This is a genomic window from Ruegeria sp. YKSF57, from assembly GCF_059612585.1.
In genome coordinates, this window is record NZ_JBXWQW010000004.1 from 57,346 (window position 1) to 139,513 (window position 82,168).

General features: G+C 55.8%; 73 protein-coding genes, 3 tRNA genes and 2 pseudogenes (1 of these 78 cut by a window edge). 52 read left to right on the forward strand and 26 right to left on the reverse strand.

The genetic code is table 11. From position 1 onward, the window contains the following. The 3 genes from AC2FLX_RS02480 to AC2FLX_RS02490 all read right to left on the reverse strand — a co-directional run. Window positions 1-1,157, reverse strand: partial view of a multiheme c-type cytochrome gene (locus AC2FLX_RS02480; protein WP_496810520.1) — the 5' portion only. It extends 769 nt beyond the left edge of the window; the window shows 1,157 of its 1,926 coding nt (coding positions 1-1,157); its start codon is at window positions 1,155-1,157; its stop codon lies beyond the left edge, outside the window. Between the two features lie 68 nt (window positions 1,158-1,225). Next, window positions 1,226-2,905, reverse strand: coding sequence for an alkaline phosphatase family protein (locus AC2FLX_RS02485; protein ID WP_496810496.1), 1,680 nt, complete (start codon window positions 2,903-2,905; stop codon window positions 1,226-1,228). A 137-nt stretch (window positions 2,906-3,042) separates the two neighbouring features. After that, window positions 3,043-4,635 carry an arylsulfatase gene (locus AC2FLX_RS02490; RefSeq protein ID WP_496745086.1) on the reverse strand — a complete coding sequence of 531 codons (1,593 nt, stop codon included), beginning with the start codon at window positions 4,633-4,635 and terminating at the stop codon, window positions 3,043-3,045. 806 nt (window positions 4,636-5,441) lie between these two features. Here AC2FLX_RS02490 and AC2FLX_RS02495 point away from each other — a divergent pair. The 6 genes from AC2FLX_RS02495 to AC2FLX_RS02520 all read left to right on the forward strand — a co-directional run bounded on the left by AC2FLX_RS02495 (window position 5,442) and on the right by AC2FLX_RS02520 (window position 11,457). Further along, window positions 5,442-6,803: a hypothetical protein gene (locus AC2FLX_RS02495; RefSeq protein ID WP_496810495.1), complete on the forward strand. Its 1,362-nt coding sequence runs from the start codon at window positions 5,442-5,444 to the stop codon at window positions 6,801-6,803. 108 nt (window positions 6,804-6,911) lie between these two features. After that, window positions 6,912-8,204 carry an ABC transporter substrate-binding protein gene (locus AC2FLX_RS02500; protein WP_480750956.1) on the forward strand — a complete coding sequence of 431 codons (1,293 nt, stop codon included), beginning with the start codon at window positions 6,912-6,914 and terminating at the stop codon, window positions 8,202-8,204. A 39-nt stretch (window positions 8,205-8,243) separates the two neighbouring features. Beyond that, window positions 8,244-9,125 (forward strand): branched-chain amino acid ABC transporter permease, encoded by an 882-nt coding sequence (locus AC2FLX_RS02505; protein ID WP_480750957.1) that lies wholly within the window; start codon window positions 8,244-8,246, stop codon window positions 9,123-9,125. Next, window positions 9,122-10,063 (forward strand): branched-chain amino acid ABC transporter permease, encoded by a 942-nt coding sequence (locus AC2FLX_RS02510; RefSeq protein ID WP_480750959.1) that lies wholly within the window; start codon window positions 9,122-9,124, stop codon window positions 10,061-10,063. Before AC2FLX_RS02505 ends, AC2FLX_RS02510 begins: the two co-directional genes overlap by 4 nt. After that, a complete protein-coding gene (locus AC2FLX_RS02515; RefSeq protein WP_480750961.1) occupies window positions 10,051-10,761 on the forward strand; it encodes an ABC transporter ATP-binding protein in 711 nt (236 codons plus the stop codon). Before AC2FLX_RS02510 ends, AC2FLX_RS02515 begins: the two co-directional genes overlap by 13 nt. Then, window positions 10,762-11,457, forward strand: coding sequence for an ABC transporter ATP-binding protein (locus AC2FLX_RS02520; RefSeq protein ID WP_480750962.1), 696 nt, complete (start codon window positions 10,762-10,764; stop codon window positions 11,455-11,457). Window positions 11,458-11,528: 71 nt separating this feature from the next. On the opposite strand, the gene AC2FLX_RS02525 is transcribed toward AC2FLX_RS02520, so the two are convergent. The 3 genes from AC2FLX_RS02525 to AC2FLX_RS02535 form a co-directional block, all read right to left on the reverse strand. Next, window positions 11,529-11,603, reverse strand: a tRNA-Asn gene (locus AC2FLX_RS02525). Window positions 11,604-11,693: 90 nt separating this feature from the next. Then, on the reverse strand, window positions 11,694-12,446 hold the full coding sequence (locus AC2FLX_RS02530) for a porin family protein (protein ID WP_480750964.1): 753 nt from the start codon (window positions 12,444-12,446) through the stop codon (window positions 11,694-11,696). A 413-nt stretch (window positions 12,447-12,859) separates the two neighbouring features. Further along, entirely contained in the window at window positions 12,860-14,911 is a 2,052-nt protein-coding gene (locus AC2FLX_RS02535) for an ASKHA domain-containing protein (protein WP_496811269.1), read from the reverse strand. 249 nt (window positions 14,912-15,160) lie between these two features. Between AC2FLX_RS02535 and guaB the strand changes: the two genes are divergently transcribed. The 3 genes from guaB (at window position 15,161) to AC2FLX_RS02550 (ending at window position 20,278) form a co-directional block, all read left to right on the forward strand. Next, complete coding sequence (gene guaB / locus AC2FLX_RS02540; RefSeq protein ID WP_480750966.1) at window positions 15,161-16,609, forward strand: IMP dehydrogenase; 1,449 nt, start codon at window positions 15,161-15,163, stop codon at window positions 16,607-16,609. Window positions 16,610-16,714: 105 nt separating this feature from the next. Further along, entirely contained in the window at window positions 16,715-17,887 is a 1,173-nt protein-coding gene (locus AC2FLX_RS02545; protein ID WP_496811268.1) for an RsmB/NOP family class I SAM-dependent RNA methyltransferase, read from the forward strand. A gap of 111 nt (window positions 17,888-17,998) precedes the next feature. Beyond that, window positions 17,999-20,278 carry an ATP-binding protein gene (locus AC2FLX_RS02550; protein ID WP_496811272.1) on the forward strand — a complete coding sequence of 760 codons (2,280 nt, stop codon included), beginning with the start codon at window positions 17,999-18,001 and terminating at the stop codon, window positions 20,276-20,278. 21 nt (window positions 20,279-20,299) lie between these two features. Here AC2FLX_RS02550 and AC2FLX_RS02555 read toward each other — a convergent pair whose 3' ends face one another. Continuing rightward, the gene (locus AC2FLX_RS02555; RefSeq protein ID WP_480750968.1) at window positions 20,300-20,734 is read right to left on the reverse strand and encodes a gamma-glutamyl kinase; all 435 of its coding nucleotides are present in this window, start codon (window positions 20,732-20,734) and stop codon (window positions 20,300-20,302) included. A 352-nt stretch (window positions 20,735-21,086) separates the two neighbouring features. Here AC2FLX_RS02555 and recA point away from each other — a divergent pair, with 352 nt between their 5' ends. The 4 genes from recA to AC2FLX_RS02575 all read left to right on the forward strand — a co-directional run bounded on the left by recA (window position 21,087) and on the right by AC2FLX_RS02575 (window position 26,169). Next, window positions 21,087-22,154 (forward strand): recombinase RecA, encoded by a 1,068-nt coding sequence (recA, locus tag AC2FLX_RS02560; protein WP_480750969.1) that lies wholly within the window; start codon window positions 21,087-21,089, stop codon window positions 22,152-22,154. 179 nt (window positions 22,155-22,333) lie between these two features. Then, a complete protein-coding gene (alaS, locus tag AC2FLX_RS02565) occupies window positions 22,334-25,006 on the forward strand; it encodes an alanine--tRNA ligase (protein ID WP_496811266.1) in 2,673 nt (890 codons plus the stop codon). Between the two features lies 1 nt (window position 25,007). Continuing rightward, entirely contained in the window at window positions 25,008-25,295 is a 288-nt protein-coding gene (locus AC2FLX_RS02570) for a DUF1330 domain-containing protein (RefSeq protein WP_480750971.1), read from the forward strand. A gap of 319 nt (window positions 25,296-25,614) precedes the next feature. Continuing rightward, entirely contained in the window at window positions 25,615-26,169 is a 555-nt protein-coding gene (locus AC2FLX_RS02575; RefSeq protein ID WP_480750972.1) for a transglutaminase-like cysteine peptidase, read from the forward strand. A 66-nt stretch (window positions 26,170-26,235) separates the two neighbouring features. Here the strand turns inward: AC2FLX_RS02575 and AC2FLX_RS02580 are convergent, their stop codons facing one another. The 7 genes and pseudogenes from AC2FLX_RS02580 to AC2FLX_RS02610 form a co-directional block, all read right to left on the reverse strand. Then, entirely contained in the window at window positions 26,236-26,973 is a 738-nt protein-coding gene (locus AC2FLX_RS02580; RefSeq protein WP_496875372.1) for a hypothetical protein, read from the reverse strand. 594 nt (window positions 26,974-27,567) lie between these two features. Further along, window positions 27,568-29,385 carry a translational GTPase TypA gene (gene typA, locus AC2FLX_RS02585; RefSeq protein WP_496811264.1) on the reverse strand — a complete coding sequence of 606 codons (1,818 nt, stop codon included), beginning with the start codon at window positions 29,383-29,385 and terminating at the stop codon, window positions 27,568-27,570. Between the two features lie 76 nt (window positions 29,386-29,461). After that, window positions 29,462-29,797 (reverse strand): DMT family transporter, encoded by a 336-nt coding sequence (locus AC2FLX_RS02590; protein ID WP_496811263.1) that lies wholly within the window; start codon window positions 29,795-29,797, stop codon window positions 29,462-29,464. Between the two features lie 392 nt (window positions 29,798-30,189). Continuing rightward, window positions 30,190-30,810: an HD domain-containing protein gene (locus tag AC2FLX_RS02595; protein WP_496811271.1), complete on the reverse strand. Its 621-nt coding sequence runs from the start codon at window positions 30,808-30,810 to the stop codon at window positions 30,190-30,192. 75 nt (window positions 30,811-30,885) lie between these two features. Next, window positions 30,886-31,353 (reverse strand): annotated as a pseudogene (locus tag AC2FLX_RS02600) (HD domain-containing protein); the annotation flags it as partial. Next, complete coding sequence (locus AC2FLX_RS02605) at window positions 31,350-31,595, reverse strand: hypothetical protein (protein ID WP_480750980.1); 246 nt, start codon at window positions 31,593-31,595, stop codon at window positions 31,350-31,352. The gene AC2FLX_RS02605 and the pseudogene AC2FLX_RS02600, both read right to left, overlap by 4 nt. Continuing rightward, complete coding sequence (locus AC2FLX_RS02610; RefSeq protein WP_480750982.1) at window positions 31,595-32,248, reverse strand: alpha/beta hydrolase; 654 nt, start codon at window positions 32,246-32,248, stop codon at window positions 31,595-31,597. The genes AC2FLX_RS02605 and AC2FLX_RS02610 overlap by 1 nt, the downstream gene beginning before the upstream one ends. A 177-nt stretch (window positions 32,249-32,425) precedes the next feature. Between AC2FLX_RS02610 and iscR the strand changes: the two genes are divergently transcribed. The 17 genes and pseudogenes from iscR (at window position 32,426) to AC2FLX_RS02695 (ending at window position 47,231) form a co-directional block, all read left to right on the forward strand. Then, a complete protein-coding gene (iscR, locus tag AC2FLX_RS02615) occupies window positions 32,426-32,884 on the forward strand; it encodes a Fe-S cluster assembly transcriptional regulator IscR (protein ID WP_480750984.1) in 459 nt (152 codons plus the stop codon). A gap of 91 nt (window positions 32,885-32,975) precedes the next feature. Beyond that, window positions 32,976-34,055, forward strand: coding sequence for a cysteine desulfurase family protein (locus tag AC2FLX_RS02620; RefSeq protein ID WP_496811262.1), 1,080 nt, complete (start codon window positions 32,976-32,978; stop codon window positions 34,053-34,055). Between the two features lie 18 nt (window positions 34,056-34,073). Then, on the forward strand, window positions 34,074-35,594 hold the full coding sequence (sufB, locus tag AC2FLX_RS02625) for a Fe-S cluster assembly protein SufB (RefSeq protein ID WP_480750986.1): 1,521 nt from the start codon (window positions 34,074-34,076) through the stop codon (window positions 35,592-35,594). Window positions 35,595-35,645: 51 nt separating this feature from the next. Then, the gene (locus AC2FLX_RS02630) at window positions 35,646-36,251 is read left to right on the forward strand and encodes a hypothetical protein (protein WP_496811405.1); all 606 of its coding nucleotides are present in this window, start codon (window positions 35,646-35,648) and stop codon (window positions 36,249-36,251) included. A gap of 59 nt (window positions 36,252-36,310) precedes the next feature. Continuing rightward, complete coding sequence (gene sufC / locus AC2FLX_RS02635) at window positions 36,311-37,066, forward strand: Fe-S cluster assembly ATPase SufC (RefSeq protein ID WP_480750990.1); 756 nt, start codon at window positions 36,311-36,313, stop codon at window positions 37,064-37,066. Further along, a complete protein-coding gene (locus AC2FLX_RS02640; RefSeq protein ID WP_496811406.1) occupies window positions 37,066-38,346 on the forward strand; it encodes a SufB/SufD family protein in 1,281 nt (426 codons plus the stop codon). The genes sufC and AC2FLX_RS02640 overlap by 1 nt, the downstream gene beginning before the upstream one ends. Beyond that, the gene (locus AC2FLX_RS02645; RefSeq protein WP_480750993.1) at window positions 38,346-38,831 is read left to right on the forward strand and encodes a YIP1 family protein; all 486 of its coding nucleotides are present in this window, start codon (window positions 38,346-38,348) and stop codon (window positions 38,829-38,831) included. Before AC2FLX_RS02640 ends, AC2FLX_RS02645 begins: the two co-directional genes overlap by 1 nt. Next, complete coding sequence (locus AC2FLX_RS02650; RefSeq protein WP_480750994.1) at window positions 38,828-39,421, forward strand: YIP1 family protein; 594 nt, start codon at window positions 38,828-38,830, stop codon at window positions 39,419-39,421. The genes AC2FLX_RS02645 and AC2FLX_RS02650 overlap by 4 nt, the downstream gene beginning before the upstream one ends. Continuing rightward, window positions 39,414-40,634: a cysteine desulfurase gene (locus AC2FLX_RS02655; protein ID WP_496811407.1), complete on the forward strand. Its 1,221-nt coding sequence runs from the start codon at window positions 39,414-39,416 to the stop codon at window positions 40,632-40,634. Before AC2FLX_RS02650 ends, AC2FLX_RS02655 begins: the two co-directional genes overlap by 8 nt. A 65-nt stretch (window positions 40,635-40,699) precedes the next feature. Then, a tRNA-Arg gene (locus AC2FLX_RS02660) sits at window positions 40,700-40,776 on the forward strand. Between the two features lie 311 nt (window positions 40,777-41,087). After that, window positions 41,088-41,845, forward strand: a protein-coding gene (locus AC2FLX_RS02665; protein WP_496811408.1) for an IS5 family transposase whose coding sequence is annotated in 2 segments (ribosomal slippage) — window positions 41,088-41,403 and window positions 41,403-41,845 — 759 coding nt in all. Because the reading frame shifts where the segments join, the coding sequence is not laid out codon by codon here. Further along, the gene (locus AC2FLX_RS02670) at window positions 41,842-42,054 is read left to right on the forward strand and encodes a hypothetical protein (protein WP_496811409.1); all 213 of its coding nucleotides are present in this window, start codon (window positions 41,842-41,844) and stop codon (window positions 42,052-42,054) included. The genes AC2FLX_RS02665 and AC2FLX_RS02670 overlap by 4 nt, the downstream gene beginning before the upstream one ends. Window positions 42,055-42,120: 66 nt before the next feature. Further along, window positions 42,121-42,228, forward strand: a pseudogene (locus AC2FLX_RS02675) (IS6 family transposase); the annotation flags it as partial. Between the two features lie 305 nt (window positions 42,229-42,533). Then, window positions 42,534-43,493 (forward strand): ABC transporter substrate-binding protein, encoded by a 960-nt coding sequence (locus AC2FLX_RS02680; RefSeq protein WP_480751327.1) that lies wholly within the window; start codon window positions 42,534-42,536, stop codon window positions 43,491-43,493. Between the two features lie 80 nt (window positions 43,494-43,573). Then, window positions 43,574-44,611 carry a quaternary amine ABC transporter ATP-binding protein gene (locus tag AC2FLX_RS02685; protein ID WP_480751328.1) on the forward strand — a complete coding sequence of 346 codons (1,038 nt, stop codon included), beginning with the start codon at window positions 43,574-43,576 and terminating at the stop codon, window positions 44,609-44,611. Further along, window positions 44,604-46,193 (forward strand): ABC transporter permease, encoded by a 1,590-nt coding sequence (locus tag AC2FLX_RS02690; RefSeq protein ID WP_480751330.1) that lies wholly within the window; start codon window positions 44,604-44,606, stop codon window positions 46,191-46,193. Before AC2FLX_RS02685 ends, AC2FLX_RS02690 begins: the two co-directional genes overlap by 8 nt. Window positions 46,194-46,250: 57 nt before the next feature. Then, window positions 46,251-47,231, forward strand: a complete 981-nt coding sequence (locus AC2FLX_RS02695) for an arginase family protein (protein ID WP_480751331.1) — start codon at window positions 46,251-46,253, stop codon at window positions 47,229-47,231. Here the strand turns inward: AC2FLX_RS02695 and speB are convergent. Next, window positions 47,218-48,198 carry an agmatinase gene (speB, locus tag AC2FLX_RS02700; RefSeq protein ID WP_480751333.1) on the reverse strand — a complete coding sequence of 327 codons (981 nt, stop codon included), beginning with the start codon at window positions 48,196-48,198 and terminating at the stop codon, window positions 47,218-47,220. The two genes, AC2FLX_RS02695 and speB, sit on opposite strands and share 14 nt — an antisense overlap. 84 nt (window positions 48,199-48,282) lie before the next feature. Next, complete coding sequence (locus AC2FLX_RS02705) at window positions 48,283-49,803, reverse strand: trimethylamine methyltransferase family protein (protein ID WP_496810380.1); 1,521 nt, start codon at window positions 49,801-49,803, stop codon at window positions 48,283-48,285. Between the two features lie 187 nt (window positions 49,804-49,990). Here AC2FLX_RS02705 and AC2FLX_RS02710 point away from each other — a divergent pair, with 187 nt between their 5' ends. Next, window positions 49,991-52,426 carry a GcvT family protein gene (locus tag AC2FLX_RS02710; RefSeq protein WP_496810381.1) on the forward strand — a complete coding sequence of 812 codons (2,436 nt, stop codon included), beginning with the start codon at window positions 49,991-49,993 and terminating at the stop codon, window positions 52,424-52,426. A 135-nt stretch (window positions 52,427-52,561) separates the two neighbouring features. After that, window positions 52,562-53,560 (forward strand): LysR family transcriptional regulator, encoded by a 999-nt coding sequence (locus AC2FLX_RS02715; protein WP_480751337.1) that lies wholly within the window; start codon window positions 52,562-52,564, stop codon window positions 53,558-53,560. A gap of 1,384 nt (window positions 53,561-54,944) precedes the next feature. Here AC2FLX_RS02715 and AC2FLX_RS02720 read toward each other — a convergent pair. From AC2FLX_RS02720 to AC2FLX_RS02730, 3 genes are read right to left on the reverse strand one after another with little or no spacing between them, the layout of a single operon-like run. Further along, window positions 54,945-55,982, reverse strand: coding sequence for a lipocalin-like domain-containing protein (locus AC2FLX_RS02720; RefSeq protein ID WP_496810382.1), 1,038 nt, complete (start codon window positions 55,980-55,982; stop codon window positions 54,945-54,947). Next, a complete protein-coding gene (locus AC2FLX_RS02725; protein ID WP_496810383.1) occupies window positions 55,972-58,386 on the reverse strand; it encodes an FtsX-like permease family protein in 2,415 nt (804 codons plus the stop codon). The genes AC2FLX_RS02720 and AC2FLX_RS02725 overlap by 11 nt, the downstream gene beginning before the upstream one ends. Then, window positions 58,383-59,030 (reverse strand): ABC transporter ATP-binding protein, encoded by a 648-nt coding sequence (locus tag AC2FLX_RS02730; protein ID WP_496810384.1) that lies wholly within the window; start codon window positions 59,028-59,030, stop codon window positions 58,383-58,385. The genes AC2FLX_RS02725 and AC2FLX_RS02730 overlap by 4 nt, the downstream gene beginning before the upstream one ends. Before the next feature lie 184 nt (window positions 59,031-59,214). Here AC2FLX_RS02730 and AC2FLX_RS02735 point away from each other — a divergent pair, with 184 nt between their 5' ends. Further along, window positions 59,215-59,649 (forward strand): ion channel, encoded by a 435-nt coding sequence (locus AC2FLX_RS02735; protein ID WP_480751343.1) that lies wholly within the window; start codon window positions 59,215-59,217, stop codon window positions 59,647-59,649. Here AC2FLX_RS02735 and cls read toward each other — a convergent pair. The 3 genes from cls to AC2FLX_RS02750 form a co-directional block, all read right to left on the reverse strand. Next, the gene (gene cls / locus AC2FLX_RS02740) at window positions 59,646-61,058 is read right to left on the reverse strand and encodes a cardiolipin synthase (protein WP_496810385.1); all 1,413 of its coding nucleotides are present in this window, start codon (window positions 61,056-61,058) and stop codon (window positions 59,646-59,648) included. The two genes, AC2FLX_RS02735 and cls, sit on opposite strands and share 4 nt — an antisense overlap. A gap of 124 nt (window positions 61,059-61,182) precedes the next feature. Continuing rightward, window positions 61,183-62,319 (reverse strand): acetoin utilization protein AcuC, encoded by a 1,137-nt coding sequence (locus AC2FLX_RS02745; RefSeq protein WP_496810386.1) that lies wholly within the window; start codon window positions 62,317-62,319, stop codon window positions 61,183-61,185. Further along, complete coding sequence (locus AC2FLX_RS02750; protein WP_496807129.1) at window positions 62,282-63,361, reverse strand: AI-2E family transporter; 1,080 nt, start codon at window positions 63,359-63,361, stop codon at window positions 62,282-62,284. The genes AC2FLX_RS02745 and AC2FLX_RS02750 overlap by 38 nt, the downstream gene beginning before the upstream one ends. 146 nt (window positions 63,362-63,507) lie before the next feature. Here AC2FLX_RS02750 and AC2FLX_RS02755 point away from each other — a divergent pair, with 146 nt between their 5' ends. Further along, window positions 63,508-64,365, forward strand: coding sequence for a YihY/virulence factor BrkB family protein (locus AC2FLX_RS02755; RefSeq protein ID WP_496810387.1), 858 nt, complete (start codon window positions 63,508-63,510; stop codon window positions 64,363-64,365). A 324-nt stretch (window positions 64,366-64,689) separates the two neighbouring features. Here the strand turns inward: AC2FLX_RS02755 and AC2FLX_RS02760 are convergent, their stop codons facing one another. From AC2FLX_RS02760 to AC2FLX_RS02770, 3 genes are read right to left on the reverse strand one after another with little or no spacing between them, the layout of a single operon-like run. Beyond that, window positions 64,690-65,406, reverse strand: a complete 717-nt coding sequence (locus tag AC2FLX_RS02760; protein ID WP_480751351.1) for an RlmE family RNA methyltransferase — start codon at window positions 65,404-65,406, stop codon at window positions 64,690-64,692. 51 nt (window positions 65,407-65,457) lie between these two features. Beyond that, a complete protein-coding gene (locus AC2FLX_RS02765) occupies window positions 65,458-65,793 on the reverse strand; it encodes a hypothetical protein (RefSeq protein WP_480751352.1) in 336 nt (111 codons plus the stop codon). A gap of 9 nt (window positions 65,794-65,802) precedes the next feature. Further along, window positions 65,803-66,915: a Ppx/GppA phosphatase family protein gene (locus tag AC2FLX_RS02770; protein WP_480751353.1), complete on the reverse strand. Its 1,113-nt coding sequence runs from the start codon at window positions 66,913-66,915 to the stop codon at window positions 65,803-65,805. A 242-nt stretch (window positions 66,916-67,157) separates the two neighbouring features. On the opposite strand from AC2FLX_RS02770, the gene AC2FLX_RS02775 reads away from it, so the two are divergent. The 9 genes from AC2FLX_RS02775 to AC2FLX_RS02815 all read left to right on the forward strand — a co-directional run bounded on the left by AC2FLX_RS02775 (window position 67,158) and on the right by AC2FLX_RS02815 (window position 74,790). Beyond that, a complete protein-coding gene (locus tag AC2FLX_RS02775) occupies window positions 67,158-67,454 on the forward strand; it encodes a virulence factor (RefSeq protein WP_480751354.1) in 297 nt (98 codons plus the stop codon). 27 nt (window positions 67,455-67,481) lie between these two features. After that, window positions 67,482-68,408: a methylenetetrahydrofolate reductase gene (locus tag AC2FLX_RS02780; protein ID WP_496747804.1), complete on the forward strand. Its 927-nt coding sequence runs from the start codon at window positions 67,482-67,484 to the stop codon at window positions 68,406-68,408. A 9-nt stretch (window positions 68,409-68,417) separates the two neighbouring features. Then, the gene (locus AC2FLX_RS02785; RefSeq protein ID WP_480751356.1) at window positions 68,418-69,482 is read left to right on the forward strand and encodes a dihydropteroate synthase; all 1,065 of its coding nucleotides are present in this window, start codon (window positions 68,418-68,420) and stop codon (window positions 69,480-69,482) included. Between the two features lie 143 nt (window positions 69,483-69,625). Further along, a complete protein-coding gene (locus AC2FLX_RS02790) occupies window positions 69,626-70,057 on the forward strand; it encodes a c-type cytochrome (RefSeq protein WP_496810388.1) in 432 nt (143 codons plus the stop codon). A gap of 51 nt (window positions 70,058-70,108) precedes the next feature. Next, window positions 70,109-70,663 (forward strand): cupredoxin domain-containing protein, encoded by a 555-nt coding sequence (locus AC2FLX_RS02795; protein ID WP_480751360.1) that lies wholly within the window; start codon window positions 70,109-70,111, stop codon window positions 70,661-70,663. Between the two features lie 51 nt (window positions 70,664-70,714). Further along, window positions 70,715-71,185 (forward strand): c-type cytochrome, encoded by a 471-nt coding sequence (locus AC2FLX_RS02800; RefSeq protein ID WP_496810389.1) that lies wholly within the window; start codon window positions 70,715-70,717, stop codon window positions 71,183-71,185. A 102-nt stretch (window positions 71,186-71,287) separates the two neighbouring features. Further along, window positions 71,288-73,798 (forward strand): heavy metal translocating P-type ATPase, encoded by a 2,511-nt coding sequence (locus AC2FLX_RS02805; protein ID WP_496810390.1) that lies wholly within the window; start codon window positions 71,288-71,290, stop codon window positions 73,796-73,798. 12 nt (window positions 73,799-73,810) lie between these two features. Then, window positions 73,811-74,215: a Cu(I)-responsive transcriptional regulator gene (cueR, locus tag AC2FLX_RS02810; protein ID WP_480751364.1), complete on the forward strand. Its 405-nt coding sequence runs from the start codon at window positions 73,811-73,813 to the stop codon at window positions 74,213-74,215. A gap of 104 nt (window positions 74,216-74,319) precedes the next feature. Further along, complete coding sequence (locus AC2FLX_RS02815) at window positions 74,320-74,790, forward strand: DUF411 domain-containing protein (protein WP_496810391.1); 471 nt, start codon at window positions 74,320-74,322, stop codon at window positions 74,788-74,790. A 113-nt stretch (window positions 74,791-74,903) separates the two neighbouring features. Here AC2FLX_RS02815 and AC2FLX_RS02820 read toward each other — a convergent pair. Next, window positions 74,904-74,993 (reverse strand) — tRNA-Ser (locus AC2FLX_RS02820). Window positions 74,994-75,116: 123 nt separating this feature from the next. Between AC2FLX_RS02820 and AC2FLX_RS02825 the strand changes: the two genes are divergently transcribed. The 9 genes from AC2FLX_RS02825 to AC2FLX_RS02865 form a co-directional block, all read left to right on the forward strand. Continuing rightward, window positions 75,117-75,959 carry a DUF2059 domain-containing protein gene (locus AC2FLX_RS02825; protein ID WP_496810392.1) on the forward strand — a complete coding sequence of 281 codons (843 nt, stop codon included), beginning with the start codon at window positions 75,117-75,119 and terminating at the stop codon, window positions 75,957-75,959. Beyond that, complete coding sequence (locus AC2FLX_RS02830) at window positions 75,959-76,768, forward strand: DUF2059 domain-containing protein (protein ID WP_496810393.1); 810 nt, start codon at window positions 75,959-75,961, stop codon at window positions 76,766-76,768. The genes AC2FLX_RS02825 and AC2FLX_RS02830 overlap by 1 nt, the downstream gene beginning before the upstream one ends. 211 nt (window positions 76,769-76,979) lie before the next feature. Then, window positions 76,980-77,579, forward strand: coding sequence for a 50S ribosomal protein L21 (locus AC2FLX_RS02835; protein ID WP_496747822.1), 600 nt, complete (start codon window positions 76,980-76,982; stop codon window positions 77,577-77,579). 11 nt (window positions 77,580-77,590) lie between these two features. Continuing rightward, window positions 77,591-77,860: a 50S ribosomal protein L27 gene (gene rpmA, locus AC2FLX_RS02840; protein WP_480751372.1), complete on the forward strand. Its 270-nt coding sequence runs from the start codon at window positions 77,591-77,593 to the stop codon at window positions 77,858-77,860. A gap of 97 nt (window positions 77,861-77,957) precedes the next feature. After that, window positions 77,958-78,566, forward strand: a complete 609-nt coding sequence (locus AC2FLX_RS02845; protein ID WP_496810394.1) for a LysE family translocator — start codon at window positions 77,958-77,960, stop codon at window positions 78,564-78,566. Then, a complete protein-coding gene (locus tag AC2FLX_RS02850; RefSeq protein ID WP_496810395.1) occupies window positions 78,563-79,099 on the forward strand; it encodes a GNAT family N-acetyltransferase in 537 nt (178 codons plus the stop codon). The genes AC2FLX_RS02845 and AC2FLX_RS02850 overlap by 4 nt, the downstream gene beginning before the upstream one ends. Before the next feature lie 37 nt (window positions 79,100-79,136). Next, complete coding sequence (gene obgE / locus AC2FLX_RS02855) at window positions 79,137-80,171, forward strand: GTPase ObgE (RefSeq protein WP_480751377.1); 1,035 nt, start codon at window positions 79,137-79,139, stop codon at window positions 80,169-80,171. After that, window positions 80,159-81,265 (forward strand): glutamate 5-kinase, encoded by a 1,107-nt coding sequence (gene proB / locus AC2FLX_RS02860; protein ID WP_480751379.1) that lies wholly within the window; start codon window positions 80,159-80,161, stop codon window positions 81,263-81,265. The genes obgE and proB overlap by 13 nt, the downstream gene beginning before the upstream one ends. Window positions 81,266-81,303: 38 nt before the next feature. After that, window positions 81,304-82,168: glutamate-5-semialdehyde dehydrogenase (locus tag AC2FLX_RS02865; protein WP_496875373.1), on the forward strand; the 865-nt coding region annotated here is incomplete at its 3' end.

The window sequence follows — 82,168 nt, forward strand, 5'->3', positions numbered from 1 at the left end:
GTGCAGGCATCGGGTGCACCTGTTCTTTTCGAAAGGTCGGGGCGCGGAATGCGAAATGAATGATCGGCGCGCCAATCGTTGCCCATATAGACACGTTTGACCATATGGCAGTTTTTGCACTGTGCGCCCGATGATCCTTTGGGGTGGTGAGTGTGATCAGAGGAGTCGAAATCCAGTAAAGGAAGGCTTGGATAATCCGGATTTCCTGCCAGACTGTGACACGTTGTACAGATACCGTTCTCTTCGGCAATTAATTTGGCCTCATGCGGCAAATGGCAATCACCACATGCCACGCCCTTGGCATACATCTTGGATTGAAGAAAAGAGCCATAGACATAGACCTCGCCCTGAATCTGACCGTCTGCGTGGTAGAGACCTTCACGCAACAATGACAGGCCATAGGCATCGTCATAAGGCGTTCCCGGAACCGGATTACCGTCAAAATGGGCCTCGCGACGAGAATGGCATCCGGCGCATTGCTGTATCATTTGACGACGATCAGACAGATCTACCGGGAATCCGTAAGCCAGAGGAGGGGGCTCTCGCATCGTCTCTGGCTTGCTGGCCCAATCCACGTGGCTTGATCCCGGCCCATGGCAAGCCTCACACCCGACGCCGATTTCGATTTGTGAAGACGCAAAGCTGCGGCTCGGTAAATCATAATTCGCGTTATATCCGGTTGCATGGCAGGCAGCGCAGCGGCTGTTCCATGTTTTGTAAGGCCCTGTCCAGTGCAGCCCATCGTCGGGTCCAAAATTCTGCTCCGGATAAAGATGAAACCAACCGCCCTTTTCCGTGTCCCAAACCACGTCAAAGCTTTGCAGCCGTCCCTTTTCGGTTTCGATTAGATATTGCTGCAGCGGTTCAACCCCGACAACCGAATGGATCGCGTAGTCAGTCGTTCTCCCGTCTAACTCTCGGACCGACACATTATAGCGACCGTCTGGCGTCACGCGAAACCGTGCTGTCATCCCGTCCAGTGTGAATTCGGTTTCATTGAAATCCGCCAGTACGTTTTCTGGTGTGGCGGTCGTCCAGGCTCTGGCGTGATGAGATCCCTTCCATGCTGCGGCAGACTCTGTATGGCAATCGGTGCATTCGTCTGATCCCACATAGTCAGGTTCCGAAGCTGCAGGTTGCGTAAGCAGGTATACCATCGCCAAGAATTGCCCCAACCATAAGATCGAGCCGCGAGTTGTTTGCACATCTGGCAGGGCCGGGAACTTCACCGCAAAAACTCGAACAATGGTTCCCCCACCGAACCGGATGGCATTTTTGTGCCAAGATAAGTCGCGATGGTGGCAGCTACGTCGACGGTTGAGACGCGATGCAAGAAACGCCCTGGCGAGATGTACGGACCGGCAAGGATGATGGGAACGTGAGTGTCGTAAGTCCAAGGCGAGCCATGTGCCGAAGCAACGGTAAGACCGTCAAAATCGGCGATAAACCAATGCGGTTCAAACACAACATAGATGTCCCCCGATCGTTCCGGGTGGAAATTGGCAAGCACGGCATTGGTGATTTTCCCCGGGGCAACCGCGCCGGTTCGAAGGTCGTCGCTGGCAATTGCATGGGCGATGCCGTCCAGACGGTCGAGTTCTTCGGCTACCGCACGCGCTACTTCGGCGCGATCCAGTCCGCGCGCCTCGATTTCCTGATGGTCAAGGTACAGATATGGGTTCGAGAAGTTGCGGATCAACGGGCGGCTTTCCCCGAAATCCGCAGAGAGGCGAACGAAACCCGGTTCCGTGTCGACGCGTTCGAAATCGAATGTTCCCGCTTCAATACCCAGCGTTTCAAGATATCCTGGATGTTCTGGTGCACCGTGATCGGCAGACAAAATGACGAGCGTCTTATCCAGCTCGACGTGTTCATCGACGAAAGCCAGCAGGTCGGACAGCGTGCCGTCCAAGCGGCGCAGATTGTCCTCTGCTTCCAAGCTCGACGGGCCAAATATGTGTCCCACATAGTCAGTCGATGAAAAGCTGACCGCCAGGTAATCGGGCACATCATCCTGCCCCAATCCCTCGCCAATCAGCAAGGCCTTTGCAAAATCTGCGGTAATCTCGTCCCCAGCCGGGCTGAGTGTCAGGCGTGTAGTGAAATACTTGTCATCTGCTGAGCCCCAGTCATGCGGGAACGTGCGGCCAAAACCAGGAAAATCAGTTTCCCACAACTGGTCGTCACTGTAACCAAAGGCATAACTTTCAGGGTCACCCTGCAATGTCCAGCTTTGTCCGGCATAGCTTTGAACGAGATCTTGATCTTCCCACTCATGGACCCAATCCGGGTAGTTGTCGCGATAGAACGTGCTGGTTACGAAACGTCCTTCGCTTTTCGAGAACCAGAAAGCCTGGCCCGCGTGACCTGCCATGGAAATCGCCCCGCGATCCTTGACCGACACGCCAAAAACCTTTGCCTCAGGCCCGAAGTGAAGGGCGATTTCATCGGAAATGGTCGATGTCAGAATGGCACGAGGAGATCGGCCATCCGTGGTCGCCGCCCTTTGTGTCGGATCGATCTCGGCACTCTCATCCACTCCTCGCGCGCCGATCAGCGGGTAGTCGGGATCCTGTACATTGTAGAATTGCGTTCCCGACACTCGGTCAAACCAAAGATTCGCCACCATGCCGTGAATCGACGGGGTGGTGCCGGTCGCGAGTGTTGTGTGTCCGACAATCGTCTCGGTGTTTGCATGGTCGTGATGGGCGTTGGCAAACACTGCGCCGTTTTCAAGAAGGTAGGCAAAACCGCCCGATCCGAAACCCGAACCAAATCGGTCGATCAGATCGCCGCGCAACTGGTCCACCGTGATCTGCAGGACCAGTCGCGGCTTCTCCTGTGCGGCAAGCGATGTTGCTGCGGCGCATGCGGCAAATAGAGGCAACATCTTCTGCAATCGCATATCCATGATCCTCGCGGCTAATGTTTGATCCAATCCGGCTTGTTGATGCCCCACAAAATTGGTTGGAGACCGGATCTGTCGCTGGCTTTTACTGAAAACGAAGAGCCGCCCGGCATGGGCCGGGCGGTCTAACCATCCTATCGTGATCCGGGATCCTGCAGCGTTTCCATAACCTTGTCGAGGCTGAAAGATGCTGCTTCCTGGCGGGGTGGATATTCCTGGAATGTTGCTAGGAATTGTCCGACGTATTGCTGTGCGGGCACCAGCAGGTATGCACGATCCAGAACCCAATCATAATAGGTGTTCGATGTGCGATAGGCTCTCTCGTACGGATCGCGACGCAGGTTCGTGATCAGTGGTACGCGCAGGGGGGTTAATGGCTCCATCCATGCCCGGAAAGTCGCCCACGCGGTTTGTTCTAGGAACGTGATCTTCCAGTCGGAAAACCGTAGCGCCGCCAGATCACCATCATCGGTGAAATAGAACACCTCCTTGCGCGGACTTTGGTCTGTTTCGCCCGTCAGTAGCGGCAGGATGTTGTAGCCGTCCAAATGCACACGGTACTCGCGCCCCGCCATCGCGTCGACGGTAACTCCCTCTAGCAAATCGTCCTTGACCGTTTCATTCCCGGCTACTGCAAGGAAAGTCGGGAGCCAATCCATGTGGTGAACGATTTCGTTCGTGATCGAGCCCGGCTCGATCTTCCCTGGCCAGCGCACCATTGCGGGAACGCGCCAACCGCCTTCCCATTGGGTGTTCTTTTCGCCCCAGAAAGGTGTCATCGCCGCGTCGGGCCAAGTGTTCATGTGCGGGCCATTGTCTGTGGAGTAGAATACGATGGTGTTGTCCGCGATTCCAAGCTCGTCTAACTTTTCGAGGAACAGGCCGATATGCATGTCATGCTCGACCATCCCGTCGGCGTACTCATCCTGACCAGAGATTCCGCGGTTTTCGTCTTTGACATGCGTGCGGAAGTGCATTCGGGTGCCGTTCCACCAAACGAACCATGGCGTGCCTTCGGCTGTCTTCTCTTCGATGAACGCCAAAGCTGCAGCAGAGGTTTCATCGTCGACAGTTTCCATGCGCTTCTTGGTCAGTGCACCGGTATCTTCGATGGTTTGTGAGATCTCACTCTCACCATAGTTAGCCGATGATCGGATTACGCCGCGCGGGCCATAGCGATCCAGAAAAGTCTCTCCGTTCGGCAGAACCAGATCACGCGGATAGTCTTCGTTCTCAGGTTCCTCCTCGGCGTTCAGGTGATACAGATTGCCAAAGAACTGATCGAAGCCGTGGTTGGTTGGCAGGTGCTCGTCCCGGTCGCCCAAGTGGTTCTTTCCGAATTGGCCGGTTGCGTAACCCTCGGCCTTCAGCAAAGCGGCAATCGTCGGATCCTCTGTCTGCATGCCTTCTTCTGCTCCCGGCAAGCCGACCTTGGACAGGCCGGTTCGAAACACCGATTGCCCCATGATAAAAGATGCTCGACCAGCGGTACAGGATTGTTCTGCATAATAGTCGGTGAACATGATCCCTTCGTCTGCAATCCGGTCGATGTTGGGTGTTTGATACCCCATTAGTCCAAACGTATAGGCTGAAATGTTGGACTGGCCGATATCGTCCCCCCAGATCACAAGAATATTCGGTTTTCCTTCCTGTGCCGACACGGACGTTGCAAGGGCAACGCTCGCAACCGCCAACTGCGCTACAAAAACTGCCTGTCGAAATCGCATTCAATTCTCCTCACTTTTGCGTGCTTTCTTCTGTGGTAACTATTTCGTTATCAAGTCTTAGCCACTTTTGCGTAAAACGAATCGGAAGGGAAGTGAGTATTCCTAGATTGGCATGAGAAAGCTTTTCGCGACCTCGGTGTCAGATTCAGGGCCCAAGAATCATAGTTGGCTGTTGGCTAATTAGGTTGAACAGCCCCCCAAGCAGCAATGATACTTTGCCGTTCGAGGGCATCATAAAGCGCGGATTTGGAAGTGTGTGGGTCAGAAGGAGCCGGACGCGTATCGCAGTGCCGGGAGGGCAATCATCGACCCGAAAACGAGTAGCGCCGATTGACGGCCTCCGTTTCGGTTCGATTGTTACTACGTAGAAAAACGGAGGACGGCAGAAACCGATCTTGTCGACAGCACAACGGCGGCTCTTGAGCGTGGGTCGGTAGGTATGTGGCGACCGCATTCGCGGTTCGATGTAAAACGCTGTTTCGGCTACCTCAATTTCTTGCCAAAAAACCGCGATACCGCGAATGACTTAGGGAATGAACCTTTTGAGCAGAGGGAAGAACTATCAACTTGGGAAGCACGAAATCGTTGGCAACAGAGTCCAATTGCCTGATGTCGCGAGCCACCCTTGGAGACTACAGTAAGGTTTGGCTTTCTTCATCGCGAGCGAAAGGGCGATTTCAAAGGAAATCAGCTCGGTTTTCCTTGATCGGCTTTTTGCTTGAGACAGTGGAACATGGCAAAAAGGGGCACTTATTGCCATTAGAATTGATTGTACCGTGTCATCGAACACGCGCGAAGGGGCTTCAATGATACGCTTGATTGCAGTGTTCCTCGTGGTACTTCCCGGCATGGCCTATGCTCATGCCTCCGAGCGCATGGTTATCCTGACGCTGCCGACCGGGTGGTACATGGTCGGTGCCGCAATTGCCGTAGTGCTGACGGCACTCCTGAGCGCATTCGCTGCCCGGCCACCGAAATTTCCTGCTTTCGAATTGTTTTTCCGTCCGGCTTTTCTCGCTCGCACCGCACTAAATTGGATTGGTACAGCAGTTTTCGCTGTCCTCATCGGGACAGGTGTCTGGGGAACACACGACCCGGCAGAAAACTTGTTACCTTTGATGCTGTGGACCATGCTCTGGGTCGGGCTTACGCTTTTGGCTGTCCTGTTCGGCGATCTGTGGCGTAAAATCGAACCATGGAGTGGCCCGGTACGATTGCTGCGCCACCTTTTGGGCAGGAAGAAGAGAATTGGTCTTTCCAGGCTTGGATACTGGCCTGCCGTGCTGGGTTATCTGGGATTTGCCTGGTTCGAGATCGTGTCACTGGCCCCCGCGGACCCACCGCATCTCGCCCGGGTCGCGGTCATATACTATGTTGCCATTCTCGTTCTCGCCGTCGCAGAAGGAGAGGAATGGTTGAGGCGAGGTGAGTTTCTGTCGGTCTATTTTGGGTTTATTTCCAAAATCGCGCCCTTATGGGGCGAAGTGCGTAGCGGTGGTATCATGGTCATGGCTGGACCACCCGGTGCTCAGGTTCTGCGGATCGAACCGCTGGCACCTTCAGCTATTGCCTTCGTCACTCTTGTGCTCGCCTCGGTAAGCTTCGATGGACTGTCCGAAACCTTTTGGTGGCTCGCCCGCCTCGACATCAATCCCTTGGAGTTTCCTGGTCGTTCAGCTGTTTTGAAGGTGAATTCTGTCTCTCTTATCATTTTCTGGGGGATAAGCACGGCCCTCATACTCGGCGCGGTCCGTTTGGGTCTTCCACGGGGAAAGTTTCGGGAGGCAATCGGACCAATGATGCTGGCGTTTCTACCAATTGCAGCAGGGTATCATGTCGCGCACTATCTCGTTGCTTTCCTGACAGATGGGCAATATCTGATTGCCGCGATCAATGATCCGCTTGGAAAAGGCTGGCATCTGCTTGGACTTTCAGATCATTGGGTTTCTTTCGGCTTTCTGTCGACCCGTACGGGCGTACTGGCGATTTGGACTGCCCAGTTCTCGGTTATCCTCGCGGCTCATCTACTTGCAGTGATCCTTGGCTTTCGGCTGGGTGAACGGGCAGGCGTCGGGCCGAGTCTTTGGGCTCATTTGCCGGTCACGATATTGATGGTGGGCTATACGGTCTTCGGGTTGTGGTTGCTTTCCGCGCCAACGGCGGGATGAGAAAGGGTTTGCATTTCGCACTGACTCCGTGTTCCGTGACCAAGGGGAAACAAAAGACGCAGTCAGGAATTCAATGAAATTGCGTCGTTACAACAGCGGAGGTGTTTGATGACAAACAAGCCAATCCTCTCAAATCTCAATCGTCGATCTTTCGTCAAAGGGCTTGCGGGCACGGGCGCGCTTCTGTCCGGTGGTCTTGCAGCGCGCTATGCGCAAGCACAATCGTCTGAGCCAATTCGCTTTGGGTTCCAACTTCATCGCACCGGGATCGGGGCATCCTACGGACGTTGGTATGAGCGCACGGCATCTGCTGCACTTCAGGTTCTCAATGACTCAGGTGGCATTAACGGGCGACCTGTTGAGATCATATTCGAAGACGACGGCACTGACCCCAAGCGCGGTGCCGAGGTGGTCGAAAAGCTGACGACCCAATCGAACTGTGACCTGGTGATGGGTACACTCTTTTCCCATGTGGTCATCGGATCCGCCCCGCGAGCGGGTGAATTGAAGGTGCCGTATCTTGTCTGTTCCGAAGGGCATCACGTTGCGAGCGGGATGCTGAATCGCTGGACCATGCAACCGGGCATAACGGACGTGAAAAGCCAGGTGCAGGGCATGGCGCCGTTCGTGACCTCGAACCTCGGCAAGAAGGTCACGATGATTTTCCCCGATTTTGCATTCGGTCACGATCACCGCGACTATTTCACCGCAGCGGTGGCAGAGCAGGGCGGCGAGGTGATCAAGCATATTGCGATCCCGCCGACCGAAACCTCGTTCACTCGCTATTTCCCACAGATTCCTTCGGATACGGATGTCATCTATCACGTCATGGTAGGTCCCGCCGTTCTGACCTTTGTCAAAGAACTGGGCGAGTTTTATGGCTCGGGAGATCGGCCGCAGCTGTTCGGTTTCATCGACTCGCTTGAGGCGGTTGATATCAACTCGCCCGGCCTCGAATTTCTCGACGGTTCGCATTTCTGGGAAGGCCACCCACGCTATAAGCAGGCGGATGCATCGGATCATGAGACCTTCTATCGCGAAGCGGTTGGGGTGGACGATAACGGTGCTTCGGTTTCGGATTCGGCTGATGTCGCGACCTACGCGCACATGTTTTCGACATGGGAGACCCTGTTTGTTGCCAGACAGGCGATGGAGGCATCTGGATACCAAGGACCGGCGGACCGGCAGAAGGTCGTCGAGGCTATCGAAGAGATGACCGATTTCACCGAAAGCCGAGAACATCCGCAAGGACCAAAGACGTTCAATGGCAAAACCCACCAGGCCTTCGGGCTTCAATCCATCACCAAGGTTGAGGGTGGCAAATTGATACGTGTGCACCAGACCTCAATGGAAGACGGGTTCTATCCTGACGAGGTCGACTATACGACACTAAGTTTCTGACTTAGGGCGGGCGGGGCGCCAGCCCCTCCCGGATAATGAGTGGATTTCGGACCGTTCCTGCTTCTTGCCCTGATGGAGGGCCTCGTGACCGCCGCAGTCCTTGCGCTAACGGCGGTTGGGTTGTCGCTTGTGTTCGGCATCATGCGGGTTGTTAACGTCGCGCATGGTGAATTTTTTATGCTGGGCGCAGTGCTTGCTTGGTTCACTACTCAATGGATACCGGGACCACCAGCGATTGCTTTTGCGGCAGCGTTGGTCTTCTGCCCTTTGATCGTCGGTGCAATCGCGGCCCTTTCCGATGTGTTGGTTTTGAAAAGGTTGAATTATGAGCCCGAGGCCACGATCGTCGCAACGATCGGACTTTTGTACATTCTTCAGCAGGCGGCCTTGAGTTTTTTCGGTCCGGATGCGCGCCCGGTTCCGGCACCAATCAACTTCCGCATCCAACTGCCCTGGTTCGGCTACTCCGGCTATAAGTTGTTGGTTGTCGCAGCAGCGATCATGCTGTTGCTTGCGGTCTGGCTGATCCTCAAACATACGCGCATCGGATTGGTGATGCGGGCAACACAGGAAGACCGGGACACTGCGCGTGCTTTCGGGATAAATGTTGACAGGGTCTATGCCGGAGTATTCGCGATGGGGGCTGGGCTTGCCGCCATAGCCGCAGTTCTGATCGTTCCGATCCAGCAGGCGCACTACCTGATGGGGGGTGATCCACTTCTTTTGTCGTTCATCGTCGTAATCATCGGTGGTCTGGGAAGTTTGCGGGGCACACTGGTTGCGGCTATTGTCATTGGGTTGTCAGATGGCGTTCTTTCCACATTTTTCGCCCCGACGTTGGCCAAAATAGTCGCAACGCTGGCCGTCGCGTTGATTCTTGTTTTCCGGCCTCAGGGCCTTTATGGAAAGCGCGCCGTATGAAAATCGATCGTGCGCTCTGGCTCCACTTCGGCCTTATCTTTGTATTGCTTGCGTTCCATTTCTATGCGCCAGCGTATCATCACACAAATATCGCTCGGATCATGGTGCTGGCGATTTATGCGATGGGTTATAATATTGCGTTCGGCTACACCGGCCTTCTAAGCCTCGGCCATTCACTTTTCTTTGGCGCAGGACTTTATGCTGCGGGGCTTCTTGCCTATTACGCGAACGGAGGTGCAACAGTAGGCCTTGTCGCAGGACTTGCCGCAGGCGGCAGCGTGGCCTTTGCCTTAGGCCTTTTTGCGCTCCGCACAGCAGGCGTTGCCTTCATGATCGTGACCCTGATGTTTGCACAGGCGGGATACCTGACGGTGCTGTATCTCGGCAGCTATACACGTGGGGACGAGGGCATTGTTGTTCCAAAATCCACTCGGATGCTCGGGGCTCTCGACCTTTCCGACGATGGCACCCGCTATTTGGTTGCTTTCGCGTTGTTTTCTGTGGCGCTTTTGATCAATCTCTGGCTTGCCCGCTCGCCACGCGGGCGGATTATGGTGGCGATACGCGAGAACGAGGAGCGCAGCCGCATGCTCGGTTACAACCCATTCGCGGTCAAGCTTTTTGCACTGACGGTTTCCGGTGTCTATGCAGGGGTCAGTGGCGCAGCATATGCATTGATGTTCGGTTATGTGGGTGCCAGCCTAGTTTCTGTACAGTATTCGATTTTGCCGCTTCTTTATGTCCTTCTTGGTGGTGCGGGTACGGTCATTGGTCCTTTCCTCGGCGCACTGCTGATGTTTTATCTGGTCGACTATGCCAGTTCTTTGACCGACGCTCACCAATTCGTGACCGGGGCCGTGTTGGTCCTCCTCATCCTATTTGCGCCAAGAGGCATACTTGGCACACTGCGTGAACGGGGGATGAGATGGTTGCCGTAACTCTTCTTGAAGCCCGAGAGCTTACCCGGCACTTCGGCGGATTGAAGGCAGTGGACAAGGTGGATTTCGATGTTTCTGAAGGTGAAATTCACGCGATCATCGGCCCGAACGGCGCTGGCAAGACAACGTTTGTCAGTTTGCTGTCGGGCCGAATTCCGGTGCAGTCCGGATCGATCCATCTATCTGGCCATGACATAACACGATTACCTGCGCATGCCCGCGTGCGGGCCGGCATCGCCTATACCTTTCAGATCACACAGATCTACGGCGCGCTGAGTGCCTTTGACAACGTAGCGCTTGCAGTCCAGAGTCGCCATTCTCAACACATAACCGACGATGCAATGTCCGCACTTGAACGGGTGGGTTTGGCGGATCGAGCCGATCAGATTTCTGGGACGCTGAGTTATGGCCATCAACGCTTACTGGAGATCGCAATGGGACTAGGCTTGGAGCCAAAGATTCTGATTCTCGACGAACCGACACAGGGATTGGCGCAAGGAGAGATCGAAATCTTCAAATCAATTGTTCGAAGCATAGTCCCTGAGGCCACCGTTCTTCTTATCGAGCATAACATGGACGTGGTCATGGACCTGGCCGATCGCATCACGGTGCTAAACTTTGGCCAGATCTTGGCGACCGGGTCACCACTGTCGATCCGGGCGAACAGTGCGGTTCAGGCTGCCTATCTAGGGGGGTGAATGCTAAAACTCGATGGTATCGACGCAGGTTACGGCGCGGTTCAGGTTCTGCATGGCTTGTCGCTTGCGGTTGCCTCTGGTGAGGTGCTTTGCTTGATGGGGAGGAATGGCGCCGGGAAGTCTACTTCACTCAAGACTATCATCGGTCAGGTACGTTCGAGTGCTGGCAAAGTGGAACTTGACGGCACCCGCTTGGAGGCGCTTCCTGCCCATGAAGTGCCACGCCATGGCGTAGGTTACGTCCCGCAAGGGCGTCGACTGTTCGGAAACCTGACCGTCTCTGAGAATATTGAAATCGGATTGATGACCCGAGATCGGAGCGCACAGGTACGAGAAAAGGTACTGGACCTCTTTCCGAGGCTCCGAGAACGCATGGGGCAGGTGTCGCGTACGCTGTCGGGTGGTGAACAGCAGATGCTTGCCATCGCTCGGGCACTTTGCCTTGAACCAAAAGTGCTGCTGCTCGATGAACCGACCGAAGGGTTGCAGCCTTCGATGATTGCGCTGATCCGTGACACGATTATTGGTCTGAAAGCGACAGGTGTCGCGACGATTCTCGTGGAACAACGGGTCGATGCTGCGCTGTCGATTTCCGATCGAATTGCATTCGTCGTTGGGGGCAGGATCGTAGAAACTGCTTTTGCCCGAGATCTGGTTCCCCATGCTCACCAGTTCAGGAAACATGTCGGGATATAATGCATGGTTCGAAACAAGTGAATTGGATACTTCTTAGAAAAAAAAAGCGTTCTCGATAGCTTATTGATTATTGGCTCCGGCGGTAGGGATCGAACCTACGACCAATTGATTAACAGTCAACTGCTCTACCGCTGAGCTACGCCGGAACGGTGCGCGCCGTATAGCAACACCGGTTTTCGGCGTCCAGAGGGTTCGACGCATTTTTTATGGTTTTCGGCCGTGACGAAATTCAGGTTTCAGAACAGAATGGTTGCACCGAAAATCGGCCCGGATTGGTCAAAGGTATAGTCTGCGCCGTTGATCTCGTGATCTACTTCGATATGGCGGTAACCGCCTCTGAGCAGCCATCGATCGTTGAGGGCATAGTCTGCTGTCAGTAAAACCTGCCAGGTTTCGCTGCCGCTGCGGAATCCGCCATAATCAAGAAACGCGGTGCCCGACCATCTGTCGGAAAACTGAACCCGGGCGCGCATGGCGATCAAAGGATCGAACCAGTCTTCGTCGACGGTATTTGTTCGGTCCGGAAGTGCGCCCTGAGTCAGAGTGAAGACGGTATCAGTGCTGTACCATCTAAATCCCGCACCGGCATCGAGTGAGACGTTGCTATCCTCGTAGACCCGATAGGCGGCATAGGCGTTGAAGAACTGGGTTTTGACGGAAGTGTTGAGTTCTCCGAACGCCCCTCCGGGAGTTGCCGTACCGAAGGAGATGTCGGTCAGCATGTAGTCAGCAAGAAGACTCCAACGCCCGTTGGATGCGCCGAATGCGCCCATGAATGCAAAATCCAAGTTATCCAGCGCGTCGCTGAACGACAGGGTGGCGTCCACTGTTCCGAAAGCCGTTTCGGTGGAGGTGTTGGTTTCGGGTGTGAACAGATAGATCGAGGCCGAATAGCTCCAATCCCGGTCCTGGGCATATGACGGGCCGGAGACGATAATCGCAAGCGAAGCTGCCAGAAGGATCAAGTTTACAATGCCGAAGCGGATCATTTTCAGTCCTTTAGAATGGGGCCGGTTTGTGTCGGTTCATGGCGAGTGAAATCACACCAAAGTCACAAGGCAGTTTCAGCTGACGTTAGCACAAAAATCACATTCAAATACGTTTATTTTGTAGTGACCCACGGCCCAACACAAATCTCGGCTTTTGTTCGATAGGCAACGCGGGTGATGGGGATCAACGTAGCTGTATTCCGATCTGGAAAGGTTTTGGGACCCATGGGGTCCGTCAAATGGCCTCGAAGGTTAAAGACGCCAGCAAATTGAAAACCCCGGACAAAAGACTGCAAATTTGGTGCATCGCTGCCTTGGCCGCGCAAGTCCCGCCATTGCCTCAACCAGCTTATCCTTATGTCTGCAAAGAGAAGTTGACCAACGGAATGGCAAGGACTTGACCAAGGCCGGGGCTAGCCCCGGCGCCGACGGCGCCGCCCGCTCGATGCATCGGCATCACTGTTCGAATGGGTGTTGAACGACGGTGCGGGCAAAGTCACAACTTGGCTGAGTTCCGGGAACCGATCGGTCTTGTGCGGGATTGCGTTTGCAGCGACGAAATGTTCCTGAAATTTCGGCTCGATCGCTGTTTCAACCTTGGTGATCTCCCGCACGACCCGTTCAATCTCGGCCCTTGAAGAGATATTGCACAACGCAATGCGAGCACCCGTGCCTGCGGCGTTGCCTGCACTTGTTACTTTTTCCAGCGGCGCGTCGGGGATCATTCCCAGAACCATGGCGTGTTTGGTCGAGATATGCGCGCCAAAAGCACCCGCCAGGACGACACGGTCAACCTTGTCGACATTCATTTCATCCATCAGCAGGCGCGCGCCCGCATAGAGGGCCGACTTGGCAAGCTGGATAGCCCGAATATCGCCCTGCGTCACGGTTATGCGCGGACCACCCTCGGGGCTGGCGTCGTGGATCAGATAGGCATGCGTCCGGCCTTCGGGAACGCAGCGGGTGGCACCGGTCTGTTCGGCCGACCCGATCAGGCCGCTTTCGTCCAGCAGGCCGGCCATGCGCATTTCGGCCACTGCCTCGATGATGCCCGAACCGCAAATGCCGGTGATGCCGGTCGTGGCGATTTCGGCATCAAATCCTTCCTCGTCCGACCATTTGTCAGAGCCGATAACGCGGAAGCGCGGCTCTTTCGTTTCGGCGTTGATCTCGATCCGTTCGATGGCGCCGGGAGCAGCGCGTTGACCGGAGCTGATCTGCGCGCCCTCAAAGGCAGGGCCGGTGGGTGAAGAGCAGGCCAGCACCCGGGACTTGTTGCCAAGCAAAATTTCCGCGTTGGTTCCCACATCGACGATCAGAACCAGGTCGTCGGACTTGCCGGGTTCTTCGGAGAGGGCCACCGCCGCGCAATCCGCCCCAACATGACCAGCGATACAGGGCAGCACATAGACCTGCGCACGTGGATTCATGGCGGTCAGATCCATCTCGCGGGCTGGCAGGGAGAGGCTTTCGGATGTCGCCAGCGCGAAGGGAGCCTGGCCAAGCTCGACCGGGTCGATGCCTAGCAGCAGATGGTGCATCACCGGGTTGCAGACGAAAACCGTTTCCAGGATCAATTCGGACGAAATGCCGGCGTCTTCGGCGATGGCTTTGGTAATATCATTGATCGCGTCACGTACGGCAGTTGTCATTTCCCTGTCGCCGCCGGGGTTCATCATCGAATAGCTGACCCGGCTCATCAGGTCTTCGCCAAAACGGATCTGCGGGTTCATGAGCCCGGATGACGCTTTGACCTCGCCATTGCGAAGATCGGTCAAATGGGCGGCAATCGTCGTTGAACCAAGGTCAATTGCAAGCCCATAGATACGTTCTTCGGAGTATCCGGGCCAGATTTCCAGAATTTGGTGAGCGGTGTCACGGTGTCCCTTGTGCAGCGCGACAGTGGCCTTCCAGCCTCCTTTGCGCAGGGCCGGTTGCAGCTTGGACAAGAGCGAAAGATCGGCGGTAACCTTGTCTACGCCCCACTGCGCCTTGAGTGCGCGTTCCAGTCGTTCCAGATCGCCGGTGGGCTCGTGCATATCTGGCTCATCAACCTCTACGAAATAGAGATGGGTCGCCGGGTCCATGACGATGGCGCGTGCGGTGGCTGCCTTGCGTACCACCTGGCGATGTACCTGGCTTTCTGGAGGAACATCGATCACGACGTTTCCCTGAACGGTGGCCTGGCACCCCAATCGGCGTCCGGACTTAAGACCGCGTTTGTCATCATAGCGCTGTTCGACCGCGTTCCAATCGCTGAGCGCGCCTTCTTTGACCGTCACGCCATGCTTGGGAAATTCGCCATAAGACGGTGTGATCTGACATTTGGAGCAGATACCGCGCCCGCCACAGACAGAGTCGAGATCCACACCAAGCTGTCGGGCAGCCGTCAGGATCGGGGTTCCGACCGGGAAGTGGCCGCGTTTGCCAGATGGGGTGAAGACAACAAGTGGATCGCTGGTCATGACTGGCCTGCCTCTGGAATTCATACGTTTGACGCGCAACATATGGGTTTGCACGAAAAGAGAAAGGCGCCGAACGGCAGGTTTCGGGCGTGTTGCGTCGTTTTCGCACCTTACCGTCAAAAATGATGCGCGTAGGACTCGCCTTTTTCTGTACCCCAATTTCCGCGGATCTGTGAGCTGGGGCTTTCCCTTGCCCGGAAACCATGCAATAGGGTCACCGCCAAACGGGGTTTTGCATGGGGTTAGCAAATGCAGATTCGTGAGGCTCTCACCTTTGACGACGTTCTTCTGGTTCCGGCGGCTTCTTCCGTGCTGCCATCCACCGCCAATACGGCAACGCGCGTGACACGCGAGATCAGCATGAACATTCCGCTGCTCAGTTCCGCCATGGACACGGTGACCGAATCGCGAATGGCGATTGCCATGGCCCAGGCGGGCGGCATTGGCGTGATTCACAAGAATCTGGGCGTCGAGGAACAGGCGCGCGAAGTAAGACGGGTCAAGCGGTTCGAATCGGGCATAGTATACAACCCTGTCACGCTTCGGCCGGATCAGACATTGGCAGATGCCAAGGCCTTGGTGCAGCGTTACAATTTCACGGGTTTTCCGGTGGTTGACGAAAAAGGCCGCGTAGTTGGCATTGTCACCAACCGGGACATGCGTTTTGCCACGTCCGATGACACGCCAATTCGGGTGATGATGACCTCGGACAACCTGGCGATGCTGCGCGAGCCGGCGGATCTGGAAGAAGCCAAGAGTCTGATGAAGGCGCGGCGGATCGAGAAATTGCTGGTCGTGGACGGCAATGGCAAACTCACGGGTCTTTTGACCCTGAAAGACACGGAACAAGCGGTTCTGAACCCTACCGCCTGCAAGGACCGTCTGGGGCGGCTTCGGGTTGCTGCAGCCTCGTCTGTAGGAGACACGGGATTCGAGCGATCCGAAGCGCTGGTCGACTCGGGCGTCGACATTATCGTGGTGGACACCGCGCATGGCCATTCGGCGGGCGTGATCGATGCGGTCAAACGCGCCAAGACCTTGTCGAACGAAGTTCAGATCATTGCCGGGAACGTTGCGACGGCGGATGCGGTGAAAGCGCTGATTGATGCGGGCGCCGATGCTGTCAAGGTTGGCATCGGGCCGGGATCCATCTGCACCACGCGTATGGTGGCCGGTGTGGGCGTTCCGCAGCTGACGGCCATCATGGATTGTGCCGAAGCAGCCGGAGACGTGCCTGTCATCGCTGATGGTGGTATCAAGTTTTCCGGGGATTTTGCCAAGGCCATTGCGGCCGGTGCATCCTGTGCCATGGTCGGATCGATGATCGCGGGCACTGACGAAAGCCCCGGCGAGGTGATCCTGTATCAGGGCCGATCGTTCAAATCCTATCGCGGTATGGGAAGCTTGGGCGCCATGGCGCGCGGTTCGGCCGACCGGTATTTCCAAAAGGACGCAGCTAGCGACAAACTGGTACCTGAAGGGATCGAGGGTCAAGTGCCCTACAAAGGATCGGCGAGCGCGGTCATTCACCAACTTGTAGGCGGGTTGCGGGCCGCCATGGGGTACACGGGCTGCGCCAATGTCGAGGAAATGCGCAGCAATTGCCAGTTCGTCAAGATCACCGGTGCGGGCCTCAAGGAAAGCCATGTTCACGACGTTCAGATCACCCGCGAGAGCCCGAACTATCGTATAGGTTAATCGTTTGGCGGGACTTGGCCTTGCGGCAGCCCTGCCATGTTCGGCTTTTGCAGGTGGACCAGTCGAGGCAATGCGTTTCAACGCGAAACCAAACCGGACTTTGTTATGATACCTGCCGCCCGTATTCAGGCCTCTATCGAAATTCTTGACGAGATTCTGGCTGGAACACCGGCCGAGAAGTCTCTGACAGGATGGGCGCGGCGCAGTCGGTTTGCGGGATCGAAGGACCGGGCAGCGATCCGCGACCATGTTTTTGACGCACTGCGCTGCAAAAGATCCTTTGCAGCGTTAGGAGGGGCTGAAACAGGGCGTGGACTTATGATCGGCCTGATCCGGGCCGCCAGTGAAGACCCGACAGACCTTTTTACTGGCGCGCGGCATGCTCCTCTGCCTGTCGGTGAAAATGAAACCGGGTGTACACCTGCCCCGGGTGGCGAGGAAAACGACCTGCCCGACTGGTTGTGGTCGCGGTTTCAGGACAGTCTGGGTGACGAAGCACAGGCCGCTGCACAGGCGCTGCGCCATCGCGCGCCGGTTCATCTGCGAGTGAATCGCCTAAAGTCCGATTTGCCACAAGCGGTCGAAGTACTGGCCAGGGACGGGATCGAAGCTCGTTCGCATTCCGCGTGCGACACCGCGCTGGAAATTGTCTCGGGTGCACGGCTAGTCGCAAAAAGCCGCGCTTTTCTGGATGGCCTGGTCGAGCTTCAGGATGCCGCCAGCCAAGCGGTTGTGGCGTCTCTTCCTCTGCGCCCAGGACTGAAGGTGCTGGATTATTGCGCCGGGGGGGGCGGCAAGTCGCTTGCCTTAGCTGCGTCTCGCGGCGTTTCGGTGTTCGCCCATGATATCTCACCAGTCCGAATGAGCGATATCCCCGCGCGCGCGCAACGCGCTGGCGTTGATATCACCTTGCTGGATGGCGTGAGTGTCGCCGCCAATTCACCTTATGATATCGTTCTGGTTGATGCTCCGTGCTCGGGCAGCGGATCGTGGCGTCGTGCACCCGCCGGGAAATGGGCCTTGACACCAGAACGACTGACCGAACTGTGTTCTATTCAACAAAGCATCCTGTCGAAGGCTTCGGTGCTTGTTTCAAATGGTGGACTGCTGGCCTATGCAACCTGCTCCATGTTGCGTGAAGAAAATCAAGAGGCGGTGGGCGCCTTGGTCAGGCAAAACCCACAGTGGTCCAGAGTGTTCGAAAAACTATGGTTGGTTTCCGAGGGCACTGATGGGTTCTACACTGCGCACTTGACGCAGAATAGCGCCTCCAGATAACAACTACAGGCGGAGTAACGCATTAAGTTGGGATTAACCCCGGTTGCGCGTAATACCCGGACCAATGACATCAAACGGAGTGTCTCAGTGTCTGCAACCGCCAATCCGGCAATGCCGGTCCGTCACCGGAGTGTCACGAAACCATGGCGTCGTATGGCGTTGTTCGCCTGTATCGTCGTTGTGCTTGTTTCGGCTTTGGCTGGCGACATGACTGATGGCGTAACTCGAGGTTTGTATGCTGTGGGCCTGTCGCTGTCTGCGGTTTTGGTTCTGTCTACCATTCGAGAGTGGATCCTTGATCGTCGCGCAAAGCTGGTTGACGAACTCGTTTCCTCCTATCTGCACAGCGATACGTCTCCTGGCATTATCACAGATTCCCGAGGATGCGTGCGTTTCGCGAATGCCGCTGCAAAGGCAAGTTTCAATGTTGACGATCATGGTAGTCTCGATGTTTTGCTGCGAAGTTTTTTTCCGTCTCCGGCGGCCGTTCTGTTGCGGCTGCAATCTGTTGCGCAAAGGAAGGGAGTGGCACAAGATGAGCTCGTAACCGGTCGCGGAATTATCAAAATATCGGCCCAGCTTCTTGGAAAAGACACGTATTTGTGGAGGTTGACCAGTGTTCCGGGGGGCGACAGTTTTAGCGGCGATGATTTTGAGGGTCTGCCGATGGTAACGGTAGGGAGATCAAACAGGATCCAGTTTGCAAATGAAGCCGCACACAATCTATTTGGATTCGCACCCGGCAATCTGAAGCAAGTTATTGCCGAGCAAGACATCCGACCCGGGTCCATTGTCAAAGTTCAAAGCAAAACTGGAATGGTACCGGTGGCCATCGCTGAAATTCGCAAAACAATTGGCAGCAGAAAAATCGCACTCTGCCTGTTAGGACCTGAAGTGTTCATGGCTCCGGCGCCATCATTCAATGATCTGCCCGTTCCGCTGATGCGTCTTTCAGCCCAGGGAGAAGTGCTTGAGACGAACCCACTTGCCGATGAATTGCTTGGTTGCACGCCCCAAGACGGGACCACTGTTGAGCAGATCATGCATGGGCTTGGTCGCCCGATCAGGGACTGGCTGCGCGAAACAATCGAGGGATCGGTCAAACCTCGGTCAGAATTCTTGCGCCTGAGTCGACCGGACAGGGAAACGTTTGTGCAAGTCACGCTTAGCAAGGTGGTTCGCTTCGGTGAAACAAGCTTGATTGCGGTTCTCAACGATGCAACTGAACTCAAGACACTTGAGGCGCAGTTTGTTCAAAGCCAGAAAATGCAGGCGGTCGGGCAATTGGCCGGCGGGGTCGCGCATGACTTCAATAACTTGCTGACTGCGATTTCGGGGCATTGCGACCTTCTGCTTCTGCGCCACGATCAGGGCGATCCCGACTATGGCGACCTTATTCAGATCAACCAGAACGCCAATAGGGCCGCTGCTCTGATCGGCCAATTGCTGGCGTTTTCGCGAAAGCAGACCTTGCGGCCCGAGACGCTGGACATGCGCGATACACTGTCCGATTTGATCCATTTGCTGAATCGGCTTGTCGGCGAAAAGATCACGCTGACCCTCAGTCATGACCCGGTTCTGAAGCCCGTTCGTGCGGACAAACGCCAGTTGGAACAGGTCTTGATGAATCTGGTGGTGAATGCGCGCGATGCCATGCCGAAAGGTGGGGAGATTCGGATTGAAACCGAAGTTGTCGCGTTCGATCAACCACTGAAACGCGACAGGGCAGAGATGCCGATTGGTGAATACGTATCCGTCAAGGTTATAGATGAAGGCGTCGGGATAGCCGCGGACAAGCTGCCAAAAGTATTCGAGCCGTTTTATACCACAAAGCGAACTGGCGAAGGTACTGGCCTGGGCCTTTCAACGGTATATGGGATCGTCAAGCAAACTGGCGGTTTCATATTTGTTGACAGCGTTGAGGGCAGGGGATCCGAGTTTACTTTGTATCTGCCGGTTTGGCATGAGGTTGAAGTTATTGAACCTAGAGTGTCGGATTCCAACACCGTTCCCATTCCAAAACATGGGGAAGGCGTGGTTTTGCTGGTGGAGGACGAAGCGTCGGTCCGCGCTTTTGCGTCACGCGCACTGAGAATGAGAGGTTATACCGTACTTGAAGCGGAAACGGGTGAAGAGGCGCTTGCCGTGTTGGCAGAGGGCGAAGTCCTCGTGGACATCATCGTCACGGATGTTGTGATGCCCGGGATGGACGGTCCGACCTGGGTAAAAAAAGCATTGAAAAACCGGCCGGATGTCAGGGTCATCTTTGTTTCGGGATATGCTGAAGGTGCATTTGGCGAAACAGAGCCGGAGTTTGCACATTCCGTGTTCCTGCCAAAACCGTTCTCGCTAAATCAGTTGACTGAAACGGTTTTTCAGCAGCTGAACTAGGTTTTGTGGCGACAAGGTTTGTCAAAGTGCCGATTGGTAAAGGTCGAAATCATCTGCGTACCTGTGGCGTAGTTGCCGTTCAGTCTCTTCGGTAAGAACCAATGGCATTGGAGGGGACGCGTTCTCGCGCGGCAACTCCAACCTGATCTTAAGCCGGTTCTCCAGAAACTCGATAATCTGGCTCTGGTGATCGTATTTGAACACATGAGAAACATTGACGCCACCCGCCCGGGGAGTGAGGAATTTGGCCTGGCTGCCAACTTGGGCGAAGGCCGGCTGATCATTGCTTCTCAGGTAGCCGCGGACGAAACTGTCGAAATCGATTCCACTGGTCGAGGTGGGTTTGCCGTCTAGAAATGGGCGGCGGCGGTATCGGTACCAGCTTCCCAGCCAGTCGACCGGCTCGCGAACGACCGCCATGACTTCAAGGTCGACGTCGAAAAGCTTCGCAAACATGCTGTTAAAAAAACGATCATACCTGCGAAGGGGGGCGTGCTTCAACTCGGGAGGTCCCGAAACGACGATATCCGCGTGATCCTTCAAAGCCGCGTGGTATGCTGTGGTCCCCGTTTTCGGAACCGACAAAAGGACAAGGCGTTCTTTATAGAAAACAATCATTTATCTTGCGTTCTTCTTTTGGATTTCACGGTCAGAGTGCCGTAAAGGGTTCTTTAATACAATTGGATAAAGCTTCAATTAAGAGATTTGAGTTGAAATGTTCTCTTTTTGGTCCCATAAGGAACAAGAGGCGAACAAAGCAGCGATTGCCGCCCGCTCAAGGGTGTGACAAAAGGAAAGCGACAGGACAATGGCGGATCTTCTGACGATGAGCAGCAAGCAAAACGCGGACAAGCAAAAAGCGCTGGACAGCGCCCTGGCCCAGATCGAGCGTCAATTCGGTAAAGGATCGATTATGAAACTGGGCGGCGACAATGCGTTGCCGGAAATCGAGGCCAGCTCAACCGGCTCTCTGGGTCTGGATATTGCGCTTGGTATTGGTGGCCTGCCGATGGGCCGTATCGTGGAAATCTACGGCCCGGAAAGCTCGGGCAAGACAACTCTCACGCTGCACTGCATTGCCGAACAACAAAAGCGGGGAGGGGTGTGCGCCTTCGTGGATGCTGAACACGCGCTTGATCCGCAATATGCCCGCAAATTGGGCGTTGATCTGGATGAGTTACTGATTTCGCAACCCGACACAGGTGAACAAGCGCTGGAAATAACCGATACATTGGTGCGCTCGGGCGCGGTCAACATGGTTGTTGTCGACTCGGTTGCGGCCCTGACGCCGAAATCTGAACTGGAAGGCGACATGGGTGACAGCAGCGTGGGCGTTCAGGCCCGGTTGATGAGCCAAGCCATGCGCAAGTTGACAGCGTCAATCAGTCGATCGAATTGCATGGTGATCTTCATCAACCAAATCCGGATGAAGATCGGCGTTATGTTTGGCAGCCCGGAGACCACGACAGGTGGTAACGCCCTGAAATTCTACAGCTCGGTGCGCCTGGACATTCGCCGTATTGGTGCCATCAAGGACCGGGATGAAGTTGTCGGCAACCAGACCCGGGTGAAAGTCGTCAAGAACAAGGTTGCGCCGCCCTTCAAGCAGGTTGAATTCGACATCATGTATGGCGAAGGCATTTCGAAGATGGGCGAATTGCTGGATCTGGGCGTCAAGGCCGGGGTGGTTGAGAAATCCGGGTCGTGGTTCAGCTATGGCGACGAACGGATCGGCCAGGGGCGGGAGAATGCCAAAACCTATCTGCGTGAGAATACCCGCGTTGCTCTGGAGATCGAGGACAAGATTCGTGCGGCCCACGGCCTGGAGTTCGACATGGCGTCCGATGGGGACGAGGACGATATTCTCGAAGCGTGACGATAGCCTGCGAAACAGCAAGAGTATCACTTTCGCGTCGGTCTGGATAAAGTGAAACATGGCAAGGCGATCCGATCGGGTCGCCTTGTTTCGTTTGCCGCATCCTTGCGCTGTGGACTATCGTTCGGGACGTCGCTAAACCATCACAGAACCAAACAAATGCGCGTCGAGAGAGCCACATGCCCACGCTGAACGAGATCCGCTCAACCTTTCTGAACTACTTCGCCAAACAGGGACACGAAGTCGTGGCATCAAGCCCGTTGGTTCCGCGAAACGATCCGACCCTGATGTTTGTCAATTCGGGCATGGTACAGTTCAAGAACCTGTTCACCGGCGTCGAATCCCGAGACTACAAGCGCGCCACGACAGCACAAAAATGTGTACGGGCCGGGGGCAAGCACAATGACCTCGACAACGTAGGGTATACTGCACGGCACCACACGTTTTTCGAGATGCTGGGCAACTTTTCCTTTGGTGACTATTTCAAGGCCGAGGCAATTCCTTTTGCCTGGGACCTGATCACCAAGGATTTCGGTATCGATAAAAACCGGTTGTTGACTACGGTCTATCACACCGATGATGAAGCTTTTGAAATCTGGAAAAAAGTCGGTGTTTCCGAGGATCGGATCATTCGCATCGCGACCTCTGACAACTTCTGGCAGATGGGGCCGACCGGCCCCTGCGGTCCGTGCACCGAGATATTTTATGACCACGGCGATCATATCTGGGGTGGCCCGCCGGGCAGCGCCGACGAAGACGGGGACCGCTTCATCGAGATCTGGAACATCGTGTTCATGCAAAATGAGCAGTTCGAGGACGGCTCGATGCGCGAACTCGACATGCAGTCCATCGATACTGGAATGGGGCTGGAACGGATTGGGGCACTGCTGCAAGGCAGCCACGACAATTATGACACCGACCTGTTCAAAACTCTCATCGAAGCCTCCGCACATGCCACCAATGTCGACCCCTATGGGGATCAGAACGTGCACCATCGGGTTATCGCGGATCACTTGCGTTCCACCTCTTTCCTGATTGCCGATGGCGTGATGCCCTCAAACGACGGTCGGGGGTATGTGCTGCGCCGTATCATGCGCCGGGCCATGCGCCATGCGCATCTATTAGGGGCGAAGGATCCGGTCATGCACCGCCTGGTACCGACGCTGGTCCAATTGATGGGTGCGCAATACGGTGAACTTGGTCGCGCGCAGGCCTTGATCGAAGAGACTCTGCTTTTGGAAGAGACGCGGTTCAAGCAGACGCTTGATCGCGGCTTGAAACTGCTGGACGATGAGTTGGCTAGTTTAGCGGCGGATCAGCCGTTGCCCGGACAGGCGGCATTCAAACTGTATGATACTTATGGCTTTCCGCTCGACCTGACGCAGGATGCGTTGCGTGAAAAAGGCCGTGCGGTGGATACCGAAGGCTTTGACGCAGCCATGGCAGAGCAGAAGGCCAAGGCGCGCGCGGCCTGGGCCGGTTCGGGTGAATCTGCGGATAATGCAGTGTGGTTCGACGTTCTGGATTCTGTCGGAGCCACGGATTTCCTTGGGTATGAGACTGAAATTGCTGAAGGCCAAATCATGGCCTTGGTCGTGGATGGTGCGCTGGTCGGAAAGATCAACGCAGGCGAGTCCGGTTGGATCATTGTCAACCAAACGCCCTTTTATGGCGAGGCCGGGGGGCAGATTGGGGACACCGGTATCATTCGCAAGATCGATGACCGAATTCAGGCTGCGACAGTCAAGGACACAAGGAAATTCGCTGATGCGAAGGTCTATGCACATCTTGTGACGGTCGACGGGGGCATGATGGCAAAAGGCGATGCTGTGGAACTGGAAGTCGACCATGCTCGCCGCACGGCAATACGCGCCAACCACTCGGCCACGCACCTGCTGCATGAGGCGCTTCGGGAAACACTTGGCGATCATGTGGCACAACGAGGCTCTTTGAATGCGGATGACCGTCTGCGGTTCGATTTCAGCCATTCCAAGGCGTTGACCGATGCAGAGTTGACCAAGGTCGCTGCCGAGGTGAACAGCTTTATCCGGCAAAACACCAAGGTCGAAACCCGTATTATGACACCTGACGATGCCCGCGGGATCGGAGCCCAGGCATTGTTCGGCGAAAAGTATGGTGACGAGGTTCGCGTGGTGTCGATGGGACGAGCGGAAACCGGCAAAGGCCAGGACGGGCAGACTTATTCCATCGAGCTTTGTGGCGGCACGCATGTCAAACAAACTGGCGATATTGGCACATTCGTGCTGCTTGGTGATAGTGCATCATCGGCGGGCGTGCGGCGGATCGAGGCTCTGACCGGAGCGGTCGCTTTTGAGCATCTGACCCGGGAGGCCACCACGCTTGCCGAAGTGTCGGGAATGTTGAAAGCGCGGTCGGCGGAAGTTGCCGATCGGGTCAAGTCCCTGATGGATGAACGCAAGGCGCTACAGAACGAGGTTGCCCAATTGCGCCGGGAACTGGCTATGGCCGGTGGCGCAGGTCAGGGCGGTGGTCAGGAGGCGCGCATTGTCAACGGCATCCGTTTCGTTTCACAAGTTCTGTCTGGTGTGTCAGGCAAGGACCTGCCGTCACTGATAGACGAGCATAAACAGCGGATTGAGACCGGTGCCGTGTTGCTGATCGCAGATGCCGGTGACAAGGCGGCGGTGGCTGCCGGGGTGACCAATGATCTAATCGGTAAAGTGTCAGCGGTGGATCTGGTGCGCGCGGCGGTTGCTGAACTGGGCGGCAAGGGTGGCGGCGGTCGTCCGGACATGGCGCAGGGTGGCGGCAAGGACACCACAAACGCGGATGCGGCCATAAAGGCAGCTGAACAGGTAATTGGAGGATAGGATGGGAGCTCTCTGGATTGCGCATGTCACGGTGACAGACACCGAAGCCTACGGCAAATACGCGGAACTTGCGGGTCCTGCGATCGCCAAGCATGGTGGCAAGTTCATTGCCCGCGGCAGCCGATATGTACAACTGGAAGGAAAGGAAAGACCACGGAATGTTGTGGCGACCTTTCCGTCGCTTGAGGCTGCTGTGGAGTGTTACAACTCGACAGAGTACCAACAGGCGTTGAGCCACGCGCGGGATGCATCCGAGCGTGAGTTGCTGGTTGTCGAGACGACCGAGTAACAAAGGAAGCAATCAATTTTCCTGAGAAAAGCCCGGCCGTACGCCGGGTTTTTTTGTTTTCGGACTAGGACCGGCGGGTTTCTGCCTGTCCAGAAATCACCCCATATCAGCCACATTCCGTTTCGGATTTCCGCCTTTTTTCGGGTTCAGCACTAGGGGCAGTCGTATCGACACTGTCCAAGGGCGCCACATGCATTGCTAAAACCCTTGGATAGAGCTGTTGCGACTACACCGTTCTGACTTAATCCGAGGTGTCGCCATGCTGCCATGTGGTCGAAAACCCATCGTCTTTTCGTTCCGCCGCCTTCAGCAGACCGCAATGGGAGCTCTTCTTACGGTTGTTGGTATCACCACTGGGACTGGTGCCATCGCCTTGGAGAATACCTATCTCAACGTATCCGTTTCGTTTCCCGCTCCGTCGGGAGCAAAAGACTTGTGTGAAACCTACTCGTGGGCCTGCGCGACCGTCGCAAATGCAACTGTGCCGAACGGGCAAGAGTTGAGACTGGTAAGTGACGTAAACAGCCGCGTTAATCGAACGACGCGCACGATTGAAGACCAGACACAGTATCGCAAGGCTGAAGAATGGGCTCTTCCGACGTCCAGGGGAGGCGATTGTGAGGACTTTGCCCTTTTGAAAAAGCATGAACTAATCCGATTGGGTCTTGATCCAAGGAAGCTTCTTCTTGCAACGGTGCTGGACACGCGCCGAAATTCACACGCTGTGCTGGTTTATCGGTCAGTGAGCGGGGATTTGGTATTGGATAACCTGACGAACCGGATCAAACCCTGGCGCCAAACTGGATATGTGTTCCTGCGAATGCAGGACCCAAGGCAACCACAGAAATGGGTGGCAATAAACAACAGTGGATAAAAAAGCGCGCCTTGGCGCGCTTTTTCGAGTTCGGTTTGTAATTGGAATATGTGAGGCCGGTGGCGATCAGCGTTTCGAGCCACCATTTCCATTGCCGCCGGCATTTCCGTTTCCGTTACCGCCAGCGTTCCCATTTCCGTTGCCGTTACCGTTGCCGTTGCCACTGCCGTCGCCAGATTCGTCGTCATTGGCTCCGTGACCTTGACCGGGGCTAGACCCTTCGCTGCCATTGCCGCCGCCGTTGTTTCCTTTGCCTCCGCCAGTGTCACCACCGGTATCGCCACCAGTATCACCACCGGTATCGCCACCAGTATCACCGCCGGTATCGCCACCAGTATCACCACCGGTATCGCCACCAGTATCACCGCCGGTATCGCCACCAGTGTCACCGCCGGTATCGCCACCAGTATCACCGCCGGTATCGCCACCAGTGTCACCACCGGTATCGCCACCAGTGTCACCACCGGTATCGCCACCAGTGTCACCACCGGTATCGCCACCAGTGTCACCACCGGTATCGCCACCAGTGTCACCGCCGGTATCGCCACCAGTGTCACCACCAGGGTTACCGCCGGTGTCACCACCGGGATCGCCGCCGGTGTCACCACCGGGATTGCCGCCGGTGTCACCACCGGGATTGCCGCCAGTGTCACCACCGGGGTTGCCGCCGGTGTCACCACCGGGATTGCCGCCGGTGTCACCACCAGGGTTGCCTCCAGTGTCACCACCGGGGTTTCCGCCCGTGTTTCCGCCAGGTGTGCCGCTGGTATCGCCACCAGATGGGGTACCTCCGCCTCCGAACATTGATGATCCGTCGCCGTCACCACCTTCAAGGGAATTTCCTACCGACGCTGTTGGGAAGTCGACTAGCACAGCAGCGAAACTTGGGCAGGCGTTAGTGGTACGGGCAAGTATGTCTTCAAAATCAGACCGCTTTTGAAGGTAACGGAGCATCCGCGCCTCGACGACACCACACGAACACAGCGTTTCGGTGGATACCGAGTTCTTCGCGGTATTCAGTGTGCATCGTTCGCCGGCTGCGAAGCTGGTCGAAGCAATCGCTGAAATTGACGATGTCGCCAAGATCAGTGGAATAAGACGTGCCCGCGTTTTCATTTTGTACTCCAATCACTCTGTCCAAAATCAAGTCCCTTCCATCGGGCACATGATCGCCTCAAAGAGGCCAAAACATAATCTAGCTTTCGCCATAAAGTTGCCCCAAAGGCAAGGTTGAAAATTCTTAACGATCGTGTGAGGCTTTCAATTTTTCCAACAAAAATGGGCCCTGCGAGACGCGTAGATCTCGAGGGCCTTTGGTGTGAGTTGTCTTCTAATTGAATGAAATCAGAAGATTTTGAGTGGATTGTTGATTGAAGTCAGCTTGATTTTTTTCAGCATTCAGGCTGATTTGGCCATCCTTTTTCGTTCATGCGGATCAAGGAAGCGTTTTCTCAGGCGAATGGCATTGGGCGTGACCTCGACCAGCTCGTCGTCGTCGACATAGGCAATGGCTTCTTCGAGCGAAAACTGAATATGGGGCGTCAGTCGTACGGCGTCATCCGAGCCAGACGCCCGGACGTTGGTCAGCTTCTTGCCCTTGAGCGGGTTGACCTCAAGATCGTTGTCGCGGGAATGCTCCCCGATGATCATGCCTTGATAGACATCCGCCTGGGGGCCAAGAAACATGCGTCCGCGTTCTTCGAGGTTCCAAAGTGCATAGGCCACCGCCTGACCATTTTCCATTGAGATCAGAACGCCTGCGCGCCGACCCGGAATCGGACCCTTGTGAGGCGTCCAGCCGTGGAAGACCCTATTTAGAACGCCCGTGCCGCGTGTGTCGGTAAGAAACTCGCCGTGGTATCCGATCAATCCGCGTGATGGGACATGCGCGATGATGCGCGTTTTGCCAACGCCCGCCGGGCGCATCTCGACCAGTTCGCCTTTGCGGGCGCCTGTCACCTTCTCGATCACGGCACCCGAGTATTCGTCATCGACATCAATGGTGACTTCTTCGATCGGTTCCAGTCTCTGGCCATCTTCATGACGAAACAGGACCTGCGGGCGGGAAATGCTGAGTTCGAATCCTTCTCGACGCATGTTTTCGATCAGTACGCCCATCTGCAATTCGCCACGACCGGCTACTTCGAAGGCTTCACCGCCGGGGGTGTCGGAAACTTGAATTGCGACGTTGGATTCAGCCTCTTTCATCAGGCGGTCGCGGATCACACGGGACTGAACCTTCTTGCCGTCCCGTCCCGCCAGCGGAGAGTCGTTAATGCCAAACGTTACCGAGATTGTCGGCGGATCGATGGGCTGGGCCGGAAGTGCCTCGGTCACTTGTGGCGAGACCAGAGAGTCGGCGACGGTCGCCTTGCTCATGCCCGCAATTGTGACAATGTCACCAGCTTCGGCTACATTGATCGGTTGTTGGCTGAGGCCGCGAAAGGCGAGGATCTTGGAGGCACGGAAGTTCTCAATGAGCGCACCATTGCGGCTCAGCGCCTTCAGGGTTTCACCGGCCTTGAGTGTACCGCTTTCGACACGACCCGTCAGAATGCGCCCGATGAAGGGATCGTTGCCCAAAGTGGTTGCCAGCATGCGGAACGGCTCGCCCTTGTGCGCCGCCTGTTTCGGAGAGGGAACGTGGTCAATGATCAGATCGAACAGCGCCGACAAATCCTTGCGCGGCCCGTCCAGTTCCACATCTGCCCAGCCAGATCGGCCAGAGGCATACATGGCCGGAAAATCAAGCTGGTCGTCGTCAGCGCCCAGATTCGCAAACAGATCGAAACATTCGTCAAGCGCGCGGTCAGGTTCGGCATCGGGTTTGTCGACTTTGTTCAGAACGACGATCGGACGCAGGCCGAGCGCAAGCGCCTTGGACGTCACGAACTTGGTCTGCGGCATTGGGCCTTCGGCGGCGTCGACCAACAGTACAACGCCATCGACCATGCTCAGGATACGCTCCACTTCGCCGCCGAAATCGGCGTGGCCAGGGGTGTCAACGATATTGATCCGGGTGCCCTTCCATTCGACCGAGGTCGCCTTGGCGAGGATAGTGATACCGCGCTCGCGCTCCAGATCGTTGCTGTCCATGGCGCGTTCGGCCACGGCCTGATTCTCCCGGAATGCGCCGGATTGTTTGAGCAGCTCGTCGACAAGAGTCGTCTTGCCATGGTCAACGTGAGCAATGATCGCGATATTGCGAAGGTCCATGAGAGGTCAGCCTTTGAACGGAAAGTTGCCGCGCGCATAGCGCGGCAGGACACAAGATACCAGCCCAAACGCGCCGTCAGTGGCTTGTGGACTGCGAAAAAAGATGAATCACCAATATTCCGATGATGATCAGGCTTAGTCCAGCAATGGCGGGCCAATCGAGTTTTTGTCCAAATGCAACGAAGCCGATCAGAGCAATGAAAACGATTCCCAAGCCAGACCAGATAGCATAAACGATTCCCACTGGCATCACCTTGAGAGTCAGCGCCAGAAAATAGAAGGCGATCCCATAGCCGATAACGACCAGAACAGAAGGCCACAGGCGCGTGAACTGCTGACTGGCTTGCAGGGCCGTCGTTCCGATTGTTTCGGCCATCACGGCCAGAAGGAGGATCAGGTAGGCTTTGGGCATCTAAACGAAACCGTTCTCGTCACGTTGGTCAGTCGTTGAACACAATGAAGGTTTCCACCGCAAGAGAAATCGAAGGTGGTGCCACGCACCCTAGGTTAACGCGGGGTCAGGGAAACCGGACTAGCGGCGAATGCCGGCAAGGTGTATCTGACGGGTTATTGGTGAGTTCAAATGTTGATGAGTTTTCAATGACTGCTTTTGCAAAAAAGATCATTTTGATTTCGGCCGTAATAGTGGCGCTTGGGTGGCTTGCAGACGGGGGGTCCGTCGACATAGATGCAGCCAGAAATGTTGAGCGAGTGGCTAGTGTGCCGGTATAGACAGCGCTACCGAGGTCAGGAAAAGGGGCTTAGAGGCCCCTTTTCCACTTGTGAAAGAACCCAGAACGGATTTCAGTTCACGGGTTCGATCACATCGAAGAACAGTTTCAGCTGAGGTTGCAGCCATTGCCACAATTCCGGCGCACCGCGCTTTACCGGATATCCGACCCGGGATTCTAGTTGATCAAAACTGACCTGATATTCGATCCACGTGCCGCCGCCGTTTTGAAGGTTTGCAATAGGGGTTTGAATTCGGTCAACCGCTTTGCCGAACAACGCGTCCGGTGTTTCGGCGTTTTCGAATTCAAGCCAGAGATCGGTAAATTCCTCTTTTTGCGCAGAAGGCAGGAGGCCAAACAGACGTGCGGCCGCGGCCATTTCTTTTTCGGCTTGGGCCGCATGATCAACCTGACCGTGAATAGGGTGGTCTCCAGCATCGATTTCGACAATGTCGTGCAGCAATAGCATGCGCAGAACCCGATCAATCCTAACTTCGGGGTGGGCATATTCTGCCAGCACCCATGCGTAGAGCATGATGTGCCACGAGTGTTCCGCAGAATTTTCGCAACGGGAGTTGTCCAAGAGCCTGGACGCCCTGTTGACCGATTTCAATTGATCAGCGTCCACGAGAAAGGGCAGACGGCTGGAAAAAGAAGAGGAGTGATCGGGCTGTGAACCGTTCAGCAAATCCATTGCGTGCCGGTAGGCTTCGGGAAACTCGTGACGCAGATAGGCCGCTCGCCCGCCGTTCAGATTCTCCCGTACGATCCCCATGTGGTCGGGCCGCGGGACCGGAGCGCAAAGAACCTGAAACAGCGGCTGGCACCTGTCCAAGCGTTTGGCGAAGCGGGCGTCAAGCGTTTCGTCTGCCTCGAATTCGTTCCAGAGCGACAAGAACACCGCTTTTTGATCCAAAGGAAGCAAACCAAACAAAGATTCGGCTGCCGCGCGTTCCTTGATTGCCACAGACTCCCAATCTGTTTCCAAATGAATGGGATGATCGCCAACTTCAACTTCCACAAGATCATGCAAAAGCAACATCCTGATGACCCTGTCTATGGACACCCCAGGTTCTGCAATTGGGGAAAAGACCAAGGCCCACAAGGCAAGGTGCCAACTATGCTCGGCAGAGTTTTCAGGACGAGACAGATCAAGGAGAGCATTCGCGCGTTCGACCGTTTTCAACCTGTCCGCCGCTTTTAGAAAGTCGATCTGCGCGGACAGGCGTTCGGTCATTGCTTTTCCTTGGCTTGCGCCTTGTCTCTGAACTTCGACAGTTTGCCGATCAGAAATTGCCGTGCCTTACGTTCAGCCATGCGTACGCGAATTTCGGTTAGAAACGCCTCTTCGAGAGTTTGGGAAGCCGCCCCCAATACCGCGCTGACCTCCATGAACAGGCGGTCCTCATTGGTTTCATCCATCACTTTCATCGTATCCTCGGCCAGTTTTGCGGCCAGCGTTTCAACGCTCGAAGACATCAGCGGGTATTTTCCGTCAGGCGGCGTTTTACGTAGTCGGACACGTCGGTGATCAACGTGTCCATATGCTGATCCTGGAAAAAGTGATCGGCACCCTCGACTTCGGTATGGGTGATGGTGATCCCTTTTTGCTCATGCAGTTTGTTCACCAGGGAAGTCGTATCTGCGGGAGGCGCCACGCGGTCCGACGTGCCGTTGATGATCAATCCGGAAGACGGGCAGGGGGCCAGGAACGAGAAATCATACATGTTCGCGGGCGGTGAGACGCTGATGAAGCCGGTAATTTCCGGGCGGCGCATCAGGAGTTGCATGCCGATCCACGCGCCGAAAGAGAATCCGGCGACCCAGCAATGTTTCGAATTGTTGTTCATGGACTGAAGATAGTCCAGCGCCGACGCCGCGTCGCTCAATTCTCCGATACCTTGATCATATTCGCCCTGGCTGCGGCCAACGCCCCGGAAATTGAAGCGCAGAACGGTGAACCCCATGTTGTAAAAGGCATAGTGCAGGTTGTAGACAACCTTGTTGTTCATGGTTCCGCCAAATTGCGGATGTGGATGCAGCACGATGGCAATCGGTGCGTCTTTTTCCTTTTGCGGGTGGTAACGGCCTTCCAGGCGGCCTTCGGGTCCGGGAAAAATCACCTCTGGCATGTGTGCTTTTGTCCTGTCTGTTTTCATGCGGCGCCGGGATATTCTTGACGGTATTCGTCGGGCACCTTAGAGCGGTTCTAATTGTCGGGCGTTGCATTGCGACGCTGTCAGTGGGAGATACGCACTGGCCGCGAGAAGGTCAATGATTTCGCGCATGTCAGGCTGAGAGGAAAGCAAATGAAACTGTCGACCAAGGGTCGTTACGCGATGGTGGCGCTCGCGGATATTGCACTTCAGCCGGCAGATGCACTTGTTACGCTGGGTGAGATTTCCGACCGCCAGGACATTTCCCTGCCTTACCTCGAACAGTTGTTCGTCAAACTTCGCCGCGCCGATCTTGTCGCCTCCGTTCGCGGTCCGGGTGGGGGATACAGGTTGGCGCGTCCTGCATCGAAAATCCGGATCGTCGAAGTCCTGGCTGCCGTCGACGAAACCGTCGACGCAATGCACAAAGGGGCAGGCGCATCCGGTGCGTCTTCTGGTAGTCGGGCACAATCGCTGACGAACCGCCTGTGGGAGAGCCTGAGCGCGCATGTCTATGTCTTTCTGCACCAGACGCGGTTGTCCGACGTCATCGAAAACGAACTTGCCCCTTGTCCCGCGGTTCCGAGCCTGTTTTCGGTTGTCGATGACTAACTGGCAGTGGCGTGACTTTGGTCAATTCCCGCCGCATTGACTTTGGCTATCCGCGCCCGACATCCTATCTGCCGCTAGAAAAGATGCATCCATGAAACGTGTTTATCTCGACCACAACGCCACAACGCCGCTTCGCCCAGAAGCGCGCGAGGCAATGGTTTCGGCGATGGACGTGTGTGGCAACCCTTCTTCTGTCCATGCGGAAGGTCGCGCTGCGAAAGCAATGGTTGAAAGGGCGCGGGTGCAGGTTGCCGAGGCGGTTGGGTGTCGGCCGAAAGAGGTGGTTTTCACTTCCGGGGCGACCGAAGCAGCGCAAGTTTTGGCCCAACGTCCGCCGGAGTGTGACGTTTTTGTAGACAGCACCGCTCATGATGCTCTCTGGTCGCACTTTGACCTGTCCAACGTTCAGGAGCGGCCTTTCGGCCCCGGACATACATTGGCCATGGGGTTGGCGAATTCCGAGACGGGAATCATTACCGATCCGCTTCCAAAGGTCGAAGGGCAATGGCCTTATGGAGCGCGTCGCGCCGATTGGCTGTTGCTGGATATCACGCAAGCGGTTGGGCGAATTCCGTTTTCCTTTGCTTGGAGTGGCGCCGATATGGCTATCCTGTCGGCGCACAAGATTGGCGGGCCTAAGGGAGTAGGGGCGTTGATCCTGCGGCAAGGCCTGGATATCGAACCGATCTTGACGGGCGGAGGTCAGGAGATGGGGCGACGTTCGGGGACAGAAAATGTCATTGGAATTGCCGGTTTCGGTGCCGCAATAGAAACCGCTGTCAGGGAACTTGCCGATGGAACATGGGGGCAAGTCGAAAAACTTAGAAACATTCTAGAAACTTGCCTTGTGGAATCGGCAAAAGAGACTATTTTTGTCGGGAAAGATGAGCGGCGCTTGCCCAACACATCCTGTATAGTTACCCCCGGCTGGAAAGGGGAAACGCAAGTGATGGCATTGGACTTGGCCGGCTTTGCCATTTCGGCGGGCTCGGCGTGTTCCAGTGGCAAGGTCAAGACCAGTCGGGTTTTGGCGGCGTTGGGATACAGCAAGGTCGAATCGGCAAGTGCCATTCGGGTGTCCCTAGGCCCGCAAACGACGGAAGATGAAATAATGCGCTTTGCCGAAACATGGCTGAAGCTGCACAAGAAATATCGCACCCGCGCGGTGTGAACAGACAAGGAGAGGGCCATGGCGGCTTTGGACCAGACGCAGGTCAAAGATGGTGTCGACCAGGAAACCGTAGATGCGGTGCGCGAGGTCGGAACCTACAAGTACGGTTGGGAAACCGAGATCGAGATGGAATACGCACCCAAGGGTGTAAATCCAGATATCGTGCGTCTGATTTCAAGCAAGAATGACGAGCCGGATTGGATGACCGACTGGCGCCTGGCTGCGTTTGAACGCTGGTCCAAACTGGAAGAACCAACCTGGGCCATGGTCAAATATCCTGAAATTGATTTTCAGGACCAGTATTACTATGCCCGCCCTAAGTCGATGGAAGTAAAGCCCAAATCGCTGGATGACGTTGATCCCAAGCTGCTGGCCACATACGAAAAACTTGGAATTCCTTTGAAAGAACAAATGATTCTTGCGGGTATTGAAGGGGCCGAAAATGCGCCGGCCGAAGGCCGCAAGGTTGCGGTGGATGCCGTTTTCGACTCGGTTTCCGTGGGTACCACTTTTCAGGATGAACTAAAAAAGCATGGAGTGATCTTTTGCTCGATTTCCGAGGCGATCCGTGAACATCCTGAATTGGTGAAGAAATACCTTGGCTCGGTTGTGCCGGTATCAGACAATTTCTATGCGACGCTGAATTCAGCCGTGTTCTCTGACGGCTCGTTCGTCTATGTGCCGCCAGGCGTCCGGTGCCCTATGGAACTGAGCACCTATTTCCGTATCAACGCAGAAAACACCGGCCAGTTCGAGCGCACGCTGATCATCGCGGACAAGGGCTCTTACGTGTCCTATCTGGAAGGCTGCACTGCTCCTCAGCGTGACACCGCACAACTGCATGCTGCTGTTGTAGAGATCATTGTGGAAGAGGACGCCGAAGTAAAATACTCGACCGTTCAAAACTGGTATCCTGGCGACGAGAATGGCAAGGGCGGAATCTACAACTTCGTGACAAAGCGCGCGGATTGTCGGGGCGATCGCTCCAAGGTGATGTGGACGCAGGTGGAAACCGGCAGTGCCGTGACGTGGAAATACCCATCTTGTATCCTTCGCGGCGATGACAGCCAGGGTGAATTCTATTCGATCGCGATCACCAACAACTATCAGCAGGCCGATACCGGAACCAAGATGGTGCATCTCGGCAAGAATACCAAATCGCGCATTGTCTCCAAGGGTATTAGCGCGGGTCATGCCCAGAACACCTATCGCGGGCTTGTTTCGATGCATCCCAAAGCAAAGAACAGCCGGAACTACACGCAGTGCGACAGTTTGCTGATTGGGGGCAAGTGCGGCGCGCACACGGTTCCCTATATCGAAGTTCGTAACAATTCCTCACGCTGCGAGCACGAGGCGACCACATCCAAGGTGGACGACGACCAGTTGTTCTATTGCCGCCAGCGCGGCATGGACGAGGAAGCAGCCGTTGCACTGGTTGTGAACGGTTTCTGCAAGGACGTCCTGCAGGCATTGCCGATGGAGTTTGCCATGGAAGCGCAGCAGCTTGTCGCGATTTCTTTGGAAGGGTCGGTGGGTTAAACGAAGTCTTCGATCCCGACGGCGCCGCTCGCAAGATCAAGGAATGGATGCGTGACACTTCAGCCGCTTCAATCAGAACGCCCGCAGCTCATCCTGCCTCGGGACGAGGCGGATGCGTTGCGGTTGGCCTATGGCGAAGCGGATGTCATCCTTGAATACGGTACCGGCGGGTCCACGGTTTTGGCATCGGAGCTTCCCGGCACCCATATCACGTCGGTTGAAAGTGACCGGGCATGGGCGCGGACCGTGCAGGACTGGATTGATCAAAACCCACCCGCATTGGGAAGCACCGTGCAAATCATCTGGTCGGATATCGGGCCGACGGGCGATTGGGGGCATCCCGTGACGGATGAGGCTTGGAGACGGTTTCCCGGTTATGCGCTGGATGTTTGGACCCGTCCAGGCTTTCGTCACCCCGACGTCGTGTTCGTCGACGGCCGGTTTCGCATTGGCTGCGCCTTGGCAACGGCGTTCAACATCGAGCGGCCCGTTACCCTGATCTTTGATGATTACGCGAACCGAAAATGGCACCGACAGGTCGAGGAGTTCCTTGGCGAGCCGGAGGTCATCGGCAGGCTTGGAGTATTTGAAGTCAATCCGACGCCGATCCCGGCAAACCGGTTGAAGAAAATCTTTCATTTCATGACCAAAGCTTGAAGACAGAACGAAAATCACACGCCCCTTGAGTGCGGGCACGAGACGAAAACGAGGAAAACATGCTTGAAATCAAAAACCTGCACGTGAAACTTGAAGAAGAGGATAAGCAAATCCTCAAAGGCGTCGACCTGACTGTCGAAGCCGGCAAGGTTCACGCGATTATGGGGCCGAATGGGTCGGGTAAGTCTACCCTCAGCTATGTTTTGTCGGGGCGCGATGGATATGAAATAACCGAAGGGTCGGCAACGTTGGGTAGCGAGGACCTTTTGGAACTTGATCCCGAAGAACGCGCTGCGTTGGGCCTGTTCCTGGCCTTTCAGTACCCGGTCGAAATTCCCGGCGTTGGTAATATGACGTTCCTGCGTACGGCTGTTAACGCGCAACGCAAGGCGCGGGGCGAAGAGGAACTATCCGCCGCCGAATTCCTCAAGGTGGTACGCGCCAAGGCCAAGACGCTCAAGATCGACGCCGATATGCTTAAGCGTCCGGTTAATGTGGGCTTCTCGGGCGGTGAGAAGAAGCGCAACGAAATCCTTCAAATGGCCATGCTTGAGCCACGCATGTGCATTCTGGACGAAACCGACTCCGGTCTGGACGTGGACGCGATGAAATTGGTAGCCGAAGGTGTGAATGCGCTGCGGGATGAGGGGCGAGGGTTCCTTGTCATCACTCACTATCAGCGCCTTTTAGATCACATTAAACCCGATGTTGTGCACATCATGGCCGATGGTCGCATTGTCAAGACCGGCGGTCCGGAGCTGGCACTTGAAGTCGAAAATAACGGATATGCCGACATCCTGGCCGAGGTGAACTGATGGCGTTGCCCGAAGTTAAACATTCCGTCACCGAGGCTCGCTTGGCCTCTATGAGCCTTCCCGAGGCGGGGTGCACACAGGAAGCGCGGGTAGATGCGTTGTCCCGTGTGCACGAAATGGGTCTTCCAAGCCGACGGGACGAGTATTGGAAATACACACGTCCTGATACATTGATTCAAACCGACGCCCCGAAAGCTGCAGTTTTCGTCTCGGACGAAGCAATGATGTTCGACGGGTTCGAACGTCTAAAGATTGTTTTTGTCGATGGCGTATTCGACCCAGAGGCCTCGGATAATCTGGAACTTGAAGGGGTCCGGATCGAGCGGCTGAAAGACATCTGTTGCAAGGACATCCATTGGGCCAAGGAGCTATATGGCGTACTTGAAGCGCGCGGGCAGTCACCCGTTCAGCGTCCTCTGGCAGCGCTCAATACCGCTTTTGCGGCCGACGGAGTTGCCATTCACGTCATTGGCAAGCCATCCAAGCCCATCAGCTTGATTTACACCCATAATTCAGAGGCTTCCGATGTGATTCTGCATCATGTGATCCGGGTGGAATCTGGAGCGGAAGCAACCATTCTGGAAAACGGGCCAGCGGCTTCGCGATTCAACAAATGTATGGAGATCGACATCGCTGACGGTGGCACGCTGCATCACGTTCGGGCTCAGGGGCGCGATCATGAACGCCGGGCGGTGACACATATTTTCACCCGCCTAGGCGAAGGTTCTATCTACAAGTCGTTTACACTGACCGTAAATGGTGTGCTGACCCGCAATGAACAGGTTATTGAGCTGACCGGTGACGATGCTGTCGCGCATATTTCCGGCGCATGCGTGGGCGACGGTGATTTCCACCATGACGACACTGTTTTCATCACCCATGACGCCGTAAATTGCGAGAGCCGCCAGGTGTTCAAGAAAGTCCTGCGCAACGGTGCGACCGGGGTGTTTCAAGGCAAGATTCTGGTTAAAGAAGGTGCGCAGAAAACAGATGGCTATCAGATCAGCCAGTCTTTGTTATTGGATGGGGATAGCCAGTTTCTTGCTAAGCCCGAGCTGGAAATTTACGCCGATGACGTGGCCTGTTCGCATGGTTCGACATCAGGTGCGATCGACGAAACGGCATTGTTCTATCTGCGGTCTCGCGGCGTTCCACACAAGGAAGCGACCAACATGTTGACGCTGGCCTTTCTAGCCGAGGCAGTCGACGAGATCGAAGACAAGGCATTGGCAGGGGATATCGTCGCACGTCTCGAAGCGTGGTTGGCTCGACGCAGCTAATGCCGGTCACATCTGACATAGTCGCCACCTACCGTGGTCCTGGACGCGTCATGCGTCGCCTCTTGGCTATGGGGCAGCGCGAGGATCGCGCCTTGGCATTTGTGATGGTCTTTTGCGTGGTTGCATTTATCGCGCAAATGCCCGGGCTTGCCCGGAAAGCTCACATGGAAGGGCTGGACCTGAACGCAACTATGGGAGGGGCATTGCTGGGCTCAGTCATTCTGTTGCCGTTGCTGTTCTATGGATTGGCCTGGGTGTCACACCTGATTGCGCGACTGTTCGGGGGCGGTGGCACTGGTTATGGCGCGCGGCTTGCTCTGTTCTGGGCGCTTTTGGCGTCGACGCCACTCGTACTTCTCAACGGTCTTGTTGCAGGCTTTATCGGACAGGGTGCTGCTTTGAACTTTGTTGGAATTGTTTGGCTGGTAGTATTCATGATGTTTTGGTTGTCTGGTTTGGTGCAAGCCGAGAGGACAACAGAATGAGCATGGGATTCTGGAGCGATCTGGCAAAGAAAACAGTCGTGGACCCGGCAGAGGCTGCCCGAAGATTGTTGGCGCTTGACTTGGGACGCGAGGTGCTGTGGCTCGCTCTGGCACTGGCAATCGTGCTCAACGCGGCCCTTCAGGCGACATCGAATCTAATCCTATCATCCATGGGGGTCGAGGTTCCCGCGCTTGTCGGCTCGGTGATCCCTTATGCCGCCGTAGTTGGCGGCGGTTTGATCGTGACCATTGTGGCATTTCACCAGATCGGTATCCGGATGGGGGGTACCGGGACGTTTAGTGACGTGATGGTTTTGCTTGTTTGGTTGCAGTTTCTCAAGGTCTTGGTTCAGGCCGCAGGAATGATTTTTCTGCTGACCGTCCCGATCCTGTCGGCCTTGCTGTCTGCCGTGGCTTTTCTGGTCGGCATTTACATCACCGTCCATTTTATCGATCAGGCGCATCGGCTGAATTCCCTGGCGGTTGCAACCGGCGTTCTGGTGCTTTCCATCCTGGCGATTGCCGTTTTGGCTATACTTCTTCTATCCCTCGTCGGAGGGCCAATTACGGGTACCCCTGCTTATGTATGACGTTCAAAAGATCCGCGCTGACTTCCCGATCCTATCACGGAAAGTGAACGGCAAGCCGCTGACCTATCTGGACAATGGCGCATCCGCGCAGAAACCTCAGGCTGTGATCGACGCGGTGACGCGCGCTTATGCCGAAGAGTATTCCAACGTCCATCGTGGGCTACACTTTCTATCCAATCTCGCCACCGAGAAATACGAAGCCGTTCGCGGCACGATCTCGCGTTTTCTCAACACGGGAAACGAAGACGAGATCGTAATGAATTCGGGGACAACCGAAGGGATCAACCTGGTCGCGTATGGCTGGGCGATGCCGCGTATGGAACCCGGTGACGAAATTGTCTTAAGTGTCATGGAGCACCATGCGAATATTGTGCCCTGGCATTTCCTGCGAGAACGCCAGGGGGTCGTCCTGAAATGGGTTGATGTAGATGCCGATGGTGGATTGGACCCGCAAGCTGTTATCGATGCGATCGGCCCAAAAACGAAGCTGGTTGCGATTACCCAGTGTTCGAACGTGTTGGGTACAGTTGTCGATGTAAAAGCCATCACAAAAGGCGCACACGCCAAGGGTGTTCCGGTTCTCGTTGATGGCAGTCAAGGCGCCGTGCACATGCCAGTTGATGTTCAGGACATCGGTTGTGATTTTTATGCAATCACTGGTCACAAGCTGTACGGGCCGTCCGGATCGGGGGCAATTTTCATCAAGTCCGATCGCATGGCCGAAATGCGCCCGTTTATCGGCGGTGGCGACATGATCAGGGAAGTCTCTAAAGATCAGGTGATCTATAACGATCCGCCGATGAAGTTCGAGGCTGGAACACCCGGAATCGTGCAGACGATCGGTTTAGGGGTCGCGCTGGATTACATGATGGACTTGGGGATGGAGAACATCGCAGCGCATGAAGCGGACCTGCGGGACTATGCCCTTCAACGTCTTACAGGCTTGAATTGGTTGCAGGTTCAGGGCACACGGCCAGACAAGGCTGCCATATTCAGTTTCACGCTTGACGGGGCCGGGCACGCTCATGATGTTTCGACAATCCTTGACAAGAAAGGGGTCGCCGTACGAGCAGGGCACCATTGTGCCGGACCACTGATGGATCACCTTGGGGTCACGGCGACATGTCGCGCTAGTTTCGGCCTGTATAATACTCGCGATGAGGTCGATACGTTAATTGAGGCCTTGGAACTCGCGCATGATTTGTTCGCTTGAGTTCCAAACCACTCGCGGATTTTGGTATTGCACACGGGCTGGAACAAGGTTAGCTAACACCGCAGGCACCTGTAGCTCAGCTGGATAGAGCGCTGCCCTCCGAAGGCAGAGGCCAGAGGTTCGAATCCTCTCAGGTGCGCCACTTTTTCACTTAATGTATAGATTTTATTAAATAAAATAAAGCTTCACATTGAAGCCACCAAAGGGATTCAAGCCAATCCCGTAACGTTTCCCGCAACACAATTCACAAAATCTGGTGCGCACTCCGGTACTCTCCACTTTACCTCGTCGGCTCATTCTGATTGCTTGCAAAGCAATTCACGGAAAGGGATTTTAATGCGCATTGAAATCAACTCAGAAGAGCGCGCTTGGGAAGTATTGGCAAACCTAGGGTCTGGACCCATTGATTTCAGAGGGGTGTCGTGATTCACGGTTCGAAAACGAGCGGTGAACATGTCTGATCTTTTCTGGCTGACCGACGCCCAGATGGCGCGTCTCCAGCCCTTCTTTCCCAAGTCCCACGGCAAAACTCGCGTCGATGATAGGCGTGTGTTGAGCGGGATTATCTTCATCAATCGCAATGGCTTACGCTGGCGCGATGCGCCCAAGGAATACGGTCCGCACAAGACGCTTTATAACCGTTGGAAGCGCTGGAGCGATAAGGGCATCTTCGCAAAGATGATGATGGGACTGGCAGCCGATCACGGCGAGGAGAAGACCGTGATGATTGATGCGACCTATCTCAAAGCACACCGTACGGCGTCCAGTTCGGGCGTCAAAAAGGGGGGCGTAGCCGTCTGATCGGTCGCACCAAGGGCGGGATGAACACGAAGCTGCACGCCATCTGCGACAGCCTGGGGCGACCGCTGAATCTGTTCGTCACCGCCGGACAAGTCAGTGACTACATTGGCGCCCGAGCGTTGCTGAGCAGCCTGCCGAAGGTCGATTGGCTACTTGCCGACAGAGGCTATGATGCCGATTGGTTCAGAGAAGCGTTGAAAGACAAAGGGATACGTCCTTGTATCCCGGATCGAAAGCAACGCAAGAAAACTGTCAAATACGACAAGCGGCGCTACAAGCGACGCAACCGGATCGAGATTATGTTCGGCAGGTTGAAGGATTGGCGGCGCGTCGCAACCCGTTACTACAGATGCCCAAAGGTCTTCCTTTCAGCCATCGCCCTAGCGGCAACCGTCATCTATTGGCTATGAGTCCTGACCCTTGGGCGATCTTCGGATCGCCCCTTTTTCTGTCCAGTGATTGCGACTATCTTGTAGGCTTGGAAAAGGACAAATCTCAACTTGAGCGCTTCAAGGAACTCGCCCGTGAAGTCGAGGCGGATGGAGATGAAGAAACGTTCAAGCGTGCATTGAAAAAGATGCGCGAGGAGCCGAAAGAGAAAAAGCCCGCCAAAGACTGAGCGGACACATGCCTTGGCGTGATAGGGTGGGTATGCTCAGGTTATTTGCAAAGTATACAATCGCCCTCGGTTTACAACCTGTTCAATTTGGAGCGCAGCCTCAACTCCAGACCAAATTTCAAGCTCAACCGCGCCGCCGCACTTGCCAATTGGCGCAGTCTCTGCGCCGAATAAGGGGCAGTGGTCCTGCCCTTGTAGAGATTAGTTAGCATTAGTTCGCCAGCACCGCTTGCTTCGCTTGTTCCGATGACATGTCTAGTATTTCGTAAATTCGAATCTTTGTTTTCGTAAAATCGCATTGAAACCATTTTAATAACACTAAGCTTGATGGGGTTGGGTTGCACATGTTTCACTTTTAGAACCTGGCTGAATAGGCTGATGCCACGCGACGAGAAACTGGAGCTGGGACAAAAATCATCGATGAGGGCGCGCAAACTGCCAAATGCCCAACGTCTTGAAAACCAACATGGAGAAATCAAATGGACAAAAGAACAGGTTTGCTTGCAAGTGTGGCCGCGGTTATGTCGCTTGTTTCAACGCCGGTCATAGCAGCTGACATTGTCATTGGGGTTCCAAACTGGCCCTCGGTGAACGCAACAGCGCACATCCTCAAGGTGGCGATTGAGCAAAACCTGGGTCTTGAAGTTGAACTTCAAAATGGGACCAATCCGATTGTTTTCGAAGCGATGGATTCCGGTGCGATGCATGTGCACCCCGAGGTGTGGATGCCGAACCAGCAAAATCTTCATGACACTTACGTCAAGGGAAATGGTACGGTTGTGATGAACCCGAACGGTGTTGAAGCGTTCCAGGGGATGTGCGTTGACAAAGGAACCGCCGAAAAACACGCGATTTCATCGATCGATGATCTGACGAATCCAGACGTAGCAGCGATATTCGATTCCAACGGTGACGGTCAGGGCGAGATCTGGATTGGCGCTCCCGGTTGGGCTTCGACCAATGTCGAAAAGATCCGGGCAAAGTCGTATGGGTATGACCAGACCATGGAGTTGGTGGAAATCGACGAAACAGTGGCCTATGCCAATCTGGATAATGCCATCAAGGCCGGCGACCCGTGGGTCGGGTTTTGTTATACGCCTCACTACGTCTTTGCGCTGCATGACATGACGGTTTTGGAAGAGCCTGCCTATGATGCTGCGAAATGGAAGGTTGTTCAGCCGACCGACAGCCCGGACTGGTTGGAGGAATCCGAGGCGGCCGTGGCCTGGGATTCTGCGTATCTGCACCTGCACTACGCAAAGTCACTGGAAGAAGAATACCCGGAGGTGGCGAGCCTATTGGCGAACATGGCGTTGGACACGGAAACAGTTTCCGCAATGACCTACGCGCTGGTCATCGACAAGAAAGAACCCCTTGCATACGCCGAAGAATGGGTAAGCGAACACGAAGACCAGGTTCTTGGGTGGATGGCGCAATAGAACGCGCTGGCGCTCAATGAGTCCACACAGGCCGCCAGGGCACAGCCTTGGCGGCTTGCTTTGCATGATAAGGGGCGGAAATGAACGAAACGGTCGTCAAGTTGACAGACGTCTGGAAGATCTTTGGCGCCCGCGCCGAAGAAGCGATGTCTGCAGTCATGAAGGAAGGGATCGGCAAACCCGAAGTCCTTGATCGGTTCAACTGCGTCGTTGGCGTACAAGGAGCGACGTTCGAGGTCTCACGAGGCGAGATATTCTGCATCATGGGATTGTCCGGGTCAGGCAAGTCTACATTGGTGCGGCATGTCAACCGCCTGATCGAGCCTACTGCAGGCAAGATCGAGATCCTGGGCCGCGATGTTTCGCAGATAGGGGAGTCGGAACTGCGCCGTATTCGGGCGCAGCAGATCGGAATGGTCTTCCAACACATGGCACTGATGCCGCATCGGTCAGTTCGGGACAATGTTGCCTATCCGCTCGAAATCAGAAAGGTTTCAAAGTCCAAACGCTGGGCCGTTTCGGATCACGCACTGGGATTGGTGGATCTGACTGGTTACGAAGATCGGCTTCCCAAGGAGTTGTCAGGGGGAATGCAGCAGCGCGTCGGCATTGCCCGTGCGCTCGCATCGGATCCCGAAATACTATTGATGGACGAACCGTTCTCAGCCCTGGATCCGTTGATCCGATTGCAGTTGCAGGATCAGTTCAAGGCACTTGTGGCGCAACTCAAGAAAACAACCCTGTTTATCACCCATGACCTTGATGAAGCCATCAGGATCGGCCACCGCATTGCGATCATGAAGGATGGGGTCATCGTCCAGATCGGTACGCCAGAGGATATCGTGATGAACCCGGCAGACGACTATGTTCGCGAATTTGTGCAGGGAATATCCAAGCTCAAACTCGTCAAAGCCCATTCAATTATGGAACCTTTGGACAGCTACAATGGATCGATTGATGGGGCACCGCGTGCCGACGAAAGTGCGGACCTGGACCAACTGATTGACTTAGCCGTGAATACGGAAATGCCTGTCGTCATTACCGACGCCGGAGCAGATGTCGGCTTGGTTACAAAACCTCGTCTGCTGCGCGGAATTCAGGGGGGCAAAAATGAGTGATCTGGCGTCTGATATCAAAGTCACCGCAGCATCCGACATCGAAGTCGACCGTGAAGCGCTGGACAGTTCGATCCACGAATTTGCAGAGACCAATGGTGACTACTATGTCGGTGCATTTCACAAGATCCACGATGCGGTCAACCTGTTGCCCAATACGTTCAATCTTTGGGCGGCGGTCTTGGGTCCGTTCTGGGCGGCAAGCCGTGCTATCTGGGGAATGTTCTGGACCTTTCTCATACTCGAGATCATCGCCTGGGTGCAGATTGGTCGGGGTGCTTGGGGCAATCCAGGAGCAGATCTGCTCGGCCGTGCCTCGCGTCAACAGGCTCGTGCCGACGAGTTGCTAGGCCGGGCAGCAGAAGCAACCGAGCAAGCCGACATAGATCGGTTTACCAAGTTGGCGGCAAATATCCAGAAGGCGGCGGACGCCAGTTTCGAGAAAGCGCAAGCAGCCCAATCCGAAGCACTGGGCATCTTGATCTTCGGGCTATTGATGCTCGCGGTCTTCAAACTGACGCAAGGGCTGTACGCGGACAGGGTTTATGAGAAACAATATTCGCGGTGGCGCATTGATCCTGAAGGCACCGAAAGCGGGCGCTCAACCCGGAACACCATACTTGGCGTCGTACTGATTGCGGCGATTGCTCCGCTGATCGTCTACAAATTCACGGTGAACGCATCTTTCGCCATGCTTGACGAGTTTCCGGAAAAAGAGGTTTCGGCCATCTTTCTCGGTCAGGACGGCGGGACCCTGTTTTCAACCCTTGCCACATGGATGGAGGCGCGCATCGACGGCGCTGCTGCAGCTGGAGGAGACGTCTTTGACGGCATCGTAGGTGGAGTTCGCACTGTTCTGGATGCGCTGACGGTCGCCTTGATCGGTTCACCATGGCCGGTGGTCATGCTGGTGATCTGCGTGACGGCATGGCGCGCTGCGGGACCGAGAGTGGCCATATTCACAGCTTCTTCCCTGGCCTATATCGCACTTTTGGGCTACTGGGATGTTGCGATGGAAACCGTGGCCCTTGTAGGCGCGGCGGTGATACTCTGTGTCGTTTTCGGTATCCCGCTGGGGATCTGGTTTGGCAAGTCCAAACGGGCCTATTCGGCGGCCGAACCCGTTTTGGACCTGATGCAAACCCTTCCGGCCTTCGTCTATCTGATCCCGATCATCGCATTTTTTGGTACGGGCAATCCTCCAGGAATTTTGGCGACGATCATTTTTGGCATGCCGCCTGTGATCCGCCTGACGGCATTGGGTATGCGTGGGGTTCCAGACAGTATCAAGGAAGCAGCTGTGGCTTTCGGGGCGTCGAAATGGCAACTCTTGAAGGACGTCGAAATCCCGCTGGCCCTGCCTTCGATCATGACAGGCGTGAACCAGACGATTCTCATGTGCCTATCCATGGTCGTCATCATCTCGCTGATCGGGGGGGGAGGACTTGGAAAAGAGATCCTCGAAGCACTGCAATACGCGGCCAAGGGGCCTGGTCTTTTGGGCGGCTTCGCAATTCTGTTCTGTGCTATGGTTATCGACCGGATTGTTCAGGGCGCCTTCAGACGGGAAGATGAGAAAATCTGATAGAGCAGCAGGGCCTCGGGAACATCTCGGGGTCTTTTTCAGTCAGTGAGGCCTGCGATGACCGACCGTTATGAGAAATCGATGATGGACAATCTCTACTGGTGGGGCGTGCCAACGCTTTTTAGGTGTGCTCACACTGAGCCCGAAGGGCAAGATATCGCGCTGGTTGGGGTTCCACATTCGACCGGAAACGGGACAACCGAGCGGGATCAGCATTTGGGCCCAAGGGCAGTGCGCCATGTTTCAGCAGTTCAACGCAGAGTGCATTCGGTTTTTCAGATCGACCCTTGGGCAAGTGCCCAAATTGCTGATGTGGGCGATGTCCCATTTCCCCGTGCCAATGACAATGAAGACTGCATCGAACGCATCACGGCTTTTTACCAGGATATCGACGCTGCGGGGGCTCGACCCGTTTCTGTTGGTGGAGATCATTCGATCACTGGCGGCATCGTTCAGGCGTTGGGATGCGGCAAGTTGGCCGGGGGCGAGCCTGTTAGCTTTCTGCACCTTGATGCGCATACAGATGTGTTCACAAAGGTCGACCATTTTCTTGGGGCGCACAAATCTGCCGCGCATTGGGGTGCCTATCTGGCCGATCAGGGGCAGGTGGACCCAAAACGTTCTATGCAGATCGGATTGCGGGGCCACCCACGAAGTCTGGACTGGTTACAGCCGTCATATGACTACGGGTACAACATCGTGACGATGCAAGAGTTTCGACAACGCGGACTGACCGACGTCGTGGCGCAAACCAAAGAAGTCTTAGGCGATCGCCCTGTCTATATCACTTTCGACCTGGATTGCCTCGACCCGACGGTGGCGCCCGCTGTCTCGAATCTGGAGCCCGGAGAAAAAGGCTTTGACATCGATGAAGCCGTAGGAATTCTGCGTGCCGCGCGCGGTTTGAACATCATTGGCGGTGATGTCGTGTGCATGATGCCAACCAAGGACAGCCCAAACAACATCACGGCCCTGACTGCTGCGGCTGTGATGTTCGAGATGATTTCCATGATCGCGGAAAATGTCAGTTCGACTTAGCGCGTCGGGCATCTATCGCCTGTGCCATCACGCAGAGCAATTCGAACATCAATGAAATACCAAGCCACGCAGTGCCACCTTCGGGATCGAAAGGTGGCGAGACTTCAACCAGATCGGCACCCACAATGTTCAGCCCTGACAGTTTGCGAATAACCTGCTGGGCCTGAAAACTGTTAGGCCCGCCGATCTCGGGGGTTCCGGTGCCAGGTGCATAAGTCGGATCCACGAAGTCGATATCGTAAGTGCAATAACAGGGCTCTGTTCCGATGATGCCATTTACCTCGGTCATGACGTCATCAATGCCACGGTCGAATAGCTCTTCGATGCGGATGATGCGAATTCCCTGTGCCTCACCCCATTCGACATCTTCCGTATTATAGGCTGTGCCTCGAATGCCAACCTGAACAAAGCGCTTTGGATCGACCAGCCCCTCTTCAACCGCGCGCCTGAACGGCGTCCCATGCGTGAACTTATGGCCACCGAAGTAGCTGTCGAACAAGTCGGTGTGGCTGTCGAATTGGATTAGCCCCAGCGGACCAGAATTTGCCAAAGCCCGCAAAACCGGAAGCGTTGTCAGATGGTCTCCACCTGCCGTCAGTGGCGCGATGCCATTCCGAACAAATGTGGAATAGAATGACGTAACGCGCTCCAATGTATCTTCGATATCCACGGGGTTTGGGGAAACGTCCCCAAGGTCGGCGCAGTTCACCAAGGAAAACGGGCTGATACCTGTGACAGGGTTCATGGCCCGGATCATGGTCGAATAGTCGCGCAATTGCCGAGGTCCGTGGCGGGCGCCGGGGCGATTGGTGGTTCCTCCGTCCCAGGGTATGCCGACGACGCCCAGTTCAACTTCTTCAAAGCGTTCATGATCCGGTGCCAGATTTGGCAGACGCATGAATGTCGGAACACCCGCAAAACGCGCTAGCTCCATTGCTGAAACCGGTTGAAAGAATGTGTCTGTCATGTTGACTGTTGATCCTCGCGATTTTCCGTTTCATCCGGTCCGTATCATCGATCTTCGCTAAAACAATTGTTATGCGGAAAAGGCTCAGGTCAGAATTCGAAAACATTTCCGGATCTGAGCGTCCTGCTCGGGTGTAAGATACTCTGGATGATGTGCTCTTAGAATCTCGACTGCCCGTTCGCGGGCCTTGGTCCACGCATCCTTTGCACCGTTCATTTCCCATGTCCGTGGTTCATTCCGATCCGCCAGCGAAGGATAAAAATAGTCTCTCTCCATTGCGTCATAGGTTTGCGAACTTCCCAGAAAATGACCGTCACTCAGCACGGATTGGCAAATCGCTTCAAAGCCGAGGTTCTCTTCGGTCACCTCTATTCCGCGAAGGGCGCGATAGGTGTGGGAATGCATCTCGTTATCCAACACGAATGCTTCGAAACTGACCCCCAGCAATGATGCCGTCATCCCCGAGCTCTCATAGATCAGGTTACCCCCAGCCAACGCGGCGGCAAGAGAAGTCATGCCCTTTTCCATCCCGTACTGAGCGTCAATCGCCTTGGCGTCCGTCATTGAGGCTGCAACCCCCGAAAGTAAACCCAGCCAATTGTTGATTTGCGCCGAGGCCGCGTTCAGAACCGCGGTCTCACCACCTCCGCCAGCAAAAGCTCCGGTTCGTAGATCGACGATAAATGGCCAGTTCGAGAATACCATCGGGAAACCGGGTGAAATCACATTCACCATCACCAGGCTCGCCAATGTTTCGGCGAGGGATTGAGCAAGAAATCCGGCCAATGTCGCAGGTGCCGTGGCCCCGGCCTGCGCAGCGGTGATGCAGGACATGGGAATATTGTGTTGGATACATTCGTAAACCACGTCAACTGCATCCTCGCCATACCGCAACGGGGAAATGACGGGGCTGATGTGCGCTTTCAGGAATGGACGTTTGGCAAATTCTCCCGGCCCACCGGCGACGATGTCCAGAAGGTCAACAATGGGTGATACGTGTTCTGCCAATGTAAACGACGTAGCGACTGGTTTGGTGGTATTCTTGACCAGCGCATAGACTGTGTTGACGTCCAGGTCGAACGCGTCCGGCACATCGGTTGCTACGCAACATCTGGTGAACCAACTGACATTCTCCATCGTATCCTGCAGACGGGCAAAGTCATGCAAATCAGCCAGCGTCGAGGGGCGATATCGTCGCGTCTCCAGATCAAGCGTCTGTACCGCCGCGCCGCCGGTGCCAAAAAATACACGGTTTCCGCCAACTTCTATTGATCGGCTTTCGTCCCGGCCATGCAATACGAATGTCTTGGCCGCAGTTGAGACTGCGTGTTCAACCATCGCACGTGGAAAAAGCAATCTTCTTCGCTGGCCTTCTATTGCCCCCGCAGCCGTCAGATCGTTGCGCAACCTCTCTGGTACTTCCCCCATGCCGAGGGTTTCGAGTAACCGCAGTGCGGCGTTATAGATCAGCGCCACTTCGGCTTCTGCGAGAGGGGTGAATGAACCGCCGGTCTGACCGGGAGGGCAAGGGGCAATCACCGGTTTCGCTGCTCGTTGCGCCATCCGAGCCCTTCGCCCGATTCTTTTGCTAACTTCAGACGACATAACCGCTGCGCTCCCGCGTCAATGCTGGCTGTACACTACAGGCTTCCAGTGTCGAGCGGCAAAATGTCAACCAAGCCTTGTGAAATCTAAAACCTAAGTTTCGATTTTTCGAAACTGCCAAATGCCTTGTTGCTGACAAGGCGGCTTTCTTTCCATGAATGTGGTTGCGGAGAGAGGAGCAAACCGGATGAAATCGCGCACAAAGGTTGTGGTTATTGGCGGAGGAATTGCCGGATGTTCGACCCTTTATCACTTGACCCAGGAAGGGTGGAGCGATGTGGTTCTGGTCGAGCGGAATGAACTGACATCCGGCACAACATGGCATTCGGCCGCTCAAGTCACCAATTTCGGTATGAACCAGACGATGATAGGACTGAAGTCGCATTCCATCCGCCTCTATAAGGAACTGGCAGAAGACGCCGACTATCCTATCAATTATCATCACGGTGATGGCGGTATCCGCTTGGCCAACACCGAGGCGCAGATGCAAGGGTATCGCCACTTTACATCGGTGGCCCGTGGAATGGGCGTCGATTTCGAGGTGATCGATGCCAGCGAATGCGCCCGCAGACATCCGTTGATCTCCACCGAAAACCTGATCGGAGGCCTGTGGGATCCGTTGGATGGTGATATCGACCCCGCGCAATTGTGTCAGGCGCTGGCGCGGAGGGCACGAAAAGCGGGCGCCGAGATTTACCGTAATACTCCCGTTGTCGGATTGCTTCAGCACAACGACGAGACTTGGACCGTCCAAACCGAACACGGAAACATTGACTGTGACATTGTCGTCAATGCTTGCGGCTATCGTGTGAACGAAGTGGGTGCGATGATGGGCATTCACCATCCGGTCTCGTCGATGGAGCATCAGTACTTCCTGACCGAAGAAATCCCCGCCATCCGGGACGCCGGTCATAGAATGCCACTGCTACGATGCCCGATCAGCGACTATTATTGCCGTCAGGAAAAGAATGGTTTGCTGGTCGGGTTTTATGAACAGGACTGCAAGACCTGGGGGATGGACGGGATCGATCCGCACTTTGCCAACGCCCTGTGCCCCGACGATTTGGACCGGGTGACAGATGTCTTGGAGGGCGCTTTTGCCCGGATGCCAGCCCTGATGGAAGTTGGAATACACACTGTCGTCAATGGCCCGATTACATACACATTTGATGGGGCGCCGATGGTGGGATCCATCCCGGGAAAGCGAAACGCGTTTTGCATCATTGGCCTTCGCGCCGGGCTGGGCGAAGGAGGTGGGCACGGTTGGCTGTTGGCGCAGCAGATCGTGCATGGTGAAGCGTGTTACGACACATGGTGCATCGATCCGCGAAGATTCACAGGTCACGCCAATGTGGAACTTACCGCGTTGAAAGCCGTAGAAGATTACCGAAACGAATTCAGGTTTCACTTCCCGCATGAACACCGGCCAGCGGGCCGCCCGGCCAAAACCACGCCATTGACCCCCGTTTTGGCCGCGGCCGGTGCCGAATTCACGGTGGTGAACGGATGGGAGCGTGTCGATTACATCAAACCTCATGCCGAATTCAAACCAACGCTGAGTTTCGATTTTGACGAAGCTTTTGATGTTGTCGCATCCGAAGTAAAAAACATTCAGACAAATGTCGGGTTGACCGAGGTCAATGGTTTCAACCGCATCGAAATCATCGGATCAGGCCGCCATGCATTTCTGGACCGGATGTTCTGCGGTGCCGTGGCCAAACGCGATGGTCGGGTCGGGTTGGGATACTTGTTGAACCATCAGGGCAGGATCAAGGCCGAAGCGACTGTCGCCAACCTACCGGCCAGCGACCGAGGGCCTGAACGCGTTTGGTACGGCTCGGCGGCAGCAAGCGAATTTCACGACATGGACTGGCTCAAGCAGCATCTGGAACCTGATGAGGACGTGCAGATTCGAAGCCTTACAAACGACCAAACCATTCTGGTTCTTGCTGGCCCAAACGCCCGAAAAGTTCTGTCGTCCTGTTCGCGCGGCGATTGGTCTGCTCGGGCCTTCCCATGGCTCAGCGTGCGAGAGTGTTTCGTCGGTATCGCACCCGCTACTGTCATGAGCGTCAGTTTTTCAGGTGAGTTGGCATATGAGATCCACGTTCCCAACGCTTCGCTCCATGCGGCATTTCTTGCACTCCAAGATGCAGGTAAGGTTTATGGCCTGCACCTGTTTGGCGCCCGGGCCATCGAATCCATGAGAATTGAGAAAGGCTTCTTTCATTGGAAATCGGACCTTGTCACTGAATATGACCCCTTTGAAACAGGTTTGGAGCGTTTCGTGAATTTGGACAAAGCCTGTTTTGTCGGTCGGGATGCGCTGCTGAACAACCTTCAACAAGGACCGCAAAAACGATTGGTGACCCTGCAAGTTCACGCCGAACAAGCACCGGCCCACCCGGGGGCGTCAGTGATGATTGGTGATGATGTCGTGGGCACGGTTACGTCCGGGGATTGGGGTCATCGAACCGGATTGAACTTGGCATATGCATTTGTCGATGTCGCTTGTCAGGCCCGAGGCAACAGTCTTGAGATTGATATGTGCGGTGTTCGGACCGAAGCAACAGTGATTGCACCCAGCCCTTATGATCCTCTAATGACCAGACTGCGTAGCTGATTTCATGTGGTTCCCGCGCTCGGTATTAAGCACCTGAGTGTCCGGGCATTGGAGTTTTGACGCAGTGCCAATGAGAAGAAATACATATTTGGTATTGCCGCGGCGTAGGTTCTCTGTTTCGATTTTATAGAAAGAGTGGAAATTTCAGGAACACCGCATTTGCCAAAGTCTCTAAGTCTCCGCTGGCTGGAAGTATTCCAGTTGATCGCCAAATCCGGCTCCATTCAAAAAGTGGCGTCCGAAACGAACTTGTCCATCAGTACTGTATCCAATCACTTGCGAAGCCTAGAAAGCGCCCTAGGGGTCGAATTGGTCGACCACAGCCGTCGGCCAATGAGCTTAACCCCCGCAGGAGAGGTTTTTTCACGCTATGTTCGTGAAGGCCTTACTGTACTGAAGCGAGGGGAAGGGGAAATCCGCTCGGGGACCTGGCGCAATGCCACGTCGCTGCGGCTCGCGTTGATTGACGATTTCGACTACCAAGTCGCGCCAGAGTTGTTCAGATTCTTAGCGCAAGCGTTGCCGCGGTGCAGCTTTCGACATTTCACCCGGCCGAGCCACGAGATCATCGCCAAACTGCAGGAGCACAAACTGGACGCCGGAGTGGCAACACTTCCGGTGGGCAAGACCGACGGATTGCTGGAGTATCCATTGTTGCGTGATCCGTTCATCGTAATTCTGCCCAAGAACTTTGTGGGAACTGTGGAGGATGTGTTCACTCCGGATGCCGAATTGCCGTTTTTGCGGTATTCAAGGGACTACACGATTGGCAAGCAGATTGAGGTTCAACTCAACCGCAGCAAGTTCAACCTGCCAAACAGGTTCGAACTCGAATGCAATCAATCGATTGTCGGTCTGGTTGCGGAAGGTAGCGGTTGGGCGATTACCACGGTTGCCAGCTTTCGACGCGCACAGCGCTTTCATGAGAGTGTCAGGACCATGCCATTTCCTGGACGCAACTTTTCACGAACGATCTCCTTGTTCACAACTGACGTCTATCCCAAATCTACGTCCTTGTTGATCCACAAAGTACTTAGTGGTTTGATACAACAGTATTTTTGCGATCCCATTTGTAGAAAGATTCCTTGGCTTGACGGTGATTTTCGGGTGTTGACGGACATGCAGTCCAATTAATCATTTCTGAGCGAGTTGGGCGGTTTCTCTTCGTTTTATGCACCAAACGCAAACTTTGCGACAACCAACGCCGATCCGGAAATAATCTGTTTGGTGTCGAACCACAGCAATGGAACCTGTCGATAATCTCGTTCACAGATGGGCGCAAATCAGGTCTCGGCACTCATTTCGCCAAGGGCGCGGTGTCAAGGCGGGCAATGGTCAGTTATCCTGTTGGGGTCGCATTGCACTGACGGCATCCGAGCCGCGTGAGATGAAAGTCGGCAGAGAATGCCAGACCGGAACTCGAGAATGTGGTAAACTACAAGGGGCCACATGCATACCAGACGCAAAAAATGGGGGGTGCCATGTCAAATATTCAGACCTCAGTGAGGTGTCCCCAGATCTGTAAAGGTTTGCGACACATGCTTGGGTTGGGGGGCCTGTCGTGAGTGGTGTCATGACAACGCTACCTTTTCAACCCAAGGTGAGGCAATCAAGGATGTCGCGACTCTCGAAGCATATTCCGAATGGGCCAAGGGATTGCTAGGTCCCATGCCAGACGCACAGTATGATTTGAAGGCACTTTCTGAAGATACCGATACCGGCAGAGTGACTGCGGTGGCAGTCTTCAAGGGAACCCAGACGGGTGATGCCGGAAACGGCGCGTCAAAAAAACGTGGCAAGCGGCTATGTCTACGTCTTTGGTTTCGATGGAGAGAAAATCAGCCATATGACCAAAGTATGGAATGAAGGTTTTGTACTCCGTCAGCCTGAGTGGGTCTGAGATCCGTCGATTGAGCTGTGTGCGCCTTGGTCGCGGCAGAAATCAAAACTCGGTCGAATTCCTTGAAATCGGGAAACGAACCGGCATGTCGGTAAGGGCCCCCGGCGTACAGATTACGTTCTTACTGCCTTGGGAATAGACTGGGCGACGCGCCGAACTCGTACCCCCTCATGGAAATCGTAATTAGACTATCAAGACGCGTCGCCTTGTCTGGGTACGAGTCAGGCGTGGCGAAAGTTTGTCTGGTTCATGAAGAATTCAAATTCTCTGATTTCAAAGGAACGCGACGACAATCGGTTTTTTGGCCCGATTTCGCCTGTTGAGCGCCGCATTGGCATCGTGGTTCGAACTATGCCAGACTGTTGCGCATTGCATCAATACGCGATGAAATATCGTGGGGCGGCGTGTCAAACTCACCATGAGTTAAAAAAATACGCTGAAACAAATATCGACGCGCCACCCACGTCGGAATCCTGTCATTGCGGCAAAATTATGTCTATATCTCCATTGTTGACAATTTGTTTCCGTATTGGAACCTTCGTGAGTAAGAACTTTAGTCAGTTCGACCGATAGTCCATACTCAGCGTGCCTGATATGACTGTCTTGTTGACACTCTCATCACTTGTAACCCGTCATTTCCAGGTATCCTCGGCCCGTGTGGCTGCCGGTAACATAGACCGGGCCTTCCCAATAGGGAAAAGACGTTCCCATCCAAGATGATGGGTTGAGAGCGGTAACCTGAACGTCAAGGCCCTGCTTTTCCAGTTGCAAATTCCAGCCGGTCGGGATGGTCCGTCCTGCAACTTGGCTGTTTTGCAGTGGTCTGGAAGACAGAGAACCATCTGGCAAGAATGTTGAACTCCCGTTTGGAGAGATCCAGGTTGCAGCGGTAAAGTCGCCATTTTTGCTGCGCAGCCGAAATGCCATGAGCTTGTCTCCGCTGTCAAAGCTCAATGAGAACCAGTCCCATCCCGATTGATCATCTGCAAGGGGCTGTGAAGACCATTCCCGATCCAGCCAAGCCTGTCCCGTGACCGCAATTTCGCCATCTGGCAGTTTCAAAATGCCGGACGCAGCGTAAGCGGGTTGCGAATAGTAATAGCTGACCTGACCGGATGCCGACTTTGTCGATACCCCGTTCTCACCGTGAAGAATGAGCGGACCTTTTGCTTCGAGGGTCAAATCATAAGCAAATCGGGCGCCACGTGCGAACAATGACAGGGTGTCGAGATTTGGGCCAGCCATTTGCCAGTCGTCGATCCACGCCGAAAAGGGATCGGCAATGACCCCTGCCTGACCTATGCCGCCACGCGAACGTCTCTCGGCGAACATATGGGCATCGGGTGTGGTGACCGCTGCGTGGCCCAACCACAGTTGGGGGCTTTGCCATCCGTCCGCTTCCCGTGGTTTCAAGGCAGTGCGGAAAAGCGTCCACTGAATGCCATAGTCGCGCCCGTCTTCTCCCGAGAGCGTGGCGGTGACGTACCACCATTCGATGCGAAACGAAGGATGCGCGCCGTGATCGGCGGGAAACGAAAGCTTATACCCACGTCGGGGAGTCTCAAAACCTTCTGCGGTCGCGCCTAGACCTGCAAAACCCTGTGCCAAGACAGGCCAAGGTAGGAGCAGACACAAGACAAGCACTTTAACGTTCATTTGCAAAGACTTTCAACAGATCGGATGGTGGCAGGCGATAAAGTCTGAGCGCGGGGATAACAGCAGCCAATGCAGCGGCCAACAGGGCCATCATCGAAAGCAAGAGCCAATCTGAGGGAAAAAGATACATTGGCAATCTCCAACCAAATGCCTCGACATTGATCACTGTAAGCAGGATCCATGCCAAAAGCAGACCCAAAGGAAGTGCCAGTATGGCCGTCAAGGCAGCAAGAACGACGCTTCGGATCAGTTCCAATCCGGCCAGGTTCTGGCGAGACAGGCCCAATGCCCAAACTGGCGCAACTTGCGGCAGGCGTTGCCCCCAAAGTGTCAACAAGCTTGTCAGGATTGCGAACCCCGCGACGCCGAGGGTAAGGATATTGAGTGCAGCCGTTACGACAAACGTCTTCTCAAAGATTGCGCGGGATTGCTCCTTTAAGGCGGCCTGATGGATAACCGAAGTGTCAGGCAGATCGAACTGTGTGCGAATACTCCGTGCCAACTCGGTAGCGAGTTCAGGAGCGATACGGACGCCAAAACGCCGGTTCGGGGCGTTGGGAAAGCGTTCTTCAAACCGTTCCATAGAGATGATCGCCTGACCGGTCGGGTTGCCATAATCCGAATATACCCCTGCGACTGTTGGAGCCCAGTCAGGGGCGAGTATCAGTGTATCTCCGGGCCAAAGGTTGCCGCGCCGCGCAAGTTGTTCGTTTACCAGTACACCTGTTCCTGTGGCCACCTTGTCCCAAACATCGCGATCAGCAGAAATAAGAGGCCATTTCTGCCGGTATGTCGGGTGATCGATGATGCCATAAAGAAACAGCGGCCCTGTCTCGTGCCGCAACTCGAACCGGCGGATGGGCAGAACCGCATCGGCCCGTGTTGCAAGCCACTCGCCAAGTTCCTGGCCTTGGTTGTCATCCAGAGCAGTTACATACAATTCTGAGGTCAACCGTTGATCCAGCCAGCCGTCGAACGTCAAGCGAAAGCTCGACACCATCGTTCCGACGCCGATATTGGCAGCCAGTGCCAGCAACAGAGCCATCAGCGCCAGCGCCAACCCCGGCAGTTGCGCCTGCAAATCTGCCCAAACCCATTGAGTGATCGGCGTCTTGGCAGTGCGCGCGCATAAAACCAGGACGCGCGACAACGCAAACGGAAGCATCAGCGCAACGCCCAACAGCAAACCAGCCAACAGCACGAATCCTGCCCAAAGGCCATCAAACAGGACAACAGGGGCCACTCCGGCGGCAACCAACGCAGCACCGATAACAGCGCTTCGCGTTTGCGCGTTGCCCGCCCCACGCCAAGCTTGCTCGCCGGAGGCGCTTAGTAGCGGCAATCGTGCCAACTTCCATAATCCCTGAGCGCTTGCAACCAATGTCCCACCAACAGCCATGCTGATCCCCGAGACAACCCATTCGGGACGCAGTGACATCTGCCCTTCAACCGGCGCGTCGTACAATCCACGCAATGTCGCCGCGACATCCGGCAGAAGTGCACCCGCAAGCCAGTATCCAAGGACCAGGCCCAATCCGCCGCCAGCTAGTGACAGTAATAAAAGCTCGCTTGCGACGAGCCCGGTGATCAACTCCAACGGAACACCCAGCGCGCGCAGAGTGCGGATCATGCCACGCCTTTGCGACAGGGCAAGGCCAATGGTGCCGTGAACGATGAACAAACCCACTGCAAAGGATAAAAGACCAAATGCGGTCAGATTCAGGTGAAAACTTTCGGTCAGTTGCGCGGTATCGGTACCTGGGCCGCTGCTGATCCGTTCCAGGTCAGGTGCCAGTTCACTCAACGGCTGCAATCCCATTGGCTGATCGGGCAGGATGACCAATCGCGAGATCTCGTTCACCTTGTTTAGAATCTTTTCGGCGACACCGATATCGGTCAGGATTAGGTCGGGCGGAACTGCCTCGCTGGGGTATACCGGTGGCAGGTGAGGCTGGCGGTTAAGCATTTCAACAATATCAGGGCGCACGAACAACAAGCCAGGTTCTGTCAGCGCTTCAGCCGGGGTTCCAATGGCAGCGTTTTGTTCCGCCTCTTCAATTGCCGCCAGAGCGGGGTAAGAGACAAGGTCGGCGCCCATCACTCTGAAATAGCGATCTTCGACACGCAGATTGCCGTCGAGAACAGCCGCAAGCTGCCAGCCCGCCCGCCGTAATTCGACATAGCGCGAAAGGGGGATAGAGCCGTTCGGCGCACGAAGTTCTTCGAATTGACCCAATGCGAGTTGCCGGTTCGCCGTGGCATAGCTTGCCCGCGCTTCGGCGTTGATGGCCTGAACCGCCGACCAAAGCGCTGTTGCCAGCGCGACACCGAATAGAAGTGTCAGCAATTGCAACTTGTGTCGCCGCCAATGCGACCAAAGCGCCGGGATCGTGGCCCTTATCATTGAAGTTGGCCACCGGCGAGATGCGCGCGCCGGTCCAGTCGTCCGGCAATGCTTGGCGAGTGGGTGGCCAAAAGCAGTGCTGTACCCGTATCGCGAACAAGCTGCAGCATCAGGTCCAGAACGTTCTCGCTGGCGGTTTCGTCCAGATTTCCCGTAGGCTCGTCCGCAAGCAGTAGTTTGGGTCGCGCCGCAAGGGCACGCCCGATCGCCACCCGCTGCTGTTGACCACCCGACAACTGCTCGGGATAACGCTGCGGCAGGTTGGTAAGGCCAAGCCGCTCTGTCAGCTCAGCCAGCCACGTTTTATCCAACCGGTCAGAAAGCCGGGCTTGGAATGACAAATTCTGTTCGACGGTCAGCGACGGAATGAGGTTGAATTGCTGAAACACCAAGGCCACGGTATTGCGGCGCATCTGCGCGCGTCCACGGTCTGACAACGACGAAAGGGGGATCCCCGCCAAGGTAATTTCGCCACTATCGAGTTTGTCCAGCGTGGCCACCAGGTTCAGTATAGTGCTCTTCCCGCTTCCGCTTTCACCGGTCAAGGCAAGGGTCTGACCTGCATCCATTTGAAACGAAACATCTTGCAGAACAGGGCGCCCGCCGGGGTAGGACTTTCTTACCTTGTCTACATTTAGCAGCATCATCGCTCCGTTTTCGTGTTGGTTGAGAATGTGTTCCTCGGCAACCGCATGTCCAGCGTTGATCCCGCCTTTGAACAATTCGCCGCAACATGACCATTGATGCAAGTGTCGGCCAGGGGTTGTTCCTCTATCAACGCCGGGTCATTCTTGAACTGAGTTTGACCAGGTAGCGAGGAGACCAAGCATGACATTGTCGCAACAAATTTTGTGGGGCAGTGTCTATCTGATGATTTGCTTCCTCATCGAGATCGGCCTTTTGACCTGGTGCACGGTTCTGATCCGAAGCGTGCACGAAAAATGTTGCAATCGCGGATTGGTCGTGCGAACCGCCGCGCCGATCGTGGTTGCATTGGCCACCATCGTCGCGATTCACACAATTCAGGTCTGGATCTGGGCCATTGTCTGGGTTTGGAGCGATATCCTCCCAGACTGGAACACCGCTCTCTACTTTTCATTGGTCACCTTCACCACCCTGGGCTATGGCGACATTGTGCTGGGCGAAGAGCTGAGGATTTTCGGGTCCTTTGCAGCGGTGACAGGATTGCTGGCTTTTGGGTTGTCTACCGCGTTCCTCGTGGCCCTCATGACCCGGTTGTTCGAGGACCGGTTCCTGTCTTAGAGGATTGGTGCGAAAAGGCGGGCAATCGGTGCCCCGTACCGGATATAAATCGGTTGATCCTCCAGCCTTTTTGTCAATTCATAACTGGAATTGAAATCGTCTTTCAGCATCTCGGCGATAGAGTGTGCGGCACGGTGATCAAAAAACAGGGCCATTGCTTCGAAATTCAACCTGAATGACCGGTTGTCGAGATTTGTCGTACCGACCGCGGCCAAAGTATCATCGACCACGAATACCTTTTGATGCATAAAACCGTCGTCATACCGAAAGATGCGTACGCCACACTCGCGGATCTCATCGAAATAGGCGAATGCGGCAAGCCAGGGAATCCTGTGGTCGGCCACTTCGGGAACCAGAATGCGCACATCGACACCTCGCATGGCCGCATGTTTGAGCGCGGTCATGATGTCGATATCGGGAACGAAGTACGGCGAGGCAATCCACAGCCGTTCACGTGCTTCAGTGATTGCTGCGAAGAACATCATCGCACCGGTCTCGGTGCGGTCGCCGGGGCCGGTCGCCACGATCAGCGCATTCATGTCCTCGGGTGCGGCAGGGGTCGCCCATGTTAACAGATCGATCAGGTCTTCGTTTCGCGCCCAGTGCCAATCCTCGGCAAAAACCAACTGCAATTGCAGGGCTATGGGGCCGCGGACACGCAGATGAGTATCCCGCCAAGGGCCGAAATCGGTCTCTTGCCCCAGATATTCCACACCCACATTGTGGCCGCCAATGAACCCTGTGTGGCCATCAATCACGACGGTTTTGCGATGGTTGCGATAATTGAGCTGAAACCGGAAATTCGGTCCGCGTTGGTCGCGCGGATCAGCAACGTCGATCCCTGCCTTTCGAAGCTTGTCGAAATATCTGCGGGGCAGGCCATAACTTCCGACAGCATCCGTCAGGAAACGGACATGCACCCCCCGCCGGTGCGCAGCGATCAGTTTTTCCTGCAACTCCAGCCCAAGCTCGTCGTCTCTCACGATATAGAACTGAATCAGAACGTATTTTTCTGCGGCGTCGATCGCCTTGAAGATTGCCTGAAAGGTATCTTCCCCGTCAATCAACAGATCGGCGCCATTGCCGCGGGACACCGGCATATGGGCCAGGTCCTCGAAGGGTCGAGGGTTGATGGACATTTCCTTGGGGTCGGGGCTGCTCGCCTCGGCAAAGGCCTTGAGGCCGGCGACAACCCGTTCACTTTCGCGGCGAGCAATGCGGTAGCCCCGAAACCGGTGATGTCCCAGAAACATGTAAAGTGGCAAGCCGGCGAACGGGAAGGACAGAAGGAAAACCACCCAACCCACCGCGCCTTGTGGCGTTCGTGCGGTTTGTGCTGCGCGCACAGCGCAATATACGGCCAAGGCGTAAGCCGCAAAAACGGTGGCAGAGACGATGGCGGTCCACATTGTAATCCGGTCGTTTCAGTAACTTAACAAGGTCAGTGTATTCCTGATCAAGGTCTGAGGCCACAGCAATGATTTTTGAGCCTGAGAGGTTTGTCCGCATGTTTGCCCAGTTTGCAAGTGAAACTCAAAGCCTGCTTCGCAACTCTGCTACCGTTGCCCGAATTGTTTCGCGTATGGGGCCGAAACGCGGCTTATCGCGCAAAGTCGTGCACCAGCTTTCCGGGGGACTGCGCCCCGCCGCCCGTCGCCATGTCAACGCCTGCAGGACCGAAACAGCAGGTTGGGGGAGGCGGTCGGGCACTTCATACCCCGAAAGCGTCGCCCAGACACCTGTCCACAACCTTGCGACCGACCATGGGTTGTAACCGCCGCCGCCAAGAACAAGTAGGCGATCGGTTAAATCGTTCAGTGCAGTTACGGATCGCCAGTGCGAATTATTGGACAGGGTAAGCCGCGACAGCGGGTCCTCGAATACGGCATCCGCCCCGCACTGCAATACAATTGCATTCGGTTTGAAAGCCGAAATTGCCGGTAGGATCAGGTTGTCTAGGACCAAAGAAAACTCGTCATCGTTAAAACCTTTTGGTACAGGCAAGTTAAATGCTGTGCCGCCGGTATCATCGTTGAGACCGCCGGTGAATGGCCAGCGCCTTTCTTCGTGAACCGAAATAAGCCGGACTTTTTCGGAACCGGCAAAAGCGTCTTGAACTCCGTCACAGTGATGTGCATCGATGTCAACGTAAGCGATGCGTTCCAATCCTGTAGCCAATAACCTCAGGATCGCAAGAACCGGATCGTTGAGATAGCAAAAGCCTCCAGCCCGGTCGGGAAATCCATGATGGGTGCCGCCTGCCGGATTGAAGACGGCGCCTCTCTCAGCGATCAGTTCCGCCCCCAGCATCGACCCACCGGCAGCCGTGGCGGGGCGCCGGTACATCTCGGGAAAGACCGGGTTCGACATTGTGCCCAATGCATGGCGTTTACGTACGTTGTCGCTGACATATTGCTGGCGTTCCGCATCTTGCAGCGCGGCAATATATTCCGGCGTGTGAAACAGGGTAAGCGCGGCGGGTTTTGCCCTCGGGCTCGTCAAGTATTGCGCTTGGGGCAACCACCCCAAGACCCGGCACAAGTCTATGGCCGTCGACACTCTCGGGATGGCCAGCGGGTGGTTTCGTCCATAGGTCGAGTGGCGATAAATTTCCGCCCCTATGAACAGAGAGTCATTCACCGTCGGGGCCGTTATCAACCAATTGACCATCCAGCGACATTAGGATCGCAACAGGCCGCAGCGAAGGTACATGACTAAAGACGATCAGGATGCAGACCGTTAGCGGAACACTCAGAAATGCCCCGATCAGCCCCCAAACCGTTGTCCAGAATGTCAGTGCCAGAATGACCAGAAATGTTGACATGTTCAGTGATCGACCCAGCATTGCCGGGTCCAGGAAATTGCCGATCAGGAACTGCAGTGTTCCGCACCCGAACACGATGATCAGAAACGGTGTGACGGATTCGAACTGCACCAGCGAGGCCAGCGCCGGAAAGATCACCGCGATGATCGAGCCAATTGACGGAATGAAGTTCAGTGCAAAGGTTAAAACGGCCCATGTCTCCGCGTACTCCAACTTGAGAACCTTGAATACCGCATAGCTGATCAGGGCGGTCACGGCGCTGATGAAGGTCTTGACACCCAGGTATTTCTGTAAACTCAAGGAAATCGCATCCATGACCGAAGCCATGTCATCACCAAGCTTTGGGCTTCCAGCCGCAAGTCGGATCTTTTTGCGAAAGGCTAACCGCTCGGCCATCAGGAAGGCGACATAAAGGCTGATCAGAAAGAACTGGTTCAACAGCGAGGTCGCGCTGCCCAGCGCCGTACGGGCCACCAGCGCCATGTCGATGTTGATCAAGTTGTCCCGCACGAAATTTGTCACATCGTTGCCGACGAAACCGGTGATCCGACCGACAGCCACATCAAACTGGTTTTCGTACGTGCCCAGAGTGCGCGCGAACTGTGTGGCCTGGCTGCCAAGGACGTAGACGATTAGGAACAATCCTGCCAGGACGACGGTGATGCCTGAAAGATTTGCCAGCCATACCGGAATGTGAACCCAGGAAACAACTCTGTCGCTGACTGCGATGATCAGGACGTTTACCAACAAAGCCAGCGCCAACGGGATCAGAAACGCCGATCCCGCGTAAAGTGCGAAGACGATCAGCGTCAGGACGATCAGCGTGTCCCTAACCGCAGGCAGGCTGAACCGTATGGACGAAAGGGTGTTGTCGTGTTTGTCCGTCATGTAACTGAAACCCTTGTCGGCCCACTGTTTTGCCCATTCTAAGGGATGTTGCCCATTCTGATACCAGAGTGCAACGTTCCGGATGCCTTGGCAGGGCTGGCAATTCCGGGGTTCAGGCCGCGTGAAAGCCGGGCTAGGGTTTGGTTATGACGGTTTCCTCGAATCTCGCCATCCCACGGCCTGTGCGCGCCCTATGGCTCGCCGGCAAGAGATTTGTCGCAAAGAATGGCTTTGTCATGAGCAGTCATGTTGCGATGTCGCTAATGATGGCGCTGTTTCCGTTTGTGCTGTTCACCGTTGCCCTCGCCGGGAGCCTTTCACAGAATTATATGACCGACGAGTTGATCGAGTTGATGTTCGGGGTCTGGCCCAAGGAGGTGGCTGATCCGATCGAAGCGGAGCTACGCGCCGTGTTGCGCGGCGCAAGCTCGGGTGTCATGACCATTGGCGGCGTTTTGACCGTCTATTTTGCGTCAAACGGCGTAAATGCCGTGCGTATCGCGCTGACGCAAGCCTATCACGATGTGGATACGCGCGCGTTTTGGAAATCACGTCTGTTATGCGTGGCACTGGTTATCGGGGGAGGAGCGGCTGTTCTGAGTGCTGCAGCCTTTGAGGTCGTTTTGCCCGCCTACACCAAGCTGGTGACCGAGCGATTGCCGGGCGAAGCGGTGGAATGGCTGTCCGTCGACCGGCTTGGCTGGATTTTCACCGTTGCGATGCCGGTCGGCATGGTACTCGCCTTTCATGCTTTGTTGCCACCTCACCGCCACAGCTTGATGCAAATCCTGCCCGGAGTGGGGCTGACAATTTTGCTCTGGGCGGCAGGCGGTTGGGGGTTTTCCTTTTATGTCGCGCAGTTCGCCACCTACAGCGCGACTTATGCGGGACTGGCCGGGGCTATGGCAGCATTGATTTTCCTGTACCTTTGCGCTGCCATTCTAATCCTTGGCGCCGAATTCAATGGTGCCCTGATGGATCTGAGCGCTGCACCACGGCGTTAAGTGTGTTATCAGTTCCAAGCCCGAGATCAATGCGCCACATAGCCGTCACAAAAAGGACCTCAAAAAGCCAAATTAGTTTATCAAAAAGAATATGGGTCCGAGTGGACCTGGTTTGTTATTAGGTGATCCATGTTCGAGAAAGAACCTTTGGGCCGGCACGCCCAACTCTTTTCCCTACTCAGATACAATGACTTGTCGGAAAAACCTGAGGCACCATCGGCCGAAGATATGGTCAATGCGGTCAATCAATACCGGCCCAATAAGCCAGATTTAACGAAAAATTCACAAGATAACGACAAAAACCCGTTTCACGCAGTCTGATCGCTAACCGCGAAACCCTGTTGCCACGACAAACTTCTCGGAACTGTCCGAGCGGGAAGAAGGTGGTTTGACATTCGCGACCTTCTCGAACTTCTGCTTGAGCAATTTCTGCAGATCACCCTCGGCTCCACCAGCCAACACCTTGGCGACAAATGTGCCGCCTTCCTCGAGAACGTCGAACGCGAAATGAGCGGCAGTTTCACACAGTGCGATGATCCGCAAATGGTCGGTTTGCTTATGTCCGGACGAGGCGGCAGCCATGTCGGACATGACCACATCCGCTTTGCCGCCCAACCACTCCTTCACCTGTTCATCCGCATCATCGGCCATGAAATCCAATTGATGAATCTCGGCACCCGCGATCGGTTCAACTTCCTGTAGGTCAATACCCAGAACTGTCCCGATCTTTTTGCCGGATTTTTCGCCCAGTGCGTTTACGCGTTTGACGGCGACCTGACACCATCCGCCTGGCGCACAACCAAGGTCGACAACGCGCGCACCCGGTACAAGAAATCGGAACTTGTCGTCCAGTTCCAGGATTTTGAAGGCCGCGCGACCTCGGTATCCTTCGGCCTGCGCCCGTTTGACGTAGGGATCGTTCAACTGGCGCTGCAACCAGCGGGTTGAACTGAGCTTGCGCCCGCGTGCCGTCTTGACCTTGACCTTCAGATCGCGTTGGCCCCGGCCAGAGGTGTTCTTTCCGCTCGGCGTCTTTGCCATTTGACCGATCTCCTGAAACTGTCCGGTCAATATCGGCAAGACGCCCCTGTATCAAGTAAGGGGTGTGACTTTATCTACCAGCGCCAGATCTGACCAAGGTGTCGAAACGCCAAATCCGAGCCAACCGAGACAATTTAGTGCTTGAGAAAGAACTGCGCGGTTATTCTCATTTGGAGAGGTGAAAGATCGCAGCAACTCCAGGGCATCTGCAGCTTGATCTTTCGGTACGCAAATCGGAACACCTCCAAATGACAGCGCATAGTGCGGTAGTAATACCGTGGTATGAAAGCCGGGGCAAAAAACATCAAACCCGGCGGCTTCCAATACGCAAATCGTAGTCGCAACGGTCGCCATACGATAGGCGCTGGCTACACGCACGAGTTTCATAGTTGTTTCTTAGAACGGCCCATCTTCCAGCACGCCATCCGCGCTCATCTGTGCATAAAGCAGCCCTTCCCGCAGTCCACGATCTGCGACCGACAGCCGGTCAGTGGGCCAACAGCGCAACAACGCCTGCAAAATGGCCGAACCCGACATGATCAGCGCCTGCCGGTCCTCGCCAATGCGGGGATCGCGGCGGCGACCTTCCGGACCGAGATCAAGGTAGCCGCGAATGACCTTGTCGATTTGATCCGATGTCATACGAAGGCCATCCACCTTAGTTCGGTCATATCGCTTGAGGCCAAGATGCGAAGCCGCAACCGTCGTCACGGTTCCGCTGGTTCCGACGATCTGAAACCCCGCCCGCGCTTGTACGTCTTTGTAAGGGGCAAAATCGGCGAGGTTTTCTTCAAAAAACCAGCTCATCAGCGCAAAACGGGCGGCGTCGTCCTCAACATCGTGAAACTGGTCGCGCAGGGTGGCGACACCCAGCGGCACGCTGATCCAATCCACTACCTTGGCGGCGGGAAAGGGGCTTTCGGGTGGATGAAATCCAGCATGCAGTCTCATGATCGCCGCAGGCCGGTCGCGGCGTGGAACCGAAGAGATATCGATCCAGACCAACTCGGTTGATCCGCCTCCGATATCGACCACCAAAAGTTGCTCAGTCTTGGTCGACACCAGCGGCGCGCAGGAGATCACGGCGAGCCGGGCTTCCTCCTCGGGTTGGATGATTTCAAGTGTCAATCCGGTCTCGCGCTTGACTTGACGGATGAATTCCCGCGAGTTCTTGGCACGACGGCAGGCTTCGGTCGCCACCAACCGCATCCGGTTGACCTTGTTGCGTTTGAGCTTTTGCTGGCAGATGCGAAGGGCCTGAACCGTGCGGGACATCGATGAACGCGACAACCTACCTGTCCGTTCCAGCCCGGCGCCCAGTTGAACAGACTTTGAGAAACTGTCCACCACATGAAAACCGCTGCCCTTGGGTTGGGCAATCAGCATGCGGCAACTATTTGTACCCAGATCCAGCGCGGCATACAGCGCATCAGGATCGGGCCTGCTAGGCGCGGGGCTTTCGACCGCTTTCGGGAACGCGCCCGCACCTTTGGGACGCTTGGGCGCCATGACTACACGCCCTCCGATTTCGAGTTACCTCGACCATATGGCGGGCCTTGGCGCGGCGCAAGCGGCTCATGAAGGTCATGAGAATTTTGATATGCGGCAGCGGTAGAATCCCTACAGGCTCCTACCGTATCCTTGGGTATGCGAAAAGGTCGCTGCAAATGCTGCAGGTGTCGAAATCCGACCGACTTTGGCGCAGATTGGAGTTTAGAACCGCCTCACCAGGTCAGGAGGAATCATTCGGTATGCCCGAAGTTACCATCGTTTATTGGCGCGACATCCCCGCCCAAGTCATCGTGGGGAAGGGGCGGCGCGGAGCTAAAAAGCAACTGGCCGAGCGCTTCGAGCAGGCGATCGACCGTGCCGCGATGAAGGTCGGAGCACAGGATACCGATGCCTATCTTGCGGAATGGCGCAAAGCCGCCCCGTTCGAGGTCGAAGGCGATCCGGTTGACGTTGCCGAGGCCGAGGCCAGGCGTCTGGAAGCTGAATACGATCAGGACCGGATCAAGACCCTGATTGCAAATGACGGTTGGGCATAAGCCCGAAACTCTTTATGGGAGGCCAAGATGGCTTTGCTGAACTTCAAGAAACGTGATGTGGCCGAGAAAGCCCCGGTAAACCCGACCGTCGAAGCCTTTTTGCAGGGCTATTCGATTGAGGTGATGCCGAGGACCGCTGAAAAGGTCGAGGATTTCCGCGCGCTGTTGCCCCAGGGCACTCGCGTCTATATCGCCCATATCGAGGGTACTCCGATTGCCGAAATGGTCAAGACCGCCAAAAGGATCGCGGCCGAAGGCTATCCGGTTATGCCCCACTTCCCGGCCCGCATCATCAAGGATGCGGCGACGCTGGAAAACTGGATTTCAATGTATCAGGGCGAGGCCGGCGTTGATCAGGCATTGTTGCTGGCTGGCGGTGTCGAAAAGCCCCATGGTGAATTCGACAGCTCGATGCAGTTGATGGAAACCGGCCTGTTTGACAAAGCTGGTTTCAAGCGCCTGCACGTTGCCGGACACCCCGAAGGAAACAAGGACATCGACCCCGACGGTTCACGCAAGAACGTCGACGCGGCGCTGCAGTGGAAACAGCAGTTCAGCGAGCGCACCGACGCCGAAATGGCGTTGGCGACCCAGTTCGCCTTTGACCCCAAGCCGATCATCGCCTGGGCAAACGCACTGAAAGAGGCAGGTGTCAACCTGCCGATCCACATCGGCATTGCAGGTCCCGCTAAGCTGCAAACGCTGATCAAGTTCGCCATCGCCTGCGGTGTTGGCCCGTCACTAAAGGTGCTTCAGAAGCGCGCCATGGACGTGTCCAAGCTGCTGCTGCCTTACGAGCCCAACGACGTGATCACCGCACTGGCCGAGCACAAGGCAGCCAATCCGGATTTCAACATCACCAACGTGCACTTCTTCCCGCTTGGCGGCATCAAGACCAACGCCAACTGGGCCATTGAAAACGGCGGCGCTTCGGCAAAGCCCGCAAACTCCTAAGGATCGGACATGACCCGTACAGTCGTAGAATCAAAAACAAAAACAGCCATCCTGGGTTTCGACGAACCGTTCTGCGTGATCGGTGAGCGGATCAACCCCACCGGCCGCAAGAAACTGGCTGCCGAACTGGAAGCGGGCGATTTTTCGACCGTTGAAAAAGACGCGCTGGCGCAAGTTGCCGCCGGGGCCACGGTGCTCGATATCAATGCGGGTGTGGTATACAACTCGAACCCCAACCCGAACGAGACGGAACCGCCGCTGATGACCCGGATCGTCGAGCTGGTTCAGGGCCTGGTCGACGTTCCGCTCTGCATCGACTCGTCGGTGCCCGGCGCGCTAGAGGCCGGGCTTGCGGCCGCCGAAGGCCGTCCGTTGCTGAACTCGGTCACGGGCGAGGAAGAGCGTCTGGAACTGGTTCTGCCACTGGTCAAGAAATACAACGTGCCGGTTGTTGCGATCTCCAACGACGACACCGGTATCTCGGAAAACCCGGACGTGCGTTTCGACGTGGCCAAGAAGATCGTTCAGCGTGCCGCGGATTTCGGCATTCCTGCACACGACATCGTCGTGGACCCGCTGGTCATGCCAATCGGCGCGATGGCAACCGCAGGCCAACAGGTATTTGCACTGGTCCGCCGCCTGCGCGAAGAATTGGGCGTAAACACCACTTGTGGCGCCTCAAACATCTCGTTCGGTCTTCCCAACCGTCACGGCATCAACAATGCCTTCCTGCCGATGGCAATGGGTGCCGGCATGACCTCAGCGATCATGAACCCGGTCGCATTGCCAATTACGCAAAAGGCAATTGCCGCCAAGAAAGAAGAAGTTGCCGCCGCCGGCATCATCCTTCCCGAAGGCATGGATGACGAAACCTTTGTCACGATGTTTGGCCTGGGTTCGACACTGCCGCGCGCGGGCAAGGAGATGGAGGCCATCCGCGCCGCAAATCTGCTGACCAACAACGACCCGCACGGTTCCGAATGGATCCGGTTCAACAAGGCGCCTGATGCTGCAGGTTCCGAAGGTGAAGGCCGTGGCCGTCGTGGTGGCGGTGGCCGCCGCCGCCGGGCATAATCCAAGTCAAGTTTGAAAAAGAAGGTCGGGCCATTTGCCCGGCCTTTTCGTTTGCTGTCACGAACTTTTGAAAAGCCTAGGTTGACGTTCCAGTACTGGATGTTGGCAAAAGCGAGGTGAATCAGCAAAAGCGGATACTTGGAATGAACAAAAACATGCTGGGCTTGACTGGCTTGCTCGTAGTCGGGGCAGGGGCCTTGTATTTTTCAATGTCTGGCGGAAAGCCTGCGGCGATTGGCGAGTCCTCAGGTGGAACCGTTGCGCTTGCGCAAGTGTCGGTACCCGCCGAACTCACCGAAATGGCCTTGGTGGGAAAAGTCGCCTTCGAAGCCAAATGCGCTATGTGCCATGGCGTGAATGCTGCAGGCGTTGATGGATCGGGACCGCCACTGGTTCACAAGATCTATGAACCCGGCCACCATTCCGACCAGGCTTTCTTGGTGGCTGTCGCGAACGGCGTCCGCTCGCATCATTGGCGGTTTGGAAACATGCCTCCGGTCGATGGCCTGACGCGCGGTGACGTCAAAGGGATCGTTTCCTATGTTAGGGAACTGCAACGGGAAAACGGTATCTGATCACGGCGGAAATACTGACGAGCCGGAAGATGAATTTGAAAGGGAGAAACAATGAAACGGGTTTTGCTGTTACCTGCTCTGGCGGCTCTAATTGGCTGGCAAGCCGGTGAAACAAATGCGGGCGGTTCGCATTCGGGCGGACATGGGCACGGTGGCCACCACGATGCAGTCAACATTGGGACGCCAGGAGATGCGGCTGACGTCGACCGTACAGTCAATATCGCGATGAGTGAAATGAGGTTCGAACCCAATAACCTTTCGATCAAATCCGGCGAAACCGTTCGGTTTGTTGTCACCAACACCGGCGAATTTGTGCATGAATTCAACATTGGGACGGCCGCGATGCACCAGGCCCATATGTCGGAAATGCTGGAAATGATGGAAACAGGCGCCTTGGAGGCAGACAGGATCAATCACGACGTGATGCGTACAACCGGCATGGCCCATGACGACGGGAACAGCCTTTTATTGGAACCGGGTGAGACAGCAGAACTGATCTGGACTTTTTCCGGTGATGCCGATCTGGAACTGTCCTGCAACGTACCGGGCCACCGGGAAGGCGGCATGCGCGGTACCCTCAAAATGGGACACCACGACCATTCGTAACGGCCGGTGCCGCGGAAATCAGGATTGGGTCGCGAATTGCAAAAGTCTGTCGTGCAAACAATCCTACCCGTGTCCCTGCTGGGCATTCTCGCGCTGGTGGGGATATTCCTGGTTTTTCTGCTGGATGCGAAACGAGCGCCGACAGGCGACATCGCGAAGGGCGCACCGCTTTACGCCGAGTTCTGTGCCTCGTGTCACGGGGCGAATTTGAAAGGCGAGGCAGACTGGCAGACACCCAACGATGATGGGAGCCTGCGTGCGCCCCCCCACGACCACACAGGTCATACGTGGCACCACGGCGATGGGATGCTGTTCGACTATGTCAAAAAGGGTGGACAGGCGATCTTGAAAGAAATGGGCATCGAAGGGGTGAAAAGTGCAATGCCGGGTTTTGGCGATACGCTGACGGATACCGACATAGCGAACGTTCTGATGTTCATCAAATCTAACTGGCCGGACAAGGAACGCGACTACCAAAAACTCCGTACACAAGAAGAGGAACTTTCGACCTCTGACAAGTGAGGTTCTTTCCTCTACGCCGTAATGACAGGGTTTTTGTCCGCGGCGCTATTGACCTTCCAGTAACTGGAACTCTTATCTGTTTCACCAGCAAAGCCACTGGTGATGAATATGACTCGAAACATTCGCCTCCGAATAAACGGAATGAATTGCGCGTCGTGCGTCAGGCGCGTCGAAAATGCCCTGACTGAGCTTCCCGGCGTTCATTCCGCCTCGATCAATCTCGCAAACGCTTCGGCGCAGGTCGAATATGACGATGCCGTGTTTGTCGGTGATCTGGTGGCCGGCTTGAACAGCGCTGGTTATCCGGCAATAACGGACGAAACCACGTTAGAAATCAGCGGCATGTCCTGCGCTTCCTGCGTCGGGCGTGTAGAAAGCGCCTTGAAGGCCGGCGACGGTATATTGGATGCGTCGGTCAATCTTGCCAACGAAACCGCAACCATTCGCTACGCGGTCGGGGCGACGACTCCGGCGGCAATCGCAAAAATCTCCTCGTCCGCCGGATACCCGGCGTCAGTACGCACGGGCCAAACTGCTGCAGCCGATCAGCAAAAACAGGATGAAATCCGGATATTGGCGCGGCGCACCTTGCTGGCAGCCGTCCTCGCCTTGCCTGTTTTCCTGATCGAGATGGGAAGCCACATTATTCCCGGTCTACATCACCTGATTGCAAATACGATCGGACATCAGAACAGCTACTACCTGCAGTTCTTGTTGACATCCATGGTGTTGTTTGGCCCCGGCTTTCAGTTTTATGCCAAAGGCTTCCCGGCGCTTGTTAGACGCGCTCCCGACATGAATTCTCTGGTCGCGCTGGGAACATCGGCGGCTTATGGTTTTTCTGTCGTGGCGACCTTTGCTCCGGGTATACTTCCCAGAGGAACCGCAAACGTCTATTTCGAATCCGCTGCAGTAATCGTGGTTCTGATCCTCTTTGGCCGGTTTCTCGAAGCGCGCGCAAAAGGTCGGACCGGTGACGCAATACGCAAGCTGGTTGGCCTACAGCCCAAAACCGCACTGGTCGAAGAGAACGGTGAAGCAGTCGAGCGCGCTATCGAGGATATTGGCGTCGGGGACGTGATCCGTGTTCGTCCTGGTGAAAAAATCGCTGTGGATGGGCATGTGTTGACGGGTTCGTCCTATGTTGACGAAAGCATGATTTCCGGTGAGCCGGCGCCGGTCGAAAAGAAGAAGGGAACGATGGTTGTCGCCGGCACCGTGAACGGCAATGGCACCTTGACATTTCGGGCCGAGAAAGTCGGCTCGGACACTATGCTTGCTCAAATCATCAATCTGGTGCAACAGGCGCAAGGGGCAAAACTGCCCATTCAGAGCGCGGTGGACAGGATAACCGCCTGGTTCGTTCCCGCAGTTTTGGCCGCTGCGGCCCTGACAGTCACGGTCTGGCTGTTATTCGGACCCGATCCGGCGCTAAGCCTGGCCCTTGTGACCGGTGTCGCGGTGCTGATCATCGCCTGTCCCTGTGCGATGGGGCTGGCCACGCCGACCTCGATCATGGTCGGGACCGGACGAGCTGCAGAAATGGGCGTCCTGTTCCGCCGGGGCGACGCGCTACAACTTCTCAAGGATGTCGGCATTGTGGCCTTTGACAAGACCGGAACATTGACCCAGGGCCGCCCGGAACTGACCGACCTGATAACGGCACAAGGGTTCTCAGAACACGAGATTCTGGGCCTTGTCGCCTCGGTCGAGGCCAAGTCGGAGCATCCCATCGCCGAAGCCATTGTGCGCGCGGCCAAAACACAAAAAGCCCCCATGACGGCCATGGACAGCTTCACGGCGATCCCGGGCTATGGCGTTCGCGCCTGTGTCAAAGGGCACGATGTTCTTGTCGGTGCCGATCGCCTCATGTCACGCGAAAACGTGGATCTCGGGACTCTGGCCGACTTGCGTTCGGATCTTGCCAGCAAGGGAAAATCCCCTTTCTACGCTGCAGTCGATGGCCGTATTGCTGCCGTTCTGGCAGTGGCCGACCCGATCAAATCGACAACACCAGATGTTCTTCGCTCCCTTCACGCAATGGGGTTGAAGACCGCCATGATCACCGGTGACAACGCGGGTACCGCTCAGGCCATAGCCGATGTTCTGGGCATCGATCACGTGGTGGCCGAGGTTTTGCCAGAAGGAAAGGTGGCTGCACTGGAAGGTTTGAGAACCAGTGGCGACAAACTGGCGTTCATTGGTGACGGGATCAACGATGCCCCCGCGCTGGCCGCGGCCGACGTGGGCATCGCGGTTGGAACTGGCACCGATGTGGCAATCGAAGCTGCTGACGTTGTGCTGATTTCCGGCGATTTGATCGGTTCGGTCAACGCCTTCGACATAAGCCGGAAAACCATGCGTAACATCCATCAGAACCTGTTCTGGGCCTTTGGGTATAACGTCGTGCTGATCCCCGTGGCCGCAGGTATTCTCTACCCCTTTGGTGGACCGCTCTTGTCGCCGATGTTGGCCGCTGGCGCGATGGCTCTGTCCAGTGTCTTTGTTCTGTCCAACGCATTGCGGCTCAGATGGGTTCGACCTGCGACGGGCAGGGGTGCCGCAACCGAAAAGAACGGCAAGACGGCGTTACACGCCGCACCAGCGGAATAACGAGGAGAGACCATGAATATCGGTGATGTTGCGACCCGCTCCGGGCTTCCGGCAAAAACGATCCGCTACTACGAAGACATCGGGCTGATTTCTCCTAAGCGCGGACAAAACGGATACCGCCGTTTTTGCGAGACGGACCTTCACAAACTCGCGTTCATCGGCCGTGCCCGGTCTTTGGGCTTCACCATCGAGAACTGTCGCCACCTGCTGGCGCTTTACGAGGACAAGGACCGCGCCAGCGCAGATGTAAAACGAATTGCCAAGCGCAACCTGAAAGAGATTGCCGAAAAGATCGCGGGCCTGAAAGCGATGGAGGCTACTCTCTCGCATCTGATCGCCGAATGCGCCGGCGATGACCGCCCTGATTGCCCAATTCTCGAAGACCTAGGGCGAAGCCCATCTAAATTGTTCGAGTGAGCGCTTGAGCGAAGTCATGGAAAGAAGCCGAGAAGCCGGAGTATTGGGCAACAGGTACCCGGCAAGAGAACCCCGAAAGGCCGATTATCCGGAAAGGACCCGACATGACAACAATGAACCGCCGTGCTTTTGTTGCCGGAATTTGTGTTTTTCCAATTGCCCATGCAGGTCAGGCGCTGGCTCTGGCCCCAACGACCGTGCACGTTCTGAAGGACCCCAATTGCGGCTGTTGCGGCGCGTGGATCGGGATCATGAAACGGGAAGGTTTCTCGGTAAGCGTCGAAGACGCGTCATGGGACGACCTTTATGCATACAAGATCGCGAACGGCATCCCTGATCAGATGACGTCCTGCCACACTGCGACTGTTGATGGGTATGTGATCGAAGGGCACGTACCGCCCGAAGATATCCGGCGACTCCTTGCTGACCGCCCCGACGCCATCGGTCTTTCGGTTCCGGGAATGCCCTACGGCTCGCCAGGAATGGGGCCTGAAGGTGAGCGTGAAGCCTATGATGTGTATCTGGTCCACCGTGACGGGCGCACGCAAATCTTCACCAGCTACCCCGCAGCCTGAGGCTTTCACAAATACCAGAACATGCGGAGTGGCCGTCCTCGCGGCCGCTTTCGGGATACCCGGAAACGCAGTGCGCCTCTAGTCCAGCCAACAATTCAACGAATATCGCAAAATGGCGGAGAGACAGGGATTCGAACCCTGGGTGGGCTTGCACCCACAACGGTTTTCGAGACCGCCCCGTTCGACCACTCCGGCACCTCTCCGCGGGGGTCTGTGAGGGGGGGATTTAGTAGTGATCGCGCAGGGGTGCAAGCGGAAATTTCTGCTTTTTGGTCAGAGACGGTTTTTCCATTGCTCATGGTTGGATTTCACATAGGCTAGGAGGCATGAAATCAGTGCTTCGCCTTTGTGCCCCGTTGATGGTGTTTGTCGCCGTGTTGGCGATGACAACCCCAGTTTCCGTTCGTGCCGCTGATCGGGACAGGATCGAAGCATTCCTGACGACTACTGGATTCGACGTGGCGCTTAACAGCATCGCCCTTGCGTCATCATCGGCTCCCGAAATGCTTGGCGTCGACGCGGGTTCATTTGGGACCCAGTGGGAAGAACTCACCGAAGAAGTGTTCGACACCGGGATTATGCACGAGACCGCGGTGGAAATCCTGGAACAGACGCTTTCCAACGATGCACTCAACCACGCGGTCGAGTTTTATGCCTCGGATCTTGGGCAAAGGCTGGTCGAAGCAGAAAATGCATCGCACATGATAGAAGATGACGAGGTCAAAGAACTGGAAGGGCAAGCGATTGTTGCCGATCTGGTCAAGCAGGGCGCGCGGCGAGTGGAAAGCCTCAAGCGGATGAACCGCGCGATCGATACCAGCGACACCGCCTTGCGCGCACTGCAGGAAATCCAGCTCAGGTTCCTGTTGGCTGCCAGTGCCGCAGGCGTTATTGACCTGGCGCTCGATGCCGATGAGCTTCTGGCCATGCTGAAACGGAACGAAGGGGCCATGCGCAGCGCGCTGCAACTCTCCGCCTTGGCCGGAGCGGCTTATACCTACAAGGATTTCTCCGACACCGAAGTCGACATCTATGTCGAGGCGCTTGAACAACCGCTTATGCAGGAGGTGTATGAACTCCTGAATGCCGTGCAATACGAAATCATGGCAGGCCGGTTTGAGGTGTTGGCCGCGCGGATGGCGGATCTTCAACCTGCACAGGATATCTGATGCGTTTAATTGCAGCTCTGTTCTTTCTCCTGTCCTTCGTTTCTGCCGCTTGTGCCGCGGACGAAAACCTGGACAGGCTTGCCGAAGCCCTCAGGCTGAACGAGGTGGTCGAGATCCTTCGTGAAGAAGGGCTGGCATATGGTCAAAGCCTCGACGAAGAGATGCTCGGCGGCGAGGGTGGCTTGCCGTTTCAGCAACAGGTGAACAAGACCTATTCCATCGAGAAGATGGCCAACGATCTGAAAAACGCGCTGGGTCGCAACATGACGGCCGAGCATCTCGTGCAGGCGACCGTGTTCTTCGACAGTGATCTCGGCCAAAAAATCATCGCACTGGAGAATTCGGCCCGCCGCGCCTATCTTGATCCCGCCATCGAGGACTATGCGCGCTCAATCTATGAAGACCTGGACGACAATGATCCTCGGCTCCGGTTGATCCGTGAATATATCAGGGTAAATGATCTGATAGAGCAAAACGTGCGCGGTTCGTTCAGTTCGGATCTGCATTTTTTTCGCGGTTTTGCCGAAGGGCAGGATGCACCGGTAGATGACGGCGCCATATTGTCGGAATTGTTGGAACAGCAAGACGATGCGATAGAAGAGACAACCGTGTGGCTCTACGGATTCCTGTTGATGGCCTACCAGCCGCTCACCGACGCGCAAATTCGCGAAAACATCGCCTTTTCACAGACCAATGCTGGTCGCGCTCTGAACGAGGCTTTCTTTTCCGGGTTCGCGGACATGTATGATCGTATTTCCTTTGATCTGGGAATGGCCGTGGCACGCGCCATGATGGCAACAGAACTCTAGTTCTGAAATTCGGTTGACAATCATCTCAAATGCTCCGATAAGCGCGCATCCCGGCCGGATCGCCCGCGCCGGGTATCGTTATTATTTGGCCCGGGACAACTCCCCAAGGGTCTCAATCCGCCCGGCAAGGGCGCGCTGTTCGAGGTGGCAAGAGCCATGAACACCCAGGCAGCTGGGGACCACAGAACGCGGCAACGAAAAGGAAAGACGCATGTTTGCGGTCCTCAAGACTGGCGGCAAGCAGTACAAGGTTCAGGCGGGCGATGTGCTCCGCGTTGAGAAACTGGCTGCTGACGCAGGTGAAAAAGTTCAATTCAACGACGTTTTGATGCTGGGTGGTGACGCGCCGGTCGTCGGTGCGCCTTTTGTCGAAGGTGCAGCCGTTCAGGCCGAGGTGATCGAACAGGTCAAAGGTGACAAGGTCATCAATTTCGTCAAACGCCGTCGTAAGCACAGTTCCAAGCGAACCAAGGGCCATCGTCAAAAGCTGACTCTTGTCAAGATCATCGACATCCTCGCATCGGGCGCGGACAAATCGGGCGTCAAGGCCGCGACCGGTTCTGTGCCTGCAGGCGCCGCGGCGCCCGCAGCCAAGCCCGCCGGGAAAGCTGCGGCACCGGCCGCTACCGCTGCCGACGACCTGACTCAGCTGACTGGCGTAGGCCCCGCCGCCGCCAAGAAGCTGGCCGATGCTGGCATCGACAGCTTTGCTGCTCTGGCCGCCTTGTCGGACGAGCAGATTGCTGCTATCGAGACGGTCAAAGTGAAACCCGAATGGGTTGAGCAGGCCAAAGAGCTGGCTAAAGGCTAAGGAGAGAGAGAATGGCACATAAAAAAGCTGGCGGTTCCTCCCGTAACGGTCGCGACTCTGCAGGTCGTCGCCTTGGCGTGAAACTTTATGGCGGTCAGGCCGCCGTCGCAGGCAACATCATCGTGCGCCAGCGCGGCACCAAGTTCTGGCCGGGCGAAGGCGTCGGTATCGGCAAGGATCACACCATCTTTGCAACCGTCGACGGCGCCGTGAAGTTCCACAAGGGGCTCAAGAACCGCACCTTTATTTCGGTCCTGCCAGTGGCGGAGGCCGCAGAGTAAGCCGAGACCCAAGAAGGTTAAGAGAAAATTCATGGGGGACCGGCAGAACATGCCGGTCCCCTTTCTCGTTTTCACCAACTGTTGAAGAACAAACCCGATGCCTGTCGCAACGACCAGTTTCCTGATTTTTGCCGCCTCCCAGGTCGGCACACCGGGTCCGGCCAACATGGCCCTGCTCGGGACAGGTGCGCGCTATGGGTTTCGGGCGGCCTTGCCCTTTGTTGCGGGGGTGGTGGTGGGCAAACAGCTGATCATCTGGCCGGTCGGTTTCGGGCTAATGGAATTGGCAGGGCAGGCGCCGGGCGTTTTCACCGTGCTGAAATACGCCTCTGCAGCCTATATTTTCTGGCTTGCCTGGAAAATCGCCAATCTTAGGCTTGCTCCGGGTCAGGCACAGGATACCGCGCCCGGTTTCTGGGCCGGGTTGGTGGTTCATCCACTTAATCCCAAGGCCTGGGCGATGATCGTGGCCGGGTTTACCGGCTTTGTCGCTGTAGGAACGTCATCGTTCGAGGCCACGCTTACGATCGCTCTCTGCCTGTTGAGCTGCCAATTGCCGCTGCATCCGATCTGGACGCTTGCCGGGGATCGGATCGCCCATACGGTTGCAGGAACCGGGTCCGAGAAATATCTGATGAGGATGTTGGCGGGACTGACCGTCGCATCTGTCTTGTTTGTGTTGTTCGGAGGAGGAGCGCACATATGAAACTTGAAACAATAATAAATCAGCCGGTCATTGAAACCGAGCGGTTCGATCTGCGCCCGTTACGCCGGTCGGATATGGGGTTGATCGAGCACTATACCAGTGACGAGCGTGTGGCGCGCATGACAACCTCCATCCCGCACCCGGTACCGCCGGGTTCGGTCGAGGCGTTCGTCACCCGCGCCATGGCCGATGACCGCGCCGAAGACGTCTGGACGATGGACGCAACCAAGGATGGAGGGCCGGAACTGATCGGCCTGATCTCTCTTGAAAAGATGGATCGCAATCAGTCCGAGGTTGGATATTGGGTCGCGCCGATCTACTGGAACACAGGCGTCGCCTCTATGGCCGTCGAAGCGCTGGTTAATGAGAATCCGCTGGGCAACCGCACGATGTTTGCCAGCGTGTTTCAAGACAACCCCGCCTCGGCGCGTGTCTTGACACATTGCGGTTTCCAGTATCTAGGCGATGCCGAAACCTTTTCGCTGGCACGCAATGCGAATGTGCCCACTTGGACGTATAGCCGAAAACTCTGACATGTGCCCGATTGGGCCTTTGCACTAGGAAGACACTATGAAATTTCTCGATCTCGCAAAGGTCTATATCCGGTCCGGGGCCGGAGGCGGCGGTTGCGTCAGCTTCCGGCGCGAAAAGTTCATCGAGTTCGGCGGCCCGGATGGCGGTGACGGCGGCAAAGGAGGCTCTGTCTGGGTAGAAGCGGTCGAAGGGCTGAACACACTGATCGACTTTCGTTATCAACAGCATTTTTTTGCCAAGAACGGACAACCGGGGCGCGGCCGTCAACAAACCGGCAAGGATGGCGATGATATCGTTCTGCGCGTTCCGGTCGGCACCGAGATTCTGGATGAGGATCAGGAAACCGTTCTGGCTGACCTGACCGAAGTTGGTGAGCGCGTGCTTCTGGCACGCGGCGGGAATGGTGGGTTCGGTAACCTGCATTTCAAATCGGCCACCAATCAGGCGCCGCGTCGGGCAAACCCCGGACAAGACGGTATTGATCGCACGATCTGGCTGCGGCTCAAACTGATTGCCGACGTCGGGCTGCTGGGAATGCCGAATGCCGGCAAGTCGACGTTTTTGGCGGCAACATCGAACGCGCGCCCAAAGATCGCCGACTATCCCTTTACCACGCTGCACCCCAATCTCGGCGTTGTCGGTGTCGACAATGTGGAATTTGTCGTGGCCGACATCCCCGGCCTGATCGAAGGTGCGCATGAAGGGCGCGGTATTGGGGATCGGTTCCTGGGTCATGTCGAACGCTGCGCCGTTCTGTTGCATTTGGTTGATGGCACTTCGGAATCGGTGGCCGATGACTATCGCACGATTATTCATGAGCTCGAGGCTTATGGCGGTCATCTCGCTGAAAAGCCACGCATTACCGTGCTGAACAAGATCGATGCGCTGGACGAAGAAGAACTTGATCTGGCGAAAAGCGCGCTGGAAGAAGCCGTTGGCGGCCCTGTTATGACCATGTCAGGTGTCGCCCGCCAAGGCGTGACCGAGGTGCTGCGCGCGCTGCGCACGCAGATCGACGCCGACCGCTTGCGCCACAAACCCGCCGAGGAGGCGCAGCCTTGGCAACCCTGACGTCGGCCAAACGGATTGTCGTCAAGATCGGGTCGGCCTTGCTGGTCGACCGTTACACCGGGTTGCTGCGCGGCGATTGGCTGGTTTCCCTGGCCAGCGACGTGGCATGGCTCAAGGGGCAGGGCACGGACGTCATCCTTGTCTCGTCGGGGTCCATCGCACTTGGGCGCGGTGTTCTGAAACTTCCTGCAACAACCTTGCCTTTGGAACAGTCTCAAGCCGCTGCAGCCGTCGGGCAAATCCGTCTCGCCCGCGCTTATGAAGAGGCGCTGGATCCGCATGGCATCACCACGGCTCAGGTGTTGGTTACACTCGAAGACAGCGAAGATCGCCGTCGCTATCTGAATTCCCGCGCAACACTGGAAACACTTCTCAGCCTCGGGGCCGTTCCCATCGTGAACGAAAACGACACCGTGGCGACTGACGAAATCCGCTATGGCGATAACGACCGGCTGGCGGCGCAGATCGCCGTAACCGTCGGGGCCGATCAGTTGATCCTGTTGTCGGATGTGGACGGGTTCTATTCCGCCAATCCGAACCACGATCCATCTGCCCTGCGTTTCGACGTGATCGAAAAAATCACGCCCGAGATCGAGGCGATGGCAGGAGACGCAGGATCAGGTCTGTCCAAGGGCGGCATGAAGACCAAGTTGATGGCCGCAAAAATGGCCATTGCGGCGGGGTGCGATATGGCGATTACAGAAGGATCGCCCCTCAACCCTCTGACAACGTTGGAAAATGGAGCGAACTGCACTTGGTTCAAAGCGACACTTGATCCGCATGCGGCGCGAAAACGCTGGATTGCGGCGATGAAGCCGCGAGGCGAGATCATCGTGGATAGTGGCGCCGCCAGGGCACTGGCAAACGGCAAGAGCCTGTTGCCTGCCGGGATCGTCGAGGTTTGCGGCGATTTCGGCCGCGGTGATCCAGTTGCCATTCTGGATGCCGATGCCCGTTGGTTGGGTCAGGGACTCAGCCGCTATACGGCGCAAGAAGCGGACGCGATCAAGCGGCGTAAAACCTCGGAAATCGAAGGTATTCTTGGATATCCGGGTCGGGCGGCGCTTGTTCACCGGGACGATATGGCTCTCTGAAGCGCAGTTTTGTAAGATGTAGAAGAAAGGCCTTGGCTATGAAAGATCTGGACAACATACCCGCTGTGATGGCCGAGATCGGTGTCCGCGCCAAAGATGCCTCGAAAGAGCTTGCCTTTGCGACTGCCGAACGCAAACATGCCGCGCTGATTGCAGCGGCAGATGCTGTTTGGGCCAATCGCGACAAGATCATCAAGGCCAATCTGAAAGACCTGGAATTTGGGCGCGACAAGGGCCTGAACCCTGCGATGATGGACCGGCTGATGCTGGATGAGGCGCGCATTCAGGGGATGGTGGACGGGCTGCGCACGGTGGCCGATCAGGCCGATCCTGTTGGGGAAGTTCTGGCGGAATGGGAAATGCCGACCGGCCTGAACATCCAGCGCGTGCGCACGCCCTTGGGGGTGATCGGCGTGATTTATGAAAGCCGCCCGAACGTTACCGCGGATGCCGGCGCGCTGTGCCTGAAATCCGGCAACGCGGTGATATTGCGCGGAGGGTCCGAAAGCTTCCACTCGTCGGGGGCGATTCACGCCTGTCTGGTTGAAGGACTGAAGGCCGCGAACCTGCCCGAAGATGCCATCCAGCTGGTGCCGACCCGCGACCGGGCGGCGGTTCAGGAATTGCTGACCATGACCGACCATATCGATGTCATCGTGCCGCGCGGTGGCAAGGGGCTGGTTGGGCTTGTGCAGCGCGAAGCGCGCGTGCCCGTTTTTGCCCATCTCGAAGGGATCGTTCACATCTATATCGACAAGGCCGCCGATCCGGCAAAGACCATCGATGTGGTTCTGAACGCCAAGACCCGCCGAACCGGTATCTGTGGCGCGGCGGAATGCCTGCTCGTGCATCAGGATGTCGTGGACTCGATTGGCAAGGATGTCGTCGCAGCACTTCTTGCCG

What these genes read in the sequence shown, in the direction of transcription:
- AC2FLX_RS02485 (WP_496810496.1), bottom strand. Translation starts at nt 2,905, where the DNA reads ATGCGATTGCAGAAGATGTTGCCTCTATTTGCCGCATGCGCCGCAGCA.
- AC2FLX_RS02490 (WP_496745086.1), bottom strand. Translation starts at nt 4,635, where the DNA reads ATGCGATTTCGACAGGCAGTTTTTGTAGCGCAGTTGGCGGTTGCGAGC.
- AC2FLX_RS02495 (WP_496810495.1), top strand. Translation starts at nt 5,442, where the DNA reads ATGATACGCTTGATTGCAGTGTTCCTCGTGGTACTTCCCGGCATGGCC.
- AC2FLX_RS02500 (WP_480750956.1), top strand. Translation starts at nt 6,912, where the DNA reads ATGACAAACAAGCCAATCCTCTCAAATCTCAATCGTCGATCTTTCGTC.
- AC2FLX_RS02510 (WP_480750959.1), top strand. Translation starts at nt 9,122, where the DNA reads ATGAAAATCGATCGTGCGCTCTGGCTCCACTTCGGCCTTATCTTTGTA.
- AC2FLX_RS02515 (WP_480750961.1), top strand. Translation starts at nt 10,051, where the DNA reads ATGGTTGCCGTAACTCTTCTTGAAGCCCGAGAGCTTACCCGGCACTTC.
- AC2FLX_RS02520 (WP_480750962.1), top strand. Translation starts at nt 10,762, where the DNA reads ATGCTAAAACTCGATGGTATCGACGCAGGTTACGGCGCGGTTCAGGTT.
- AC2FLX_RS02530 (WP_480750964.1), bottom strand. Translation starts at nt 12,446, where the DNA reads ATGATCCGCTTCGGCATTGTAAACTTGATCCTTCTGGCAGCTTCGCTT.
- AC2FLX_RS02535 (WP_496811269.1), bottom strand. Translation starts at nt 14,911, where the DNA reads ATGACCAGCGATCCACTTGTTGTCTTCACCCCATCTGGCAAACGCGGC.
- guaB (WP_480750966.1), top strand. Translation starts at nt 15,161, where the DNA reads ATGCAGATTCGTGAGGCTCTCACCTTTGACGACGTTCTTCTGGTTCCG.
- AC2FLX_RS02545 (WP_496811268.1), top strand. Translation starts at nt 16,715, where the DNA reads ATGATACCTGCCGCCCGTATTCAGGCCTCTATCGAAATTCTTGACGAG.
- AC2FLX_RS02550 (WP_496811272.1), top strand. Translation starts at nt 17,999, where the DNA reads ATGCCGGTCCGTCACCGGAGTGTCACGAAACCATGGCGTCGTATGGCG.
- AC2FLX_RS02555 (WP_480750968.1), bottom strand. Translation starts at nt 20,734, where the DNA reads ATGTTTGCGAAGCTTTTCGACGTCGACCTTGAAGTCATGGCGGTCGTT.
- recA (WP_480750969.1), top strand. Translation starts at nt 21,087, where the DNA reads ATGGCGGATCTTCTGACGATGAGCAGCAAGCAAAACGCGGACAAGCAA.
- alaS (WP_496811266.1), top strand. Translation starts at nt 22,334, where the DNA reads ATGCCCACGCTGAACGAGATCCGCTCAACCTTTCTGAACTACTTCGCC.
- AC2FLX_RS02570 (WP_480750971.1), top strand. Translation starts at nt 25,008, where the DNA reads ATGGGAGCTCTCTGGATTGCGCATGTCACGGTGACAGACACCGAAGCC.
- AC2FLX_RS02575 (WP_480750972.1), top strand. Translation starts at nt 25,615, where the DNA reads ATGGGAGCTCTTCTTACGGTTGTTGGTATCACCACTGGGACTGGTGCC.
- AC2FLX_RS02580 (WP_496875372.1), bottom strand. Translation starts at nt 26,973, where the DNA reads ATGTTCGGAGGCGGAGGTACCCCATCTGGTGGCGATACCAGCGGCACA.
- typA (WP_496811264.1), bottom strand. Translation starts at nt 29,385, where the DNA reads ATGGACCTTCGCAATATCGCGATCATTGCTCACGTTGACCATGGCAAG.
- AC2FLX_RS02590 (WP_496811263.1), bottom strand. Translation starts at nt 29,797, where the DNA reads ATGCCCAAAGCCTACCTGATCCTCCTTCTGGCCGTGATGGCCGAAACA.
- AC2FLX_RS02595 (WP_496811271.1), bottom strand. Translation starts at nt 30,810, where the DNA reads ATGGATTTGCTGAACGGTTCACAGCCCGATCACTCCTCTTCTTTTTCC.
- AC2FLX_RS02605 (WP_480750980.1), bottom strand. Translation starts at nt 31,595, where the DNA reads ATGTCTTCGAGCGTTGAAACGCTGGCCGCAAAACTGGCCGAGGATACG.
- AC2FLX_RS02610 (WP_480750982.1), bottom strand. Translation starts at nt 32,248, where the DNA reads ATGCCAGAGGTGATTTTTCCCGGACCCGAAGGCCGCCTGGAAGGCCGT.
- iscR (WP_480750984.1), top strand. Translation starts at nt 32,426, where the DNA reads ATGAAACTGTCGACCAAGGGTCGTTACGCGATGGTGGCGCTCGCGGAT.
- AC2FLX_RS02620 (WP_496811262.1), top strand. Translation starts at nt 32,976, where the DNA reads ATGAAACGTGTTTATCTCGACCACAACGCCACAACGCCGCTTCGCCCA.
- sufB (WP_480750986.1), top strand. Translation starts at nt 34,074, where the DNA reads ATGGCGGCTTTGGACCAGACGCAGGTCAAAGATGGTGTCGACCAGGAA.
- sufC (WP_480750990.1), top strand. Translation starts at nt 36,311, where the DNA reads ATGCTTGAAATCAAAAACCTGCACGTGAAACTTGAAGAAGAGGATAAG.
- AC2FLX_RS02640 (WP_496811406.1), top strand. Translation starts at nt 37,066, where the DNA reads ATGGCGTTGCCCGAAGTTAAACATTCCGTCACCGAGGCTCGCTTGGCC.
- AC2FLX_RS02645 (WP_480750993.1), top strand. Translation starts at nt 38,346, where the DNA reads ATGCCGGTCACATCTGACATAGTCGCCACCTACCGTGGTCCTGGACGC.
- AC2FLX_RS02650 (WP_480750994.1), top strand. Translation starts at nt 38,828, where the DNA reads ATGAGCATGGGATTCTGGAGCGATCTGGCAAAGAAAACAGTCGTGGAC.
- AC2FLX_RS02655 (WP_496811407.1), top strand. Translation starts at nt 39,414, where the DNA reads ATGTATGACGTTCAAAAGATCCGCGCTGACTTCCCGATCCTATCACGG.
- AC2FLX_RS02670 (WP_496811409.1), top strand. Translation starts at nt 41,842, where the DNA reads ATGAGTCCTGACCCTTGGGCGATCTTCGGATCGCCCCTTTTTCTGTCC.
- AC2FLX_RS02680 (WP_480751327.1), top strand. Translation starts at nt 42,534, where the DNA reads ATGGACAAAAGAACAGGTTTGCTTGCAAGTGTGGCCGCGGTTATGTCG.
- AC2FLX_RS02685 (WP_480751328.1), top strand. Translation starts at nt 43,574, where the DNA reads ATGAACGAAACGGTCGTCAAGTTGACAGACGTCTGGAAGATCTTTGGC.
- AC2FLX_RS02690 (WP_480751330.1), top strand. Translation starts at nt 44,604, where the DNA reads ATGAGTGATCTGGCGTCTGATATCAAAGTCACCGCAGCATCCGACATC.
- AC2FLX_RS02695 (WP_480751331.1), top strand. Translation starts at nt 46,251, where the DNA reads ATGACCGACCGTTATGAGAAATCGATGATGGACAATCTCTACTGGTGG.
- speB (WP_480751333.1), bottom strand. Translation starts at nt 48,198, where the DNA reads ATGACAGACACATTCTTTCAACCGGTTTCAGCAATGGAGCTAGCGCGT.
- AC2FLX_RS02705 (WP_496810380.1), bottom strand. Translation starts at nt 49,803, where the DNA reads ATGTCGTCTGAAGTTAGCAAAAGAATCGGGCGAAGGGCTCGGATGGCG.
- AC2FLX_RS02710 (WP_496810381.1), top strand. Translation starts at nt 49,991, where the DNA reads ATGAAATCGCGCACAAAGGTTGTGGTTATTGGCGGAGGAATTGCCGGA.
- AC2FLX_RS02720 (WP_496810382.1), bottom strand. Translation starts at nt 55,982, where the DNA reads ATGAACGTTAAAGTGCTTGTCTTGTGTCTGCTCCTACCTTGGCCTGTC.
- AC2FLX_RS02725 (WP_496810383.1), bottom strand. Translation starts at nt 58,386, where the DNA reads ATGATAAGGGCCACGATCCCGGCGCTTTGGTCGCATTGGCGGCGACAC.
- AC2FLX_RS02730 (WP_496810384.1), bottom strand. Translation starts at nt 59,030, where the DNA reads ATGCTGCTAAATGTAGACAAGGTAAGAAAGTCCTACCCCGGCGGGCGC.
- AC2FLX_RS02735 (WP_480751343.1), top strand. Translation starts at nt 59,215, where the DNA reads ATGACATTGTCGCAACAAATTTTGTGGGGCAGTGTCTATCTGATGATT.
- cls (WP_496810385.1), bottom strand. Translation starts at nt 61,058, where the DNA reads ATGTGGACCGCCATCGTCTCTGCCACCGTTTTTGCGGCTTACGCCTTG.
- AC2FLX_RS02745 (WP_496810386.1), bottom strand. Translation starts at nt 62,319, where the DNA reads ATGGTCAATTGGTTGATAACGGCCCCGACGGTGAATGACTCTCTGTTC.
- AC2FLX_RS02750 (WP_496807129.1), bottom strand. Translation starts at nt 63,361, where the DNA reads ATGACGGACAAACACGACAACACCCTTTCGTCCATACGGTTCAGCCTG.
- AC2FLX_RS02755 (WP_496810387.1), top strand. Translation starts at nt 63,508, where the DNA reads ATGACGGTTTCCTCGAATCTCGCCATCCCACGGCCTGTGCGCGCCCTA.
- AC2FLX_RS02760 (WP_480751351.1), bottom strand. Translation starts at nt 65,406, where the DNA reads ATGGCAAAGACGCCGAGCGGAAAGAACACCTCTGGCCGGGGCCAACGC.
- AC2FLX_RS02765 (WP_480751352.1), bottom strand. Translation starts at nt 65,793, where the DNA reads ATGAAACTCGTGCGTGTAGCCAGCGCCTATCGTATGGCGACCGTTGCG.
- AC2FLX_RS02770 (WP_480751353.1), bottom strand. Translation starts at nt 66,915, where the DNA reads ATGGCGCCCAAGCGTCCCAAAGGTGCGGGCGCGTTCCCGAAAGCGGTC.
- AC2FLX_RS02775 (WP_480751354.1), top strand. Translation starts at nt 67,158, where the DNA reads ATGCCCGAAGTTACCATCGTTTATTGGCGCGACATCCCCGCCCAAGTC.
- AC2FLX_RS02780 (WP_496747804.1), top strand. Translation starts at nt 67,482, where the DNA reads ATGGCTTTGCTGAACTTCAAGAAACGTGATGTGGCCGAGAAAGCCCCG.
- AC2FLX_RS02785 (WP_480751356.1), top strand. Translation starts at nt 68,418, where the DNA reads ATGACCCGTACAGTCGTAGAATCAAAAACAAAAACAGCCATCCTGGGT.
- AC2FLX_RS02790 (WP_496810388.1), top strand. Translation starts at nt 69,626, where the DNA reads ATGAACAAAAACATGCTGGGCTTGACTGGCTTGCTCGTAGTCGGGGCA.
- AC2FLX_RS02795 (WP_480751360.1), top strand. Translation starts at nt 70,109, where the DNA reads ATGAAACGGGTTTTGCTGTTACCTGCTCTGGCGGCTCTAATTGGCTGG.
- AC2FLX_RS02805 (WP_496810390.1), top strand. Translation starts at nt 71,288, where the DNA reads ATGAATATGACTCGAAACATTCGCCTCCGAATAAACGGAATGAATTGC.
- cueR (WP_480751364.1), top strand. Translation starts at nt 73,811, where the DNA reads ATGAATATCGGTGATGTTGCGACCCGCTCCGGGCTTCCGGCAAAAACG.
- AC2FLX_RS02815 (WP_496810391.1), top strand. Translation starts at nt 74,320, where the DNA reads ATGACAACAATGAACCGCCGTGCTTTTGTTGCCGGAATTTGTGTTTTT.
- AC2FLX_RS02825 (WP_496810392.1), top strand. Translation starts at nt 75,117, where the DNA reads ATGAAATCAGTGCTTCGCCTTTGTGCCCCGTTGATGGTGTTTGTCGCC.
- AC2FLX_RS02830 (WP_496810393.1), top strand. Translation starts at nt 75,959, where the DNA reads ATGCGTTTAATTGCAGCTCTGTTCTTTCTCCTGTCCTTCGTTTCTGCC.
- AC2FLX_RS02835 (WP_496747822.1), top strand. Translation starts at nt 76,980, where the DNA reads ATGTTTGCGGTCCTCAAGACTGGCGGCAAGCAGTACAAGGTTCAGGCG.
- rpmA (WP_480751372.1), top strand. Translation starts at nt 77,591, where the DNA reads ATGGCACATAAAAAAGCTGGCGGTTCCTCCCGTAACGGTCGCGACTCT.
- AC2FLX_RS02845 (WP_496810394.1), top strand. Translation starts at nt 77,958, where the DNA reads ATGCCTGTCGCAACGACCAGTTTCCTGATTTTTGCCGCCTCCCAGGTC.
- AC2FLX_RS02850 (WP_496810395.1), top strand. Translation starts at nt 78,563, where the DNA reads ATGAAACTTGAAACAATAATAAATCAGCCGGTCATTGAAACCGAGCGG.
- obgE (WP_480751377.1), top strand. Translation starts at nt 79,137, where the DNA reads ATGAAATTTCTCGATCTCGCAAAGGTCTATATCCGGTCCGGGGCCGGA.